This is a genomic window from Salmonella sp. 741265116_PST (genome assembly GCF_046567715.1).
Classification (GTDB): domain Bacteria; phylum Pseudomonadota; class Gammaproteobacteria; order Enterobacterales; family Enterobacteriaceae; genus Salmonella; species Salmonella enterica.
This window is the reverse complement of the sequence record NZ_JBKFPH010000014.1, coordinates 1-115343: the sequence shown is the minus strand read 5'-3', so window position 1 is coordinate 115343 and position 115343 is coordinate 1. Positions and strand designations below refer to the sequence as shown.

General features: G+C 53.3%; 102 protein-coding genes, 5 tRNA genes and 1 pseudogene (1 of these 108 running past the window's edge). 71 read left to right on the top strand and 37 right to left on the bottom strand.

From position 1 onward, the window contains the following. Window positions 1–458, bottom strand: the beginning of a protein-coding gene (gene nagE, locus ACLD11_RS12195) for a PTS N-acetyl glucosamine transporter subunit IIABC (protein ID WP_001023069.1). 1495 nt of this gene lie to the left of the window's left edge; the window shows 458 of its 1953 coding nt (coding positions 1–458); the start codon lies at window positions 456–458; its stop codon lies off the left edge, out of view. Window positions 459–784: 326 nt separating this feature from the next. Between nagE and nagB the strand changes: the two genes are divergently transcribed. The 11 genes from nagB (at window position 785) to ACLD11_RS12140 (ending at window position 8191) form a co-directional block, all read left to right on the top strand. Further along, on the top strand, window positions 785–1585 hold the full coding sequence (nagB, locus tag ACLD11_RS12190) for a glucosamine-6-phosphate deaminase (protein WP_001237059.1): 801 nt from the start codon (window positions 785–787) through the stop codon (window positions 1583–1585). Between the two features lie 59 nt (window positions 1586–1644). Continuing rightward, window positions 1645–2799, top strand: coding sequence for an N-acetylglucosamine-6-phosphate deacetylase (gene nagA, locus ACLD11_RS12185; protein ID WP_000271186.1), 1155 nt, complete (start codon window positions 1645–1647; stop codon window positions 2797–2799). 4 nt (window positions 2800–2803) lie between these two features. Beyond that, window positions 2804–4024, top strand: coding sequence for a DNA-binding transcriptional regulator NagC (gene nagC, locus ACLD11_RS12180; protein ID WP_000187578.1), 1221 nt, complete (start codon window positions 2804–2806; stop codon window positions 4022–4024). Window positions 4025–4070: 46 nt separating this feature from the next. Beyond that, on the top strand, window positions 4071–4823 hold the full coding sequence (gene nagD / locus ACLD11_RS12175; protein WP_000153143.1) for a ribonucleotide monophosphatase NagD: 753 nt from the start codon (window positions 4071–4073) through the stop codon (window positions 4821–4823). Window positions 4824–5112: 289 nt separating this feature from the next. After that, window positions 5113–6777 (top strand): asparagine synthase B, encoded by a 1665-nt coding sequence (gene asnB, locus ACLD11_RS12170; protein ID WP_000337041.1) that lies wholly within the window; start codon window positions 5113–5115, stop codon window positions 6775–6777. A gap of 222 nt (window positions 6778–6999) precedes the next feature. Next, a tRNA-Met gene (locus tag ACLD11_RS12165) sits at window positions 7000–7076 on the top strand. Window positions 7077–7084: 8 nt separating this feature from the next. Then, window positions 7085–7169, top strand: a tRNA-Leu gene (locus tag ACLD11_RS12160). 23 nt (window positions 7170–7192) lie between these two features. Continuing rightward, window positions 7193–7267: transfer RNA gene (locus ACLD11_RS12155), tRNA-Gln, on the top strand. Window positions 7268–7282: 15 nt separating this feature from the next. Further along, window positions 7283–7359: transfer RNA gene (locus tag ACLD11_RS12150), tRNA-Met, on the top strand. 46 nt (window positions 7360–7405) lie between these two features. Beyond that, window positions 7406–7480 (top strand) — tRNA-Gln (locus ACLD11_RS12145). A 135-nt stretch (window positions 7481–7615) separates the two neighbouring features. Continuing rightward, window positions 7616–8191 (top strand): hypothetical protein, encoded by a 576-nt coding sequence (locus ACLD11_RS12140; protein ID WP_411014957.1) that lies wholly within the window; start codon window positions 7616–7618, stop codon window positions 8189–8191. A 66-nt stretch (window positions 8192–8257) separates the two neighbouring features. Here ACLD11_RS12140 and ubiF read toward each other — a convergent pair whose 3' ends face one another. Then, window positions 8258–9433 (bottom strand): 3-demethoxyubiquinol 3-hydroxylase, encoded by a 1176-nt coding sequence (gene ubiF, locus ACLD11_RS12135; RefSeq protein WP_023227402.1) that lies wholly within the window; start codon window positions 9431–9433, stop codon window positions 8258–8260. A 143-nt stretch (window positions 9434–9576) separates the two neighbouring features. On the opposite strand from ubiF, the gene miaB reads away from it, so the two are divergent. The 10 genes from miaB (at window position 9577) to rihA (ending at window position 19993) form a co-directional block, all read left to right on the top strand. Further along, entirely contained in the window at window positions 9577–11001 is a 1425-nt protein-coding gene (gene miaB, locus ACLD11_RS12130; RefSeq protein ID WP_001519200.1) for a tRNA (N6-isopentenyl adenosine(37)-C2)-methylthiotransferase MiaB, read from the top strand. Between the two features lie 204 nt (window positions 11002–11205). Then, entirely contained in the window at window positions 11206–12252 is a 1047-nt protein-coding gene (locus ACLD11_RS12125) for a PhoH family protein (RefSeq protein WP_001018045.1), read from the top strand. Continuing rightward, window positions 12249–12722 (top strand): rRNA maturation RNase YbeY, encoded by a 474-nt coding sequence (gene ybeY, locus ACLD11_RS12120; RefSeq protein WP_000084477.1) that lies wholly within the window; start codon window positions 12249–12251, stop codon window positions 12720–12722. The genes ACLD11_RS12125 and ybeY overlap by 4 nt, the downstream gene beginning before the upstream one ends. 157 nt (window positions 12723–12879) lie before the next feature. Next, window positions 12880–13758: a CNNM family magnesium/cobalt transport protein CorC gene (corC, locus tag ACLD11_RS12115; RefSeq protein ID WP_001278612.1), complete on the top strand. Its 879-nt coding sequence runs from the start codon at window positions 12880–12882 to the stop codon at window positions 13756–13758. 19 nt (window positions 13759–13777) lie between these two features. Continuing rightward, window positions 13778–15316 carry an apolipoprotein N-acyltransferase gene (lnt, locus tag ACLD11_RS12110; protein ID WP_024798320.1) on the top strand — a complete coding sequence of 513 codons (1539 nt, stop codon included), beginning with the start codon at window positions 13778–13780 and terminating at the stop codon, window positions 15314–15316. 417 nt (window positions 15317–15733) lie between these two features. Beyond that, window positions 15734–16642, top strand: coding sequence for an amino acid ABC transporter substrate-binding protein (locus tag ACLD11_RS12105; protein WP_183058756.1), 909 nt, complete (start codon window positions 15734–15736; stop codon window positions 16640–16642). A gap of 159 nt (window positions 16643–16801) precedes the next feature. Beyond that, the gene (gene gltJ / locus ACLD11_RS12100; RefSeq protein ID WP_000020930.1) at window positions 16802–17542 is read left to right on the top strand and encodes a glutamate/aspartate ABC transporter permease GltJ; all 741 of its coding nucleotides are present in this window, start codon (window positions 16802–16804) and stop codon (window positions 17540–17542) included. Beyond that, on the top strand, window positions 17542–18216 hold the full coding sequence (gene gltK / locus ACLD11_RS12095) for a glutamate/aspartate ABC transporter permease GltK (RefSeq protein WP_000272799.1): 675 nt from the start codon (window positions 17542–17544) through the stop codon (window positions 18214–18216). The genes gltJ and gltK overlap by 1 nt, the downstream gene beginning before the upstream one ends. Then, on the top strand, window positions 18216–18941 hold the full coding sequence (gene gltL, locus ACLD11_RS12090) for a glutamate/aspartate ABC transporter ATP-binding protein GltL (RefSeq protein ID WP_000631369.1): 726 nt from the start codon (window positions 18216–18218) through the stop codon (window positions 18939–18941). The genes gltK and gltL overlap by 1 nt, the downstream gene beginning before the upstream one ends. Window positions 18942–19057: 116 nt before the next feature. After that, window positions 19058–19993: a pyrimidine-specific ribonucleoside hydrolase RihA gene (rihA, locus tag ACLD11_RS12085; RefSeq protein WP_411012131.1), complete on the top strand. Its 936-nt coding sequence runs from the start codon at window positions 19058–19060 to the stop codon at window positions 19991–19993. An 85-nt stretch (window positions 19994–20078) separates the two neighbouring features. On the opposite strand, the gene ACLD11_RS12080 is transcribed toward rihA, so the two are convergent. The 5 genes from ACLD11_RS12080 to ACLD11_RS12060 all read right to left on the bottom strand — a co-directional run bounded on the left by ACLD11_RS12080 (window position 20079) and on the right by ACLD11_RS12060 (window position 25174). Beyond that, window positions 20079–20552 carry a zinc ribbon-containing protein gene (locus tag ACLD11_RS12080; RefSeq protein ID WP_001044885.1) on the bottom strand — a complete coding sequence of 158 codons (474 nt, stop codon included), beginning with the start codon at window positions 20550–20552 and terminating at the stop codon, window positions 20079–20081. 92 nt (window positions 20553–20644) lie between these two features. Further along, window positions 20645–22573, bottom strand: a complete 1929-nt coding sequence (locus tag ACLD11_RS12075) for a sigma 54-interacting transcriptional regulator (RefSeq protein WP_411014956.1) — start codon at window positions 22571–22573, stop codon at window positions 20645–20647. Between the two features lie 67 nt (window positions 22574–22640). After that, window positions 22641–23594 (bottom strand): 2-keto-3-deoxygluconate permease, encoded by a 954-nt coding sequence (locus tag ACLD11_RS12070; protein WP_000694477.1) that lies wholly within the window; start codon window positions 23592–23594, stop codon window positions 22641–22643. A gap of 49 nt (window positions 23595–23643) precedes the next feature. Then, on the bottom strand, window positions 23644–24816 hold the full coding sequence (locus ACLD11_RS12065; protein WP_001670689.1) for a UxaA family hydrolase: 1173 nt from the start codon (window positions 24814–24816) through the stop codon (window positions 23644–23646). A gap of 16 nt (window positions 24817–24832) precedes the next feature. Beyond that, complete coding sequence (locus ACLD11_RS12060) at window positions 24833–25174, bottom strand: UxaA family hydrolase (protein ID WP_015632837.1); 342 nt, start codon at window positions 25172–25174, stop codon at window positions 24833–24835. Between the two features lie 236 nt (window positions 25175–25410). Between ACLD11_RS12060 and leuS the strand changes: the two genes are divergently transcribed. From leuS to nadD, 4 genes are read left to right on the top strand one after another with little or no spacing between them, the layout of a single operon-like run. Further along, a complete protein-coding gene (gene leuS, locus ACLD11_RS12055) occupies window positions 25411–27993 on the top strand; it encodes a leucine--tRNA ligase (protein WP_411012130.1) in 2583 nt (860 codons plus the stop codon). A 14-nt stretch (window positions 27994–28007) separates the two neighbouring features. Further along, complete coding sequence (gene lptE / locus ACLD11_RS12050) at window positions 28008–28598, top strand: LPS assembly lipoprotein LptE (protein ID WP_001269950.1); 591 nt, start codon at window positions 28008–28010, stop codon at window positions 28596–28598. Further along, window positions 28598–29629 (top strand): DNA polymerase III subunit delta, encoded by a 1032-nt coding sequence (gene holA, locus ACLD11_RS12045; protein WP_411014955.1) that lies wholly within the window; start codon window positions 28598–28600, stop codon window positions 29627–29629. The genes lptE and holA overlap by 1 nt, the downstream gene beginning before the upstream one ends. 1 nt (window position 29630) lies before the next feature. Beyond that, on the top strand, window positions 29631–30272 hold the full coding sequence (gene nadD / locus ACLD11_RS12040; RefSeq protein ID WP_023972009.1) for a nicotinate-nucleotide adenylyltransferase: 642 nt from the start codon (window positions 29631–29633) through the stop codon (window positions 30270–30272). Here the strand turns inward: nadD and cobD are convergent. Beyond that, window positions 30247–31341: a threonine-phosphate decarboxylase CobD gene (gene cobD / locus ACLD11_RS12035; RefSeq protein ID WP_411014954.1), complete on the bottom strand. Its 1095-nt coding sequence runs from the start codon at window positions 31339–31341 to the stop codon at window positions 30247–30249. The genes nadD and cobD overlap by 26 nt on opposite strands. 97 nt (window positions 31342–31438) lie before the next feature. Here cobD and ACLD11_RS12030 point away from each other — a divergent pair, with 97 nt between their 5' ends. From ACLD11_RS12030 to lipA, 11 genes are all read left to right on the top strand, one after another. Next, a complete protein-coding gene (locus ACLD11_RS12030; protein ID WP_001241922.1) occupies window positions 31439–32047 on the top strand; it encodes an adenosylcobalamin/alpha-ribazole phosphatase in 609 nt (202 codons plus the stop codon). 327 nt (window positions 32048–32374) lie between these two features. After that, window positions 32375–32692: a ribosome silencing factor gene (rsfS, locus tag ACLD11_RS12025; RefSeq protein ID WP_001161670.1), complete on the top strand. Its 318-nt coding sequence runs from the start codon at window positions 32375–32377 to the stop codon at window positions 32690–32692. A 3-nt stretch (window positions 32693–32695) separates the two neighbouring features. Beyond that, window positions 32696–33163 (top strand): 23S rRNA (pseudouridine(1915)-N(3))-methyltransferase RlmH, encoded by a 468-nt coding sequence (gene rlmH / locus ACLD11_RS12020; protein ID WP_000776107.1) that lies wholly within the window; start codon window positions 32696–32698, stop codon window positions 33161–33163. A gap of 30 nt (window positions 33164–33193) precedes the next feature. Further along, window positions 33194–35095 (top strand): peptidoglycan DD-transpeptidase MrdA, encoded by a 1902-nt coding sequence (gene mrdA, locus ACLD11_RS12015; RefSeq protein ID WP_023201921.1) that lies wholly within the window; start codon window positions 33194–33196, stop codon window positions 35093–35095. 2 nt (window positions 35096–35097) lie between these two features. Then, window positions 35098–36210, top strand: a complete 1113-nt coding sequence (gene mrdB / locus ACLD11_RS12010) for a peptidoglycan glycosyltransferase MrdB (protein WP_000131713.1) — start codon at window positions 35098–35100, stop codon at window positions 36208–36210. 10 nt (window positions 36211–36220) lie between these two features. Then, window positions 36221–37354 (top strand): endolytic peptidoglycan transglycosylase RlpA, encoded by a 1134-nt coding sequence (gene rlpA, locus ACLD11_RS12005; protein WP_411014953.1) that lies wholly within the window; start codon window positions 36221–36223, stop codon window positions 37352–37354. Window positions 37355–37493: 139 nt separating this feature from the next. Then, window positions 37494–38705: a D-alanyl-D-alanine carboxypeptidase DacA gene (gene dacA / locus ACLD11_RS12000; protein ID WP_000858711.1), complete on the top strand. Its 1212-nt coding sequence runs from the start codon at window positions 37494–37496 to the stop codon at window positions 38703–38705. Window positions 38706–38812: 107 nt separating this feature from the next. Then, a complete protein-coding gene (gene ybeD, locus ACLD11_RS11995; RefSeq protein ID WP_000850547.1) occupies window positions 38813–39076 on the top strand; it encodes a DUF493 family protein YbeD in 264 nt (87 codons plus the stop codon). 99 nt (window positions 39077–39175) lie between these two features. Beyond that, a complete protein-coding gene (gene lipB / locus ACLD11_RS11990) occupies window positions 39176–39817 on the top strand; it encodes a lipoyl(octanoyl) transferase LipB (RefSeq protein ID WP_058661357.1) in 642 nt (213 codons plus the stop codon). 301 nt (window positions 39818–40118) lie between these two features. Next, window positions 40119–41072: a YbeF family transcriptional regulator gene (locus ACLD11_RS11985; protein WP_080160307.1), complete on the top strand. Its 954-nt coding sequence runs from the start codon at window positions 40119–40121 to the stop codon at window positions 41070–41072. Between the two features lie 205 nt (window positions 41073–41277). Then, window positions 41278–42243, top strand: a complete 966-nt coding sequence (gene lipA, locus ACLD11_RS11980) for a lipoyl synthase (RefSeq protein WP_411014952.1) — start codon at window positions 41278–41280, stop codon at window positions 42241–42243. 85 nt (window positions 42244–42328) lie between these two features. Here the strand turns inward: lipA and tatE are convergent, their stop codons facing one another. Both tatE and ACLD11_RS11970 read right to left on the bottom strand, forming a co-directional pair. Continuing rightward, the gene (gene tatE / locus ACLD11_RS11975) at window positions 42329–42532 is read right to left on the bottom strand and encodes a twin-arginine translocase subunit TatE (RefSeq protein ID WP_000503938.1); all 204 of its coding nucleotides are present in this window, start codon (window positions 42530–42532) and stop codon (window positions 42329–42331) included. 128 nt (window positions 42533–42660) lie between these two features. Further along, window positions 42661–43449 carry a deaminated glutathione amidase gene (locus ACLD11_RS11970; protein ID WP_411014951.1) on the bottom strand — a complete coding sequence of 263 codons (789 nt, stop codon included), beginning with the start codon at window positions 43447–43449 and terminating at the stop codon, window positions 42661–42663. 90 nt (window positions 43450–43539) lie between these two features. On the opposite strand from ACLD11_RS11970, the gene crcB reads away from it, so the two are divergent. After that, complete coding sequence (gene crcB, locus ACLD11_RS11965) at window positions 43540–43923, top strand: fluoride efflux transporter CrcB (RefSeq protein ID WP_000939753.1); 384 nt, start codon at window positions 43540–43542, stop codon at window positions 43921–43923. A gap of 57 nt (window positions 43924–43980) precedes the next feature. Here crcB and cspE read toward each other — a convergent pair whose 3' ends face one another. Both cspE and pagP read right to left on the bottom strand, forming a co-directional pair. Further along, window positions 43981–44190, bottom strand: coding sequence for a transcription antiterminator/RNA stability regulator CspE (cspE, locus tag ACLD11_RS11960; RefSeq protein WP_000034826.1), 210 nt, complete (start codon window positions 44188–44190; stop codon window positions 43981–43983). A 187-nt stretch (window positions 44191–44377) separates the two neighbouring features. After that, on the bottom strand, window positions 44378–44950 hold the full coding sequence (gene pagP, locus ACLD11_RS11955) for a lipid IV(A) palmitoyltransferase PagP (protein ID WP_183060498.1): 573 nt from the start codon (window positions 44948–44950) through the stop codon (window positions 44378–44380). Between the two features lie 378 nt (window positions 44951–45328). Here pagP and dcuC point away from each other — a divergent pair, with 378 nt between their 5' ends. Beyond that, on the top strand, window positions 45329–46714 hold the full coding sequence (dcuC, locus tag ACLD11_RS11950; protein ID WP_411014950.1) for an anaerobic C4-dicarboxylate transporter DcuC: 1386 nt from the start codon (window positions 45329–45331) through the stop codon (window positions 46712–46714). Between the two features lie 53 nt (window positions 46715–46767). Here the strand turns inward: dcuC and dpiA are convergent, their stop codons facing one another. Together dpiA and dpiB are read right to left on the bottom strand one after the other, a co-directional pair. After that, window positions 46768–47448 (bottom strand): two-component response regulator DpiA, encoded by a 681-nt coding sequence (gene dpiA / locus ACLD11_RS11945; RefSeq protein WP_183060494.1) that lies wholly within the window; start codon window positions 47446–47448, stop codon window positions 46768–46770. After that, window positions 47417–49078, bottom strand: coding sequence for a sensor histidine kinase DpiB (gene dpiB, locus ACLD11_RS11940; RefSeq protein WP_053299977.1), 1662 nt, complete (start codon window positions 49076–49078; stop codon window positions 47417–47419). The genes dpiA and dpiB overlap by 32 nt, the downstream gene beginning before the upstream one ends. Before the next feature lie 384 nt (window positions 49079–49462). Here dpiB and citC point away from each other — a divergent pair, with 384 nt between their 5' ends. The 9 genes and pseudogenes from citC to rnk all read left to right on the top strand — a co-directional run bounded on the left by citC (window position 49463) and on the right by rnk (window position 57509). After that, window positions 49463–50539, top strand: coding sequence for a [citrate (pro-3S)-lyase] ligase (citC, locus tag ACLD11_RS11935; protein WP_000467878.1), 1077 nt, complete (start codon window positions 49463–49465; stop codon window positions 50537–50539). Then, window positions 50536–50832 (top strand): citrate lyase acyl carrier protein, encoded by a 297-nt coding sequence (citD, locus tag ACLD11_RS11930; protein WP_000700679.1) that lies wholly within the window; start codon window positions 50536–50538, stop codon window positions 50830–50832. The genes citC and citD overlap by 4 nt, the downstream gene beginning before the upstream one ends. After that, the gene (gene citE, locus ACLD11_RS11925; protein ID WP_023209530.1) at window positions 50829–51737 is read left to right on the top strand and encodes a citrate (pro-3S)-lyase subunit beta; all 909 of its coding nucleotides are present in this window, start codon (window positions 50829–50831) and stop codon (window positions 51735–51737) included. The genes citD and citE overlap by 4 nt, the downstream gene beginning before the upstream one ends. 9 nt (window positions 51738–51746) lie before the next feature. Then, window positions 51747–53276 (top strand): citrate lyase subunit alpha, encoded by a 1530-nt coding sequence (gene citF, locus ACLD11_RS11920; RefSeq protein ID WP_411014949.1) that lies wholly within the window; start codon window positions 51747–51749, stop codon window positions 53274–53276. A 3-nt stretch (window positions 53277–53279) separates the two neighbouring features. Then, window positions 53280–53831 carry a citrate lyase holo-[acyl-carrier protein] synthase gene (gene citX, locus ACLD11_RS11915; RefSeq protein WP_411014948.1) on the top strand — a complete coding sequence of 184 codons (552 nt, stop codon included), beginning with the start codon at window positions 53280–53282 and terminating at the stop codon, window positions 53829–53831. Continuing rightward, window positions 53803–54699 (top strand): triphosphoribosyl-dephospho-CoA synthase CitG, encoded by an 897-nt coding sequence (gene citG, locus ACLD11_RS11910; protein ID WP_411014947.1) that lies wholly within the window; start codon window positions 53803–53805, stop codon window positions 54697–54699. The genes citX and citG overlap by 29 nt, the downstream gene beginning before the upstream one ends. Window positions 54700–54736: 37 nt before the next feature. After that, on the top strand, window positions 54737–56200 hold the full coding sequence (citT, locus tag ACLD11_RS11905; RefSeq protein WP_000059040.1) for a citrate/succinate antiporter CitT: 1464 nt from the start codon (window positions 54737–54739) through the stop codon (window positions 56198–56200). Between the two features lie 170 nt (window positions 56201–56370). Next, a pseudogene (locus ACLD11_RS11900) lies at window positions 56371–56864 on the top strand (ribonuclease I); the annotation flags it as partial. 234 nt (window positions 56865–57098) lie between these two features. Then, on the top strand, window positions 57099–57509 hold the full coding sequence (gene rnk, locus ACLD11_RS11895) for a nucleoside diphosphate kinase regulator (protein ID WP_000089748.1): 411 nt from the start codon (window positions 57099–57101) through the stop codon (window positions 57507–57509). Between the two features lie 82 nt (window positions 57510–57591). On the opposite strand, the gene ACLD11_RS11890 is transcribed toward rnk, so the two are convergent. Beyond that, window positions 57592–58830, bottom strand: a complete 1239-nt coding sequence (locus ACLD11_RS11890) for a zinc-dependent alcohol dehydrogenase (RefSeq protein ID WP_000646119.1) — start codon at window positions 58828–58830, stop codon at window positions 57592–57594. Window positions 58831–59052: 222 nt separating this feature from the next. On the opposite strand from ACLD11_RS11890, the gene uspG reads away from it, so the two are divergent. After that, window positions 59053–59481 (top strand): universal stress protein UspG, encoded by a 429-nt coding sequence (uspG, locus tag ACLD11_RS11885; RefSeq protein WP_000278499.1) that lies wholly within the window; start codon window positions 59053–59055, stop codon window positions 59479–59481. Between the two features lie 67 nt (window positions 59482–59548). Here the strand turns inward: uspG and ACLD11_RS11880 are convergent, their stop codons facing one another. The 6 genes from ACLD11_RS11880 to ahpC all read right to left on the bottom strand — a co-directional run bounded on the left by ACLD11_RS11880 (window position 59549) and on the right by ahpC (window position 66405). Then, on the bottom strand, window positions 59549–60316 hold the full coding sequence (locus ACLD11_RS11880; RefSeq protein WP_079981502.1) for a dimethyl sulfoxide reductase anchor subunit family protein: 768 nt from the start codon (window positions 60314–60316) through the stop codon (window positions 59549–59551). Then, window positions 60316–60873: a 4Fe-4S dicluster domain-containing protein gene (locus ACLD11_RS11875; protein ID WP_001250381.1), complete on the bottom strand. Its 558-nt coding sequence runs from the start codon at window positions 60871–60873 to the stop codon at window positions 60316–60318. Before ACLD11_RS11875 ends, ACLD11_RS11880 begins: the two co-directional genes overlap by 1 nt. After that, a complete protein-coding gene (locus ACLD11_RS11870) occupies window positions 60870–63149 on the bottom strand; it encodes a molybdopterin-dependent oxidoreductase (RefSeq protein ID WP_183060487.1) in 2280 nt (759 codons plus the stop codon). The genes ACLD11_RS11875 and ACLD11_RS11870 overlap by 4 nt, the downstream gene beginning before the upstream one ends. Further along, window positions 63142–63702 (bottom strand): molecular chaperone, encoded by a 561-nt coding sequence (locus ACLD11_RS11865; RefSeq protein WP_000377444.1) that lies wholly within the window; start codon window positions 63700–63702, stop codon window positions 63142–63144. Before ACLD11_RS11865 ends, ACLD11_RS11870 begins: the two co-directional genes overlap by 8 nt. Window positions 63703–64034: 332 nt before the next feature. Next, on the bottom strand, window positions 64035–65600 hold the full coding sequence (gene ahpF, locus ACLD11_RS11860; protein WP_411014946.1) for an alkyl hydroperoxide reductase subunit F: 1566 nt from the start codon (window positions 65598–65600) through the stop codon (window positions 64035–64037). A 241-nt stretch (window positions 65601–65841) separates the two neighbouring features. After that, on the bottom strand, window positions 65842–66405 hold the full coding sequence (ahpC, locus tag ACLD11_RS11855; protein WP_000052802.1) for an alkyl hydroperoxide reductase subunit C: 564 nt from the start codon (window positions 66403–66405) through the stop codon (window positions 65842–65844). Window positions 66406–66845: 440 nt separating this feature from the next. Between ahpC and dsbG the strand changes: the two genes are divergently transcribed. The 4 genes from dsbG to ACLD11_RS11835 all read left to right on the top strand — a co-directional run bounded on the left by dsbG (window position 66846) and on the right by ACLD11_RS11835 (window position 70801). Further along, on the top strand, window positions 66846–67592 hold the full coding sequence (dsbG, locus tag ACLD11_RS11850; RefSeq protein WP_079944458.1) for a thiol:disulfide interchange protein DsbG: 747 nt from the start codon (window positions 66846–66848) through the stop codon (window positions 67590–67592). 315 nt (window positions 67593–67907) lie between these two features. Next, window positions 67908–68810 (top strand): DNA-binding transcriptional repressor CitR, encoded by a 903-nt coding sequence (gene citR, locus ACLD11_RS11845; RefSeq protein ID WP_076726238.1) that lies wholly within the window; start codon window positions 67908–67910, stop codon window positions 68808–68810. A gap of 165 nt (window positions 68811–68975) precedes the next feature. Beyond that, window positions 68976–70211, top strand: coding sequence for a phosphoadenosine phosphosulfate reductase (locus ACLD11_RS11840; RefSeq protein WP_076726236.1), 1236 nt, complete (start codon window positions 68976–68978; stop codon window positions 70209–70211). Continuing rightward, a complete protein-coding gene (locus ACLD11_RS11835; protein ID WP_076726234.1) occupies window positions 70184–70801 on the top strand; it encodes an IbrB-like domain-containing protein in 618 nt (205 codons plus the stop codon). Before ACLD11_RS11840 ends, ACLD11_RS11835 begins: the two co-directional genes overlap by 28 nt. On the opposite strand, the gene ACLD11_RS11830 is transcribed toward ACLD11_RS11835, so the two are convergent. Then, entirely contained in the window at window positions 70802–71962 is a 1161-nt protein-coding gene (locus ACLD11_RS11830; protein WP_183060478.1) for a pyridoxal phosphate-dependent aminotransferase, read from the bottom strand. It abuts the gene before it with no gap. A gap of 126 nt (window positions 71963–72088) precedes the next feature. Between ACLD11_RS11830 and ACLD11_RS11825 the strand changes: the two genes are divergently transcribed. Next, window positions 72089–73177 carry an oxidoreductase gene (locus ACLD11_RS11825; RefSeq protein ID WP_411014945.1) on the top strand — a complete coding sequence of 363 codons (1089 nt, stop codon included), beginning with the start codon at window positions 72089–72091 and terminating at the stop codon, window positions 73175–73177. A 36-nt stretch (window positions 73178–73213) separates the two neighbouring features. Here ACLD11_RS11825 and ACLD11_RS11820 read toward each other — a convergent pair whose 3' ends face one another. Both ACLD11_RS11820 and cstA read right to left on the bottom strand, forming a co-directional pair. Further along, window positions 73214–73411 (bottom strand): YbdD/YjiX family protein, encoded by a 198-nt coding sequence (locus ACLD11_RS11820; RefSeq protein ID WP_000460619.1) that lies wholly within the window; start codon window positions 73409–73411, stop codon window positions 73214–73216. A 63-nt stretch (window positions 73412–73474) separates the two neighbouring features. Beyond that, the gene (gene cstA / locus ACLD11_RS11815; protein ID WP_001043108.1) at window positions 73475–75580 is read right to left on the bottom strand and encodes a pyruvate/proton symporter CstA; all 2106 of its coding nucleotides are present in this window, start codon (window positions 75578–75580) and stop codon (window positions 73475–73477) included. Window positions 75581–76298: 718 nt separating this feature from the next. Here cstA and ACLD11_RS11810 point away from each other — a divergent pair. Further along, window positions 76299–81269: an autotransporter outer membrane beta-barrel domain-containing protein gene (locus ACLD11_RS11810; RefSeq protein WP_411014944.1), complete on the top strand. Its 4971-nt coding sequence runs from the start codon at window positions 76299–76301 to the stop codon at window positions 81267–81269. A 38-nt stretch (window positions 81270–81307) separates the two neighbouring features. On the opposite strand, the gene entH is transcribed toward ACLD11_RS11810, so the two are convergent. From entH to entC, 5 genes are read right to left on the bottom strand one after another with little or no spacing between them, the layout of a single operon-like run. Further along, window positions 81308–81721 carry a proofreading thioesterase EntH gene (gene entH / locus ACLD11_RS11805; protein WP_411012281.1) on the bottom strand — a complete coding sequence of 138 codons (414 nt, stop codon included), beginning with the start codon at window positions 81719–81721 and terminating at the stop codon, window positions 81308–81310. A gap of 2 nt (window positions 81722–81723) precedes the next feature. Continuing rightward, the gene (gene entA / locus ACLD11_RS11800; protein ID WP_020839499.1) at window positions 81724–82479 is read right to left on the bottom strand and encodes a 2,3-dihydro-2,3-dihydroxybenzoate dehydrogenase EntA; all 756 of its coding nucleotides are present in this window, start codon (window positions 82477–82479) and stop codon (window positions 81724–81726) included. Beyond that, on the bottom strand, window positions 82479–83336 hold the full coding sequence (locus ACLD11_RS11795; protein WP_001007166.1) for an isochorismatase: 858 nt from the start codon (window positions 83334–83336) through the stop codon (window positions 82479–82481). The genes entA and ACLD11_RS11795 overlap by 1 nt, the downstream gene beginning before the upstream one ends. A 13-nt stretch (window positions 83337–83349) precedes the next feature. Continuing rightward, window positions 83350–84960 carry a (2,3-dihydroxybenzoyl)adenylate synthase EntE gene (gene entE, locus ACLD11_RS11790; protein WP_411014958.1) on the bottom strand — a complete coding sequence of 537 codons (1611 nt, stop codon included), beginning with the start codon at window positions 84958–84960 and terminating at the stop codon, window positions 83350–83352. A 9-nt stretch (window positions 84961–84969) separates the two neighbouring features. After that, the gene (gene entC, locus ACLD11_RS11785; protein WP_000367596.1) at window positions 84970–86145 is read right to left on the bottom strand and encodes an isochorismate synthase EntC; all 1176 of its coding nucleotides are present in this window, start codon (window positions 86143–86145) and stop codon (window positions 84970–84972) included. Between the two features lie 308 nt (window positions 86146–86453). On the opposite strand from entC, the gene fepB reads away from it, so the two are divergent. Beyond that, window positions 86454–87410 (top strand): Fe2+-enterobactin ABC transporter substrate-binding protein, encoded by a 957-nt coding sequence (gene fepB, locus ACLD11_RS11780; protein WP_411012284.1) that lies wholly within the window; start codon window positions 86454–86456, stop codon window positions 87408–87410. Window positions 87411–87462: 52 nt separating this feature from the next. Here fepB and entS read toward each other — a convergent pair whose 3' ends face one another. Next, entirely contained in the window at window positions 87463–88707 is a 1245-nt protein-coding gene (entS, locus tag ACLD11_RS11775; RefSeq protein WP_183060453.1) for an enterobactin transporter EntS, read from the bottom strand. A 110-nt stretch (window positions 88708–88817) separates the two neighbouring features. Between entS and fepD the strand changes: the two genes are divergently transcribed. Genes fepD through fepC form a run of 3 tightly spaced genes read left to right on the top strand, consistent with a single transcriptional unit; the run spans window position 88818 to window position 91605 of the window. Continuing rightward, on the top strand, window positions 88818–89825 hold the full coding sequence (fepD, locus tag ACLD11_RS11770) for a Fe(3+)-siderophore ABC transporter permease (RefSeq protein ID WP_001277879.1): 1008 nt from the start codon (window positions 88818–88820) through the stop codon (window positions 89823–89825). Continuing rightward, the gene (gene fepG, locus ACLD11_RS11765; RefSeq protein WP_108638703.1) at window positions 89825–90814 is read left to right on the top strand and encodes an iron-enterobactin ABC transporter permease; all 990 of its coding nucleotides are present in this window, start codon (window positions 89825–89827) and stop codon (window positions 90812–90814) included. The genes fepD and fepG overlap by 1 nt, the downstream gene beginning before the upstream one ends. Then, complete coding sequence (gene fepC, locus ACLD11_RS11760) at window positions 90811–91605, top strand: iron-enterobactin ABC transporter ATP-binding protein (RefSeq protein ID WP_000140622.1); 795 nt, start codon at window positions 90811–90813, stop codon at window positions 91603–91605. The genes fepG and fepC overlap by 4 nt, the downstream gene beginning before the upstream one ends. Before the next feature lie 53 nt (window positions 91606–91658). Here the strand turns inward: fepC and wzz(fepE) are convergent, their stop codons facing one another. The 4 genes from wzz(fepE) to fes all read right to left on the bottom strand — a co-directional run bounded on the left by wzz(fepE) (window position 91659) and on the right by fes (window position 98389). Beyond that, window positions 91659–92795, bottom strand: coding sequence for an LPS O-antigen length regulator Wzz(fepE) (wzz(fepE), locus tag ACLD11_RS11755; protein WP_183060449.1), 1137 nt, complete (start codon window positions 92793–92795; stop codon window positions 91659–91661). A gap of 249 nt (window positions 92796–93044) precedes the next feature. Continuing rightward, window positions 93045–96929 carry an enterobactin non-ribosomal peptide synthetase EntF gene (gene entF, locus ACLD11_RS11750; RefSeq protein ID WP_411014943.1) on the bottom strand — a complete coding sequence of 1295 codons (3885 nt, stop codon included), beginning with the start codon at window positions 96927–96929 and terminating at the stop codon, window positions 93045–93047. Next, window positions 96926–97144 carry an MbtH family protein gene (locus tag ACLD11_RS11745; protein WP_023137885.1) on the bottom strand — a complete coding sequence of 73 codons (219 nt, stop codon included), beginning with the start codon at window positions 97142–97144 and terminating at the stop codon, window positions 96926–96928. The genes entF and ACLD11_RS11745 overlap by 4 nt, the downstream gene beginning before the upstream one ends. 30 nt (window positions 97145–97174) lie before the next feature. Continuing rightward, window positions 97175–98389: an enterochelin esterase gene (fes, locus tag ACLD11_RS11740; protein WP_024797995.1), complete on the bottom strand. Its 1215-nt coding sequence runs from the start codon at window positions 98387–98389 to the stop codon at window positions 97175–97177. A gap of 188 nt (window positions 98390–98577) precedes the next feature. On the opposite strand from fes, the gene ACLD11_RS11735 reads away from it, so the two are divergent. From ACLD11_RS11735 to ACLD11_RS11720, 4 genes are all read left to right on the top strand, one after another. After that, window positions 98578–100833, top strand: coding sequence for a TonB-dependent siderophore receptor (locus ACLD11_RS11735; protein ID WP_411014942.1), 2256 nt, complete (start codon window positions 98578–98580; stop codon window positions 100831–100833). Between the two features lie 46 nt (window positions 100834–100879). Next, complete coding sequence (entD, locus tag ACLD11_RS11730) at window positions 100880–101584, top strand: enterobactin synthase subunit EntD (protein WP_411014941.1); 705 nt, start codon at window positions 100880–100882, stop codon at window positions 101582–101584. An 11-nt stretch (window positions 101585–101595) separates the two neighbouring features. Then, on the top strand, window positions 101596–102714 hold the full coding sequence (locus ACLD11_RS11725) for a YbdK family carboxylate-amine ligase (protein WP_411014940.1): 1119 nt from the start codon (window positions 101596–101598) through the stop codon (window positions 102712–102714). Window positions 102715–102780: 66 nt separating this feature from the next. After that, a complete protein-coding gene (locus tag ACLD11_RS11720; protein WP_000682497.1) occupies window positions 102781–103029 on the top strand; it encodes a DUF1158 family protein in 249 nt (82 codons plus the stop codon). Window positions 103030–103034: 5 nt separating this feature from the next. Here the strand turns inward: ACLD11_RS11720 and ACLD11_RS11715 are convergent, their stop codons facing one another. Then, window positions 103035–103376: a RamA family antibiotic efflux transcriptional regulator gene (locus tag ACLD11_RS11715; protein ID WP_000155631.1), complete on the bottom strand. Its 342-nt coding sequence runs from the start codon at window positions 103374–103376 to the stop codon at window positions 103035–103037. 288 nt (window positions 103377–103664) lie between these two features. Between ACLD11_RS11715 and ACLD11_RS11710 the strand changes: the two genes are divergently transcribed. From ACLD11_RS11710 to ACLD11_RS11670, 9 genes are all read left to right on the top strand, one after another. Next, entirely contained in the window at window positions 103665–104246 is a 582-nt protein-coding gene (locus ACLD11_RS11710) for a TetR/AcrR family transcriptional regulator (RefSeq protein WP_000113609.1), read from the top strand. After that, on the top strand, window positions 104246–104614 hold the full coding sequence (locus ACLD11_RS11705) for an MmcQ/YjbR family DNA-binding protein (protein WP_000348999.1): 369 nt from the start codon (window positions 104246–104248) through the stop codon (window positions 104612–104614). Before ACLD11_RS11710 ends, ACLD11_RS11705 begins: the two co-directional genes overlap by 1 nt. Before the next feature lie 96 nt (window positions 104615–104710). Continuing rightward, complete coding sequence (gene nfsB / locus ACLD11_RS11700; protein ID WP_411014939.1) at window positions 104711–105364, top strand: oxygen-insensitive NAD(P)H nitroreductase; 654 nt, start codon at window positions 104711–104713, stop codon at window positions 105362–105364. A 199-nt stretch (window positions 105365–105563) separates the two neighbouring features. Continuing rightward, window positions 105564–106013: a PTS sugar transporter subunit IIA gene (locus ACLD11_RS11695; RefSeq protein ID WP_001216659.1), complete on the top strand. Its 450-nt coding sequence runs from the start codon at window positions 105564–105566 to the stop codon at window positions 106011–106013. Further along, complete coding sequence (locus tag ACLD11_RS11690) at window positions 105991–106461, top strand: PTS sugar transporter subunit IIB (protein ID WP_000594177.1); 471 nt, start codon at window positions 105991–105993, stop codon at window positions 106459–106461. Before ACLD11_RS11695 ends, ACLD11_RS11690 begins: the two co-directional genes overlap by 23 nt. Window positions 106462–106475: 14 nt before the next feature. After that, on the top strand, window positions 106476–107219 hold the full coding sequence (locus ACLD11_RS11685) for a PTS mannose/fructose/sorbose/N-acetylgalactosamine transporter subunit IIC (RefSeq protein ID WP_000927523.1): 744 nt from the start codon (window positions 106476–106478) through the stop codon (window positions 107217–107219). Between the two features lie 2 nt (window positions 107220–107221). Then, window positions 107222–108076: a PTS system mannose/fructose/sorbose family transporter subunit IID gene (locus tag ACLD11_RS11680; RefSeq protein ID WP_000005802.1), complete on the top strand. Its 855-nt coding sequence runs from the start codon at window positions 107222–107224 to the stop codon at window positions 108074–108076. A 32-nt stretch (window positions 108077–108108) separates the two neighbouring features. Further along, the gene (locus ACLD11_RS11675; protein WP_411012295.1) at window positions 108109–109152 is read left to right on the top strand and encodes an SIS domain-containing protein; all 1044 of its coding nucleotides are present in this window, start codon (window positions 108109–108111) and stop codon (window positions 109150–109152) included. A 66-nt stretch (window positions 109153–109218) separates the two neighbouring features. Beyond that, window positions 109219–110205, top strand: a complete 987-nt coding sequence (locus tag ACLD11_RS11670) for an SIS domain-containing protein (RefSeq protein ID WP_411012291.1) — start codon at window positions 109219–109221, stop codon at window positions 110203–110205. A gap of 127 nt (window positions 110206–110332) precedes the next feature. Here ACLD11_RS11670 and ACLD11_RS11665 read toward each other — a convergent pair whose 3' ends face one another. Both ACLD11_RS11665 and ACLD11_RS11660 read right to left on the bottom strand, forming a co-directional pair. After that, complete coding sequence (locus ACLD11_RS11665; protein WP_411014938.1) at window positions 110333–113062, bottom strand: sigma 54-interacting transcriptional regulator; 2730 nt, start codon at window positions 113060–113062, stop codon at window positions 110333–110335. Between the two features lie 166 nt (window positions 113063–113228). After that, a complete protein-coding gene (locus ACLD11_RS11660) occupies window positions 113229–115199 on the bottom strand; it encodes an autotransporter outer membrane beta-barrel domain-containing protein (RefSeq protein WP_411014937.1) in 1971 nt (656 codons plus the stop codon). Between the last annotated feature and the right edge of the window lie 144 nt (window positions 115200–115343).

Sequence of the window (115343 nt, the reverse complement as noted above, 5' to 3'; positions counted from 1 at the left end):
GGCCAGACGTAACCGAAAATAGCGGCCAGCACCAGACAGAAAAAGCCCGTTGCGATCGGCACAAAACGTTTTCCACCGAAGAAACTGAGAAAATCAGGCAGTTTGATACCAGACCAGCGATTATAAACCGCGCCGCCGACCAGACCGGTAATAATCCCCGCCAGCACGCCCATGTTGATTTCCGGGTTAATCGTCACCATCGCTTTGGTCATGACGAAGTAACCCACGGCTCCCGCCAGCGCTGCCGCGCCGGCGCTATCTTTAGACCAACTGGATGCCACGCCGATAGCGAAAACCAGTGCCAGGTTATCGAAAATAGACCCGCCCGCTTGCGCGATAAACGGCATATTCAGCAAATCTGGTTGGCCGAATCGCAGCAACAACGCTGCCACCGGCAACACGGCGATAGGGAGCTGCAACGCCCTACCCAGCCGCTGGAAAAAACCTAAAATATTCATCTTATTCCCCCTACGAGACGCCGATATGGCTTCTTTGAAGCCGTTTTTTATTGTGCTGCAAACGTTAAAAACGTGATGTTCTGTAATCGAACGGTGAGATCATCTTCTGCAGAGTGTGTGGAAAATTAATTCGCCTCGCAAATTAAACGGGTGTTTTTTGTGATTATAATCACTAAATATCGTAATTACCCCCACCATCCACTGGCTAACACGGAAAACTTATTTTATGATTCAAAAAATCAGGACGGATTGAACACGAACCCTGGATATCCAGGTTACGCTTAATACGATCCGCCAAATTTTGACATTGATTATTGAGGTGAAGAATGAGACTGATCCCCCTGAGTACCGCAGAACAGGTTGGCAAATGGGCCGCTCGCCATATCGTTAACCGTATTAATGCGTTCAAACCGACCGCCGATCGTCCGTTTGTCCTTGGACTGCCTACCGGCGGCACGCCGCTAACGGCGTACAAAGCGCTGGTTGAGATGCACAAAGCGGGCGAGGTCAGCTTTAAGCATGTGGTCACCTTTAATATGGACGAATATGTTGGCCTGCCGAAAGAGCACCCGGAAAGCTACCACAGCTTTATGCATCGTAACTTTTTCGATCACGTTGATATTCCAGCAGAAAACATCAATCTTCTCAACGGTAACGCACCGGATATCGATGCAGAATGCCGTCAATATGAAGAAAAAATTCGTTCTTACGGTAAAATCCATCTGTTTATGGGCGGCGTCGGCAACGACGGTCACATCGCCTTTAACGAACCGGCTTCTTCCCTGGCTTCCCGTACCCGTATCAAAACGTTAACCCATGATACTCGCGTAGCGAACTCCCGCTTCTTTGACGGCGACGTAAACCAGGTGCCGAAATACGCGCTGACGGTAGGCGTAGGCACGCTGCTGGATGCGGAAGAAGTGATGATTCTGGTGCTGGGCCATCAGAAAGCCCAGGCGCTGCAGGCGGCGGTTGAAGGCAACGTCAACCACATGTGGACCATTAGCTGCCTGCAACTCCATCCGAAAGCGGTTGTGGTATGCGATGAGCCGTCCACAATGGAACTTAAAGTTAAAACATTGAAATATTTCAATGAATTAGAAGCAGAAAATATTAAAGGTCTGTAATGTTGTCTCCGCCCCGCCAGTCAATGCGGGGCGGTAAATTTTTGATATCGGGGGTCGGAATGTATGCTTTAACCCAGGGCCGGATCTTTACCGGTCACGAAATTCTTGATGACCATGCGCTTGTTGTCGCTAATGGCCTGATTGACCGCGTTTGTCCGATGGCCGAACTGCCGCCGGGAATAGAACAACGCTCATTGAATGGGGCCATTCTCTCCCCCGGTTTTATTGATGTGCAGCTAAACGGCTGCGGCGGCGTGCAGTTTAACGATACCGCAGAAGCCGTCAGCGTTGAAACGCTGGAAATTATGCAGAAAGCCAATGAAAAATCGGGCTGTACTAACTTTCTGCCAACGCTTATCACTACCAGCGATGAATTGATGAAACAGGGCATTCGCGTCATGCGCGAATACCTGGAAAAACATCCGCACCAGGCGCTGGGTCTCCACCTGGAAGGGCCCTGGCTTAATCTGGTAAAAAAAGGCACCCATAATCCTGATTTCGTACGTAAACCAGACGCTGCGCTGGTCGATTTCTTGTGCGATAATGCCGACGTCATCACCAAAGTTACACTCGCGCCGGAAATGGTGCCTGCTGACGTAATCGCTAAACTGGCGAATGCGGGCATTGTGGTTTCCGCAGGCCACTCCAACGCGACGTTAAAAGAGGCAAAAGCGGGCTTCCGCGCCGGGATTACCTTTGCGACTCACCTGTTTAACGCGATGCCGTACATTACAGGGCGTGAGCCGGGCCTTGCTGGCGCTGTTCTGGACGAAGCGGATATTTATTGCGGCGTTATCGCCGATGGTCTGCATGTCGACTATGCCAACATTCGCAATGCCAAACGCCTTAAAGGCGACAAACTTTGTCTGGTGACAGACGCCACCGCACCGGCGGGGGCCAATATTGAGCAGTTCATTTTCGCAGGTAAAACAATATACTACCGCAATGGACTGTGTGTGGATGAAAACGGTACGTTGAGCGGTTCGTCCTTAACCATGATTGAAGGCGTACGTAACCTGGTCGCGCATTGCGGCATCGCGCTGGATGAAGTGCTGCGTATGGCAACGCTCTATCCGGCACGCGCTATCGGCGTTGATAAGCATCTCGGTAGCATTGCGCCGGGTAAAGTCGCCAACCTGACCGCGTTCACCCACGATTTTAAAATTATCAAGACCATCGTTAATGGTGACGAGGTCGTTGACTTGAGTAAGTGAGAATATGACACCAGGCGGACAAGCTCAGATAGGTAACGTTGATCTCGTAAAACAGCTTAACAGCGCGGCCGTTTACCGCCTGATTGACCAGCATGGTCCTATCTCGCGCATACAAATTGCCGAGCAAAGCCAGCTTGCTCCCGCCAGCGTAACGAAAATTACGCGTCAACTCATTGAACGCGGGCTGATCAAAGAAGTCGATCAGCAGGCCTCTACCGGAGGCCGCCGCGCTATCTCTATCGTCACGGAAACCCGTAACTTCCATGCCATTGGCGTTCGCCTGGGCCGTCATGACACCACTTTAACGCTCTACGATCTGAGCAGTAAAGTGGTCGCTGAGGAGCATTATCCGCTACCGGAGCGCACCCAGGAGACGCTGGAACATGCGCTGCTCAACACTATCGCCGTCTTTATTGATAGCTGTCAGCGTAAAATTCGTGAATTGATCGCTATCTCGGTGATCCTGCCAGGGCTTGTCGATCCGGAAAGCGGCGTGATTCGTTACATGCCGCACATTCAGGTTGAAAACTGGGGACTGGTCGAAGCGCTGGAAAAACGGTTTCACGTTACCTGTTTCGTGGGACACGATATCCGTAGCCTGGCGCTGGCGGAACACTACTTCGGCGCCAGTCAGGATTGCGAGGACTCGATTCTGGTGCGCGTTCATCGTGGTACAGGCGCCGGGATTATCTCCAACGGACGCATCTTCATTGGCCGTAACGGCAACGTCGGCGAAATTGGGCATATTCAGGTGGAGCCGTTGGGTGAGCGCTGCCACTGCGGTAATTTCGGCTGTCTGGAAACCATTGCCGCCAATGCGGCGATTGAACAACGGGTGCTGAATTTGCTTAAACAAGGGTATCAAAGCCGTGTTCCGCTTGACGACTGCACGATTAAAACCATCTGTAAGGCGGCAAACCGGGGCGACAGCCTGGCCTCGGAAGTCATTGAGCATGTTGGTCGCCATTTGGGCAAAACGATCGCCATTGCTATCAACCTGTTTAATCCGCAAAAAATCGTCATTGCCGGCGAGATCATTGAAGCCGATAAAGTCCTGTTGCCCGCTATCGAAAGCTGTATCAATACGCAGGCGTTAAAGGCCTTTCGCAAAAATTTGCCGGTGGTACGCTCCACGCTGGATCACCGTTCTGCTATCGGCGCATTTGCCTTAGTTAAACGCGCCATGCTCAACGGAACATTGCTGCAACGTTTGCTGGAAAGTTGATGCGCTCTTATAGTATCGGATTATTCACAAATTCCCTGGGTAGTTCATGACCATCAAGAATGTAATCTGCGATATCGACGGCGTGCTGATGCACGACAACGTAGCCGTACCCGGTGCGGCGGAATTTCTGACGGGGATTCTGGAAAAAGGTCTGCCGCTGGTGCTGCTGACCAATTACCCGTCGCAAACCGGCCAGGATCTGGCGAACCGTTTTGCTACCGCTGGCGTTAACGTGCCGGACAGCGTGTTTTATACGTCAGCAATGGCGACAGCCGATTTTCTGCGCCGTCAGGAAGGTAAGAAAGCGTATGTCGTGGGCGAAGGCGCGCTCATTCACGAGCTCTATAAAGCGGGTTTTACTATTACCGATGTGAACCCTGATTTTGTCATCGTTGGAGAGACCCGCTCCTACAACTGGGACATGATGCATAAAGCAGCATTTTTCGTCGCCAATGGCGCGCGCTTTATCGCCACCAACCCGGATACCCACGGTCGCGGCTTTTATCCGGCCTGCGGCGCGCTGTGCGCAGGCATTGAAAAAATTTCCGGCCGGAAGCCGTTTTATGTCGGCAAACCCAGCCCGTGGATCATCCGCGCGGCATTAAACAAAATGCAGGCGCACTCGGAAGAGACCGTTATCGTCGGCGACAACCTGCGCACTGACATTCTGGCGGGGTTCCAGGCCGGTCTGGAGACCATTCTGGTGCTTTCAGGCGTATCAACAATCAATGATATTGACAGTATGCCGTTCCGCCCAAGCTGGATTTACCCTTCCGTCGCTGAGATCGACGTTATCTAAACCTGTCCTCTGCCTGATGACGCATAGCTTTCAGGCCTACGGTTCGAACAACATTGTAGGTCTGATAAGCGAAACGCCATCAGGAAAAACATAATTCAATTAATCCACGATAAAACTGAAGATCCATCAATAAATCCGCGCAATATGTAATCATTTTTCACTAATCAACAATGACGATTGCATTTTTCATTTTTCAGACCGTAATCCCCTTGCGCCTTCCACGCCTTTGCGGCATTTTTTAGTCAAGCAAACACAAAAAGTACGACGCAACAGATTAACGGAGAAGGCTATGTGTTCTATTTTCGGCGTATTCGATATCAAAACAGATGCAGCGGAACTGCGTAAAAAAGCCCTTGAACTGTCACGCCTGATGCGCCATCGCGGCCCGGACTGGTCCGGCATCTACGCTTGCGATAACGCGATTCTCGCACATGAACGCTTGTCGATTGTTGATGTTAACGCCGGCGCCCAGCCCCTGTATAACGCCAGAAAAACCCACGTACTGGCGGTGAACGGTGAAATTTATAACCATCAGACGTTACGCGCGGAGTATGGCGATCGTTACGCGTTCCAGACAGGCTCCGACTGCGAAGTTATCCTCGCGCTGTATCAGGAAAAAGGGCCGGATTTCCTTGACGATTTACAGGGGATGTTCGCCTTCGCCCTGTATGACAGCGAAAAAGACGCTTATCTGATTGGTCGTGACCATATCGGTATTATTCCGCTCTATATGGGCTATGACGAATTCGGCAACTTCTACGTAGCGTCAGAAATGAAAGCGCTGACCCCGGTCTGCCGCACCATTAAAGAGTTCCCGGCGGGCAGCTACCTGTGGAGCAAAGACGGCGAAATTCGTCAGTACTATCAGCGCGACTGGTTTGAGTTCGATGCGGTAAAAGACAACGTCACCGACAAAAACGCGCTGCGTCAGGCGCTGGAAGAATCTGTGAAAAGCCACCTGATGTCCGACGTCCCTTACGGCGTGCTGCTCTCCGGCGGTCTGGACTCGTCGGTTATTTCGGCAATCACCAAAAAATTCGCCGCCCGTCGCGTCGAAGATCAAGAGCGCTCCGAAGCCTGGTGGCCACAGTTGCACTCTTTTGCGGTCGGTCTGGAAGGTTCGCCTGACCTGAAGGCGGCCCAGGAAGTGGCTAACCACCTCGGCACCGTGCATCATGAAATTCACTTCACCGTGCAGGAAGGCCTTGATGCCATTCGTGATGTTATCTATCACATTGAAACCTATGACGTGACCACTATCCGTGCCTCAACGCCAATGTATCTGATGTCGCGTAAGATCAAAGCGATGGGCATCAAAATGGTGCTCTCCGGCGAAGGTTCCGATGAGGTGTTTGGCGGCTACCTGTACTTCCATAAAGCGCCGAACGCCAAAGAGTTACATGAAGAGACGGTCCGTAAGCTACAGGCGCTGCATATGTATGACTGCGCCCGCGCCAACAAAGCGATGTCCGCCTGGGGCGTGGAAGCGCGCGTACCGTTCCTGGATAAAAAATTCCTCGACGTGGCGATGCGTATCAACCCACAGGATAAAATGTGCGGTAACGGCAAGATGGAAAAACACGTGCTGCGCGAGTGCTTCGAGTCTTATCTGCCAGCAAGCGTCGCGTGGCGTCAGAAAGAGCAGTTCTCTGACGGCGTAGGCTATAGCTGGATTGATACGCTGAAAGAGGTGGCGGCGAAACAGATTTCCGATCAACAACTGGAAACCGCCCGCTTCCGCTTTCCATACAACACGCCGTCGTCTAAAGAGGCGTATCTGTACCGCGAAATTTTTGAAGAGCTGTTCCCGGTGCCGAGCGCGGCGGAATGCGTACCCGGCGGCCCGTCCGTGGCCTGTTCTTCCGCCAAAGCCATTGAGTGGGATGAAGCATTCAAAACGATGGATGACCCGTCAGGCCGCGCGGTCGGCGTGCATCAGTCGGCGTACCAGTAAATTAACGATGACGAAAGAGCCTTCAGGGGCTCTTTTTTTATAGCAAACTACTTTCGGAAAAACGATTAATAACCAATAATTGCCGAATATTGCGCCACGCTGTTCGCAACCTAACCAAACAGACACTTTCCGACGTTTTTCGATGAAAAAGAGGTTGACGCTTCAAGGCTCAATACGCATAATGCGCCCCGCAACGCCGATAAGGTAACGCGAAAAAAAGATGGCTACGTAGCTCAGTTGGTTAGAGCACATCACTCATAATGATGGGGTCACAGGTTCGAATCCCGTCGTAGCCACCATCTTTTTTGCGGGAGTGGCGAAATTGGTAGACGCACCAGATTTAGGTTCTGGCGCCGCAAGGTGTGCGAGTTCAAGTCTCGCCTCCCGCACCATTCACCGATAAGCGTTGTACGGATGGGGTATCGCCAAGCGGTAAGGCACCGGTTTTTGATACCGGCATTCCCTGGTTCGAATCCAGGTACCCCAGCCATCGAAGAAATCATCTGGCTACGTAGCTCAGTTGGTTAGAGCACATCACTCATAATGATGGGGTCACAGGTTCGAATCCCGTCGTAGCCACCATATTCAGAACGCGTCGAGGTATTCGACCGGTTCGAAAATAATTTGTTGGGGTATCGCCAAGCGGTAAGGCACCGGATTCTGATTCCGGCATTCCGAGGTTCGAATCCTCGTACCCCAGCCACTTTTAAAAAGCTCGTTTCGGCGAGCTTTTTGCTTTTCTGCGTTTATAAATTCCGAAAGAGGTTTCCCCCTTAATGCCCTGCTATCAGTAAAACGTTATGATAAAGCCTTACAGGAATCGTTCGGTAACATCACAATGAATTACCAGTTTTGTTGGTATATCTTTTTGCGGCCATTAACATTTTTTATGGTCGTCTTTCTCTGCGCTTTCACCTTCATTGATATCACGGCCAGCGCCGCCTGGTTGATTATTTTGGGTCTGGTTTACCCCGTGGCAGTGTCAATGAGGCTACATATACTGCGCCAGAAAAAGGCGGTCATGCTACGCCAGAATAGTGCGGAATGGATAGTGTATCTGCCAGGGATCCCTGTGCAAGAAAAACAAAGCGCGCTGATTAATGTCTCGTTTTCCTCGAAAACGGCGCTGCGTGGATTCTATATTCGCGCCCTGTCCAGCAAAGTCATTCTTCACATCATCACTTTTTATATTCTGTGGTTTGATGTCCAACATGCAACACTGACGTGGTATCGGATTCTCGCCGCATTAATCACTCTGGCGATTCTTGTAAAATCAATGAGTTCCACATTACTGATGCTACATAAAGTAGTACGTTGCCAATACAACGTATGCATAATTGAAATGGCATCACCTTGGTATGAAATTGATTTTAAAGGGAGATTAGGTTTATGTGCTTTATTTGCAGTAAAGTAAGATGTCAATACGCTTACCCGACCTGCAATTGAGTGTTTTTACAAACCGGGTAAGGCATTCAACGGGTTACAACCCCAACGCATACTTCAGCGCCTGACGTTTTAGCACGCCTGCGCGCTGCGCCGCCATCAGCCCCATATTGCGTAAAATACGCAGCGGCGGCAGTTCATTGCTGAACCCGGCATAAAACAGATCCATTCCACTTTGCATCATAAAATTATCTGCCATGCGCCGCGTCTGATAGCGTTTCAACACCGAATGGCTGGCCCAGGACTCGCCATAGCTACGAGCACTCGCCAGCACATCAATCAACGCATCAACATCCCGATACCCCAGGTTGACGCCCTGCCCGGCCAGCGGATGAATGGTATGCGCCGCGTCGCCTACCAGCGCCAGTCCCGGTTGTACATACTGCAACGCGTGACGGCGGGTTAGCGGAAACGCGCCCGCCGCGACAGGCATCACCGCCCCCAGACGCGCCGGAAAGTGCTGATTAATTTCCACCTGCAATTGCGTCATCGATAAACTCTGTAGCTGGCGAATACGTGCCGGAGCGTCATACCACACCAGCGACGCCCAATCGTCGAACAGCGGCAAAAAGGCGCGCGGCCCCGTTGGCGTAAACTGCTGCCAGGTGCTGTCGCCTGGCGCATTTTCACACTTGACGGTGATAAGCATACACGACTGCGCATATTGCCAGGCATGAATGCCAATTCCCGCCATTTGCCGAACCTGCGAATTCGCGCCGTCGGCGCCAATCACTAACTTCGGCGTTACCCATTCGCCGTCGGCCAGTTCCAGCGCATAACCATCGCGGCGGCGGTGCAATGCCGCCAGTGAAGCCGGAACGCGCAGCGTCACGCCGGGGTGCGCTTCCAGCGCCTGCCACAGCGCCTGTTGCAGGACGTTGTTCTCTACCATATAGCCTAACAGCGGCAGCTTGAGTTCAGCGGCGTCGAACACCACATGGGCGTTTTCCCACTCCCAGGTCTCCAGTCGCCGATAAGGATGGCTACGCATCCCCTGCACCGCCTCCCAAACGCCCAGCCCCTTGAGCAGCGCCACGGATGCCGCGCTAATGGCCGAAATCCGCACGTCAGGCTGGCTGTCAGCCACAAACGGCGCAGGCGCGGCATGTTCTATTACCATCACCGTAAACCCTTGCTGCGCCAGACCCAGCGCCAGCGCGCCGCCGACCATTCCCCCGCCGACAATGGCAATTTCCGTTGGTTGATTTGTCATGGTCATTCATCCTGTTACGTTTTAGACAAGTTTACAGGATTTTTTACCCATTAGGGCTGACGTCAGTCATACTGGTCACAACCGCGCCAAAGCATTACACTATGCGCCCTGCTTTTCAGCCACTATTTCGCAAGAGCAAGTCGATGACTAAAAAACTCCATATTAAAACCTGGGGCTGTCAGATGAACGAGTACGATTCATCGAAGATGGCCGATCTGCTGGACGCCACCCACGGCTATCAACTGACCGACGTGGCGGAAGAGGCGGATGTGCTGCTGTTGAATACCTGCTCAATCCGCGAGAAGGCTCAGGAAAAAGTCTTCCATCAATTAGGTCGCTGGAGACTGTTAAAAGAGAAAAATCCCGATCTGATTATCGGCGTCGGCGGCTGCGTGGCTTCCCAGGAAGGCGAGCACATTCGTCAACGCGCCCATTACGTCGACATTATTTTTGGCCCGCAAACCTTACACCGCCTGCCGGAGATGATTAACTCCGTGCGTGGCGACCGCAGCCCGGTGGTCGATATCAGCTTCCCGGAAATCGAGAAGTTCGATCGTTTGCCGGAGCCGCGCGCAGAAGGCCCGACCGCTTTCGTTTCTATCATGGAAGGCTGCAATAAATATTGTACTTACTGCGTGGTGCCGTATACCCGCGGTGAAGAAGTTAGCCGTCCCTCAGACGATATCCTGTTCGAAATCGCCCAGTTAGCGGCGCAGGGCGTGCGTGAGGTCAACCTGCTGGGCCAGAACGTTAACGCCTGGCGCGGAGAAAACTACGACGGCACCACCGGCACCTTTGCCGATCTGCTGCGTCTGGTTGCCGCCATCGACGGCATTGACCGTATTCGCTTTACCACCAGCCATCCGATTGAGTTCACCGACGATATTATCGAGGTGTACCGCGATACGCCGGAACTGGTCAGTTTCCTGCATCTGCCGGTACAGAGCGGTTCCGATCGCGTGTTGAATCTGATGGGGCGTACCCACACTGCGCTGGAATATAAAGCAATCATCCGTAAACTGCGCGCGGCGCGGCCGGACATTCAGATAAGCTCTGACTTTATCGTCGGTTTCCCTGGCGAAACTACCGATGATTTCGAAAAAACCATGAAGCTTATCGCCGACGTCAACTTTGATATGAGCTACAGCTTTATCTTCTCTGCGCGTCCGGGAACGCCGGCTGCCGATATGGTTGATGACGTACCGGAAGAAGAGAAAAAGCAGCGTCTGTATATTCTGCAAGAGCGTATCAATCAGCAGGCGATGGCATGGAGCCGCCGTATGCTCGGCACGACACAGCGCATTCTGGTGGAAGGCACGTCACGTAAAAACATTATGGAACTGTCTGGCCGTACCGAAAACAATCGGGTGGTGAACTTTGAAGGCACGCCGGAGATGATTGGTAAGTTTGTCGATGTGGAAATTACTGACGTCTATCCGAACTCCCTGCGCGGAAAAGTGGTGCGTACCGAAGATGAAATGGGTCTGCGCGTCGCCGAAACGCCGGAGTCCGTCATTGCCCGTACCCGTAAAGAAAATGAGCTGGGCGTAGGATTCTACCAGCCTTAATCCTGCAGGAAAGGCAATAATGCCCGATGGCGCTACGCCTGTCGGGCTTCCTGGTCATGGCCTGTCGCCCGACGGGCCTTGCAATTTTCTCTCTTCATCCCCATCTTCATTGCAATGCTTGCGCCTTTTCCCTATGGCGTGAATAATTTCCTTAGATGCCGGTAAATGTTCAGCGTCCGGCGATACAGACACAAGAGGAACAGTTTGAATATAGACACTCGCGAAATTACCCTTGAGCCCGCAGACAACGCCCGTCTGTTGAGCCTTTGCGGGCCGTTTGATGACAATATTAAACAGCTCGAACGTCGTCTCGGTATTGAAATCAACCGCCGTGACAATCACTTTAAACTGACCGGTCGTCCGATTTGCGTGACCGCGGCGACAGATATTTTGCGAAGTCTGTATGTCGATACCGCACCGATGCGCGGCCAGACTCAGGATATCGAACCGGAACAAATTCATCTGGCGATCAAAGAAGCGCGGGTGCTGGAACAGAGCGCGGAAAGCGTGCCTGACTATGGCAAAGCGATTAATATCAAAACTAAGCGCGGCGTGATTAAACCGCGTACCCCGAACCAGGCGCAGTACATCGCCAATATTCTCGATCACGATATTACCTTTGGCGTCGGCCCGGCGGGTACCGGTAAAACTTATCTTGCGGTCGCCGCTGCGGTAGACGCCCTGGAGCGCCAGGAGATTCGCCGTATTCTGCTGACCCGTCCGGCGGTGGAAGCGGGCGAAAAACTGGGCTTCCTGCCAGGCGATTTAAGTCAGAAAGTGGACCCGTACCTGCGTCCGCTGTATGACGCGCTGTTCGAAATGCTCGGCTTTGAAAAAGTCGAGAAGCTGATTGAGCGCAATGTGATTGAAGTCGCGCCGCTGGCCTATATGCGCGGACGCACATTAAACGACGCCTTTATCATTCTGGATGAAAGCCAGAACACCACTATCGAACAGATGAAGATGTTCCTGACGCGTATCGGCTTTAACTCGAAAGCGGTGATCACCGGTGACGTGACGCAGATTGACCTGCCACGCAACACCAAATCCGGCTTGCGTCATGCCATTGAAGTGCTGGCGGAAGTCGATGAAATCAGCTTTAACTTCTTCCACAGCGAAGACGTGGTGCGCCATCCGGTCGTTGCCCGCATTGTTAACGCCTATGAAGCCTGGGAAGAGGCCGAACAAAAACGCAAAGCGGCGTTGGCGGCGGAGCGTAAGCGTGAAGCCCAGGAGCAGGAACAGAAATGAGCCAGGTGATCCTCGATTTACAGTTGGCCTGTGAAAACCACGCGGGCCTGCCGGATGAAGCTCAGTTTCAACGCTGGCTGGACGGCGTTATTCCGCAGTTTCAGGAAGAGGCGGAAGTCACAATCCGTCTGGTGGATGAGGCCGAAAGCCACGACCTTAATTTAACGTACCGCGGGAAAGATAAACCCACTAATGTTCTCTCCTTCCCGTTTGAAGCGCCCCCCGGCATTGAAATGCCGCTACTGGGCGATCTGATTATTTGCCGTCAGGTCGTGGAGCAGGAAGCGCAGGAACAGAGCAAGCCGCTGGAGGCGCACTGGGCGCACATGGTCGTGCACGGTAGCCTGCATTTGCTGGGTTACGATCATATCGACGATGACGAAGCGGAAGAGATGGAGTCTCTCGAAACGGAGATTATGCTTGCTATGGGCTATGAGGATCCGTACATTGCCGAGAAGATTGCAGAATAGTAGCTTGCCGGATGGCGGCGCTTGCGCCTTATCCGGCCTACATTCATGCCTTTTGTAGCCCTGATAAGCGTAGCGCCATCAGGCAAAACATGCCGTCACAGCTGAGTATGCGCATGACGAGCTTTGTATTAACTAACATGAGAACCCATACGACGCCATGAGCGACGACAATTCACACAGTAGTGACACAGTAAACAGTAAAAAGGGATTTTTTTCCCTGCTACTCAGCCAGCTTTTCCACGGTGAACCTAAAAACCGTGATGAGTTGCTGGCGCTGATCCGTGATTCCGGGCAGAACGAGCTTATCGATGAAGATACGCGCGATATGCTCGAAGGCGTAATGGACATCGCCGACCAGCGCGTTCGCGATATTATGATCCCGCGCTCCCAGATGATTACCCTGAAACGCAACCAGACGCTGGACGAATGTCTCGATGTTATCATCGAGTCCGCCCACTCGCGTTTTCCGGTGATCAGCGAAGATAAAGATCACATTGAAGGGATTCTGATGGCCAAAGATTTGCTGCCGTTTATGCGCAGCGATGCCGAAGCCTTCAGCATGGACAAAGTGTTACGCCCCGCGGTTGTCGTACCGGAAAGCAAACGGGTTGACCGTATGCTCAAGGAATTCCGCTCCCAGCGCTACCATATGGCGATCGTGATTGATGAGTTTGGCGGCGTTTCCGGCCTTGTGACTATCGAAGACATCCTCGAACTGATTGTCGGTGAAATTGAAGATGAGTATGACGAAGAAGACGATATCGACTTCCGTCAGCTTAGCCGCCATACCTGGACGATTCGCGCGCTGGCGTCGATTGAAGACTTCAATGACGCTTTCGGCACCCACTTCAGCGATGAAGAGGTCGATACCATCGGCGGGCTGGTGATGCAGGCGTTCGGCCATTTACCGGCCCGCGGCGAAACCATTGACATTGATGGTTACCAGTTCAAAGTGGCGATGGCCGATAGTCGTCGTATTATTCAGGTGCATGTCAGGATCCCGGATGACTCGCCCCAGCCAAAACTGGACGAATAACAGCAATAGTGGACTAAAAATGGCATTTGCCTCGTTAATTGAACGCCAGCGTATTCGCCTGCTGCTGGCGTTATTATTCGGCGCCTGCGGAACACTGGCTTTCTCTCCGTATGACGTCTGGCCCGCAGCGATAGTGTCGCTTATCGGGCTGCAGGCCTTAACGTTTAATCGCCGCCCGCTCCAGTCTGCCGCCATCGGCTATTGCTGGGGACTCGGACTTTTCGGTAGCGGGATTAACTGGGTTTATGTCAGTATCGCGCAGTTTGGCGGCATGCCGGGCCCGGTTAACGTTTTTCTGGTGGTGCTGCTTGCAGCTTATCTCTCGCTGTATACCGGACTGTTTGCCGGGATTTTGTCGCGCCTGTGGCCAAAAACCAACTGGCTGCGCGTCGCTATTGCCGCGCCTGCAATATGGCAAATCACCGAATTTTTACGCGGCTGGGTGCTGACCGGCTTCCCCTGGCTGCAATTTGGCTATAGTCAGGTCGACGGTCCGCTAAAAGGCCTGGCGCCGGTAATGGGCGTCGAAGCGATCAACTTCCTGCTGATGATGGTCAGCGGCCTGTTAGCGCTGGCACTGGCGACGCGGAACTGGCGTCCGCTGGCTGTCGCCGTGATTCTGTTTGCTTTGCCCTTTCCGCTACGTTATATCCAGTGGTTTACGCTGGAACCGGCCAAAGCGACCCAGGTATCGCTGGTGCAGGGCGATATTCCGCAGTCGCTGAAGTGGGACGAAAACCAGCTACTGAATACGCTAAAAATTTATCTCAACGAAACTCGCCCAGAGTTAGGCAAATCACAGATTATTATCTGGCCTGAGTCGGCGATTCCGGATCTCGAAATCAATCAGCAGCCCTTCCTTCGTTCGCTGGACGAGATGTTACGCGAAAAAAATAGCACGCTGATCACCGGTATTGTCGATGCGCGTCTCAATAAACAGAATCGATACGACACCTACAATACGATTATTACGTTGGGCAAGGATAATCCATACAGTTATGACTCGCCCAATCGCTACAATAAAAATCACCTTGTACCCTTTGGCGAGTTCGTTCCGCTGGAGTCTATCCTGCGTCCACTGGCGCCGTTCTTCGATCTGCCCATGTCCTCCTTTAGCCGCGGCCCTTATATCCAGCCGCAGTTACATGCGCACGACTATAAGCTGACGGCGGCAATCTGTTATGAAATTATTCTTGGCGAACAGGTGCGGGATAACTTCCGCCCGGACACCGACTATCTGCTGACGATTTCTAACGACGCCTGGTTTGGTAAGTCCATTGGCCCGTGGCAACATTTCCAGATGGCGCGGATGCGTTCGCTGGAGCTGGCGCGTCCGTTACTGCGCAGTACTAATAACGGTATTACGGCGGTGATTGGCCCGCAGGGCGAAATTCAGGCGATGATCCCGCAGTTCACACGCCAGGTACTGACTACCAAAGTCACGCCGACCACCGGCCTGACGCCGTACGCACGAACCGGCGACTGGACGGTGTGGTTGATTACCGTACTGTTCGGCTTTGGCGCGCTGGTGATGAGCCTGCGTCAACGCCGCAAATAAAACATTGCACTATCCAATGTAGGCCGGATAAGGCGGTACGCCGCCATCCGGCAGTTGTATCGCACCGTGCCTGATGGCGCTACGCTTATCAGGCCTACAACCTCTCACCGCCACCAAAATCTCATTCTGGCACGCCAATTGCTTAATATAATCAAGAGGCTGCACACTCCCTACCGGCGCAACCAGGTTGCACCACAACACAGCATCGGTAGCACCATTATTGTGCAAACTGCGATTTTTGCCTCTGAACGGTGCGGCGCACTTCGCAAAAATAAACAATATTGCAGCAAAACATTTACAACAAGCCACACTAAATGTTAACAAACACACATAACACTGCACGCGCAAGTTGCAGGCAATAACAACATCACAATAGCTATCAATGCGTCGACGGCGCAGATGATAAAGGAGTTGGATATGCAATTACGTAAGCTAACCACAGCAATGCTGGTCATGGGACTGTCTGCGGGCCTTGCGCACGCAGAAGATGGCGCGCCTGCCGCTGGTAGCACCCTGGACAAGATCGCTAAAAATGGCGTGATCGTCGTCGGGCATCGCGAATCTTCTGTGCCCTTTTCTTATTACGACAACCAGCAGAAAGTGGTCGGCTATTCCCAGGACTACTCCAACGCCATTGTGGAAGCGGTAAAAAAGAAACTTAACAAGCCCGATCTGCAGGTGAAGCTGATTCCGATCACCTCGCAAAACCGTATTCCGCTGTTGCAAAACGGAACCTTCGATTTTGAATGTGGTTCAACGACTAACAATCTTGAGCGCCAGAAACAGGCCGCCTTCTCCGATACGATTTTCGTCGTCGGGACGCGACTGCTGACTAAAAAAGGCGGCGATATTAAAGATTTCCCGGATCTGAAAGGCAAAGCGGTCGTCGTCACCTCCGGGACGACCTCTGAAATTCTGCTGCATAAGCTTAACGAAGAGCAAAAGATGGATATGCGTATTATTAGCGCGAAAGACCACGGTGACTCGTTCCGCACCCTGGAAAGCGGTCGCGCCGTCGCCTTTATGATGGATGACGCGCTGCTGGCCGGCGAGCGCGCCAAAGCAAAAAAACCGGATAACTGGGAGATTGTCGGTAAACCGCAGTCCCAGGAAGCCTACGGCTGTATGCTGCGTAAAAACGACCCTGAGTTTAAAAAGCTGATGGACGATACCATCGCCCAGGCGCAAACCTCCGGCGAAGCGGAAAAGTGGTTTGATAAGTGGTTTAAAAATCCGATCCCACCGAAAAACCTGAACATGAATTTCGAGTTGTCTGACGAGATGAAAGCCCTGTTCAAAGCACCGAATGATAAAGCGCTTAACTAACTAAAACTAAATGGGACGGGACTACTGTCCTCTCGATTGTCGCTCAGCACGGACAGACTATAAGCCTGATGGTCGTTCCCCATCGGGCCTGAAGCCGCAAATCGCCGGGCAACAATCTTCGAGGGTAGCGCTGCTACCCTTTTTTTTCGGAGTAGATGTATGTCAATAGACTGGAACTGGGGTATTTTTTTACAGGAAGCCCCCTTCGGCAATACCACCTATCTCGGCTGGCTATGGAGTGGTTTCCAGGTCACCGTAGCCCTTTCGATTACCGCCTGGATTATTGCTTTCCTGGTAGGATCTATTTTCGGCATTTTACGTACCGTTCCCAACCGTTTCCTCTCCGGACTGGGCACGTTGTACGTAGAACTGTTCCGTAACGTGCCGCTGATCGTGCAATTCTTCACCTGGTACCTGGTGGTGCCTGAACTGTTGCCGGAAGATCTTGGCATGTGGTTTAAGGCGGAACTCGATCCCAATATTCAGTTTTTCCTCTCCTCAATGATCTGTCTGGGACTGTTTACCGCCGCCCGCGTTTGCGAACAGGTGCGCGCCGCGATTCAGTCTCTGCCTCGCGGGCAGAAGAACGCGGCGCTGGCGATGGGGCTAACGCTGCCGCAGGCTTATCGCTATGTCCTGCTGCCGAATGCCTATCGCGTTATCGTGCCGCCAATGACGTCAGAGATGATGAACCTGGTGAAAAACTCGGCTATTGCCTCAACCATCGGTCTGGTGGATATGGCGGCGCAGGCAGGCAAACTGTTGGATTACTCGGCGCACGCCTGGGAATCTTTCACCGCCATTACGCTGGCCTATGTGCTGATTAACGCCGTTATCATGCTGGTCATGAGCCTGGTTGAACGCAAAGTCCGCCTGCCGGGCAACGTGGGGAGCAAATAATGTACGAATTTGACTGGAGTTCGATTATCCCCTCACTGCCTTACCTGCTGGCCGGGTTGGTCATCACGCTGAAGATCACCGTCACCGCCGTTGTCGTGGGGATAGTCTGGGGAACCATTCTGGCCGTCATGCGCCTCTCAAGCTTCGCCCCTATCGCCTGGTTTGCTAAAGCGTATGTTAACGTTTTCCGTTCTATCCCGTTGGTCATGGTCTTGCTGTGGTTCTATCTGATTGTACCCGGCTTTCTGCAAAACGTGCTGGGACTATCGCCGAAAACCGATATCCGCCTGATCTCCGCAATGGTGGCCTTCTCCATGTTTGAAGCGGCCTACTATTCCGAGATTATTCGCGCCGGTATTCAAAGTATTTCCCGCGGCCAGTCCAGCGCCGCGCTGGCGCTGGGGATGACCCACTGGCAGTCGATGAAGCTCATTATTCTGCCGCAGGCGTTTCGGGCGATGGTGCCGCTGTTGCTTACGCAGGGCATCGTGCTATTTCAGGACACCTCTTTAGTTTATGTACTCAGCCTGGCGGACTTCTTCCGCACCGCGTCGACTATCGGCGAGCGTGACGGTACTCAGGTCGAAATGATTCTGTTCGCCGGCGCCGTTTATTTTGTTATCAGCCTGAGCGCGTCGTTGCTGGTCAGCTATTTGAAGAAAAGGACAGTTTAATGATTACCCTGAAAAATGTTTCAAAATGGTATGGTCACTTTCAGGTGCTGACCGATTGTTCAACAGAAGTGAAAAAAGGTGAGGTGGTGGTAGTCTGCGGGCCATCGGGTTCCGGTAAATCCACGCTGATTAAGACCGTCAACGGTCTGGAACCGGTGCAAAAAGGCGAAATTACCGTTAACGGCATTATTGTGAACGACAAAAAAACCGATCTGGCGAAACTGCGCTCCCGCGTGGGCATGGTATTCCAGCACTTCGAGCTGTTTCCCCACCTGTCGATCATCGAAAACCTGACGCTGGCACAGGTGAAAGTGCTGAAACGCGATAAGGCCGCCGCCCGCGATAAAGGCCTGAAGCTGCTGGAGCGCGTTGGTCTGTCTGCACATGCCAACAAGTTCCCGGCGCAGCTTTCCGGCGGCCAGCAGCAGCGCGTGGCGATCGCCCGCGCGCTATGTATGGACCCCATTGCCATGTTATTCGATGAACCGACTTCCGCGCTCGATCCGGAAATGATCAACGAGGTGCTGGACGTGATGGTCGAGCTGGCGAACGAAGGGATGACCATGATGGTGGTGACGCACGAAATGGGCTTTGCCCGTAAAGTGGCTAACCGGGTGATCTTTATGGATGAAGGTAAAATCGTCGAAGATTCGCCAAAAGAGGAGTTCTTCGCTAACCCCAGTTCCGATCGCGCAAAAGACTTCCTTGCGAAAATCCTGCACTAATCTTCCCGGCGCGCACGTCAGAGTGCGCGCTATCTCACGCTTTACCGCTTCGCTTCTCGAAACGTATCCAGCCGGGCGTTAACCTTGTCACAAAGTACCGCTTACAAGGAGCCACAATGGCACTGCCCATTATTATTGATTGCGATCCGGGTCATGATGACGCGATCGCCCTCGTTCTCGCCCTCGCCTCCCCTGAACTGGAAGTGAAAGCGATCACCTCTTCCGCCGGCAACCAGACGCCGGAGAAGACCCTGCGCAACGTACTGCGGATGCTGACACTGCTCAAACGCCCGGATATTCCGGTGGCGGGCGGCGCGGTGAAACCTCTCATGCGCGAATTGATTATCGCCGATAACGTTCACGGCGAAAGTGGTCTTGACGGCCCGGCGCTGCCCGAGCCGTCATTCGCCCCGCAAAGCTGCACTGCCGTTGAGCTGATGGCAAAAACACTGCGTGAGAGCGCACAGCCAGTCACCATCGTCTCCACTGGCCCACAGACCAACGTGGCGCTGCTGCTGAATAGCCATCCGGAACTGCATACGAAAATCGCCCGCATTGTGATCATGGGCGGCGCGATGGCGCTGGGTAACTGGACACCCGCTGCGGAATTTAATATTTACGTCGACCCGGAGGCCGCCGAAATTGTCTTCCAGTCAGGCATTCCGGTGGTGATGGCCGGGCTGGACGTCACTCATAAGGCACAGATTCACGCCGCCGATATCGAGCGTTTCCGCGACATCGGCAATCCAATTTCGACGATCGTGGCTGAACTACTCGACTTCTTCTTTGAATATCACAAAGACGAAAAATGGGGATTTGTCGGCGCGCCGCTGCACGACCCGTGCACCATCGCCTGGCTGCTCAAGCCCGAGATTTTCACCACCGTTGAGCGTTGGGTCGGCGTGGAAACCCAGGGGAAATACACCCAGGGGATGACGGTGGTGGATTATTATTTCCTGACGGGGAATAAGCCGAATGCGACGGTGATGGTCGATGTAGACCGCCAGGGATTTGTCGATTTACTGGCGGAACGGCTGAAGTCTTACGCGTAATATTTGCCGGATGGCAGCTTCGCCATATCCGGCCTACGTGAACGATTTTTGGTAGGCCGGATAAGACGCACCAGCGCTCTTCCACTCACGGCTCAAACGGTCTTCTCTGAAACTGGTCATGACCGCATTTCGGGCAGAGCGGCAACACATCCGGCGTGTAAACCGCCAGATGATAGTGGCATTTCTCGCACACCAGATTCCCCAGCCCCACCACTTCGCCACTGTGATACACGCCGTGGTGATTCAAATCCTGGAAGACTTCACGCCATTCCAGCTGGGTTTTGTCGGTAATATCTGCCAGTTCCTGCCAGAGACTCTCTTTAATCACCCGCAAGAAGACGCTATCTTCCTGGCTCTCTTCGTAGCTCATGGCGAACTCTTCCAGATCGCGTCTGACAGCGCGCGTCAGTTCGTCCACCTCGGTTCGCGTTAACTCCCCTGTTTGCATCACGCGCTGGCGCGCCTGCTCCACCAGCGCATCAATGTCGCGCTCGCCATTGCGTAAACGCTCGCTTAATGAGGCCACCAGTTCACGGTAATATTGAGCAACCTTGTTCATCACTTCACCTCTTGGATCGTTAACTGTCTATAATAATAGACGTTATTTGCGTTACGCTTTGCAAGGCTGCCCACAGAGTCTGTAAATTCTTGTCAGGCCGACTCACGTATCCAGCGCGTCAGCGAGGTACGATCGACATTTAATCGTTTCGCCACTAACGATTTATTATCCCTTTCCGCCTCTAATAATTTTCTCAAAATACGCAGGCGAATCGTTTTATAATCGCCAGCCAGCATCTGGCAGTCGTAGCAGGTAGTTGGCTCGCGTCGGCTCCCCTCTTCCAGATCGTCCAGCAAGAGGCGGCCCTCATCCAGCGTTGCCGGGGAGTGATCAATAGAGAGCACCAGCCGTTCGATAATATTGCTTAACTGCCTGACGTTTCCGGGCCAGGCGAAGCGCTGAAGCTCTTGCCACAGCGCCGGGGTTAACGTTAGTGCCGGGCGTTTATAATGCTGGCTGAAACTGGTAAGCAGCGACAGGCCGATGGCTTTGATATCCTCCGGACGTTTGCGTAGCGGGATGGTGGTTACTTTTAATACGTTAAGCCGATAGTAAAGATCTTCGCGAAATGTCCCGTCCGCAATGAGCTTCGTTAACGTCTGATTGGTCGCCGCAATCACGCGAATATCAACAGGTATCATCTGGTCTGAGCCCAGCCGCATAATCTGCCGCTCCTGCAATACCCGTAATAAGCGCGTCTGTAGCGGTTTATCCAGTTCGCTAATCTCATCCAGAAAAATGGTACCGTGGTGCGCTAATTCAAACAGGCCTATTTTGCCTTTCGGCGACGCGCCGGTAAATGCGCCAGCGACATAGCCAAAGAGTTCGCTCTCCAGAATCTGAGGGGCCATCGCGCCGCAGTTAATGGCGACAAACGGGCCGTTGACGCGTTGGCTGGCATTATGAATACTTTGCGCCAGCACCTCTTTTCCCGTCCCGCTTTCGCCATTAATTAAGATAGTCGCGTCCGTACCGGCATAATTTTTAATGATCGCCAGACGACGCAGCATTTCCGGATTTTCGGTAAGCAGATCGTCGAAATGATAGCGGGCGCTCAAGCCGCGGCGAGACAGTTCCTGGCGGCGAACATGATGTTCCACCCCCTGTAAACTGGAGACGGTTTGCATCGTCAACACCACCCGGCTTAACTGTCTGGCCGCAAATACCGGATACAGATTAACCACCATCGCGCCTTGCGGCGTATCGACGACTTTCGCGCTGACGGTTTTTCCCTCACGTAATGTATGCCGCTCCTGGTGCAATACCTGTTTCAGGAAAGATGCGTCATAAATCTCACCGGAGGCGTTAATTTTAAAAAGTTGGCTCGCATATTTATTGTAATGCAGTAACGCGCCGGTATCATCAAGCGTGATAACAGCTTTATCAAACTGATCGAGAATCAGCTGCAGATGATGACGCTCCAGTAATTGGCTGCGAAAAGCCAGATATAATGAGAGGGCTTCTTCCAGAGCTTCGGTTATTGAGGCGGGGCTGGAATCAAGTAAACGGAATTGCGAGCCCAGCGGTGAAAAATAATCCTGACAAACGGTATCGCCAACAATGCAATCTAATGGCGTGGACGCTAATTGCCGCTTCAGGCAAGAAATCGTTTCTTTATCATTTCCCTGTAAGGTAAAAATTTTATAGTTAATATTTAACTGTTCCGCTACGCGCGCGCATCCTTTGATCACACTGGAAAAGCCGACAATACCGACAGTGCCTTTTTGTCCTTTAAAAGGGATAAGCGCATCAAGAATGTCGTAGCCGGACATTTTAATTTCGACTACCGGTAATTTACTGTGCTTTTTTAATATTTCCGCACAGCCGCCACGACTAATCAGTACCTGGTGCCCACGGGACTCTAATAAAGGTAGCTCATCCAGGATACGATTAAGCGTCGTTTGATGAATAGTGACGGCGTAATCCAACTGCGCGACCAGCGCCTCGGCAGCCTTTGCCAGTTGAGGGTAAGGAGAGACAAAACAGAGAGGAGATGCGGCTATATCTTTCGTCTTATTCATCACTCACCATCCTGTTGGTTTATGAACGGGCGAGACCGCCCGTCGTGATTTATTTTCCGCCGAAACGCTAACCGCCTGCGGCGGCTGGGTTCAGTTTACGATCGTAGCGTTTTTTTATCCATACGGTCAGGAAGGGGGCGCACAGAGCGGTAATAATCGTCGAGGCCGCCACCTGCGCCGCCGCCGTCGACGCCAGGTCGGTAAAATGCGGATCGAGCAGCGCGATTGCCGCTGGCGTCGCGACGGCGTTGCCAGAGGTGGTGGATACCGCCGCGCCTGCCACGCCGCTGCCTCCCGTCAGACGATCGGCGAAAATATTAAAAAATCCGCCAATCGCCACCGTCATGAGTCCCAGTAAAATACCTGAAGAGCCTGCCGTGATAAGTCTTGCGAAATCAATACCGTATCCTAACCCAAAGGCAAAAAAGGGAATCGTTACCACGCTGCCCTGTTTAAGAAACTTGCGCATGTCCTCATCCAGATTACCCAAAATCATGCCAATAATAATGGGAATAATAACCGCCACCAGATTCATAAAGGGTATCGACACCATGCCTGCCGACCCTAACGCCAGCATGGTGAAAAAGGGACCATCGTTCAACGATATTACCGCAATCGCGCCGCCGTCGGTTTCATCGCCGTACTCCCCCACCAACGCGGCATATAACCCACTGTTCGAGTTGGTCATCGCCGAAATAATCGCTAAAGCCGACAGACCTAATAACCCATCCGGGCCGCAAAATTTTCCGACCAGAATGCCAATAATCACGCCGCTGGCAAATTTCGCAAAGGTGATCGCAGCGCCTTTTTTCAGCGCTTTCGGCGCGGCTTTAAACTGGATATCCGCGCCCATACAGACTAAAAACATGCCTAAAATCGCCATTGCGCCATGCGAAATAGAGGTGACAAAACCGCCTATTTCCAGCGCCTCCGGCGCAAAAGTTTTAAACAATGCGCCGATGATTAGCGGTACAACCATCATACCACCAGGAAAACGTTCCAGTGTTTTTTTAATTTTCATAGCTTATTCCCAGGAGATAACCGGACAGCTTGTGCTGCCCGATTTGGTATCAGAACGTCGGCGCGATCTTATAAATAGAGAATTCGTTATGACCTAAATCTTCTGATTTAGTCGTTTTCCCATTCGCGACGCGTAAAATTTCCTGATAAATTTCCTCGCCCATTTGCGTAATAGAAGCCTCGCCAGACATAATGGCGGACACATCAATATCAATATTGTCCTGCATCATTTCCCACGTTGCTTTATTACCCGTAATTTTTATTACCGGCGCTATTGGGTTACCGGCAGGCGTTCCGCGACCGGTAGTAAAAATAACGATCTGCGCTCCCCCCGCCACCATGCCGGAAATAGATTCAATATCCTGCCCTGGGGTATCCATAATCCACAGGCCCGGATGCGTTGGACTATCGGCATATTCCAGTACGCCCTGTAGCGGCGCATGACCCGCTTTATGCATACAGCCTAACGATTTTTCTTCAATGGTAGTCAACCCGCCTTTAATATTGCCCGGCGTCGGCTGTCCCCCGCGAATATCCTCGCCCAGCGCTTTTGCTCGCGCCTCGCAGCCGACCACTAAATCAATGAGCTGTTGACCAACCTCCGGCGTCACCGCGCGTTTCGCCATCACATGCTCGGCGCCAATAAATTCCGTCGTTTCAGAAAGAATTGAGCTTCCGCCGCAGCGTATCAGCTTATCCGAGGCGACCCCGCAGGAAGGGTTAGACGCCAGCCCCGATGTCGTATCTGACCCGCCGCACTCCATCGCCAACAGCAGCTCGCTAACCGGTGCTTGCTGCGGTTTTTGCATGGAGAGTTGTTGCGCATAGTCGCGGGCCAGCGAAATCCCCCTGGCCTGACATTTAAGCGTGCCGCCCTCTTCCTGAATGGTGATGCAGGAGGTCGGTTTGCCAAATGCGGTAATCTCCTCTGCGATGCGTAGCGGCTCCGCGCCTTCACAGCCTAAGCCCACAACCACAATAGCGCCGACGTTGGGATTATTCGCCACATTAATCAATGTTTTTTCCGTCAGACGCGCATCGCCTGCCACCTGGCAGCAGCCAAAATCGTTATTCACCCATGTCGCGCCTTTTACCTGCCGGGCAATATCCTGGGCAACTTTATTCGCGCAAACGCTGGTAGGTAAAATCAGTACATAATTACGGATGCCAAAACGGCCGTCAGGGCGGCGGAACCCCAAAAAAGTCTCATTGCTCATAATCATTTTCCCTTGTTTTATATTATTTCCAGTCACCACGTCCGCGTTCGCTTTCCACATTGTGGACGTGCACATAGTCGCCACTTTTTATTTCCTGAGTGGCGCGGCCAATGGATTCACCATATTTATAAACTTCGCCATGAAAAGGCACATCGCAGATGGCGAATTTGTGGCCAAATGGCACATCCTGATGTAACACAACGCTTATCTCGCGTTCGCCAACGAACATTGTGGCGGTTTCGCCGGCTTTGAGCGCCGTAATAGCCGTCGCGACGCAATCCTGAGGGTGAATCACCACTGCATTTTTTTTCACGATTAACTCCTTTGCTTTAGTCCTGTCTTCCCTAATCAAAAGGCGTGCCATTTTTTAACTGCATGGTTTATATGACTTTATTTTTATGGGCCGATCTGGCGGTGACAGGAACTGCGGTAATTTGCCTCAGTCGTGTCGCATTTTGCGTCACCTCCTCATGAACGCCTGGCGCGACAAATGTTCTACCCCCTGTTTTGACGTGCGTGTTTGGGCTATGCTATGCGGATCTAAACACCACCTCTAAAGCTACATTTGTAGCTGTATCGAAAACAGGACTACTGGCTGCCATGCAAGAGCAATACCGCCCGGAAGAGATAGAATCCAAAGTACAGCTTCACTGGGATGAGAAGCGCACATTTGAAGTGACCGAAGACGAGAGCAAAGAGAAGTATTACTGCCTGTCGATGCTTCCCTATCCTTCTGGCCGACTACACATGGGCCACGTACGTAACTACACCATCGGCGACGTGGTTGCCCGCTACCAGCGTATGCTGGGCAAAAACGTGCTGCAGCCAATCGGCTGGGACGCCTTCGGCCTGCCGGCGGAAGGCGCGGCGGTGAAGAACAACACCGCGCCGGCGCCGTGGACGTACGACAACATCGCGTACATGAAAAACCAGCTCAAAACGCTGGGTTTTGGCTATGACTGGAGCCGTGAAATCGCGACCTGCACCCCGGAATACTACCGTTGGGAACAGAAATTCTTCACCGAGCTGTATAAAAAAGGCCTGGTGTACAAGAAGACTTCTGCCGTTAACTGGTGCCCGAACGATCAGACCGTTCTCGCCAACGAACAGGTGATCGACGGCTGCTGCTGGCGCTGCGACACCAAAGTTGAGCGTAAAGAGATCCCACAGTGGTTTATCAAAATCACCGCTTACGCAGACGAGCTGTTGCGCGATCTGGATAAGCTGGACCACTGGCCTGATACCGTAAAAACGATGCAGCGCAACTGGATTGGCCGCTCTGAAGGCGTGGAAATCACCTTCGATGTGAAGGGTTACGATAACACGCTGACCGTCTATACCACCCGTCCGGATACCTTTATGGGCGCCACTTACCTGGCGGTGGCCGCCGGTCATCCGCTGGCGCAAAAAGCGGCGGCGAACAACGCCGAGCTGGCGGCGTTCATCGACGAATGCCGTAACACCAAAGTGGCCGAAGCCGAAATGGCGACCATGGAGAAAAAAGGCGTCGACACCGGCTATAAAGCGATTCATCCGTTAACTGGCGAAGAGATCCCGGTCTGGGCGGCAAACTTTGTCCTGATGGAGTACGGCACTGGCGCGGTGATGGCCGTTCCGGGTCACGATCAGCGCGACTACGAATTTGCCTCCAAATACGGTTTGACCATCAAGCCGGTGATTCTGGCCGCTGACGGTTCCGAGCCGGATCTTTCCGAACAGGCGCTGACCGAAAAAGGCGTGCTGTTTAACTCCGGCGAGTTCGACGGCCTGGCCTTTGAAGCGGCGTTTAACGCCATTGCCGATAAACTGGCGGAAAAAGGCGTCGGCGAACGTAAAGTGAACTACCGTCTGCGTGACTGGGGCGTTTCCCGTCAGCGTTACTGGGGCGCGCCGATCCCAATGGTCACCCTGGAAGACGGCACCGTGCTGCCGACGCCGGAAGATCAACTGCCGGTTATTTTGCCGGAAGACGTCGTCATGGACGGCATCACCAGCCCGATCAAGGCCGATCCTGAGTGGGCGAAAACCACCGTTAACGGTATGCCGGCGCTGCGTGAAACCGACACCTTCGACACCTTTATGGAATCGTCATGGTACTACGCGCGTTACACCTGCCCGCAGTATCAGGAAGGAATGCTGGATTCGAAAGCGGCAAACTACTGGCTGCCGGTCGACATCTACATCGGCGGTATTGAACATGCCATCATGCACCTGCTCTACTTCCGCTTCTTCCATAAGCTGATGCGCGATGCGGGCATGGTCACCTCTGACGAGCCGGCTAAACAGTTGCTGTGTCAGGGCATGGTACTGGCGGATGCGTTCTATTATGTCGGCGAGAACGGCGAGCGTAACTGGGTTTCGCCAGTTGACGCTATCGTCGAGCGCGATGAGAAAGGCCGCATCGTAAAAGCAAAAGACGCAGCGGGTCATGCGCTGGTCTACACTGGCATGAGTAAAATGTCCAAGTCGAAAAATAACGGTATCGACCCGCAGGTAATGGTTGAACGTTATGGCGCGGACACGGTACGCCTGTTTATGATGTTCGCTTCTCCGGCGGATATGACTCTGGAATGGCAGGAGTCCGGCGTAGAAGGCGCAAACCGCTTTATTAAACGCGTCTGGAAGCTGGTTTACGAACACACCGCTAAAGGTTCTGTCGCGGCGCTGAACGTCGATGCACTGAGCGAAGATCAAAAAGCGCTGCGTCGCGATGTGCATAAAACCATTGCCAAAGTGACCGATGATATCGGCCGCCGTCAGACGTTCAACACCGCCATTGCGGCGATCATGGAGTTGATGAACAAACTGGCGAAAGCCCCGCAGGAAGGCGAACAAGACCGCGCACTGCTTCAGGAAGCGCTGCAGGCCGTCGTGCGTATGCTTAACCCGTTCACCCCGCACGTCTGCTTTACCTTGTGGCAGGAACTGGGTGGCGAAGGCGATATCGACAACGCGCCGTGGCCGGTTGCCGACGAGCAGGCAATGGTGGAAAACACCACGCTGGTTGTCGTGCAGGTTAACGGTAAAGTTCGCGGGAAAATCACCGTACCGGTGGATGCTACCGAAGAACAGGTGCGTGAACGTGCAGGCCAGGAACATCTGGTGGCAAAATATCTTGATGGCGTTACCGTGCGTAAAGTGATTTACGTTCCGGGTAAACTCCTCAATCTGGTTGTTGGCTAAGCGCGGGAGGAAGCGTGCGATATCTGGTAACACTGTTGTTATCTCTGGCGGTGCTGGTCACCGCCGGATGCGGCTGGCATCTGCGTAGCACTACGCAGGTTCCGGCTTCAATGAAAACGATGATCCTCGATTCCGGCGATCCGAACGGTCCGCTAAGTCGTGCGGTACGTAATCAGTTACGGCTGAATAACGTAAACCTGCTTGATAAAGACACAACGCGCAAAGACGTTCCGTCTCTGCGGCTTGGAACGGTGACTATTTCGCAGGATACGGCGTCAGTGTTCCAGGACGGCCAGACGGCGGAATATCAGATGGTGATGACCGTCAATGCCTCGGTATTGATTCCGGGCCATGACATCTATCCTATCAGCACGAAAGTGTACCGTTCGTTCTTCGATAACCCGCAGATGGCGTTGGCGAAGGATAACGAGCAGGCCATGATCGTTCAGGAGATGTACGACAAAGCCGCTGAACAGCTGATTCGTAAGCTGACCAGCGTCCGCGCGGCGGATATTCAGGCGACGAAAGAGGAGGCTACCGCCGACAATGAGACGGCGGCGCCCGCCTCTACGCCAGCACGCGTCTCCACTACGCTGAGTAACTAATGATCAGGTTGTATCCTGAACAACTCCGCGCGCAGCTCAACGAAGGGCTGCGTGCGGCATATCTGCTATTGGGCAACGATCCGCTGCTGCTGCAGGAAAGTCAGGACGCTATTCGTCTGGCGGCTGCGTCGCAAGGCTTCGAAGAGCACCACGCTTTTACTCTCGATCCCAGTACCGACTGGGGATCGCTTTTCTCACTCTGCCAGGCGATGAGTCTGTTCGCCAGTCGTCAAACGCTGGTGCTGCAACTGCCGGAAAACGGGCCTAACGCGGCAATGAATGAGCAACTCGCCACGCTGAGCGAGCTGCTGCATGACGACCTGTTATTAATAGTACGCGGAAACAAGCTCACCAAAGCGCAGGAAAACGCCGCCTGGTATACCTCGCTGGCAGACCGTAGCGTTCAGGTCAGTTGTCAGACGCCGGAGCAGGCGCAGCTTCCCCGCTGGGTGGCCGCCAGAGCGAAAGCACAGAATTTGCAACTGGATGACGCCGCGAACCAACTGCTGTGCTATTGCTATGAGGGCAATCTGTTGGCGCTGGCGCAGGCGCTGGAACGGCTGTCGCTGCTTTGGCCTGACGGTAAGTTAACGCTTCCTCGCGTGGAGCAGGCCGTCAATGACGCCGCCCACTTTACCCCTTTCCACTGGGTGGATGCGTTACTGATGGGGAAAAGCAAACGCGCGCTGCATATCCTGCAACAGCTACGCCTTGAAGGCAGCGAACCGGTCATTCTGCTGCGCACCCTCCAGCGAGAGCTGCTGCTACTGGTAAATCTCAAACGTCAGTCCGCGCATACGCCGTTACGCGCGCTGTTTGATAAACACCGGGTCTGGCAAAACCGTCGCCCCATGATCGGCGACGCGTTGCAGCGTCTCCATCCTGCACAGCTTCGCCAGGCCGTGCAGTTACTGACGCGTACAGAAATTACGCTCAAACAGGATTATGGTCAGTCGGTATGGGCAGATCTTGAAGGGCTGTCGCTCCTGCTCTGCCATAAGGCGCTGGCAGACGTATTTATTGATGGGTGATATGAAATCGTTACAGGCTTTATTCGGCGGCACCTTTGATCCGGTGCATTATGGACATCTTAAACCTGTTGAAACGCTGGCGAATCTGATCGGCTTATCGCGGGTGATTATTATGCCTAACAATGTGCCGCCGCATCGCCCCCAGCCGGAAGCCTCCAGCGCGCAGCGTAAATATATGCTGGAGCTGGCTATCGCCGATAAGCCGCTTTTTACGCTGGATGAACGCGAGCTACAGCGAAACGCGCCCTCTTACACTGCGCAAACGCTGAAAGCATGGCGCGAAGAACAGGGCCCCGAAGCGCCGCTGGCGTTTATTATCGGCCAGGACTCGCTGCTTAACTTCCCCTCCTGGCATGATTACGACACCATCCTTGATAACACTCACCTGATCGTTTGCCGTCGTCCCGGCTACCCCCTTGAAATGACGCAGGCGCAACACCAGCAGTGGCTGGAACAGCATCTGACCCATACGCCGGACGATCTGCACCAGTTGCCAGCCGGTAAAATTTACCTGGCGGAAACGCCCTGGCTTAATATCTCCGCAACCCTCATCCGCGAACGGCTGGAAAAAGGCGAATCCTGCGACGATCTGTTGCCGGAAAACGTGCTGAACTACATCAATCAGCAGGGGTTATACCGGTAAGCACATTGCGCAGCACCGACAGCAGACGCTCGTTTTGCGCAGCGCTGCGTATCGCCACACGATAATAGCGGCTGTCCAGCCCCGGGTAGTTAGCGCAGCTACGGATTAAAATCCGCTGCGTCAGCAACCGTCGCTGCAGGTCAATATCCTCTCGCTCACAGCGTAACAACAGATAGTTTGCCCGCCCGGGATAGACCGTCAGCAGGGGGAGCTGACAAAGCGCCTGATAAAACCGGGCGCCCTCCTCCCGTAACCAATGCCAGGTCGCCTGTTGCCAGGCGCTATCCTGTAACGCTACCTCACCGGCAAGCGCCGCCAGCGCGTTAACCGACCACGGCATTTGTTGGCGACGCATCCGCGCCACCGCCGCGTCATCGCTGTTGACCAGATATCCCAACCGCAGGCCGGGAATAGCATAAAATTTGGTCAGCGAACGCAGCACCCAGATATGCGGATTATCTTTAAGAGCAGGAATAAAGCCCGCCTCATGCGGAATAAAATCGATAAACGCCTCATCCAGGATCAGGTTAATGTTCAGCGATTTGCAGCGATCGGCAATGGCCTGTAATAACTGCCGCTCCGGCAGCAGGCCGGTAGGATTATTGGGCGTACACAGAAACAGGCAGTCCAGATCGGGCGTCAACGCCTCAAGAATGGCATCGGTAAGCTGCCAGCCATCCGCTTCGCATAGAGACCAGCGACGAATTTCACAGCCACTTTGCGCCAGCGCCCGGCCATACTCCGCGAAACCTGGCGTGACAATCATTGCACGATGCGGTTTAAGACCGCTCGCCACGGTAAAGATTGACTCCGTCTCGCCATTTCCCGCCAGTATCCACGATGCCGGCACCTGATGATGACGCGCCAGCGCCTGGTGCAAATGAAAATAATCGGCGTCCGGGTAGCGCTCAATGCAGTCCAGATTGTCGATAAGCGCGCGTTTCACGCTGACAGGCATACCCAGCGGATTAATGTTTGCGCTAAAATCCAGTAACTGGTCAGGCGAGATGCCCAACACCGTCGCGGCTTCCCGAATATTACCGCCATGCGCGCTGTTGAATAACGCCATTATGCCTCCGGCCAAAAAACGCTATTTTAGTGAAAAAAACGTTGCGCAATCAGGGGGCATTATCATGTTTTGCGCATTTAACCTCATGAGGAATACCATGCGATTGTGGCTGGTGCGTCATGGCGAAACTGAGGCCAATGTCGCCGGGTTGTATAGCGGACATGCTCCCACGCCGTTAACGGAAAAAGGGATTGGCCAGGCGAAAACGCTACATACTTTATTGCGCCACGCGCCATTTGACAGGGTGTTATGCAGCGAGCTGGAGCGCGCGCGCCATACCGCCCGGCTCGTACTGGAGGGCCGGGATGTGCCGCAACACATCTTACCTGAGCTTAATGAGATGTACTTCGGCGACTGGGAAATGCGCCATCACCGCGACCTGACCCATGAAGATGCCGAAAGCTATGCCGCCTGGTGTACGGACTGGCAGAATGCGGTTCCGACCAATGGCGAGGGTTTTCAGGCTTTTACCCGGCGCGTAGAGCGCTTTATCTCGCGACTCGACGCGTTTAGCGATTGCCAGAACCTGCTGATCGTCAGCCATCAGGGCGTACTCAGCCTGTTGATTGCCCGTCTGCTCGCAATGCCCGCCGCCTCGCTATGGCATTTCCGGGTAGAGCAGGGATGCTGGAGCGCAATCGACATATGCGAAGGGTTCGCCACCCTGAAAGTATTAAATAGTCGTGCCGTCTGGCGGCCTGAGTGATGAATTTTCCGTTTTTTCTCGCCGCAGCGGTTTCGCCCATTGACAGCCCCCGACAGGCTGTTATTCTCCGCAGCCAGGCTTTTTTCACCTTGCAGAGCTTTGCAGAAATTGTTTTACAAAAATGGCGATGCTTTCTGTGACGTGGGATGGGATGATAATCTGGTTTTAAACGCCGATCCGGCGACATAAGTCCCGGTATCGCCGCTGATTCAGGTATACTACACGGCGTCCCGCCGGAAGGTTAGCGTTAACTCGCAACGCCTTACCGGTCCAGCCTGTTGGCCTTTTTCTATCGTTATAACGCAATTATTCACCCAGGGGGAAAACTTGCAGGGTAAAGCACTCCAGGATTTTGTTATCGACAAAATTGATGACCTGAAAGGTCAGGACATCATCGCCTTAGATGTTCAGGGTAAATCCAGTATCACCGACTGTATGATTATTTGTACCGGCACCTCCAGCCGTCACGTTATGTCTATTGCCGACCACGTGGTGCAGTCGTCGCGCGCGGCCGGTATGCTGCCATTGGGCGTCGAAGGCGAAAATGCGGCTGACTGGATTGTCGTCGATCTGGGCGATGTGATTGTGCATGTCATGCAGGAAGAAAGTCGCCGCCTGTATGAACTGGAAAAACTCTGGAGTTAATGCGTGAAGCTGCAACTTGTCGCTGTCGGCACGAAGATGCCCGACTGGGTTCAAACGGGATTTACGGAATATCTGCGTCGTTTTCCGAAAGATATGCCCTTTGAGCTAATCGAAATCCCTGCGGGAAAACGCGGCAAGAACGCGGATATCAAACGCATTCTCGACAAAGAGGGCGAGCAGATGCTGGCCGCCGCCGGTAAGAATCGCATTGTTACCCTGGATATTCCAGGCAAGCCGTGGGATACGCCGCAGTTAGCCAATGAGCTGGAGCGCTGGAAACAGGACGGGCGCGACGTCAGTTTGCTGATTGGCGGCCCGGAAGGATTATCTCCCGCCTGCAAAGCGGCAGCGGAACAGAGCTGGTCGCTCTCGGCGTTAACGCTCCCTCACCCGCTGGTTCGGGTTCTGGTCGCGGAGAGTTTGTACCGGGCGTGGAGCATCACAACCAACCACCCTTATCACCGTGAGTGATCGTGAAGTCTTGAGAAGATTAAGCAGCGGATGAAACGACAAAATTCTTTTCGTGACTATACGGCTGAGTCCGCACTGTTTGTGCGTCGGGCGCTGGTCGCCTTTTTGGGTATTTTGCTGCTGACCGGCGTACTGATCGCCAATTTGTATAATCTGCAAATTCTCCGTTTTACCGATTACCAGACCCGCTCGAACGAAAACCGTATCAAGCTGGTGCCAATTGCGCCAAGCCGCGGGATAATCTACGACCGTAACGGCATTCCCCTTGCGCTGAACCGCACTATCTATCAGATTGAAATGATGCCGGAAAAGGTGGAAAACGTTCAGCAAACGCTGGATGCGCTACGCAGTGTGGTCGATTTAAACGACGACGATATCGCCGCCTTTAAAAAAGAGCGCGCCCGATCCCATCGCTTTACTTCTATTCCGGTGAAAACAAACCTGACGGAAGTTCAGGTCGCGCGCTTTGCTGTCAACCAGTACCGTTTTCCGGGCGTCGAAGTCAAAGGCTATAAACGCCGCTATTATCCATACGGATCGGCGCTGACCCACGTTATCGGCTACGTATCGAAAATCAATGATAAAGACGTCGAGCGTCTCGACAGAGAAAACAAACTGGCGAACTACGCCGCCACCCATGACATCGGCAAGCTGGGCATTGAGCGCTACTATGAAGATATTCTGCATGGGCAAACCGGTTATGAAGAGGTTGAAGTCAACAACCGCGGCCGCGTTATTCGCCAGCTCAAAGAGGTACCGCCGCAGGCCGGACACGATATCTACCTGACGCTGGATCTCAAGCTCCAGCAGTATATTGAAACGCTGCTGGCAGGCAGTCGCGCGGCGGTGATTGTCACCGATCCGCGTACCGGCGGCGTGCTATCGCTGGTCTCCATGCCAAGTTACGACCCTAACCTTTTCGTGGATGGCATCTCCAGCAAAGATTACTCCGGGCTGCTTAACGACCCGAACACGCCATTAGTGAACCGCGCGACTCAGGGTGTCTACCCACCCGCTTCTACCGTTAAGCCTTACGTCGCCGTATCGGCGTTAAGCGCTGGCGTCATCACCCGTAACACCAGTCTTTTCGACCCTGGCTGGTGGCAGTTGCCGGGGTCTGAGAAACGCTACCGCGACTGGAAAAAATGGGGCCACGGGCATCTGAATATCACCAAATCCCTTGAAGAGTCGGCGGATACCTTCTTCTATCAGGTGGCCTATGACATGGGAATCGATCGCCTGTCAGAATGGATGGGTAAGTTCGGCTATGGTCACTATACCGGAATTGATCTCGCAGAAGAGCGCTCTGGTAATATGCCGACCCGCGAGTGGAAACAGAAACGCTTTAAAAAACCGTGGTATCAGGGCGATACGATTCCGGTGGGCATCGGCCAGGGCTACTGGACAGCGACGCCGATTCAGATGAGTAAGGCGCTGATGATCCTTATTAACGACGGTGTAGTTAAAGTCCCGCACCTGTTAATGAGCACCGCGGAAAACGGTAAACAGGTGCCGTGGGTACAGCCGCATGAGCCGCCGGTGGGCGATATTCACTCCGGCTACTGGGAAATTGCGAAAGATGGCATGTATGGCGTCGCCAACCGCCCTAACGGCACGGCGCATAAATATTTTGCCAGCGCGCCCTATAAAATCGCGGCGAAGTCGGGCACCGCGCAGGTCTTTGGCCTGAAGGCCAACGAAACGTACAATGCGCATAAAATCGCCGAGCGCCTGCGCGACCATAAATTAATGACCGCCTTTGCGCCGTATAACAATCCCCAGGTCGCCGTCGCGATCATCCTTGAAAACGGCGGCGCAGGCCCGGCAGTAGGCACGATCATGCGCCAAATCCTTGATCACATCATGCTGGGCGACAACAACACCCATTTGCCTGCGGAAAACCCGGTGGTTGCAGCGGCGGAGGACCAATAATCATGACGGATAATCCGAACAAAAAAACCTTCTGGGATAAAATTCATATCGATCCCACGATGCTACTCATTCTGCTGGCATTACTGGTTTACAGCGCGTTGGTCATCTGGAGCGCCAGCGGCCAGGACATCGGCATGATGGAGCGTAAAATCGGCCAGATTGCGATGGGGCTGGTTGTCATGGTGGTGATGGCGCAGATCCCGCCGCGCGTGTATGAAGGCTGGGCGCCCTATCTCTATATCATTTGTATCATTTTGCTGGTCGCCGTTGATGCCTTCGGCGCAATATCCAAAGGCGCGCAGCGCTGGCTCGATCTGGGAATCGTTCGCTTTCAGCCTTCGGAAATAGCCAAAATCGCCGTGCCGCTGATGGTCGCCCGCTTTATTAACCGTGACGTCTGCCCGCCCTCGCTGAAAAATACCGCCATCGCCCTGGTATTAATCTTTATGCCTACCCTGCTGGTCGCCGCCCAGCCGGACCTGGGGACGTCTATTCTGGTCGCCCTTTCCGGTCTCTTTGTCCTATTTTTGTCTGGTCTGAGCTGGCGCTTAATTGGGGTCGCCATTGTATTGATCGCTGCATTTATTCCTATTTTGTGGTTTTTCCTGATGCACGATTACCAACGCCAGCGCGTCATGATGCTCCTTGATCCGGAGACCGATCCGCTGGGCGCGGGCTATCATATTATTCAGTCTAAAATCGCCATTGGCTCAGGCGGCCTGCGCGGTAAAGGCTGGCTCCACGGCACCCAGTCGCAGCTGGAGTTTTTACCCGAACGCCATACCGACTTTATTTTCGCGGTACTGGCGGAAGAGCTCGGTCTGGTGGGCATCCTGATTCTGCTCGCGCTCTATATTTTGCTAATAATGCGCGGTCTGTGGATTGCCGCCAGAGCGCAAACTACATTTGGTCGCGTGATGGCTGGCGGATTAATGTTAATATTATTCGTTTATGTCTTCGTAAATATTGGTATGGTGAGCGGTATTCTGCCTGTGGTTGGAGTACCTTTACCCCTGGTCAGCTACGGGGGCTCCGCACTGATTGTGCTGATGGCCGGGTTCGGGATTGTGATGTCGATCCACACCCACAGAAAAATGTTGTCGAAAAGCGTATAAGGGGTGCGCAATGCGTAAGCAGTTGCCTGTAATCTGCGTCGCGGCAGGGATAGTACTACTCGCGGCATGTACTAATGACGGCGGTCAGCAGCAAACCACCGTCGCGCCGCAACCTGCGGTATGTAATGGTCCGACTGTGGAAATCAGCGGAGCGGAACCGCGTTATGAACCTCTGAATCCGACCGCAAACCAGGATTATCAGCGTGACGGTAAAAGTTATAAAATCGTTCAGGACCCGTCCCGCTTTAGCCAGGCTGGCCTGGCCGCTATTTATGATGCGGAACCCGGCAGTAATTTAACCGCCTCCGGGGAGATGTTCGATCCGATGCAGCTTACCGCCGCCCATCCGACACTGCCTATCCCCAGCTATGCGCGAATCACCAACCTGGCCAACGGTCGCATGATCGTCGTGCGTATTAACGATCGCGGCCCCTATGGCACCGATCGGGTCATCTCCCTGTCCCGCGCAGCGGCGGATCGTCTGAATACCTCAAATAATACTAAAGTACGGATTGACCCCATTATCGTAGCGCCGGATGGTTCGCTCTCCGGCCCGGGGATGGCCTGTACGACGGTGGCGAAACAGACCTACGCTCTGCCCCCTCGCCCTGATTTAAGCGGCGGAATGGGAAGCGCCTCTTCAGCGCCTGCGCAACCGCAAGGCGACGTTCTTCCGGTCAGCAATACCACGTTGAAAAGTGACGATACCACCGGCGCGCCGGTGAGCAACAGCGGCTTCCTCGGCGCGCCGACTACGCTGGCGCCTGGCGTGCTGGAGAGTAATGAACCGACGCCGGCACCACAGACAGCGCCGGTTTCCGCGCCGGTGGCGGCTCCAGCGACTGCGACACCGGTGAGCGCGCCTGCCGCCGCGGCCCCGGTATCTGCCCCGGTGAGCGTGCCAGCCGAAACGGCGAGCGGTCGTTTCGTCGTCCAGGTCGGCGCCGTCAGCGATCAAACGCGCGCGCAGCAGTACCAACAGCGTTTAAGCCAGCAGTTCAGCGTACCAGGACGCGTAATACAAAACGGCGCGGTCTGGCGTATTCAACTGGGGCCTTTTGCCAGTAAAGCCGAAGCCAGCGCGTTACAGCAACGTTTGCAAACAGAAGCACAATTACAGTCCTTTATCGCCAGCGCGCAGTAACCGATTGCAGGTATCTGTACTGTCAATTTCTGTAAATGACATTAACAAAGTCACGCGGAAAGTCAGATGCCTGCCAGTTATGCTTTTGCTATAGTAGGGCTCTTTTTTTAATTTCATCACGGACGTCGTAGTTCAGACCATGAAGACCACTTTTTCCGCTCGTTTTATGCAGCGCATGGCGCTCACCACGGCGCTTTGTGCCGCGTTTATCTCAACCGCACATGCCGATGACCTGAATATCAAAACTATGATCCCGGGTGTTCCGCAGATCGATGCGGAATCCTACATCCTGATCGACTACAACTCCGGCAAAGTTCTGGCGGAACAAAACGCCGACGAACGTCGCGACCCGGCGAGTCTGACGAAGATGATGACCAGTTACGTCATCGGACAGGCAATGAAAGCGGGTAAATTTAAAGAAACCGACCTGGTTACCGTCGGTAATGACGCCTGGGCTACCGGCAATCCGGTATTTAAAGGCTCCTCGCTGATGTTCCTCAAGCCGGGAATGCAGGTACCGGTCTCTCAGTTGATACGCGGCATCAATCTGCAATCCGGCAATGACGCCTGTGTGGCGATGGCTGATTTCGCCGCCGGTAGCCAGGATGCTTTCGTCGGACTGATGAACAGCTATGTGAACGCGTTGGGGCTGAAAAATACCCACTTCCAGACCGTACACGGCCTGGACGCCGACGGACAATACAGTTCAGCTCGCGATATGGCGCTGATTGGTCAGGCGTTAATTCGCGATGTGCCTAACGAATATGCCGTTTATAAAGAAAAAGAGTTCACCTTTAACGGCATTCGCCAGTTAAACCGTAACGGTCTGCTGTGGGATAACAGCCTGAATGTGGACGGCATCAAAACCGGCCATACCAGCAAAGCGGGCTATAATCTGGTCGCTTCCGCAACCGAAGGCCAGATGCGATTGATTTCCGCCGTGATGGGCGGACGGACCTATAAAGGCCGTGAAACAGAAAGCAAAAAACTGCTGACGTGGGGCTTCCGTTTCTTTGAAACCGTTAATCCGCTGAAGGCGGGTAAAGAGTTCGCCTCTGAACCCGCCTGGTTTGGTAATACCGATCGCGCCTCGCTGGGCGTCGATAAAGACGTTTACCTGACGATCCCTCGCGGTCGCATGAAAGATTTGAAAGCGAGCTATGTACTGAATACCGCAGAACTGCACGCGCCGCTGCAGAAAAACCAGGTGGTCGGCACCATCAACTTCCAGTTGGACGGTAAAACCATCGAGCAGCGTCCGCTGGTCGTACTGCAAGAGATCCCGGAAGGGAACTTCTTCGGTAAAATCATTGATTACATTAAATTAATGTTCCATCACTGGTTTGGATAAAAATTGAACGCTTGAAAGTGTGATTTTCGTCCCCATATACTATGCATCAGTAAAACTCCCGCCCTATGGCGGGAGTTGTTATTTTTTTACGTAATGCCGGAGCTGACATGAAAACCAAACTTAACGAACTGCTTGAATTCCCTACGCCATTTACTTACAAAGTAATGGGGCAGGCGTTACCTGAGCTGGTTGATCAGGTGGTTGAAGTGGTACAGCGCCATGCGCCTGGTGATTACTCTCCGACGGTAAAACCGAGCAGCAAAGGCAACTACCACTCGGTCTCTATTACCATTAATGCCACCCATATTGAACAGGTTGAAACGCTGTACGAAGAACTGGGCAATATTGATATCGTGCGAATGGTATTGTAATACATCCAGACGGTTACCCGGTCTTATCCGGGTAACTCCCCGCCTCCCCCGCTGTGATATACTTTCCTCTCTTTTTTCATTCTCTACGGAGATGCCGTTTTGTATCAGGATAAAATCCTTGTCCGCCAGCTCGGCCTTCAGCCCTATGAAGCTATCTCTCAGGCCATGCATAACTTTACCGATATGCGCGATGAAAACAGCCATGATGAAATTTGGTTGGTTGAGCATTACCCGGTGTTTACCCAGGGCCAGGCCGGTAAAGCGGAACATATATTGATGCCTGGCGATATTCCCGTTGTGCAGAGCGATCGTGGAGGACAGGTGACCTATCATGGTCCTGGCCAACAGGTAATGTACGTTTTACTTAACCTGAAACGACGTAAACTGGGCGTGCGTGATTTAGTCACCCTACTTGAACAGACCGTGGTGAATACGCTGGCTGAAATGGGTATTGAGGCGCATCCGCGCGCCGATGCGCCGGGCGTCTACGTGGGTGAAAAGAAAATCTGCTCGCTGGGTTTACGTATCCGTCGCGGCTGCTCATTCCACGGTTTAGCGCTAAACGTTAACATGGATCTTTCTCCTTTCCTGCGCATCAACCCGTGTGGTTATGCCGGCATGGAAATGACCAAAATAACGCAGTGGAAGGAAGACGCTACCACGGATAATATTGCGCCCCGCTTGCTGGCGAATATTTTAGCTCTGCTAAATAATCCACCGTATGAATATATTGCTGCTTAATGCGTAAAATATAATGGCCCAAGAAATTTATGGGTCATTAATCATATATGATTTGAATGCTTTACTTCTCCCCCCGCTTTCTATATTTTCGTTATATCCCTGCTGTAGCCGCCAGGCGGCATGGCCTCTTCAGTCCTCATGATGAGGAATTTTCCGTGAACAAAATCCCGGCCTTGCTGTTACTTATCTTATTGAAATGATTAAAAATACATTCATAAGAGTAATTTTAAAACCAACTCATAAATGCAAAATATACTATTTCATCTATTATTCATAATACGAATGAATTCGGAGCCAGAGCGTGAGTGATAATAATCAGACAGAAAGACAACCGGCCGATCAACACCTACAAGACAAACCGCAAATTTTCAGAACACTGAGAAATATTGACCTCAATCTGTTGACGATTTTCGAGGCCGTATATGTCCATAAAGGGATCGTCAATGCAGCGAAAATTCTTAACCTGACGCCGTCAGCCATCAGCCAGTCCATTCAAAAATTACGGACTATATTTCCCGATCCGCTGTTTATTCGCAAAGGCCAGGGCGTAACGCCCACGACGTATGCTACGCATCTGCACGAATACATCAGCCAGGGGCTGGAATCTATTCTTGGCGCCCTGGATCTTACGGGCAGCTATGATAAGCAACGTACCATTACAATTGGCACAACGCCTTCGGTCGGCGCGCTAGTGATGCCGATTATTTACCAGGCCATCAGGCCGCGTTATCCTCAGCTTTTGCTGCGCAACATTCCGGTAGACGATGCCGAAAGCCAGCTTAGTCAGTTTCAGACCGATCTCATTATCAATACCCATAGCTATAACAACCGGAGCATCCAGCATCACGTCCTGTTTAGCGATACGCTTGAGATTGTCTGCCGCCAGCATCACCCGTGTCTGGCGAACGCCATTACTGAAGAGAGACTGAACAGCGCGGATCACACCTTTCTGATGCTGGAGGGACAACATCTTTCCCTGCTGCGCCAGCGACTGCAAGAGACATTTCCCGATCAGCAAATCAGTTTTAGTAGCTACAATATTTTTACCATTGCCTCGCTGATCGCCAGCAGCGATCTGCTGGGACTGATGCCCACCCGCTTCTACGACTTATTTAGCCGTTGCTGGCCGCTTGAACGCCTTCCCTACGCGCCGGTGAATAGTGAACAGGTCGAGTTCTCGCTGCATTACAATAAACTGAGTCTGCGCGATCCGGTGCTGGAGAACGTCATTGATATCATCCGTGAGGCGTTCTGACAAAAATGTTGCATTCAGGTCACGGAAGATATGGGCAAACAGCACAAAACAACAACTATTTTACATTTTGCCGGGCTGTCAGGCTGCTTTATGGCCCTTATCAATGATATACTGCGTGTCACAAATTCAAAAATAGTTGATAAATACAACTTTCCCTTGAATTGAAACGCTTTCCTTCGTTATTCGCAACTGGAACACGCACGCTATGAGTAAACCCATTGTGATGGAACGCGGTGTAAAATACCGCGATGCCGATAAGATGGCTCTTATCCCGGTTAAAAATGTGGTCACAGAGCGCGACGCTCTACTACGTAAACCGGAATGGATGAAAATAAAACTTCCGGCGGATTCTACCCGTATCCAGGGCATCAAAGCCGCAATGCGCAAAAATGGCCTGCATTCTGTCTGCGAGGAAGCGTCTTGCCCAAACCTGGCTGAATGTTTCAACCACGGTACCGCTACGTTTATGATCCTTGGCGCCATTTGCACTCGCCGCTGTCCGTTCTGTGATGTCGCCCATGGCCGCCCCGTTGCGCCGGATGCGGAAGAGCCGCAGAAACTGGCGCAAACGATCGCCGACATGGCGCTACGCTATGTGGTCATCACCTCTGTCGACCGTGACGATCTGCGTGACGGCGGCGCCCAGCATTTTGCTGACTGCATCACCGCCATCCGCGCCAAAAACCCGGAGATAAAAATAGAGACCCTGGTGCCAGACTTCCGTGGACGTATGGATCGCGCGCTGGATATCCTTAACGCGACGCCGCCGGATGTCTTTAACCACAACCTGGAAAACGTGCCGCGTATCTACCGCCAGGTTCGTCCGGGCGCCGATTACAACTGGTCGCTGAAATTACTGGAACGCTTCAAAGAAGCGCACCCGGAAATTCCGACAAAATCGGGTCTGATGGTGGGCTTAGGCGAAACCAATGCGGAAATCATTGAGGTTATGCGCGACTTACGCCGTCACGGCGTTACCATGCTGACGCTTGGTCAGTATCTACAGCCAAGCCGCCATCACCTGCCGGTACAGCGTTATGTCAGCCCGGAAGAGTTTGACGAGATGAAAGCGGAAGCCCTGGCGATGGGCTTTACCCATGCCGCCTGTGGCCCCTTTGTACGTTCTTCGTACCATGCTGATCTCCAGGCCAAAGGCATGGAAGTGAAATGATCGTGTAATAGACGCTTACATTTCAGGCAAAAAAAACCGGCAACTTGCCGGTTTTTTTACTCTGCGGAGCAAGCGCATCGCGCTATTACTCTTTGTGCGAGAGTTTTTCAGCCTGAACGCTACCGTCGACGTCTTTCTTAACGCCCGCGTCTTCATCGTTCATTGCTTTCTTGAATCCTTTAATCGCCGTGCCCAGGTCTCCGCCCAGCGTACGTAACTTCTTGGTACCAAACAGCAGAACAACCAGTGCGGCAACCACCAGCAGTTTGGTAATACTAATCTCACCCATAGATACCTTCTTCACTAAAAACAGGCTGCGTAACGCGCCGGATTAACCTGAGAATATTAACGGTCTTTCGACGCGCGCACACAATAGCAATCTGTAACAAGGTGAATCAAGCTTTGCGTAAAAAAACATCATAATAATTGCGGTGGCGCAAATCGTCGTTGCTGCAAAAGAGGAAGTTGCTCCCGCACCTGGCCTATTCGTTCTCTGAATATTTCCGCGACGATCAGCGCCGGACGATCGGCTGCCGCGGCTATCGTTACCCCCAACGGATCGATAATACGACTTTGACCAATATTACGATTACCACACTCCCCGGCCGCAATCATATAGCAGGTGGTATCCAGCGCTCTCGCCGCCAGCAGCGTCGACCACTGCTGCTCTTTCAGCGGGCCGCGAACCCAGCCCGTCGGCAGCGCCAATACGTCAGCCCCCTGTAAAGCCAGCGCTAACGCCATATCCGGAAAGCGCAGGTCATAACAGGTCATAAGCCCCACCTTAACCCCCTCCACGTCCAGCACAGGCGCGATAACGGTTCCGGCATCAATACTTTGGGATTCTTGCATCGAAAACGCATCATAGAGATGCAGCTTCGCGTAACGCGCGACAATGTGACCCGCCCGTAGCGCCACCAGCATATTAACCGCCCGTCCAGGCGTTGACGGGACAAGGATAGTGAATATCGTCGTCATATTATTATGAGCGCTTTCTTCCTGAAGCCGCGTCATAAACGCGCCATCCAGCGGCTGCGCGGCGCGAATCGGCAGGTCAAGGTCGATGTCATCTCGCGCTAATATCCCCTCAGGCAGCACCAGAAGCGATACGCCGCGGTCCGCCGCCTGAGCCATTAACGAAACGCAAACTTGCGCATTCTTTTCCCATACAGAACTCACCACAAACTGCCCGGCTGCAACGAACATATCCCCTCCCACACCTCTGTCAGGACTCGCCAATTATGCTTGTTCGGCGTTACACTCCTCCTGTATAGCAATTAAATAAAGGATTCGGCAGTGTTACAGCTTCTTTTAGCAGTTTTTATCGGCGGTGGAACGGGGAGCGTAGCCCGGTGGATGCTAAGTATGCGTTTTAATCCGCTTCATCAGGCGATTCCCATCGGTACGCTAACAGCAAATTTGCTTGGCGCGTTTATTATCGGCATGGGGTTCGCCTGGTTTAACCGCATGACACATATCGATCCGATGTGGAAAGTGCTCATTACGACCGGCTTTTGCGGCGGCCTGACGACCTTTTCTACTTTTTCTGCTGAAGTGGTATTCTTGCTGCAAGAGGGGCGCTTTGGCTGGGCGCTGCTGAATGTGCTGATTAACCTGTTGGGTTCGTTTGCCATGACGGCGCTGGCATTCTGGCTATTTTCCGCCGCAGCGGCGCGTTAAGCGCAAAAAAAACCCGCCGAAAGGGCGGGTTTTGAAATCTTGCTGTCGGACGTATGCTTACAGAGCAGTTACGTTTGCAGCGGAAGGGCCTTTGGCACCGTTAGTGATTTCGAACTCTACGCGCTGACCTTCAGCCAGAGTTTTAAAACCATTGGTCTGGATTGCAGAGAAGTGTACGAACACGTCTTTGCTGCCATCTTCCGGAGTAATGAAACCGAATCCTTTGGATTCATTAAACCACTTAACGTTACCTTTAATCTTAGACATCAAAATTACCTTTACATGAAAAATAGACACAAATGCCGTGTCGGATACCAGTACAACAATTGTGATGCATTTTGTCCAGTCGAACTTTGCGAAAAAGTGATAAATATCGCGTTAATTTTTAGCCAACCCTATCTACCTATTGTTTTTTAAGGCTTTTTAATTCACAACAGAACAATACCCTTCTCCGTCAAAACTGGAAACGCATCCAGGCGAAATAGACGTTTCCGTTGTTATACGAACCCGGAATGTAGGTCATCTGAAAGGTAGCGGGACCATAGCCTATCGACGCTAAAGGCAACAGCACAGGGATGGGAATATAATTCCAGTTGTCGCGCGCGGTAACGCCCGCGGTAAAGCCCAGTCCCAGGTGAAAATTATCGTCTTCCAGCGGTCGCCAGGTTTTTTCCCAGCCATAACCGCCTATGGGTTCCCATTTGTTAAATGAATCTTTAAAGGCCATCATATAGAGGCCATGCCAGTTGCCTTTGTCGTCCCAGCGCGACTGACCAAAACCCACGCCCCACGGTCGCTCGTTATAGCGATCCGTTTTCTCTTTATCGTAGGCAAAGCGCGCATGCCATGTAATGGCGGGGACATACAAATCATAATGCTCAGGCTGTCGCCACGTTTCTGCGACGTTATCGGTAAACGTGTTAAACCACCCTTTATCCGCCGCAGAGACTGAAGGAATAGCCAGCCATGGCATAACAAGGAGAGCAATAATAAGAAAATACTTTCTGATAATCATCACAACAGCCATACCGTTCAAAAATTCGACTGTGATAATAACAACATTAACCTGAATAAAATCTTAACAAACTATAAACAGAGAATAATCTGAGAGAGTATCGGGTTAACGGCGTTTGATTTAACACTCAGAACCGTCGCGCGCTCCTTACTAAATTTTCACAAAAAACACAAAATAAAGCACAACAAACAAAACAATAAAATAACAATAAATTAATACTTATAGCGCTACAGAAAATTCGCATAAACATATTTCCTCTTTAGCGATGACATGAAAAAATAACCGCGCCGTGATTTTAATCAGTAAGGCGCCATCCTTTATTCGGTACATTTTTATACCACTTTTGTGGCTCTTATTTTTACTCTGGGTGTCGATAAGACAGGGGAAACAATGCTAACAGTTATAGAGCTCCTTATCGGGGTCGTCGTTATTGTGGGTGTAGCGCGCTACATCATTAAGGGATATTCCGCCACTGGCGTTTTATTTGTCGGCGGTCTGGTTCTGCTTATTATCAGCGCGCTGATGGGGCATAAGGTATTACCTGCCAGCGAAACCAGTACCGGCTATACCGCAACAGATATTGTTGAATACATCAAAATTTTGCTCATGAGTCGCGGCGGCGATCTTGGCATGATGATCATGATGCTGTGCGGCTTTGCCGCTTATATGACGCATATCGGCGCGAATGATATGGTCGTGAAGCTGGCGTCGAAACCTTTACAGTACATAAATTCGCCCTACCTGTTGATGATTGCCGCCTATTTTGTCGCCTGCCTGATGTCGCTGGCCGTCTCTTCCGCGACGGGGCTTGGCGTACTGCTCATGGCTACTCTCTTCCCGGTGATGGTCAACGTCGGCATTAGCCGCGGCGCGGCGGCGGCTATTTGCGCCTCTCCGGCCGCCATCATCCTCTCGCCAACGTCTGGCGATGTGGTTTTAGCCGCAAAAGCGGCGGAGATGCCGTTAATCGATTTCGCGTTCAAAACCACGCTGCCGATTTCCATCGCCGCCATTATCGGTATGGCGATAGCGCACTTTTTCTGGCAACGCTATCTGGATAAAAAAGAGAACATTTCACATGAGATGCTGGACGTGGCGGAGATTACCACCACGGCCCCGCCGTTTTATGCCCTTTTACCGTTCACGCCCATTATCGGCGTACTGATTTTTGACGGTAAATGGGGGCCGCAGTTGCACATTATTACCATTCTGGTGATCTGTATGCTGCTGGCCGCCGTGCTGGAATTCGTGCGCGGCTTCAACACGCAAAATGTGTTTTCCGGCCTGGAAGTGGCTTATCGCGGCATGGCGGATGCGTTTGCCGGCGTTGTGATGCTGCTGGTCGCGGCGGGCGTTTTCGCCCAGGGGCTGAGCACCATTGGCTTTATCCAAAGTCTGATCTCGATTGCCACTTCTTTTGGCTCCGCCAGCATTATTCTGATGCTGGTCTTAGTGATTTTAACCATGCTGGCCGCGATGACCACCGGTTCAGGCAATGCGCCTTTTTACGCCTTTGTTGAGATGATCCCTAAACTGGCGCACTCCTCCGGCATCAACCCAGCCTATTTATCCATCCCAATGCTGCAAGCCTCAAACCTGGGGCGCACGATTTCGCCGGTCTCCGGCGTCGTGGTCGCTGTCGCCGGGATGGCTAAAATATCACCTTTTGAAGTGGTGAAACGCACCTCCGTTCCGGTCATCGTCGGTCTGTTGATCGTCATTATCGCCACGGAAATTATGGTGCCAGGCACCTCTTCCGCCGTTACCGGCGGCTGATAGCCGGTAAGCCGGGGCGAGGGAAAACATCGCCCCGGCATCTTAAACCAGGCTTAGCCGCCGTGGTAAATACGCTGCGGCCTGCCCACTTTGCCATGAATAATCTCTGCGACAATCAGGTGCTGACTCGCGCAATATTCCAGGTAGCGTCGGGATGTGGTGCGGCTTATCGTTAAGGCCTGCGCGATCGTTTCAGCCGTGTGGCGTACGGTTGGATCGGCAAACAGCTTCATCACCGCATTAAGGGTTAAGGCATCAATACCGGTCGGCAAATCCCCTTTCGGTTCGCCGCGCGCATAGGCGTTGAACATTTCATCTATCTGCTTCTGGCTTGCGCTATCCGCGCTCGCCAGCATACGTCTGCGCTGTTGATAACGGGTCAGCGTCTGCCCCAAACGTTCATAAGCAATAGGTTTGACCAGATAATCAAACGCACCGCTACGTACCGCTTCCGCTACCGTCTCCATGTCACTGGCGGCGGTCGTAAACACGACGCCGCCAGGATAGCGCGACTGCATTAATTCATGCAGCAGCGTAATCCCCTTCCCATCCGGCAGATAATTATCCAACAGAATTAATCCAGGTTTGAACCGGTCAATCATCATTCTCGCCTGCGCCAGATTGCCCGCCAGCCATATCTGGTTAAAGCCAGGAATATGGCGGATATATTCTGCGTGCATCTCCGCCAGCAGCGTTTCATCCTCAACGATCAATAGGGTTAATGGTTCTGTCATCGTTTTTTTTCACTTTCGGAAGGAATAAAGAAAATAAGGTGCCACAAGGATCATTGTCTTCCAGTGTAATGACCCCGCCACAGCGCCCCACATAACTTGCAATCAGATATAACCCGATACCATGCTCACCGGGTTCGTCGGTTCGGGTACTTACGCCCTGTTCAAAAATTTTTTCCCGCAGCGCTTCAGGAACGCCGCAGCCCTGGTCGGCGACCTCTATCACCACCTCGTCGCCCTCGTCGCTCAGGAAAAGTTCGATGGTATTGTCGCCTTCCTGTGTACGCAAACTCGCCTCAAACGCATTATCCAGCAGATTCCCGACGATGGCGGCGAACTCCGTGCTATCCAGCCCCTCCGGCAGTTGATGTAGCTGGCTGCCGGGAACTATCACCATCTTGAGCCCCAGTTCACGCGCGCGTTGCACTTTGCCAAACAGCAAACCGGCCACCTGACGATCGGCGAAGGCGCCGCGTAAACTATCAATAAGTTGCTGCTGCGCCTGCGATTCGCCCTGCACCATCTCTCTGACCCGATCATACTCTTTCATTTGCAGCAGGCCGTTCAGAGTCGACATCCAGTTCAGGTGCTCATGGCGTAGCGTGCGCAGGCTCTCAACATACTGTTTAATCTGAGTTAACTGCGCGTTCAACGTCGCGATTTCATCCTTGCTGCGAAAACTAATAATAGCGCCCAGCAGCTCCTCGCCGGAACGGATAGCCTCACGATTGGCGATGACGCTCAGGCCATTGAAGTTGGCCATCACGTCCTGACGCCTTTCTGCGATCTGGCAGGTAAAAAAGTCTGCCGGATTGACGACTTCTGCTATCAACTTGCCCAGCCACTGACGCCCCGGCGACGGCAGCCCCAACATTTTTCTCGCATTGCGGTTAATCGCGGTGATATGTCCCTCTGGATCAACGGCGATCAGCCCTTCATAAACCGAGCTAAACAACGCCTCCTGCTGGCGTACCACGCGCGCAATCTGTTTCGGCTCCATGCCCAGCATTTGTCGGCGGATATGCGCGGCGAAAAACCAGGAAAGCAGCATTAATACCAACAGCAACAGGACAAAAACCCCCGCCATCGGTAATAAGAAGTCCAGCCGCCAGGAGTCGATTTTACTGACCAGATAGCCAATTGAAACAACGCCGATCACGTTGCCTTCGTTGTCAAAGATAGGCGTTTTGGCGCGCATCGCCATCCCTATTGAGCCCTTACCGGTAATGAAATAACTTTCTCCTCTTTCCAACGCGCCGGGTTTCGTAAACTGCATGGGATAGCCAATTTTTTCCGGATTCGGATGGTAAAGCCGGATCGAGTGGCGATCGCCTATCACCACATAGTCAAAATCCGTCCCGCGCTGCAGTTTATTCGCAATTATCGCCAGGCGTTTATAGTCCCGGTTTTTTACGGCGGCGATAATGCTGTCGTTAGAAGCAATAATTTTTGCCTGATTCATCGCCATGTCACGAACATGGGACGCCAGATAATCTTCGAAACTGGCAGACAAATATTGTGCTAATGCCGCCACGATGAAAACAGAAACCACCAGAATGAGCAGAAAAATACGCAACGGAAACGCGAGTTGCCGAAAAAAAGGAAACAGCTTTTTATTTTTCTGATAGGGCATTAAGGTTCCTTATGGGCATTTCGCTGCGGATTTACCGCAAATGTAATAAAAATGTTTTAAGTAACTTGAAGCATATAAAAACCGATCGTTACAGATTCCCCACATTAAATCAATTAAACAACTAAAAACCACCGCCTGAATGGCGATTAAATTAATTAAAAAACTTAAAACCATAAAACACTTAAAAACCATCTAACGCTTTGTGAAATAAATCAAAATTTACCACCAAAATACTCCTTACGATGTATACGCCAGAGAGAAAAATAAATAACTCGTAATAAAAAAACTCCCACTCTGACTGAAAAGAAAAAGTTATCAAGTTGCAACACAGCGCAACATATACAGAAAAGTGGCAACAAGCATATCACCAGGATATTTCTTACTATGTTTGGCAATAATGTATTCACCCGGGTAAAACGCTCTGAAAATAAAAAAATGGCGGAGATCGCTCACTTTCTCAAAGAGAATGATTTAAGCGTCGATACCACTGTAGAGGTGTTTATTACCGTCACCCGTCATGACCGACTTATTGCCTGCGGCGGTATCGCCGGAAATATCATTAAATGCGTGGCCATTAGCGAATCAGTACGCGGCGAAGGCTTAGCGTTAACGCTGGCGACGGAATTGATTAATCTCGCCTGGGAACGACACTGCACCCATCTTTTTATTTATACAAAAACGGAATACGAAGCGCTGTTTAAACAGTGCAGCTTTTCGACGATAGCCAGCGTCCCTGGCGTAATGGTCTTAATGGAAAATAGCGCGACCCGGTTGAAACGGTATGCGGAATCGCTGGCGACATTGCGTCATGAGGGAAAGAAAATTGGCTGTATTGTGATGAACGCCAATCCTTTCACGCACGGCCATCGCTATCTGATCCAACAGGCGGCTGCGCAGTGCGACTGGCTGCATCTGTTCCTGGTCAAAGAAGATACATCACGCTTTCCCTATGAAGACCGACTCGATCTGGTCCTTAAAGGGACTACCGATATCCCGCGCTTAACCGTTCACCGCGGCTCCGAATACATTATCTCTCGGGCAACGTTCCCCTGCTATTTCATTAAAGAGCAGAGCGTTATTAATCACTGTTATACCGAAATCGACCTGAAGATTTTTCGCCAGTACCTGGCGCCCGCGCTTGGCATCACACACCGCTTTGTCGGTACGGAGCCGTTTTGCACCGTTACCGCCCAGTACAACCTTGATATGCGTTTCTGGCTGGAGACGCCAACGCTTCCCGCCCCACCCATTACGCTGGTGGAAATAGAGCGTCTTTGCTTCCAGGAAACGCCGATATCCGCCTCCTGGGTACGCAAGCTGCTGGTTAAACACGATCTCACGGCTATCGCGCCGCTGGTTCCCGACGCCACCCTGCGCTATTTGCAGGGTATGGTCGAACGCCATCCGGGCAGCGCGGCAGCCCGTCAAAAGTCCCCCGTATTAGCAACAGGTGAAAAATGAAAATAAACCAGCTAGCCGTCGCAGGCACGCTTGAGTCCGGCGATGTGATGATACGCATTGCGCCGCTCGATACGCAGGATATTGACCTGCAAATCAACAGTAGCGTTGAAAAACAGTTTGGCGAGGCCATTCGCGCCACCATCCTGGAGGTGCTTTCTCGCTACGACGTGCGCGGCGTACAACTGAACGTCGATGATAAAGGCGCTCTGGACTGCATTTTGCGCGCCCGACTGGAAACGCTACTGGCGCGCGCCAGCGGTATTGCCGCTCTGCCCTGGGAGGATCGCCAATGATTTCCACTTCTCTGCAACAACGTAAAACCCGCACCCGCCGCAGTATGTTATTCGTACCGGGCGCCAACGCGGCGATGGTGAGCAATTCGTTTATCTACCCGGCCGACGCGCTGATGTTCGACCTGGAAGACTCCGTTGCATTACGCGAAAAAGACGCGGCGCGCCGTCTGGTATATCACGCGCTGCAACACCCGCTTTACCGTGACGTCGAAACCATTGTCCGCGTGAATGCACTGGACTCCGAATGGGGCGTCAACGATCTGGAAGCGGTCGTGCGCGGCGGCGCGGACGTGGTGCGTTTACCGAAAACCGACACCGCGCAGGACGTCATTGATATCGAAAACGAAATTCTGCGCATTGAAAACGCCTGCGGTCGCGAACCGGGCAGTACCGGCCTGTTAGCCGCCGTGGAATCGCCGCTGGGTATTACCCGCGCGGTAGAAATCGCCCACGCCTCTGAACGGTTGATCGGGATTGCGCTGGGCGCGGAAGACTATGTTCGCAATCTGCGCACCGAACGCTCTCCGGAAGGCACCGAACTGCTGTTCGCCCGCTGCGCCATTTTGCAGGCCGCGCGTTCCGCTGGCATTCAGGCCTTCGATACCGTCTATTCAGACGCCAATAACGAAGCCGGTTTCCTGCAAGAAGCCGCCCACATTAAACAGTTGGGCTTTGACGGTAAGTCACTGATCAACCCCCGCCAGATCGAACTGCTGCACAACCTTTATGCGCCGACGCGTAAAGAGGTCGCCCATGCGCGTCTGGTCGTTGAAGCCGCAGAAGCCGCCGCCCGCGAAGGTCTCGGCGTCGTTTCCCTTAACGGCAAGATGGTCGACAGCCCGGTGATTGAACGCGCCCGTCTGGTGCTCTCCCGTGCAGAACTTTCCGGTATTCGCGAAGAATAAGGCAAAAAAATGACGCAGAAAAATGAATCTCAACGCCAGGATCGCGTAGCAGCCTGGAGCCGTCACGCTGAAAGCGAACTGAGCGCTTACCAAAGTGCGGCAAAATTGGATCTACAAGCGCAAAAACCGCGCGACCACAAACTGTGCGCCAGCCTGGAAGAGGCCATCCGCCGTTCCGGTTTACGCGACGGCATGACGCTCTCTTTTCACCACGCGTTTCGCGGCGGCGATCTGACGATTAACCTGGTGATGGAAACCATCGCGAAGATGGGCTTCAAAAATCTGACCCTGGCCTCCAGTTCGCTGAGCGACTGCCATGCGCCGCTGGTTGAACACATTCGTAACGGGGTGGTCAGCCGCATCTACACGTCAGGCCTGCGCGGCCCGCTGGCGGAAGAAATTTCTCGCGGCCTGCTGGCTGAGCCGGTTCAGATTCACTCCCACGGCGGTCGTGTACATCTGGTACAAAGCGGCGAACTCAATATTGATGTTGCGTTTCTTGGCGTGCCCTCCTGCGATGAATTCGGTAATGCTAACGGTTATACCGGCAAAGCCTGTTGCGGTTCACTGGGCTACGCGATGGTGGATGCTGACAGCGCGAAGCAGGTCGTGATGCTGACGGAGCAACTGCTGCCGTATCCGCATAACCCGGCAAGCATCGCTCAGGATCAGGTTGATCTGATCGTGCAAATCGAAGAAGTCGGTGATGCAAACAAAATCGGCGCTGGCGCGACCCGCATGACCACTAATCCGCGTGAACTGCTGATCGCCCGCAGCGCGGCGGAAGTCATTGCCCACTCCGGCTACTTCAACGAAGGTTTCTCCCTGCAAACCGGTACTGGCGGCGCATCGCTGGCGGTCACCCGCTTCCTGGAAGACAAAATGCGTAGCCGCAACATTGTGGCTAATTTCGCGCTGGGCGGTATCACCGCCACCATGGTCGACCTGCATGAAAAGGGCTTAATCCGCAAACTGCTTGACGTTCAGAGCTTCGATCGTAACGCTGCGCAATCTTTGACCCGCAACCCGAACCATATCGAAATCAGCGCTAACCAGTACGCCAACTGGGGCTCTAAAGGCGCTTCCGTCGACCGTCTGGACGTGGTGGTACTGAGCGCGCTGGAAGTCGACACCCACTTCAATGTTAACGTGCTGACCGGCTCCGACGGCGTTCTACGCGGCGCGTCCGGCGGTCACTGCGATACCGCCGTCGCGGCGGCGCTGTCCATCATCGTCGCGCCGCTGGTACGCGGTCGCATCCCAACGCTGGTTGATAACGTCACCACCTGCGTCACACCAGGCTCCAGCGTTGACATTCTGGTCACCGATCACGGTATCGCCGTCAATCCGGCGCGTCCGGAGCTGGCTGAACGCCTGAAAGCAGCGGGAATGAAAGTGGTATCGATTGAGTGGCTGCGCGAACGCGCGCAACTGCTTACCGGTCAGCCCCGCCCTATCGAATTCACTGACCGCGTGATTGCTGTCGTGCGTTATCGCGACGGTTCAGTGATCGATGTGGTGCATCAGGTGAAGGAATAAGCCATGCGCCTGCTTCCGGAACTCGCCGCCTGTCACAACGTTTCTATTCCTGAGCTGCTCGCCAGCCGGGATGAGAGACAAGCAAGACAGCGCGCCTGGCTAACGCGCCACGCCACTCCACTGGTCTCCTTTACCGTGGTGGCGCCAGGCCCGATGAAAGACAGCGCGTTAACCCGCCGGATCTTTAATCACGGCGTGACTGCCCTGCACACGCTGGCAGAAGAGTATGGCTGGACCATCCGGGAGCAGGCTGCACTGGCTTCCGCCAGCGGGCCGGAAGGGCTGCTGGCGATTGACGCGCCCGCTCAGGCGCTCAAACAGGCGACCATCACGCTTGAACAGCGTTATCCACTGGGGCGCCTGTGGGATATCGATGTCCTGACGGCGGAAGGCGAAATACTCTCTCGCCGCCATTTCGCGCTTCCCGCCCGCCGCTGTCTGCTGTGCGGGCAAAGCGCGGCTGAATGCGCGCGGGGTAAAACCCACGCGCTGACTGATTTACTGATTCATATGGAGGCGCTGCTGCATGATGCCGATTCCCGCCAACCCGACTAACGCCTCCATTCAGCCTCGGTCGCTGTACGACGCCTGGGCCGATTTAGCCTGGCGCGCCATGCTGACCGAGGTAAATTTATCGCCAAAACCCGGTCTGGTAGACCGACTAAACTGCGGCGCGCACAAAGATATGGCGCTGGCGGATTTTCACCGCAGCGCGGAGGCGATTCGACACTGGCTGCCGCGCTTTATGGAATATGGCGCCAGCTGCACGCGCCTGCCGCCAGAATCGGTTCTGGCGGGCCTGCGTCCATTGGGGATGGCCTGTGAAGCAGCGATGTTTCGCGCAACGGCGGGCGTCAATACCCATAAAGGCAGCATTTTCTCGCTGGGGTTACTGTGCGCCGCCATTGGCCGCCTGTATCAGCTACGCCAACCGATCGTCGCAGAAACACTCTGCGCTACCGCCGCCGATTTTTGCCACGGCCTGACCACGCGCGAACTGCGTCAGAACAACCTACAGCTCACCGCAGGTCAGCGGCTGTATCAGCAACTGGGATTAACCGGCGCGCGCGGTGAAGCGGAAGCGGGCTATCCGCTGGTCATCCGCCACGCGCTGCCGCACTACCGCGCATTGCTGGCGCAGGGGCGCGATCCCGAACTGGCACTGCTTGATACCTTACTGCTGCTGATGTCGCTTAACGGCGATACCAACGTCGCGTCGCGCGGCGGGGCGGACGGTCTGCGCTGGTTACAGCAGCAGGCGGCGGTCTTATTACAGCAGGGCGGCATACGGACGCCTGACGATCTCGTTTATCTCCACCGGTTCGATCAGCAATGCATTGAACGCAATCTCAGCCCAGGCGGTAGCGCCGATCTGCTGATCGTGACCTGGTTTTTAGCGCAAATTTCGCAAGTTAATCATTAACACAATTATAGAAAATATCCTTTCCGGAGAGTCATTTATGTCTTTATCCAAAGATAATATATGGAAGTTGTTGGCCCCATTAGTGGTGATGGGCGTCATGTTGCTAATTCCTGTTCCAGATGGTATGCCGCCGCAGGCCTGGCACTATTTTGCGGTTTTTGTCGCGATGATTGTCGGTATGATCCTGGAGCCGATCCCGGCGACAGCGATCAGTTTTATCGCCGTAACCATTTGCGTTATCGGCAGCAATTACCTGCTATTTGACGCTTCAGAACTGGCCGATCCGGCGTTTAACGCCAGTAAACAGGCGCTGAAATGGGGGCTTGCCGGTTTCTCCAGCACCACGGTCTGGCTGGTTTTCGGCGCGTTTATTTTCGCGCTGGGCTACGAAGTGACCGGGCTGGGGCGCCGCATTGCGCTGTTTCTGGTAAAATTCATGGGTAAACGCACGCTGACGCTCGGCTATGCGATTGTCATTATCGATATTTTGCTGGCGCCGTTTACTCCCTCCAATACGGCTCGTACCGGCGGGACTGTCTTCCCGGTCATCAAGAACCTGCCGCCGCTGTTTAAATCGTTTCCAAACGATCCTTCCGCACGCCGCATCGGCGGTTATTTGATGTGGATGATGGTGATCAGTACCAGCCTGAGCTCTTCGATGTTTGTCACTGGCGCGGCGCCAAACGTGTTAGGTCTGGAGTTCGTCAGCAAGATCGCCGGCGTCCAGATTAGCTGGCTGCAGTGGTTTCTCAGCTTTCTGCCGGTGGGGATTATTTTACTGATCGTTGCGCCGTGGCTCTCCTATGTGCTTTATAAACCTGAAGTGACCCACAGTGCGGAAGTCGCAGCCTGGGCTGGCGGCGAGTTAAAAAACATGGGGCGTCTGTCCCGCAAAGAGTGGACGCTGATTGGCCTGGTGCTGCTTAGCTTAGGATTGTGGGTTTTTGGTGGAAAAATCATCAACGCCACTGCCGTGGGTCTGCTGGCCGTCTCGCTGATGCTGGCGTTGCATGTTGTACCGTGGAAAGACATTACGCGCTACAACAGCGCCTGGAACACCCTGGTGAACCTCGCTACGCTGGTGGTCATGGCCAATGGCTTAACCCGCTCCGGCTTTATTGACTGGTTCGCCAATACCATGAGTACGCATCTGGAAGGTTTCTCGCCGGATGCAACCGTCATTGTACTGGTACTGGTGTTCTATTTCGCGCACTATCTGTTCGCCAGTCTTTCCGCTCACACTGCGACCATGCTGCCGGTCATTCTGGCGGTGGGTAAAGGCATTCCGGGCGTTCCGATGGAACAACTGTGTATTCTGCTGGTGCTGTCTATCGGTATTATGGGCTGTCTGACGCCGTATGCCACCGGCCCTGGTGTGATTATCTACGGCTGCGGTTACGTGAAATCCAGAGACTACTGGCGGCTTGGCGCAATCTTTGGCGTTATCTATATCGCTATGCTGTTGCTGGTGGGCTGGCCGATTCTGGCAATGTGGAATTAAACATTACACCAACGTAGGTTAAAAATGATGCCGTTCAGGTTCACCTGAGCGGCATTTTTTATGATTAAATGGTTAACATTCATAATTTGTATAAATTATCGAATTCATCATGAACACAATATGGCATTACAGTCCGCTGCTGGCTGTCCTCTTAACCCCGATTTTTGCCGCCAACGCCGAATCTGCCTGAGGTCAAGGCCAGCCGGAAATGCTCCGCCCCGCCCCCGGATTTTCGCCTGACATCGCGGCAATGCTTAAGGAAGTGATGCCCGGCGCGGGGGGGGGGGGAAATTCCTGTCTGGAGCGCTACGAATATGCCAAACATGGCGCCTGTTTCGGGTTTGATCCCAATACCTATTTCGGCACCATGATACGGCTGGATAAGGCGATAAAAGACAGCGCGCTGGGGCAGTTTCTGGCGGATAATTACGGCAAAACCGTTAGCCGCGCCGCGTTTGATAGCGTCGTCGCACAAATGTGGGGCAAGGATAATGTCAAAGCCGTTAAAGTAAACTGCCAGGGCAATCCCGCCTATTTAACAGAGATTCGGTTTTCATTAAAGGCGTCGATGATTAACGCGCCGCTCTCCTCCGCCTCATTCCAGCCGCAGCAGCATCCCCGCAACTGCGGGAAACAGTTTATTATCGATAAAGCCGGTTATTGACGAAGCAAAGGTTTAAAACCGTAGTCACATTTGAGAACACGCCCGAATGTAGACTAAAATTCACTCAAGGCTATGACGTTTGAGGATTTACCCGAATGTGAATTAAATCACTTCAAAGACGGGGTAAGTCTCAGTATCATCATGAGAGTTGAACCCTCGCCGCCAGACGGTGAGGGTTTTCTTTTGGGACCATTTACCTGCACTACTCGCAGTATCGATGACATGGAGTAAGAAATGTCCAGACCCACTATTATCATTAACGACCTTGACGCCGAACGTATTGATCGTCTTCTGGAACAGCCTGCGTATGCGGATCTGCCGATTGCCGACGCGCTCAACGCCGAACTGGATCGCGCGCAAATGTGTTCGCCACAAGAGATGCCGAACGATGTCGTCACCATGAACAGCCGCGTTAAATTCCGCAATTTGAGCGATGGTGAAACACGCGTGCGGACGCTGGTGTATCCCGCCAATATGACGGACAGCAGTACCCAGCTTTCGGTAATGGCGCCCGTCGGCGCAGCGTTGCTGGGACTGCGCGTCGGCGACACCATTCACTGGGAACTGCCGGGCGGCGCCTCCACCCATCTCGAAGTGCTGGAACTCGAATATCAGCCTGAAGCCGCGGGCGACTTCCTGCGTTAAACCATCTGCATAAGCGTTAATGCGTTTACACAGAGGATGCCTGCGCATCCTCTTTCCGTTAGCCCTTTCATTTTTGCCTGCTTCAGACAACGCCGCCTGGCATCGGGTTGACTACTCCCGTCGCCTGTTTCTGCGCCGCTTGTGCCGACGTCGCTCCCGGCACCAGGATAACCTTCCGGCACTCTTCTTCGCGTTTTTCGAAAATTTCGTAGCCGCGCGCCGCCTCTTCAAACGGCATATAGTGCGTGACAATCTCCTCCGGCTTCAGCAACCCTTTTTCAATAAGCGGTAATAACTCCCCCAGCCACGCGTGAACATGGGTTTGACCCATTTTAAAAGTTAGCCCCTTATCAAAGGCGTCGCCGAATAAAAAGCCGTGAATAAAACCGGCATACACGCCGGGTACGCTGACCACGCCGCCGCGTCTGACCGCCGCGATACATTGTCGCAGCGCTTTGCCGCTACTGCCTTCCAGTTTAAGGTTCGTCAGCACCGTCTCCGTCATGCTGCCTTTCGCTTCAAAGCCTACGGCATCAATTACCGCGTCCACGCCGCGGTGTCCTGCCGTCTGCTCGATGATTTTTTCCGCCGGATCGTTCTCATCATCGAAGTTGATCGGTATCGCGCCATAACGTTCTTCGGCGAAACGCAAGCGCCAGGCGTGGTGATCAACGACGAAGATCTGCTCCGCGCCCAGCAGGCGCGCACAGGCGATAGTCAGTAATCCTACCGGCCCTGCGCCAAAAACCGCCACGCTGGAACCTTGCTGAATCTGGGCATTTTTTGCCGCCTGCCAGGCGGTAGGCAAAATATCAGAAAGAAACAGCGCCTTATCGTCAGATAACAGCGGCGGCACCTTAAATGGACCAACATTACCTTTTGGCACGCGAACATATTCGGCCTGTCCGCCGGGAACGCCGCCATACAGATGGCTATACCCAAACAGCGCCGCCGGTGGCGGGATCTGTTTTTTATTCATCGCCGCGCCGTGTCCGTCGTTAGTGTTTTCACACGCTGAATATTGCTGTAGCCGACAGAAAAAGCAGTCACCACAGGCAATGACAAACGGGATAACGACCCGATCCCCTTTCCGAATATTCTTTACATCATGTCCGGTTTCCACCACCTCGCCCATAAACTCATGGCCGAAAATATCGCCATGTTTTACCTGTGGGATCTTGCCGCGATAGAGATGCAAATCAGATCCGCAAATCGCGGTGGCGGTAACACGCAAAATGATATCGTCAGGCTGCTCAATGCCGGGATCGGGTACGTTTTCAACCTTTACGTGATGTGGACCGTGATACGTCAATGCTTTCATGCAGCCTCCGGGGTAACGGTGAATGTTGCGTTCGACTATAAAAGGGTAGCTATCCCGGAGAGACTGCCGGAAAAACAGGCGGCTTTAGGATTTTTCCTGGAAAATACACGACTTTTTTAGCGCCAGGTTGCCGCAATATTTAAAATTGCCAGACAAATAGCAGAAAGAAATATTATTATATGCTTGAATAAATTCAGTATTGATTAACAGGGAGTAACGGGTATGTATAAGACAATCATTATGCCGGTTGATGTTTTTGAAATGGAACTTAGCGATAAAGCCATTCGCCACGCTGAGTTTCTGGCGCAACAGGATGGCGTCATTCATCTGTTGCATGTACTGCCTGGGTCCGCGAGCATGAGCCTGCACCGCTTTGCCGCCGACGTGCGCCGCTTTGAAGAACATTTACAGCATGAGGCGGAAACGCGTCTGCAAACGATGGTGGGACACTTCAGTATCGATCCTTCACGAATTAAAACGCATGTTCGCTTTGGTAGCGTGCGCGATGTCGTCAATGAGATGGGCGAAGAACTGGATGCGGATGTCGTGGTAATCGGTTCGCGTAATCCGTCCATCACGACACACCTGTTGGGGTCTAACGCCTCAAGCGTGGTGCGCCATGCGACGCTGCCGGTATTGGTTGTGCGTTAACCCTGGTGGCTAAAAACTGACACGCCCTGCCAGGCAGCGCCTGGCAGGGCTTTTTACTGCATCATCGTTAGTACAAATGCCCGATATTCACAATAGTACTCACCGTGTCGCCAAAAAAGACCAGCCGACTCAAAAATACGCCAACGAATAACAAGACGAACAGGAGTTTCGGGCGCGAATCACCGTGACGGCTGGCGATAAAAGCGAGCGCAAGGCAGACCAGGCTTGCCAGATAAAACGGTGAAGCCAGCCATGAACGCGCCGTCATCTGCATTATCGTTCCCCCGCTTAACCACACCAGCGGCGCCGCGATAAGTACCGCGATACACACCACAATCCCCTGGCGTAACGCAGGAACGGCAGGCCTGAGTTTTAACAGCGGAATCGCCGCGCAACCCATGACCCATACCGTAATAAAAAATAACAGCATGGTAAATCCATTAGCGATAGCCACCATCGCTGGCGCGGCGTAGGTCATCCCCTGCACCGCCACCAGTAACACGCCGAACACGGAGGCGATAAGAGTCATCGCTTTATGTCCCTTTGCCAGGAACGTTACGCCGACCGCTGCGCCAAACAACGTGGCGCCAAGGATTTCCCGACTTAACCAGGCATGTCGCAGGTTAATCAGCGCATTATAAGCGCGATCGGGATGCGCCAGATGCAGAATCGCGGCAATAGACGCCAGTGCCAGCACCAGCCCGGTGGCCAACCAATAGAAACGCTGGCCTTCCACTTCACCACGCAACGTACGCCATGTCAGTACCAAAGCCATCCCGACAGACATCTGGCTTAATACCGTAAAAAACACCAGCGGCAGTTCATATTTTTCCATTACTTGTCCTCCGGCTGCTTAGGCTGGCGCGCCAGAATAAAGCGCGTTCCTGGATTGAGCTGTGGCATATGCGGGAACCCTGGCGGATACTGCACCGCATTATCGGGCACAGGATCGGCATCCAAATCGATAATCGACAAGGCGCCCACCGGACAGGCGTTTACGCACGCCGGATTCATACCGATATCAAGACGCTCGTAGCACATACTGCATTTTTCCGCTTTACGCGTCTCTTCATTAAAACGCGGCGCGCCATAAGGACAGTTACGAATACAGTTTTTACAGCCGATGCAGCGCTCAGGGTTATGCACCACCACGCCATCTTCACGTTTGGTATAGGCTTCGACCGGACAGGCAGCGACGCAGGCCGGATGTTCGCAGTGGTTACAGGCCAGCGAGTAAAACGCCCGCTCTTCATGTGGATAGATGTCTTTATCCAACGGATAAACGTAGCGCCAGAAGCGATCCGGCTCCAGTTGGTTAAAGCTTTTACACGCCATAGCACAGCCGCGGCAGCCGATGCACTTATCGCTATTCACTAAAAACGCACGTCTCATGCTACGGATTCCCCTTTACCGATCAATACAACGTCAGCAAACTGACTGTGGATAGCGGCGCCCGGCGCGCCAGTTTTCATCAGCCCCATATCAGCAGGCGTATCGGCCACGACGTTTTGCACGTTGTACTGCCGTTTCGGGAACCACGCTTCGTACATCACCAGGAAATCTTCCGGCACGTTGGTGGTGACTTTTGCCCGCAGCTCAACTTCACCGGTGCCATTGAAAACTTTGACCAGATCGTTCTCGCTGATGCCTTTTTTCTGTGCGGAAGAAGGATGGATATAAACGAACGGTTCCGGGTAGAACACCTGCATCCAGTCCAGGTTGATAAACTGCGAGTGCAGGCCAAACTGCACGTGCGGCGTAAACAGATGGAAAGGCAGTTTGCTCTCGGCTTCCGGTTTGTATTCCGGCAGCGCGGTATGGCCGTTTTTCTCCGCCAGTTCAGATTTAAATTCATACTTGCCTGACGGCGTTTTGAACTTGCGGTCATACCAGGCGGCAGAACTTGGCAGGATCGCTTTTTTCGGCCCGTCCAGCAGATCGTCCCAGGAAGAGATGCCGAACATTTTCGCCATACCGTTGTTGAACTCCTGATCCAGCCAGCGCTTGTGATCGAACTCTTGCGGGAAGGTACAGGAACCCGGCGCCATCTTATTAATGGTGCGCGACAGCATGGTAGCGATTTCAAGGTCGCATTTTGCTTCATACATCGGCTTAATCGCCGGCTGATTAATGGAAAGCCAGTAGTGCCAGTAAGAAGCATCCACGTTCCACTCTTCAAACGCGGTGGTAACGGGCAGCACGATATCAGCGTGTTGCACCGTTTCGTTGAAGAACTGATCGGCGCAGACCACCATTTCCAGCTTTTCAAACGCTTTTTTCATCTTGCTGCGATCGAAATCCTGGGCAAACGGGTTTTTACAGGCGACCCACAGCATACGAACCGGCGGATCGTTGGCCTCCAGAATCCCCTGCGCCGTCTGGTTGATATTCAGAGAACGATCGGAGTACTGCACGGCGTCGCTGCCAGCGGCAGCCCCGAATTCACTGGTGGTGCCCGCCGCTCCCGGTATGCCAATAGCGCCCACCGGCGGCTTCTGCAACATGGCGTTATAGTTAAAGCCCCAGGTATGCAAATGGCCATAACGCGCGCCGCCGCCTTCGACACCGATGTTGCCGGACATAGCGACAAAGGCATCGATAGCGCGAACGTTGGCGCCGCCGTTGACATGACGCTGCATCCCGTAACCAATCCAGACCGTGGCCGGGTTAACCGCCGTAAACTCTTCCGCCAGCTGGCGAATGACATCCGCAGACAGGCCGCAGATTTCTGCCGCCCACTCCACGGTCACATGGTTACGCAGATAGGCTTCAAATTCCGGATAGCCGTGAGCATCGTTGTTGACAAAATCCTGATCCACCAGGCCTTTATCCACCAGATGACGCGCCATCCCCAGCGCCAGCGCACCGTCTGAACCAGGCCGTACGCGCAGGTAGAGATCGGCTTTGGCGGCAGTCTGCGACAGCAGCGGATCGATAACCACGACCTTCGCCCCTTTCTCGCGCGCCTGATAGATGTACTTCATGCTGTGCATTGAGCACCAGGCCGGGTTGGCGCCCCAGATAATGATGTATTTCGCTTTCACCATATCTTCCGGGTCGTTACACCACATGTCGCCCATGTCGTAGTTTTGCGCGTCGATACCGGCAGGCCAGCACGGCGTACCGGCAAAACGGGTGGTGTAGCCAAGCGAGGACATCATCCCTTCAACGGCATAGTTCAGCACGCCAAACTTACCGGAATATTTAGTCAGCGCCAGACCGAGCATAGAACCGTCTTTTTTCTTAATCTCCAGCATTTTGGCGGCAATGCGCTGCATCGCCTCTTCCCATGAGATGCGACGCCAGTTGCCGCTACCGCGAACGTCCTGCACCATGGGATATTTAATACGATCGGGGCTATAAACCCGGCGCGGATAGCTTAACCCTTTGACGCAAGGGGTACCGTGAGTAAATGTTGATTCCGGCGCACCTTCCACGAAAGTAATGACCCCGTCCTTTACCCACGTCTTGAGGCTACAGGTGTCATAGCAGTTACGCGGACACGCGTTACGATAAATTTTGTACGTTTTAGGGTTAAAGGGAACAGGCGGCTGCGCAAGCGCGCATCGGGAGGTCAGTAATCCTCCGGGTAAAGCCGCAACGGCGCCCAGTGCCACTATCCCCTTTAAAAAAGAACGTCTGTTCAGATGTCCTGTCTCATTACTCATATTGATACTCTCGTTTTAATTCATCAAGCCAATAAAATAAGATGTCCGCCACCGTATATAACGTGGTCGTTTGTGCATGAGTTTTTATTTTTTCGATATATAATGGCACCCACTTTGTTAAATAGTTATTGATATATTGAGTGAGAGTAGAGCGGTATTGTGACGTTTGCCGAGTGTTAGCCAGTAATAGTGTGGTCAATTCCAGTACGCAGGAAATATGATCGTCAGGAATATTGCTTTCCTGATTAACCGATAATCCCAACGCTGCCATAAACTCCCGTATCTCCAGCGTCGCCTTTCCCATCACCAGCGCATCCTCTTCCAGATACACTGAAGCGAAAGGCGCAGCCAGCAGCTTGCCAGGACCGACGAATAGCGCATTAAAGTCATACTCCGCCTCCAGCCACGCTCGGTCGGTAAGGTTTACCGCAGCAGTGGGATTTAATCTCACGTAGGCAGATTTCAGTGAACGACTATCATGAGAATTAAAAAAATCACGCAATGTAAGCCCTGTTTTTTCTAATTCCGTCAGTGATTCATAGATTGAATCCATGAATAAATAACCTCACATACAAATGCAATATAAATCAAGAAAAAAGAATGGGCATGTTAACGGAAGCGCTTAATCTTTCTTTGATAAAAAAACAGAAAAATTCCAGTTAAATCCGTAGAAGGCTTTTTTATTGTTTCAAAGTTTAAAAACAGAAGACCGTTGAAATAAAAAACCGTCTGTTATTAACAGACGGTTTCAGAGTATTGATAATGAAGAAGGTGTTTTAGCCGGCGGCGTTCCCCGGGCATAAACACCGCAGGCCCGAATAGCTTACACTATCGGGCCATTTACGATGGCCAGTTAACTGACCTTGCAGGTGTGCTTACTTCTTTTTATGCGATTTTGGTACGAATCAGATAATCAAAGGCGCTCAACGAGGCTTTCGCCCCTTCGCCTGTGGCGATGATAATCTGTTTGTAAGGAACGGTGGTACAATCGCCTGCGGCGAAGACGCCCTTAACGCTGGTTTCACATTTGGCGTCAATAATGATCTCGCCCATGCGGTTACGCTCAAGCGCGCCTTCCAGCCAGTGGGTATTCGGCAACAGACCAATCTGCACAAAAATCCCTGCCAGCGCGACGCTATGAATATCGCCGCTGACACGGTCACGATACTCCAGCCCCACCACTTTCGAACCGTCGCCCTTCACTTCTGTCGTTTGCGCATTCAAAATGATATCGACATTTTTCAGGCTACGCACTTTGTCCTGTAGCACCTGATCCGCCTTCATCTCCGGCGCGAACTCCAGCAACGTAACATGTTCTACAATACCTGCCAGATCGATAGCCGCTTCAACGCCAGAGTTGCCGCCGCCGATGACCGCCACACGCTTCCCTTTAAATAACGGACCGTCGCAGTGCGGGCAATAGGTGACGCCTTTGGTGCGATACTGATCCTCGCCCGGCACATTCATATTGCGCCATTTCGCGCCGGTGGCGATGATGATACTGCGCGCTTTCAATACTGCGCCGGACGCCGTTTCAATCTGATGCAGGCCGCCTTCTGTCGCGGCCGGAACCAGTTTACTTGCGCTCTGGCTGTCGATAACGTCAACGTCATAATCGCTGACATGCGCTTTCAGCGCGCCCGCCAGTTTCTGGCCTTCGGTTTTCGGCACTGAGATATAGTTTTCGATATCCACGGTATCCAGCACCTGACCGCCGAAGCGCTCGCCCATCAGACCGGTACGGATGCCTTTGCGCGCCGAGTAGACCGCTGCCGCCGCGCCCGCCGGGCCGGAGCCGACAATCAGTACGTCATACGCATCGCGTTTGTTCAGCGCTTCCGCCGCGCGTTTTTCTGCGCCAGTATCCACTTTAGCGACAATCTCGGTCAGAGTCATACGTCCCTGGCCGAACTCTTTACCGTTAACAAATACCGCCGGAACACCCATCACGCTACGTTCGGTGATTTCGTTCTGGAAGGTGCCGCCATCAATTGCCGTATGTTTAATACGCGGGTTCAGCACCGCCATCAGGTTCAGCGCCTGCACTACGTCCGGGCAGTTATGGCAGGAGAGTGAATAATAAGTTTCGAATTCAAAATCGCCGTCAATATCGCGAATCTGCTCCAGCAGCGACTGCGCTTCTTTTGACGGATGACCGCCGGTCCACAGCAGCGCCAAAACCAGCGAGGTAAATTCGTGGCCCAGCGGAGAACCGGCAAAGCGCGGCCCCTGCTGAGAGCCTGGATTCGTAATCAGGAAAGACGGCTTGCGCACCGGCAGAGAATTGTCTTCTTTAAATGTGACCTTGTCGGACAGCTCGGCGATTTCAGCCAACAGTTCCTTGATTTCCGCCGATTTAGCGCTGTCATCCAGCGTGGCAATCAGCTCAACAGGTTTGGTCAGTTTCTCAAGGTAAGCCCTGAGCTGGGTTTTCATATTTGTGTCGAGCATTCTTCTTCCCTCTCTGAAAACATCATCATGCAAGCCGACTTCGCGGGACTGCATTAATGCAACTTGCGTCATGGTGCTGGAATGAAATGGGCGCGGGAGCGCCCATGACTGAAACAATTTCCAAAGTATTTCACGTCAGAGTAAGGCGGCTAGCCTGAGAATCCCCGGGAGCTTACTGAAGTAAGTGACCGGGGTGAGCAGGCGACGCCAACGCAGCTATGACGTGAAAGACGACGGAAATTTAGATTTTACCAACCAGGTCTAAGGATGGAGCCAGAGTCGCTTCACCTTCTTTCCATTTCGCCGGGCATACTTCGCCTGGGTGAGCGGCAACGTACTGTGCTGCTTTAATTTTACGCAGCAGGTCAGACGCGTCACGGCCGATACCTTCAGCGGTAACTTCGATCGCCTGGATGATACCCTGCGGGTCAACAACAAAGGTCGCACGGTCTGCCAGACCTTCATCTTCACGCATGTTGTCGAAGTTACGGGTCAGGGCGCCAGTCGGGTCGCCGATCATCGCATATTTGATTTTTGCGATAGTTTCAGAGCTGCTGTGCCATGCTTTGTGCGTGAAGTGAGTATCGGTTGAGACGGAATAAACGTCTACGCCCAGCTTCTGCAGTTCTTCGTAATGGTCGGCAACGTCACCCAGTTCAGTCGGGCAAACAAAGGTAAAATCGGCCGGGTAGAAGAAGAAGACGCTCCAGCGGCCTTCGGTATCTTTCTCGGTGACTTCAATGAACTCACCGTTTTTGAACGCCTGGTTTTTGAAAGGTTTGATTTTGGTGTTAATTAAGGACATCTATACTTCCTCCGTGTTTTCGTTGAGGAGTAAGTTAACGAAATTTTGCTGATTCGGCTAATGCGTTTCCATTATCAAATCAATAAGCGTTAACTAACAACCCGATTCGGGCGACATTGTGAACACTGCGCCCTGTCAGCCATCTAAAGTAAAAAGGCCGCCTGACAGGCGGCCCCATTACCTGAACTACCCGCAGGTAACTTCAGAGCCAGTACGACTCGTCTTGCAAATTACAGACGTATTGTCTGCAACTCGAAATCCATAGCGTATATGCTGGCTAAGTGTTGCGCTCTACATTACCTTAACAAAGGCTGTAACAGCGAAAAGGATTACATCACCCCAGCATAGAAAGGGCAATCCTGGCACGCCAGCTCTTACCTATGTCTGTGATAGGCATCATCATTAATACTCTTTTCGCTTTGATCTTAAAAGGAAAAAATATGATTAAACGTACATTGCTGCTTGCTATGCTGCCCATTCTCGCCCACGCGGAAGAACTGCCTGCGCCGGTTAAAGCCATTGAAAAACAGGGCATAACCATCCTGAAATCCTTCGAGGCGCCGGGGGGCATGAAGGGCTATCTCGGAAAGTATCAGGATATGGGCGTCACGATTTACCTGACACCGGACGGTAAACACGCGATTTCCGGCTATATGTATAATGAAAAAGGTGAAAATCTTAGCAACGCCCTGATAGAAAAAGAGATCTATGCGCCCGCCGGACGTGAAATGTGGCAGAAAATGGAAAAAGCGTCATGGATACTCGACGGTAAAAAAGACGCGCCGGTGGTGCTGTATGTCTTCGCCGACCCTTTCTGCCCCTATTGTAAGCAGTTTTGGCAGCAAGCTCGCCCGTGGGTCGAATCCGGCAAGGTACAATTACGTACGTTACTGGTGGGCGTGATTAAACCGGAAAGCCCGGCCACAGCCGCAGCGATTTTAGCCGCGAAAGACCCGGCGAAAACCTGGCATGACTATGAAGCCTCCGCAGGAAAGATGAAGCTGGAGGTTCCGGCGTCCATCCCCCCGGCGCAGATGAAAGTCATTAATCAGAATGAGCAGTTAATGGACGATCTTGGTGCTAACGCGACGCCAGCAATTTATTACATGAATAAAGATAAGACGTTGCAACAGGTTGTGGGTTTACCGGAAAAAGCGCAACTGGACGCCATGATGGGGCAGCCTTAACGCAGAAATTAGCAAGGCAGGAGCTTAACCGTACCACGCCCGATAGCGCTGTGTTTGTCGGGCCAACCTCCTCCTGGCATTAACGCGACGCCAGACCAGCATGTCATCCGGCACAGCCTTTTAGACTAACGGCGTGATTATATAAGTGTCAGTTATGACAGCCTTTACTGTAATTATTTACTCGCTAAAATATTCATAACTGTGGTATTTTAGTTTAAATAAACTCTACATTAAGTTTAATAAACATAATTCTGGTAAATTATTGAGATTAAGTCATAATCATGGAAGATACCATGATTATGCCAGGAAGATACTATGGCTAACCTTTACGACCTTAAAAAATTTGATCTTAACTTGTTGGTTATATTTGAATGTATTTATCAACATTTAAGCATTAGCAAAGCGGCAGAAACTCTCTATATTACACCTTCTGCCGTAAGCCAGTCATTGCAACGCCTGCGCACGCAATTCAATGACCCTTTATTTATTCGTTCAGGCAAAGGAATTACGCCTACCGTAACAGGCATTAATTTACATTATCATTTAGAAAATAACCTTAACAGCCTGGAACAAACCATTAATATAATGAATCAGTCCAGCCTGAAGAAAAAGTTTATTATTTACAGCCCACAACTATTGATCACCCAATATGTGATGAAATTAGTTGAATATATCCGCAAAGATTCACAGGTTGAAATTGAACATCACGACATTTTGACCACTGACGAACAGCCTGAAGATCTTCTTGCCTACCGCAAAGCAGATATTGTGGTTTCAATGGCCCCACTCAATAATCGTTCTATTGTTTGTACTCACTTTAATAAGGTGGAATGTATCCTGGCTTGCAGTGAAAACCATCCCCGGCTAGGTGAAACCGCAACTATCGACGAAATTCTACAAGAGTCATTTACGCAATTCGTCGCCCGGGAAAACGATATAAAAGAGCATCATTCACTTATCCATAATATGCTGGGGGAAAGAATAATTGGTTTCAGAAGCAAATCGCTGATAACCATCGCCAACGCCATCAGCGCCACGGAGCTTATTGGTTTTTTACCACAATCACTTGTTGACTATTACTCATCCACTATCAAACTTAAAAAAATCACCATACCTTTTACCATTGCTCCCATACAACTCTATCTTATGTATAATAGAGCTTCGCTGAATAATAGCGGATTTACTGAGCTCATTGAGCAAATAACAAAAAAGCATTAATAAGAAGGTCAGATAACGAATATTAATATAAATTCAATGTATATATTTATATAATGCATTTATTTAATAAATATAATAAAGCATTGCAAGTTCATCTAATCAGCTTATCCTTTATGTTAATTATTTCGAATATACTGTAGTTAACACATCGGAGACTATCCAGAGATGTCGGTTTATAAAGTTCCGCTTGAGCAAAATGTTCTGGAAGCGGCTCAAGAGCGTATAATGTGGACCCTGGAAACCTTACCCCGGGTCTGCGTCTCATTTTCTGGTGGTAAAGATTCAGGACTTATGCTGCACCTGACGGCAACGTTGGCGCGCAAAATGAATAAAAAGATCCACGTTCTCTTCATTGACTGGGAAGCGCAATTCTCCTGTACCATCGCCTATATTGAATCATTACGTGAATACTACGCGGACGTTATTGAGCGTTTTTATTGGGTCGCATTACCCTTAACCACACAAAATTCCCTTTCACAATACCAGCCGGAGTGGCAGTGTTGGCAGCCGGGTGCCGACTGGGTACGACAACCGCCAGAAGATGCGATTACCGATCCGGCCTTTTTTTCCTTTTATCAACACGGCATGACCTTTGAACAGTTCGTTCGCGATTTTGCCGACTGGTTTTCAGAAAAGCGTCCTGCCGCTATGCTGGTCGGTATTCGTTCCGACGAATCCTATAACCGGTTTGTCGCTATTGCTAACTCGCATAAGCTGCGCTTTGCCGACGATAAGCCCTGGACCACGTTAGCCCCCAGGGGGCACACCTGGTATATCTACCCCATCTATGACTGGAAAACCGCAGATATCTGGACCTGGTTCGCCAAAACAGGTAAACCCTGTAACCCTTTGTATAATTTGATGTATCAGGCTGGCGTACCGGCCCGTTACATGCGTATTTGTGAACCGTTCGGCCCGGAACAACGGCAGGGGTTATGGCTGTATCATGTTATCGAACCTGAGCGCTGGGCGGCCATGTGCGCCAGAGTCAGCGGCGTACTCAGCGGAGGAATATACGCCGGGCAGGACAGCCATTTTTACGGCCACCGGAAAATTTTAAAACCCGATCACCTTAACTGGGAGGAGTATGCGCTGCTCCTGCTACACAGTATGCCTGAAGTCACTGCCGAACATTACCGTAATAAAATCGCCGTTTATTTGCAGTGGTATAAGAAAAAAGGCATGAACACCATCCCACAGACGCAGCAGGGCGATATCGGATCGCGGGATATTCCGTCGTGGCGGCGGATCTGCAAAGTATTACTGAACAATGATTACTGGTGCCGGGCGCTGTCATTCAGTCCGACAAAACCTAAGAATTACCAGCGTTATAACGAACGTATGAAAACTAAACGCCAGGAATGGGGGATCTTATGCAACACCGACTCACAACCGAAATAACTCACTTTCTCTCTGAACTGCCTGAAGAAGAGAGAATCGCCGCCATTAATGAATTTAGAATGGCGATACATAGCGTTAGTCCTTTTCGCGATGAGCCTGTCGATTGTGTCCTGTGGGTGAAAAACGATCATATTTCGCCTAATGACTACAACCCGAATAACGTTGCGCCGCCGGAGAAAAAACTGCTGCTGAAATCGATTGAACAAGATGGGTTTACTCAGCCGATAGTGGTGGTAAAGGCCGATGCGGAGGAGTACGAGATTGTGGACGGTTTTCACCGTCATGAGCTGGGCAAAGGAAAAATGGTCCTGAAAAGGCGTCTGAAAGGCTACCTGCCGATAACGTGTCTGGACAGAGAACGTCACGAACGCATGGCGGCAACCATTCGGCATAACCGCGCGCGCGGGCGCCACCAGATCCACGCCATGTCAGAAATCGTGCGCGAACTTTCTCTGCTAGGCTGGGACGAGAGCAAAATCGGCCAGGAGTTAGGTATGGACGCCGATGAAGTCCTGCGCCTGAAACAGATCAACGGACTGCAGGAGCTTTTTGCAGACCGTCGATTCTCCAGAGCGTGGACGGTTAAATAACTACAGTTTACACAGGCGATCTGCGGCGGCCAGCAGCGTTGATTCCTGTTTAGCGAAACATAAACGTATAAGCTGATGCGGGAAAGGGGCGGCGCAAAAGACAGAGAGCGGAATAGCGGCGACACCGACTTCTTCGGTTAGCCACTGACAAAACTCAACGTCATTTAGCGTCGACACTGCGCTGTAATCGATTAACAGAAAATAGGTACCTTCACAGGGCAGCACTTTTAATCGGCTTTGCGCCAGCGCGTTAACCAGCACATCGCGTTTTTTCCGGTAAAAATCGGGTAACGCGCGATAGTGTTCCGGCGCGGCGCGCAGCATATCCGCCAACGCCAGTTGCGCCGGCGTATTGACGCAAAACGTCAGGTACTGATGAACTTTGCGTATTTCGGCGCTAATGGCCGCAGGCGCAACGCAGTAACCAATCTTCCATCCTGTCATATGAAAGGTTTTACCAAACGATGAAACGGCAACCGCCCGCTCTCGTAACTGAGGGTGCGCCAATACGCTGGCATGGCCTTCGACGGCAAAACAAATATGTTCGTACACTTCATCGCTTAATACATAAATTTCCCGCTCGCCGATAGCCTGCCACAGCGCCTCGATATCCTCCTGACGCCAGACGGTAGCGGTGGGATTATGCGGCGTATTGAGGATCACCAGCCGCGTGCGCTCGCTAAGCAACGCCGAAAACGCCTGCCAGTCGACGCGAAAATGCGGCGGCGTAAGCGCTATGCGTTTTAACACGCCGCCGGAAAGCGCCACGGCCGGGGCATAGCTGTCATAACTGGGATCGAAACAGATAACCTCATCCCCTGCCCGCACCAGCGCGGTAATCGCCGCATACAGCGCTTCTGTCGCGCCCGCCGTGACGGTGATATCACTGACGTCATCGGGTCGATAACCATATATTTCCGCCGTTTTATCGGCTATGGCCTCCCTCAGCGCCTGCGCGCCCGTCATCGGCGCATATTGATTCGCGCCCTGCGCGGCATGATAAGCCAACCGCTCGTGCAAATAAGAAGGACCATCAAAATCAGGGAAGCCTTGCGATAAATTTATTGCCTGATGTTTCTGCGCCAGCGCGCTCATTTGCGTAAAAATCGTGGTGCCAAGATTGGGTAATTTACTTTTTGGAATCAGTGGGTTATTTCTCATTATCTTCATACCCGCCAGTGATGTGGTTGTTGACACACTATCACAGGGTGTTAGTATTTGGCAATCAAGACGTTTAGATGTCTAAATATAATAACAACGGTGAGAAGACCCTAAGGACAACACAACATGAACCACACTGAAATCCGCGTCGTTACCGGCCCGGCGAATTATTTTTCCCATGCCGGAAGCCTCGGAAGACTGACAGACTTTTTCACGCCGGAACAGCTTTCCCACGCCGTTTGGGTGTACGGCGAACGCGCGATTGCCGCCGCCCGTCCTTACCTGCCGGAAGCGTTTGAACGTGCTGGCGCAAAACATCTGCAGTTTACCGGCCATTGTAGCGAACGCCATGTTGCCCAACTGGCGCACGCCTGCAACAACGATCGTCAGGTGGTGATAGGCGTCGGCGGCGGCGCGCTGCTCGATACCGCCAAAGCGCTCGCCCGCCGTCTGGCGCTGCCGTTTGTCGCTATCCCGACCATCGCGGCAACCTGCGCCGCCTGGACACCGCTTTCCGTCTGGTATAACGACGCGGGACAGGCGTTACAGTTCGAAATTTTTGATGATGCGAATTTTCTGGTGCTGGTCGAACCGCGCATTATTCTGCAGGCGCCCGATGACTATCTGTTAGCTGGCATTGGCGATACGCTGGCGAAATGGTATGAAGCCGTTGTGCTTGCGCCGCAGCCTGAAACGTTGCCATTGACCGTAAGACTGGGCATTAACAGCGCATGCGCTATTCGCGATCTCCTGCTGGCCAGCAGCGAACAAGCATTAGCGGATAAACAGCAGCGTCGGCTGACCCAGGCATTTTGCGACGTGGTGGATGCGATTATCGCTGGCGGCGGTATGGTCGGCGGCCTCGGGGAACGCTATACCCGTGTCGCCGCCGCCCATGCGGTACACAACGGTCTGACCGTCCTGCCGCAAACGGAAAAGTTCCTGCACGGAACGAAAGTGGCTTATGGCATTCTGGTGCAAAGCGCGCTACTGGGGCAAGATGACGTGCTGGCGCAATTGATTGCAGCGTACCGGCGATTTCATCTGCCGACCCGGCTTAGCGAACTGGACGTGGATATTCATAACACCGCAGAGATCGATAGGGTAATCGCGCATACTCTGCGCCCGGTCGAATCCATCCACTATTTACCCGTGACGTTAACGCCAGACACTCTGCGTGCGGCGTTTGAAAAAGTTGAATTTTTCAGAATATAGCCTGGTAACGTTGCGCTTATCAGCGCCTGGCAACCATCAGCAGCAACGCGCGCCGCCTTTTCCACCATAGCGCGCATCCTGCCGCTCGCGGAAAAATTCTTCATAGGTCATCGGCGTCTGATCCGGATGCGTTATGCGCATATGTTCCACATAGTTGTCGTAGTCTGGCACGCCAATCATCATTTTTGCGGCCTGTCCCAGATATTTTCCGGCTTTTGAAAGCGTATCGAACATCGTTGTCACCTGTCATTCAAATGCCCTCTCCTTATTCTGGAGAGGGCTATTGATGTAAAAAGATTAGTGCGCGCCTTTCGCCTGCGTCACGATCTCATCCACATTTTCCGGCATCGGCTCATACGGCGTTTCATTCGCCGTCGGTTTATCAATCTTCAGAGCGGCCAGCGCCGTCTTAATAGAGAAGACCGCCAGCACCACGACCACCACCATAAAGAAGATGGTTAGCCCGGCATCCAGACGGTTATTGAATACCAACTGCGCGAGCTGCGATTCGGTGTACTGCGGCGGAATATTGCCGCTGTCGATCATCGCCTGGAACTTATTGGCAATGGCCAGGAAGCCGATTTTCGCATCCGGACTAAACGCTTTCTGCCAGCCCGCCGTCAGCGTACAAATCAGCAGCCAGGCCGTTGGCACCAGCGCGACCCACGCATAACGCTGACGCTTCATTTTGAACAGTACCACGGCGCAAAGCATCAGCGCCATCCCCGCCAGCATCTGGTTAGCGATGCCAAACAGCGGCCACAGGGTGTTAATACCGCCCAACGGATCGACCACGCCCTGATGGAGGAAATACCCCCACGCCAGCACGCACAATGCCGTAGCAAGCAGGTTCGCTGGCAGCGAATCGGTACGTTTCAGCCCTGGCGACACTACGCCCAACAAATCCTGCAACATAAAGCGCGCCGCACGGGTACCCGCATCCACCGCCGTCAGAATAAACAGCGCTTCAAACAGAATGGCGAAGTGATACCAGAAGGCTACATCCATCATGCCGCCCAACGCGCCATGTAAAATGTAGGCCATCCCTACCGCCAGCGTTGGCGCTCCGCCTGCGCGGGAGATAATGGATTGTTCGCCGACTTCATTGGCAATCTGGTGTAACGTATCCGGCGTGATAGCGAAACCCCAACTACTGACCACCTGCGCGGCAGAAGCCACGACATCCGCTGTCCCCGCTGGCGCCAGTACCGCCATCGGGCTATTCATCGCAAAGTAAACGCCCGGATCGATAATACAGGCCGAGACCAGCGCCATAATGGCGACGAAAGATTCCATTAACATCCCGCCGTAGCCGATAAAGCAGGCCTGGCCTTCGTTGGCCAACATCTTCGGCGTCGTGCCGGAGGAGATGAGCGCATGGAAACCGGAGACCGCGCCGCAGGCGATGGTAATAAACAGAAACGGGAACAGGTCGCCCGTCCAGACCGGTCCTGTACCATCAACAAATTTGGTCAGCGCCGGCATAGTCAGCGTCGGACGCATGATCAGAATCCCGACCGCCAGACCGACAATCGTACCAATTTTCAGGAAGGTAGAGAGATAATCACGCGGCGCGAGCAGCAGCCAGACCGGCAGTACCGCCGCGACAAAACCATAACCCACCAGCATCCAGGTAAGCTGCACGCCAGTAAAATCAAAGTACGGTGCCCAGGTTGGGCTTGCCGCCACCCATCCGCCGGAAATAATAGCGAAAATAAGAAATACCAGCCCAATGACCGACACCTCGCCGATGCGCCCCGGACGCAGATAACGCAGGTAGATGCCCATAAAAATCGCCAGTGGAATGGTGAACGCGACAGTGTACGTTCCCCACGGGCTATGGGTCAGCGCTTTCACCACGATCATCGCCAGGACAGCCAGAATGATAACCATGATCATAAAACAGGCCACCAGGGCGATCACCCCTGCCGTCGCGCCCATCTCCTCTTTAACCAGCTCGCCAAGCGAACGCCCATCGCGCCGGGTCGAGACGAACAGCACCATAAAGTCCTGCACCGCTCCCGCCAGCACGACGCCCGCCAGCAGCCAGATCATCCCCGGCAGATAGCCCATCTGCGCCGCCAGTACCGGCCCAACCAGCGGACCTGCGCCAGCAATGGCCGCAAAATGGTGACCAAAAAGCACTTTCTTATCGGTCGGGACATAATCCAGACCATCATTATGACGTACCGCGGGCGTCATACGCGTTGGGTCAACCGCCAGCACTTTTTTGGCGATATAGAGCCCATAAAAACGATACGCAATAAGATAGACACAGACCGACGCCACTACGATCCATAGCGCGTTGATCTGTTCCCCACGATTTAACGCAATATAGCCCAGGGCAAACGCACCCAATACTGAGAGCGCTGTCCAGACGAGATATTTCCCTGATTTATTCATAGTTGTTGTCCGTTTGGGTGTTCCAGAGAGATGTTACATTTTGTTTCTATAACACCTTTACCGCAATTAACAACACAACAACATGATAAAACCAGTTCGTTACCCATTTTTTACATTACAGTGTTAAGTAGATCACCTTTGCTACCGTCTTGACTGAAACTGTCACAAACTAACTGCGGGTCAGTCGTGGTTTTACAGATTTTTATTATTTAAATTTATATTATTCACTGAATCATTATTTAAAGAGAACAGTCCTCACTCAGCAGGCAACTGCACTGCGCTATTACTGAGCAAAAAAAGAGTTAAGACTTTTCTTTATTTTTATACTTTTCATGCTTTCCAATAAAACTAATGCCATAACATCTTATGTGGAACATAATAATGAAAAAAATATCGAGTATAATATTAATTTATTAAATATACACATCACGAATATTTATCAGCAATCCATAAGTTTATCATTTTGAATACTTAACCTTTAAGAGCCTATCCCACCAGGCGTTATTGGCGCAGCCAGTTTGGACACGGACAGCGCGCAAAAACCGGAGCGTACACGTAGTACGTGAGGATTTTGAGCACTGCCCAGATCCAAAATGGCAAGTAAAATAGCCCTAATGGGATAGGCTCTAAGTTACCCACTGTTTTCAAATTACATTACCGTTAAATAATTAAGGCTCCGCTGCAGCCCTACAGATCCATTGATATAAGGATATAAAATATGAATAGATGCTATAGCATTGTCTGGAGCACTGCGAGGAATATGTATATAGTCGCGTCCGAGTTCTCGCAAGGACATCGCCGGGCATGTACCATCGCTACCGGGATCTTGTTATCCAGCGTTGGGTTATCTGCTGATGGAGCTTATGCCGATGAGTTGATACCGCTTAGCGGCGCAACAATAATAATCAATAACGGTGACTCCGTTACTTCAACCACAGGCGGCACGGCGATTGATAGTACAGTCGCTGGCGGCGAAGGGGTACAAATTGAGGGAAAAGCCACACTTGCCGTTTCCGGCGATAGCGGCTCTATCGGTATAAAACTCGACAACGGCGCGCAAAATAATTTAGGTAACGGAACTCAAATTAATATTACGGACACTGGCGCTGCGACAACGGCTTCCAGTTACGGTATTTATATTAATAATACGCATCCCGGCACTAACATTAATGCAGATAATCTCTTAATAGATGTTGTAAGTGAAAATAGCGCTTATGGGATCAACAGTAAGAGTAAGAATACTATTCTGGATTTAGGTCAGGGCAGCGCTATTAGCGTTGAGTCCGGTACAAGCAACGCGACGGGTGTTTATGTTAATGGCGACGGCACTACACTCACCATGAATAATGGTCTCATTAAGGCCACTGCCAATACCACTGGAAAAGCCTTTGGGATTGATACCTCCTGGGCAGACAGTACTACACTCAATCTTGGCGATAGTACCCATATTGAATTGAACGGCGGCACCGGCGGAGGCAGCGCGCTTAATCTCGGAAGTAACACGACGCTAACGGCGAATGGCCTGGTGATTGATTTTACGGCAACCTCAGATATATCAATGTACGGCATTCAGACACGCCAGGGCAGCCATATTGATCTTGGTGAAGGCAGCAGCATTACTCTCTCCTCCGCTGGCGGAACAGTTTATGGCCTGGCATCGGGAACGGGAAGCGAGCTAACGGCCGATAATCTGGACATTAGCCTCATCACGGCCTCGACGGAAACCGCCTCCGGGCGCGGTGCTGACGTCAATGGCAGCGTCGACTTCGGCAGCGGCTCAACCATTACTGTGCATGGTTTTTCCGAAGGGTACGGCATCAGCGTTAACGACTATAAAGCTAAGTCAAAAGCAGCCGCTACCGCGACCGTCACGGCCGATAATCTTACCGTTGACGTTACCGGCGAAGACACTGAAGGCATTCATATAGAAGGCGGCGTTGTCGATTTGGGATCGAATAGTACCGTTAGCGCAAACGGTACGGCATCGACCATAAATCTGACGGGCCGCGGATACGGCGAGCTTAACGCGGATAATCTGACAGTCACCACCTCACAAGCGACAGCAATTTCGCTTGTCAGCAACGCCAATGCCACTACCATTAATATTGGCGAAGGCAGTACCATCGACGGTCGAAATGCCTCCGGCAGCACCACTAACGGTATGGTTGCCAACACGCCTTCCAGTCCGTCTGCGACCATTAATTTTAACGGTTCTCACGAACAGCGAAATACGATATATGCGGTTAGCGGTTATGGCGCATCCGCCCAGTTCAGCGGCTCTATAATTAATATTTCCAATACCGACATCATTATGAGCGGCGACGATCCGTATGGGCTATGGGCGATAGGCGATAATGCCTTTAACAGCGCCGGCGTCATTAACGCTAACAACGTCACCATCGACATGACCGCAGCTAACGGCACCGGCGCAGGCATCGTGGTACAACAAGGGGGCATCGTCAATTTGAACGGCGATACCACTATTAAAACAGCAGATGACTGCATCGCTATCTGGGTGCCAAAAGTCTCGTCTGGGGGGTATATCCTGCCAGGCGGAACGGTTAACGGCACCGGCAAAATGATGATTACCGGCGACATAGTCAACAGCGGCTGGGGCTATATCAACCTGGCGATGGCGGCTGGTTCCTTGTTTGAAGGCGCGACCTCCGTCAATGACGGATTTAATGCACAAGGTATTGATTCAGTTATTAATATCTCGCTTGCTGACCAGAGTAAATGGCTGATCGCTGACGATTCGACCCTGACAACGCTGGAGAATGCAGGCACCGTCGAACTCGCGGCAGACAGCGCGACTGACACCTACAGCACATTAGATGCCGACGAATTAACGTTACAGGCAAGCAGCAAGCTGAATATCGATCTCAGTGCCGCCAGTCTGGCCAGCGATGCAAACGCCCCGCTGATTACCGGCAATCAGGTGGCTTTAGGCGGCGATTTGCACATTACCAATACGGGCGATGCGCTGGATCTGAAAACGCTCACCTCCGACGATCAGCTCTCTGAGCTTGCCACGGTAACGCTCATTGACGCAGAAACCGCTATCACAGGTAATTTTGACACTATCTCTACCAACACCAACACCATGCCTGATTATATATCGGTTTCCGGGCAGGTTAACGCTAGCGACAATACGCAGTATCAACTGGGCTTTGGGTTAAGCTGGTATGCGGGGAGTTCGACATCGCGCTTTACCCCGGCCCACGGCACCTTTACCCTTGATGAAGGCCAAAGTTTTACCGTTAGTCGTATACTGGAGGATGTTGCGCCGGATGAGGCAACAGTATGGAATGGCAGAGCGCTTACGAAAGAGGGCGACGGCACGCTGATTCTTACCGCAGATAACACTTACAGCGGCGGAACCATCATCAATGCCGGCACGCTTATGGCCACCAATGCCGGGGCTTTGGGAACCGGTAATGTGGATAACGCCGGTACACTAATACTGGATGCCCAGGCTGAATTTATGTTGGCGGATGTGACCACCCGCGATAACGCTATTACCTCGATAACGGCCGGGACAACGTTGAAAGCTGACTCATTAACTCAGGATGATGGCAGTTCGCTGAATATTGCGCTCGACAGCACATCGACCAGTCCGATTATTACCGCAGGTAACGTCAATCTGGACGGGAATCTTAATATCACCGGTTTCAATAGCATCGAAGATGATCTCGGCCAGTCGCCCTATAGCTTTACATTAATTGACGCCGATAACGCGATTAACGGTAATTTCGATACTTTGACGGTAGCCGGAATGAGCGCCGACCGCGTTGATTTTATTACCGTTAGCGGACGTATTAGCGCAACTGATAATACTCAATATGATCTGACAGCAGCACTCAGTTGGTACGCCGGAAGTTATCCATCGATCACACCAGCGCACGGTACATTCACCCTATCCGAGGCCGATCAAAACTTTACTCTCGACGCAGCACTGGTAGACGTCGCGCCGGAAATATCCACCAACTGGGATGGTAACAGTCTGACGAAAAAAGGCGCTGGAGCGCTCACCCTTACGGCCAATAATACCTACAGTGGAGCCACCGATATTGAGGAAGGTACGCTGTGGCTGACCAACACGGGAGTCATTGGCGCAACGGATAGCCTGCAGGCCGTTAACGTGGCATCTGGCGCAATGCTAGGCGGAGATGGAACAATCAACGGCAACATTAGCAATGATGGAACGCTAAGTTTCGGCGATACCGCAGCGACAAACAGCGATTTTACCATTAACGGCAACCTGACAAATCCAGGGGCAATTACCAGCAGCGGCACCACACCGGGCAATAGCCTGATCATTAACGGTGATTATACTGGTTATGATGGCAAAATAACGCTTAACACCTATTTGGGTGATGATAGCTCGCCAACCGATCAAATCATCGTTTCGGGTGATGTCAACGGCAGCACAACGTTGTATATCAATCAGGCTGGCGGCGAGGGGGCATTAACCGACCAGGGAATAGAAGTGGTAGATGTCGGCGGAATGTCATCAGACGATGCTTTTACGCTTGGAAACCAGGTGCAAATCAGCTTATATGAATATCGACTGTACGAAGATAATGAAAGCTGGTATTTGCGTTCTCAGAGCGATACGCCTGACGATGGCGGCGACGTAACCCCTGTCGACCCTGACGATGGCGGCGATGTAACTCCTGTCGACCCTGATGATGGCGGCGACGTAACCCCTGTTAACCCTGACGACGGCGACATAACGCCATCAAATCCGCAGTACCGCGCGGATATCGGCGCTTATTTAGGCAATCAATGGTTGGCACGTAACCTGCAGATGCAAACGCTGTACGATCGCGAAGATAGTCAATACCGTTCGGCGGAAGGCAACATCTGGGCTCGTTTTAAAGGCGGAAATACGGATACTTCCGCCGTGAGCGGTAAAGTGGATATTGACAGCGATTATGTCCTGTTCCAGCTCGGCGGCGATATTGCCGCATGGAGTGATGGTCAGCAAAATCTTACACTTGGCGTGATGGGTAGTTATATCGATGGAAGCACTGACAGCATAGGGAATCGTGGCGCGGATGGTAGCCAATTTACCGCTTCCGGAGATATCAACGGTTATAATCTCGGTCTCTACGCCACCTGGTTTGCCGATGCCGAACACCACCAGGGCTGGTATGTAGATAGCTGGTATCAGTACGGCTTTTACGACAACACGGTGGATAACGGCGCGGTAGGATCAACGCAATATGACTCATCCGCTAACGCGCTTTCTTTGGAAAGCGGCTATCGCTATGACATTACTGCTGCTAACGGAAATACAATCAGCCTGACGCCGCAAGCTCAGATGGTCTGGCAAAACTATAAAGCCGATCGAGTGCAGGCCAACGGTACGCGTATTGACGGACAAAATAGCGACAGTTGGACCTCACGTCTGGGCCTGCGCGTGGACAGTAAAATCGCAACACCAGAAAGCGTTATCCAGCCGTTTGCAGAAATAAACTGGCTGCATACGACGGATGATCTGTCCGTATCATTTGATGGCGCGCAAGTGCAACAGGACCTCCCGGCAAATCGAGCCGAGCTAAAATTGGGCCTCCAGGCGGTTCTTTCTCGTCAATGGAGTATTAGCGCGCAGGCTACGGGGCAGAAAGGCGATCACGACTATCGCGATCTGAATGGCAGCCTCAATCTGCGCTATAGCTGGTAATCACCACGTCAGCGCGCCATCACAGGCGCGCTGAATGATTATCCCATTATCGCCGTTCCCAGGCGACAGGTGCAGCAGCGCCTCCCCTGCTCGTCAAAGAGCGTAATTTCCCAGCTTTGATTCTGCCGCCCCAGATGCAGCGGCAGACAAACGCCGCGTACTTTCCCCTGCGAGACGGCGCGGTGGTGAGTGGCGTTTAACTCGGTCCCGACCACGCACTGCCCGTCGCGGGTCATCAGATAACCCGCCATTGATCCTAACGTCTCCGCCAGCGCTGCCGATGCGCCGCCGTGTAGCAGACCAAACGGTTGATGAGTGCGGGCATCGACGGGCATTTCCGCCTCCAGCACTTCATCGCCCAGACGGGTGTAAACAATGCCCAGATGCGCCACCAGCGTGTTCTGACTGGTAGCGTTCAATTCATCCAGCGTTAAATGCCGTTTCCAGATCATCGTCAGGCTCCCAATGTTGAACCACCGTCCACCACGATATCCTGCAAGGTAATGTGGCTGGCCAGATCGGAGGCAAGAAACAAAATGGTATTGGCTATCTCCTGCGGACGGGCGATTTTACCGAGCGGTATGCCGAGCTTAAACTGTTCGCCAAAACCGCGAATGCGCTGCTGTTCGGCATCTTCACTCACCCATAAAGTGCGCTGCATATCGGTGTCAGTCGAACCAGGCGACACCACATTACAGCGCACCCCACAGCCCGCCAGCTCCAGCCCTACGGTTAGCGCCAGGCTTTTCAGCGCCGCTTTAGAGGCGCCGTAGGCGCTCATACCAATGCGCGGCGTATGCGCCGCATCTGAGGCTACGGTGACAATCGCCCCTCCCTGCTGACGGCGAAACTGCGCCATCGTCTGCGAAAACAGGTTAAATGCCCCGCCCACATTGACCGCAAACGTCTGCTGCCAGTCATCGACGCTAAGCGCATCGGTCGCTCCCATACGCAAAATACCGGCGGCGTTGACCAGCACATCCAGCCGCGGCGTTTTTTGCAACACACGCTGGCACACCTGAGCAACCTGTGCGGCATCCGCCACATCCATGACTTCGGTAGCAAAGGGATAATTCTCTTGCGTAAATTCGCGATCGAAGCCGATTACCCGCGCCCCGGCGTCAACAAACGCCAGCGCCGTCGCGTAACCGATCCCTTTCCCCGCCCCGGTCACCCATACCGTTTTGTCTGAAAAATCAATACAGGGCATTACTCTACCCCGCGAGAAAGCAACGCCCACCAGGCGTCAATGGTCGGATTTTTCGCCAACATCACGAAGTCGATATCGCCGTGTACTTTACGCCAGCGCGCCGCCAGCCCCATCATGCGCACTGAATCCAGGCCATAATCAATCAGGTTTTCATCATCCAGCGGCTCGTCAGTCTCATCCAGCAACGGCAGAATCAACGCCCGCAGCGCCGCTTTACTGGCAGGAACCGGCGTCGGCAGCAGCGATTCAGTCATGACGACGCGACCGGAACGCCCCGCCACATAGTTCAGCGCCATCAGATGCTCTTCCCGGCTGAAATCCGCCAGCGCATCCGCCACCATAAACGGCTTAATGTCGCGCATAAACGCATCGGTAGCGGTGGTCATACAGCCAATATGCGCATACACACCGGTAATGATGAGCTGATTGCGTCCGGTATCTTTTAACATCTGTTCCAGCGGCGAGCGGTGAAACGCGCTATAACGCCACTTCACCAGCACCGTATCCGCCTCATCCGGCGTTAAGGCTTCTACCACCTTCTGCTGTTCCGGAGAGCGCGTCAGTCCCGGTCCCCACATATCATTGAGTAACGCGCGATCTTCATCGCTTTGCTCTTTCGGCTGAGCGGTGTAATAAACCGGGATATGATGTTCCTTACAGTACTGGCGCAGAGCGGCGATATTGGCGATTACCTGGTCCATCATTGGGCAGTTGCGGCCCCAAAAGCTGACAAAGTAATCCTGCATATCGTGGATGAGCAGAGCCGCGCGCTCCGGCTCAAATGCCCAGTTCACTTTGTTGGTCGGGATATCCAGTGCGGTGGGCAGCGCGTAAGACTGTAGTTTTGGAATGGCCATCTCTCTTTCTCCTTCAGAGCGGTGAACGTGACGCCAACCGCTGGCGTAATTGTTTTTTATCGACTTTACCAACCGGCGTCAGCGGCAGTGACGCAACGCACTCCACGCGATCCGGTAATTTAAATTCCGCCACGCCCTGCTCTCGCAGGAAACGGCGTACCTGTACCGCTCGCAGCGGCTCTTTTACCACCAGATATGCGCAACTTTTTTCCCCCAGCAGTTCATCTTCCATGCTGACCAGCGCCGCATGGATCACCGCCGGGTGGCGCAGTAACAGATTTTCTATCTCTTCGGCGGCTATCTTCTCGCCGCCCCGATTGATCTGATCTTTTTCACGCCCGTGAACGGTGATGTAGCCGTCTTGATCAATAGAGATCAGATCGCCGGAGCAGTAAAAACCGTTGGCGTCAAAGGCGCTGGCATTGTGTTGCGGACTGTTGAAATAGCCGCGAAAAGTATAGGGGCCGCGTGTCATCAGACGACCAATCTCGCCCGGCGGCAGTGGATTCCCGTCGGCATCCGCCACCCACACTTCGTCGTCCGGACACATGGGTCTTCCCTGGGTATTGATAATCCGTTCCGGGCTATCGTCCAGCCGGGTATAGTTCACTAACCCTTCCGCCATGCCGAAGACCTGCTGCAACTGACAGCCAATTTCAGCCGGAATACGGGCGGCCAGCGTCGCAGAAAGCCGCGCGCCGCCAACCTGCAATAACCTTAATGACGCCAGCGGCGCATTGCCGCCCCACTCCTGGATAGCCTGTAGCCATAGACTGACCGCGGGCGGCACCAGCGCCGTGGCATTAATCTGGTGTTTTTTGATCAGCGGGAAACAGAGCGTGGCGCTGGGATCGGTCGCCAGCACTACCGTTCCTTTGGCGAGAAAGACGCCCAGCGCGCCCGGCGAACTCATGGCGTAGTTATGCGCAGCGGGAATCGCGCACAGAAAACGCGTCTCCTCGTTGAAACCGCAAATCTCATTGCTGCGGCGCACGCTGTAGTAATAGTCGTTATGGGTACGGGGAATAAGCTTTGGCGTGCCGGTAGTACCGCCAGAAAGCTGAAAGTAGGCCACTTCGTCAGCAGGTGATGGCGTGGCGGTGAAATCTTCCGCCGCCTGCCGCATCGCCGCGTCCAGGCTGTGATCGCCATCGTCGTTACGCAATAACACCACCCGCACAGTGCGGTGTTCAGCCACAAACGTGTTGAGAAAGTCCTCCCCGGCGAACAGCGTATGTTGGCGATCGGCAATCACCAGCGTCGGCGCGATCTGCATCGCATAGGCGTTAAGTTCGGTACGTTGATGGCTAAACAGCGCCAGAACGGGCGCTACGCCAAGCTTCAACAGGGCGAAAAAGGTGATATACAGTTCCGGAACATTCCCCAGTTGCACCAGAGCGGTTTCGCCAGGTTTGATGCCCTGACGGCGTAAACTGCAGGCCAGATTATCCGCGGCCTGGTTGAGCTGGCGATAGCTGAATGCGCGCTCGCCTTCAATGACCGCCGTCTTATCGCTGTCAGCGTGGCGGGTCAGAATATCGGTCAACGGCACGTCTTGCCAGTAGCCTTTTTCACGATAACGGCGGGCAAATTCATCCGGCCAACGGGTGAAAGGTATACGCATCATCGTTCCTTAATGCAGTCCAAAAACGTTCAACATCGTAGAGAGCTTGACGCCGGTTTCCCGCCACTCGCCGACTGGCGAGGAGGCAGGAACAATCCCGGCGCCGGCGAACAGGCGCACCTGATTACCGTGCAATTTCGCACAACGAATCGTCACTACCCACTCGCCGTTTCCTTCGGCATCGCACCAGCCGACAATGCCGCCAAACAGTTCACGATCGAACGGTTCCAGTTCAGCAATCAGCTTTTTCGCGACCTGATGGGGGAAACCGCTTAACGCAGGCGTTGGATGCAGCAGACAGGCCAGCGTCAGCGCGTTTTCTCCGGCGTTGGCCTTGCCCTCAAACGGCGTACCGAGATGCCATAGCGTCGGCGTGGTGATCAACTGCGGAGAGGAAGGTAATTGCAGTTCCGTGCTGCGATCGCGCAGGATCTGCTTCATCGCCTGCGTCACCAGCTCATGTTCATGGCGATCTTTTTGTGAAGCCAGCAGTCGGTTTCCCGCCTCGCGATCCAGAACGTCATCCGGCTGTCGGCGTGCCGAGCCTGCTAACGGCAGCGAACTAAACCGCTCGCCCTCCTTGCGTAGCAGCAATTCGGGGCTGGCGCCCAGCAGAACGCCGCCATCCGCCAGTGGCACATGGAAGTTGTAACTAACTGGATTCTGCGCAACCAGCCGCTCCAGCAATGCTCCGCTATCCACCGCCACATCAGTGGTGATATCTATTAGCCGGGAAAGCACCACTTTATCGACGTCTGGCGTGGCGGTCAGCATAGCCGCGCGTGCGACCATCGCTTCAAAAGCATCCTGCTCCGGAATCGCCTTTCGCGCCGTCACCGTCAGCGGCTGATGGTCAGTAAAATAACGCGCCGTGCGCTGCTTTTGCTGGCGGGAAAAGGACTGCCACGCCATCGGGATAAATAGCGACGACGGCTGACGGGTATCAAAGGGGATCGCCCCCACCAGGATAGGATTGGCGATGCCCTGCGATTTGGCCTCGGCAAACTGCTGGCGCAATTTCTGCTGGAAAGGGCTATCCGGCGAATCTCCGGCAACCGCAGGCTCGGTATAACGGGCGAAGCACCCGGAAGTGGTAAAACTGCGATACGGCGACATGAAGAAAAAGCGATCGGGAGCAAGCGTTGCCATTGTCTCCTGAGCGTCCTCAGCCAGTGACATATCCATATCATCCTCCAATGATAAAGGCTTATATACACTTCATCTTTCAAGCTGCCTCTTTGTTGGCTGCGCTCAGAAACCCCGGTCACACAGTTGTCTATGCCCGCGGGGATTTCTTCATTTGCCGTCGCGATGCTTTTTGAATGATTTTGTGTATAATAATGATTATTATTTCTATTTTTAGTGCGCTAACCTAAGAGTAAAACGTCGCTCTGTCAACTCTGGTCATGAGTTAAATGGCACTAAGGCTTGCATCTCGCTGTCGCTGACATGAAAATGAGAAGCATTAACTTTATTAATAACAGGACGCTATTGTGAGACTCCCCGCCTTTTATCGTTGGCTGCTTTTAGTGGTTGGTTTATCAGTTTCAGGAATATCCTTAGCCCAGGACGCCGGTTGGCCCCGGCAAATCCAGGACAGCCGCGGCGTTCATACTCTGGACCACAAACCCGCGCGTATCGTCTCTACCAGCGTGACGTTAACAGGCTCGCTGCTGGCGATTGATGCGCCCGTCGTCGCCAGCGGAGCCACTACGCCGAATAACCGCTTTGCCGACGATCAAGGGTTCATGCGCCAGTGGAGCGACGTAGCAAAGGCTCGCCATGTCGCCCGGCTGTATATCGGCGAACCGAATGCCGAAACGGTCGCCGCGCAAATGCCGGATCTCATTTTGATTAGCGCCACCGGCGGCGACTCCGCGCTGGCGCTTTACGATCAGCTCTCCGCTATCGCGCCGACGCTCGTCATCAATTATGACGATAAAAGCTGGCAGAGTTTGCTCACGCAGCTTGGCGAGATCACCGGCCACGAGAAACAGGCCGCCGCGCGAATAGCGGAATTTGAGGCACAACTGACGACGGTTAAACAGCGAATCGCCCTGCCGCCGCAACCGGTTAGCGCGCTGGTGTATACCCCTGCCGCGCATAGCGCCAATCTGTGGACGCCAGAATCAGCACAAGGCAAGCTATTGACGCAGTTAGGCTTTACGCTGGCGACATTGCCCCGAGGGCTGCAAACCAGCAAAAGCCAGGGTAAGCGCCACGATATCATTCAGCTTGGCGGTGAAAATCTGGCCGCCGGGTTAAACGGCGAATCTCTTTTCCTGTTTGCCGGCGACAACAACGATGTCGCGGCCCTTTACGCCAATCCGCTGCTGGCGCACCTGCCAGCGGTGCAAAATAAGCGCGTCTATGCCCTGGGTACGGAGACGTTCCGTCTGGATTATTACAGCGCAACGTTGCTGCTTAACCGGCTGGCCACCCTGTTTTAACCTTATCGGAGTCTTATCCGACTGTTTTGTCAGTCGGATAAACGCGTCTTCATCAGCCAGCATCGCTAACCGGCGGCGTCTGGCGAAAACGACGTAGCTCGCCCAGCACTAACAGCAGCAGCAAACCAATAATTACCAGCCCGAATCCACTCACGCTCGCGGAAGCGACCGGCGTCATCATTGCGCCAAGACCGCCTAACAGCGCCGCGCCGATAGCGTCTCCCGTGACGTTTTGCGCGGTCCACAGGCCGTTCATTCGCCCCAGCATATTTTCCGGCGTCTGGGTTTGCAGCAGGGTATATTGTAATAACGAACTGATGGCGCTAAGCCAGCCAAACAGCGCCAGACAGATAACACCTGCGATCCAGACCGGCATGATGGCGAACAGCCCCACCGCCAGAAAAGAACCGACTGTCGAAACCAGCATAATGCGCCCCGGACGAACGCTATGCGCCAGTTGTCCGCTGGTCAGCGCGCCAATGGCCGCCCCCAGCGGAATTGCCGCATACAGCAAACCGATTTGCGCCGCCGACATCTGCCAGCTCATCGCCAGCGCCGGATAGAGGACGCGTACCGCGCTTGCCATCGTCACCAGAGCGCCAAGCAGCGCAATACCGCCGATAAGCGGACTGGCGAGCAAAAAACGAAATGCCGCCAGTAACGCGATAAATGGATTTTCCCGCGGCTGCGGAGGGACAGGCAGTCGCGGCAGCGTCAGTAACGGCAATAGCGTAATAAACGTCCCGGCGGCCGCCAGCCCATAGTTCCAGGCTACGCCGCCGCTGGCAAGCAATATGCCCCCCAACATCGGGGAAATAACCGATCCCAGACGTACCGTCAGCATGGTAATCGCGCCGGCCTGCATCAGATTTTCTCTTCCGACCAGCGCTGGTGTCGCCGCCAGTAACGCGGTCACGCCCAGAGACGCGAAAAAGCCGTCCCACAGGCCAAGGAGATATATCGCCAGCAATGATGGTTCCGGCAGCAGCGCGTTCACGCACAGGCCAATAAAGCCAATACCGCAAGTACCGCGCGCCAGCAGAATCACCTTTTTACGTTCGTAGCGATCGGCCAGCACACCGCCCACCATTAAGCCAATAAACATGGCGCCGCCGGTTAACGTTACCGACAGCCCCACCTGCCAGGTGGAGTGCGTCATCATTTGGATCTGTACCGGAACCGCCACGCCAAGCAGCCCCAGCGAGACAATAGAGATAAAACGGGCCAGAAATACTGCGCGAAATGCAGGGTGCGTCTTCAACAGGCTGAGATTGAGCAGCCAGGATTGTCGATTCATTACAACGCCTTAATGCGAGTTTTTTTAAATATCCATTCAATGGCTGCACATGCTAACATAACCAAATAAGATAGATAACGATAATTACTATCATTATCAGGGAAGTTACTATGTCATGCTCGTTTTCCGTGACGCGCGCGTTTGCCGTGCCCGGATTGTTGTTATTACTGAGTCTCGCCGCGGTTTTAAGCCTGGTCATTGGCGCGAAACCGCTGCCCGCCGCCGTCGTGCTGGAGGCGTTCACCGGCGTGTGCCAAAGTGCCGATTGCACCATCGTCCTGGATGCGCGTTTGCCGCGTACGCTGGCCGGATTACTGGCAGGCGGCGCGTTGGGTCTCGCCGGGGCGCTCATGCAAACACTCACTCGCAACCCGCTCGCCGACCCGGGGATTCTGGGCGTTAACAACGGCGCCAGCTTCGCCATTGTACTGGGCGCGGCGCTGTTTGGTTTCTCCACGCCGCTGGAACAGCTTTTCATGGCATTTAGCGGCGCGCTTATCGCATCGCTGATTGTCGCCTTCACCGGTAGTCAGGGCGGCGGCCAGTTAAGCCCGGTCCGCCTGACACTGGCGGGCGTGGCGCTTGGCGCGGTACTGGAAGGATTGACCAGCGGCATCGCGCTGTTAAATCCAGAGGTCTATGACCAGCTTCGCTTCTGGCAGGCAGGATCGCTGGACATTCGCAGCCTGCAAACGTTGAAAGTCGCGCTTGCGCCCGTGGTTATCGCTGGGATCGTGGCGCTATTTCTGAGCCGTGCGCTGAACAGCCTGAGCCTCGGCAGCGATACCGCGACGGCGCTGGGGAGTAAAGTGGCGCGCACCCAACTTATCGGTTTACTGGCGATTACCGTCTTGTGCGGCAGCGCAACGGCGCTGGTCGGCCCTATCGCCTTTATTGGTCTGATGATGCCGCATATGGCGCGTTGGCTGGTGGGCGCAGACCACCGCTGGTCGCTGCCAGTGACGCTACTGGCAACCCCTGCTCTGCTGCTTTTTGCCGATATTATTGGTCGTCTGTTGGTGCCGGGCGAACTCCGCGTATCGGTCGTCAGTGCGTTTATCGGCGCGCCGGTACTTATTTTTCTGGTACGCCGTAAATCGAACGGAGGCGGCCTGTGATGTTTCTTTCTCGTCGGCTTATCGTAAGTTGCCTGCTTCTGGCGTCTGGCTGCTTCGCCATTGGCTTATGGAGCCTGCAAAGCGGTGCCGTGCCTCTTGAGACCGGGCAGATTATTGCCGCGCTGCTGGGCGACGCGCCGCGTAACATCACCCTTGTCGTAACCGAATGGCGACTACCGCGCGTATTAATGGCGCTGCTGATTGGCGCTGCGCTTGGCGTCAGTGGCGCGATTTTTCAGTCGTTGATGCGTAACCCATTAGGCAGCCCTGATGTGATGGGCTTTAATACCGGCGCCTGGAGCGGCGTACTGGTCGCAATGGTCCTGTTTGGCCAGCATCTTACCGCGATCGCGCTGGCGGCAATGGCGGGTGGTATCGTCACGTCATTGATTGTCTGGCTGCTCGCCTGGCGTAACGGGATAGAAACTTTCCGGCTGATTATTATCGGTATCGGCATCCGTGCGATGTTAGTCGCCTTTAATACCTGGCTTCTGTTGCAGGCATCGCTGGAAACGGCGCTCACCGCCGGCTTATGGAACGCCGGGTCGCTCAACGGTCTGACATGGGCAAAAACCTGGCCTTCGGCGCCGCTGATTATTGTGATGCTGACAGGCGCCGCGCTACTGGTGCGTCGTATGCGGCTGCTGGAGATGGGCGATGACAGCGCCTGCGCTCTGGGTGTTAGCGTGGAGCGGTCACGCCTGATGCTGATGCTGGTGGCGGTGTCGCTCACCGCTGCGGCTACGGCACTGGCTGGCCCCATCTCGTTTATTGCCCTTGTCGCGCCGCACATCGCCCGCCGTCTTAGCGGCACAGCGCGCTGGGGATTAACCCAGTCGGCGCTGTGCGGCGCGTTGTTACTACTGGCCGCCGATGCGTGCGCGCAGCAACTGTTTATGCCTTATCAGCTTCCAGTGGGCGTGGTCACCGTCAGCCTCGGCGGTATTTACCTTATCGTCTTGTTAATTCAGGAGTCCCGCAAAAAATGACCGAATCCGTAGCCCGTTTGCGCGGCGACCAGTTAACGCTGGGTTATGGCAGCTATACCGTCGCAAAAAACCTTAATGTTTCGATTCCGGACGGCCATTTTACCGCCATCATCGGCCCTAACGGCTGCGGCAAGTCAACGTTGCTACGCACGTTAAGCCGTCTGATGACACCTGTTGACGGCCATGTCTGGCTGGATGGCGAACAAATACAGCGTTACGCCAGTAAAGAGGTGGCGCGGCGCATCGGATTGCTGGCGCAAAACGCCACCACGCCGGGCGATATCACCGTACAAGAGCTGGTCGCCAGAGGGCGTTATCCGCATCAGCCGTTATTTACCCGCTGGCGCAAGGAAGATGCCGACGCCGTCGCCAGTGCCATGCGTGCAACAGGTATCACCTCTCTGGCGACGCAAAGCGTAGATACTCTGTCCGGCGGCCAACGCCAGCGGGCGTGGATAGCCATGGTGCTGGCGCAGGAAACGTCCATCATGCTGCTGGATGAGCCGACAACGTGGCTGGATATTAGCCATCAAATTGATTTGCTGGAATTGTTAAGCGATCTCAACCGCGAAAAAGGTTATACGCTCGCCGCCGTCCTGCATGACCTGAATCAGGCCTGCCGATACGCCACGCATTTGATTGCATTACGCGAAGGTAACATTGTCGCGCAGGGCGCGCCGAAAGAGATTGTTACCGCAGAGCTTATCGAAAAAATCTATGGCCTGCGCTGTATGATTATCGACGATCCGGTTGCCGGTACGCCGCTGGTGGTACCGCTGGGGCGGCGATAGTCGTTCACACAGATGACAAAGCCGGATAATCGCTATCCGGCTTTTCGGGTAAATCAGACTAACCGTTCATCTATCGCCAGCGCGTTTTCCATTTTACGCGAGACCATCGCGTGACGCAGTAATACGCCGCCGCAGGCCATCATACCGCCAATCAACGCCGCCAGGATAATAATGATCGCTTTACCTGGGCCATCTTTTTTCACTGGCAGAGACGGCGACAGTTGATATTTAAACGGGGTAAACTTCACGTCGCTCACATTCATTGCCGCCAGTTGTTCAACATGGTATTGACGGTTACGCAAATCACCGTCGATCTCGGCCATGTCCGTTACCCCTTTTTCAATTTCCAGTTTGCGGGAAATACCATCCGCGCCGAGAGAAATAGAAAAATCCGGATCATCTTTTACCGCCTGACCATTGCTGTAAACCGGTTTCTTAATACCGGCGGCGTTGGCGATTTCCAGCGAATAATGGAGACGTTGAATATTGGCATCAAGCTGGTTTTTGAGACGCACCCGATCCATCGCCAGCTTTTCCTGCTCATAGCGGGTTTTGATTTCCAACTGGTTACGAATATTTTCCAGCGTCTCCTTCACGACGATATCAGAGATGTGCTGAATATAGCCAGCCAGCACCTTTTGCGCTTCTTCCCGCGTCGGCGCGGTAAAACTCAACGTCCACGACGTGAATAACGATGTTTCATTTTTCTTGCCATCATTGCTGTCCATCGCTTTCATTTTTTCGCTCAGCGCGACAATCGCCCGGTGAAGATCCTGCTCGTCTATTTGCGCGCCTTTTAATTGTTCCATGACATACGGAGAAGAACGAAGATATTCTTCCAGCAGCGAGGGCGAGCTAAACTTTTTAATAAACAGATTAAAGACGCTGGCCCGATCAACCTTTACCTCCATATCCAACACGCGCAGCGTGGACAACGTTCTCTCCAGCCCCTGCCACTGTACCGACTCCGCCGGTGTGACAATCGCCTGGCTGGTCCATTTTTGCGGCAGCAGAAAGGACAGAAGCAACCCCACGCACGCAAAGGCGAAAACGGTAGCAAGAATACGACGTTTCGCCTGCCATAACACCTCTACAAGGCTAAACAAATCGATTTCATGACTGTTGGCGGGCGGCAGTGAGTAACCTGCAAATGACTGATTTTTTTCTTGTTTTATATTAAGAGATGACATGCCGTATGACCTGAAAACTTTATCCAATGAAAGAACACATTCCTGTCAGAGATTCTAACAGCAAGTCAGAATTATCCGAAACACTCTTTGCGCGCCAGTGCCCGAAAAGCTAAATATTCGGAATTAAACTTGCCTGTAGCATGTATCACTTATGTTAAAAGAATTAATAGTTGCAATAAAAAACCCATAATGATTACTAATTATTATGGGTTTCAGGATTTAATTTGTTAAAGGCAGAAACAACGCCCGTTATTTATTAATGAGCTCGCTGATGATGGGCCCGATAGTTTCAAAAGCAGAGGGTGAAATAATATCTACATGCGCGCACGGCTGGCGATAAATAGCCAAAGACGCTATCCACGGCGACCAGCTCTGTTCAGGCGATATGCCTTCCGGCACCGTTTTATCCGCCACAAAGAGCGTAGCATGTCCATCAAACGGTACGCTATGCGCCGTCGTCAGCAAACGGACGGCATCCGCATAATTGCCTTCAATGGCGGTAAATAAGGCTTCGGAGGCATTTCCCTGCTGAGCGGCGACAAACGCTGCGCGTTCACGTTCAATTTCCGCCAATACGTCCGGATTGAGGCCATTCGCCTCTTTTTCCCGCCAGTTTTGCGTTTCCGGCGGCCAGGTGTCCAGTAACCCCAAAAACGCCACCGTTTCGCCGCGGGCGCGCAACCGGGCGGCGATCCCTTGCGCCAGCGTCCCGCCCAGCGAATAGCCTAATAAATAATAAGGGCCATGCGGCTGCCGGGCGAGCAAAGTCGCCAGATGATGTTCACATACCTCATCGAGGGTGGTTGCGGTTTGCATAGGGCCAGCGGGGCGCGGTGACTGAATCCCCATAATCGACCACGACGGGCTGAGATAGCGTGATAATACGCTAAATTGCCAGGCGAACCCCGACGCCGGATGGAAACAAAATAACGTTGGACCATCGCTTTCACGCAGCGGCAACAGCGGCCCGAACCCCAGATTACGTGAGCGTTCGTCATCGTCTGTATCGAGCAGCTTACTCAACTGCGCCACGTCAGACGCCACCATCACCTGCCCCGGCGTCACCTGACGGTTAAACGTCTGGCTTAGCTGCGCGGCCAGTTTCATCGCCAGCAGCGAGTGTCCGCCCAGCGCAAAGAAATCACTTTCAACGTCGTTAATCTCACAGCCCAGCAGGCGGGAAAACGCCGCGGCGACAGCAATCTCCGTGGCGGACTGCGGCGCACGCCCTTTCACGCGCGGCGTCAGATCCGGCAGCGGCAGGGCTTTGCGATCCAGCTTGCCATTAGCGCTAAGCGGCAAGCTGGCAAGTTGCAACAGCACAACCGGCACCATATGCGCGGGAAGTTTTTGGCGTAATTTTTCCTGCAGCGCCGATAAATCCAGCGGCAAACCGGAGTGCGACACCAGATAACCGACCAGTTGCCGGGCATCCCCGCCCGTCGCCGCAGCCTGATTAAAGACGCAGGCATGTGCTACCGCCTGTTCAACATCCGGCAGCGTTTGCATGACGCGGTCAATCTCGCCCAGTTCAATACGTTGACCCCGAATTTTGAGCTGATCGTCGCTGCGCCCCAGGTATTCCACCGCGCCGGAATCCAGCCAGCGCGCCACATCTCCGGTACGGTACATCCGTTCGCCTGGCGCAAAAGGATCGGCGATAAAACGGCTGGCGGTAAGATCCGGACGCCCCAGATAGCCCTGCGCCAGTTGAATACCGGTAAGATAGAGATCGCCAGCCACGCCCGGCGGCACCGGCTGCATATGCGCATCGAGAATACGCAAACCGGTATTCCAGACGGGATAACCAATCGGGATACTGTTGCCGTCAACAGCCGCCAGCTCATCGCCACAGGCCGGATACCAGCTCACATCCACCGCGGCCTCCGTTGGCCCGTACAGATTGTGTAGCGGCGCGTTGGTTAACGTCTCCCATTCGCGGCACAGCGCCGTCGGCAGGGCCTCGCCGCTACAGAAAACCCGCTTTAAAGAAGCGCAGCTTTTCCCAGCCGACGCTGGCGTGAGCGAGGCAATAAAGGCCGCCAGCATCGACGGCACAAAATGGGTGGTCGTGATGCCGTATTGCGCAAAGAACCGCTGCATCGCGAGCGGGTCGCGGTGCGCTTCCGGTTCAGCCATCACCAGTTTCGCCCCGGCGATAAACGGCCAGAAAAACTCCCATACTGAGACGTCAAAACTGCACGGCGTTTTTTGCGCTACTACATCATCCACCGTCAACGGATAGTGATCCTGCATCCACAGCAACCGGTTGACTATCGCCGTTTGTCCCACCATCACCCCTTTCGGCCTGCCCGTCGAGCCAGAGGTGAAAATGATGTAAGCGGTATGATGCGGTAACGACACCCCCAGCGGAGTGTCGTCACTGACCGGTAGCGGTTGGCTATAACACAAATATTCCATCCCCGGAATATCGTGAAAGCGCGCCAGCTGCGCCTGAGTCGTAATTAACAGTTTCGGCTGCGCATCTTCCAGCATCATTCGCAGCCGATCGTCAGGATAACCGGTATCCAGCGGCAGCCAGGCGGCCCCCGCCTCGACAATACCATGCAGCGCTAAGGTCAGGAAAACCGACCGCGGCAACGCCACCGCCACGCTATCGCCAGGCTGAACGCCGCGTTCCCGCAGAGCGTATGCCAGCGCCACAACCTGTTCGCGCATTTCACAGTAGGTAAAATGATAGTGCGCATCTGCCAACGCGGAAGCCTCTGGCGTTTTTTGCGCCTGCTGCGCCACCAAATCGCTAAGCGTGGCGGCGGGAATCGTTACCGCCGTATTATTAAGGTGTATTAATTGCGTTTGTTCCTCCGCCAGCAGCATTTGCGCATCGCCGCAGCGCAGCGCCGGGTTATCCGCAAACTGTGTGATAAGCGCCATCAACCGTAAGGCATGGCGGGAGAGCGTGGCATCATCGTAACGCTGTGCATTCGCCAGCAATTCAATATCCAGACCGCCGTTTTCATCCGGAAAAAGCGCCAGTTCAAGATCGTTAACCGGCCCCGTCGCCAGGGTATGGGTTTGCGCCTGTATGCCAGGAAGATCCAGATGATAATCAAATACTTTTATGTTGAGCACCGGGCCAAATAGCGGCGTCTCCCCTGCGGCTCGCCCGCTATCGCGTACAATCTGTTCGGCGTCGTAACGCTGGTGGCGGCGCATCTTCTTTAACTGCGCCGCAAGACGCTTCGCCAGCGTTGGCAGATCGTCCGTCGCATGAAGGTTAACCGCCAGCGGCAACACGTTAAGGACAGGCCCGGTCGCCGTTAACGCCACCGAGCCCATCCGCCGCATAAAGATAAATCCGGCGGCATAATCCATTCGCCCGCATAATCGTCCCAGCCACAACGTCACCAGCGCCAGGGCAAGATCCGCTCGCGGTATCTCAGGCATGTGCGCCGCCAGTTGGCGAAACGCCCCCGCCGGCGCGCTCAATTTCATACGCAGAATATCCGCGCTCGCCGACCGCCCCGGCAACGGCGCGGCAGAAATTGACGCCGGCGGCGGCAGCTCGCGGCGCTGCTGCGCCCAGAAGGCGCCGTCACGCTGCCAGGCCTCGCTCTGGCGATAGCGCTGATATTCCTCGACCACATCCGCAAAGGGGGTAAAAGGCGACTCCGGCGTAGGGGCGTCGCTCTGCCATGCGCGATAAATCGCCGCAATCTGGCGGGTTATCGCCGGGAAACTAAAGCCATCCACCAGCAAATGGTGATAGCGCTGATACCAATACCAGCGGGTATCATCAATGCGGATTAACTGGTGAAACGCCAGCGGCTTACCGCTATCTGCGCGCAGGTTTTGCCGTAAATCCGCCTGCATTAACGCCAGCGCCGCGTGATGCGGATCGGGCTGGTTGCGTAAATCGGCAATCGGGGGCTCGCCGAAGGTGTGCTCAGGATCTCTCCATTGCCAGACCTCGCCGTTCTCTTCGGTAAAACGCATCCGTAGCGTATCCGCCTGTTGCATCCCTACCGCTACCGCTTTTGCCAGCAAGGCGGCATCCAGCTCGCCGTTCAGTTCCACATAGTGCGCCACGCTCCAGGCTGAGGGTAAATCAGAGAGTTTTTCCGCCATCCAGATCCCCGGCTGAGCGGCGACTAACGGTAAACGCTGCGTCATTTCGCCTCCTGCTTATCGGCATAATGCGCCGGATTCAGTGTTGTCCAGCGCGTATTAAGCCACTGCTGGCACGCGTCCTGCGATTGCGGTTCGCATACCACGTCCCAGCCTGCGGGAAGCCCACATGCCGCTGGCCAAAGGCTGAATTGACGCTGCGCATTTTGCAGGATGTAAAACTGTCCCTGCGGATTATCGAAGGGATTACTGAATTCCATACTCAACTCCTGTCATGGACATGTGCCCGGTTAAAGCGTGTCGATAAGCGGCTGCCAAAGCAGCATCAGCCCTTGCGTTAGCCCGCCGCGCCAGCAAAGCGCATCGTGTCCGCCGTCAACCTGACGCCAGAAAATGGACTGCTGCGAGGTGTTCAGTTGGGCATAAAGCGCCTGATTTGCCTGAAACACGATCGGCTCACGCACGCCGGCTTCCAGTACGATACGCAGTCCGCGCGCGCATAATGCGCCGGTTTTCAGCCGGGTAATGACTTCCCCCTCCGGCGGGGTGATGCGATGAGGCCACCAGAACGATCCTGACTGGCTTAGTACACAGCCAAAACGCGTCGGCCAGTTCAGGCCGGCATACAGCGCCGACAGGCCGCCAAAACTCTGTCCAGCGACCACCGTTCGCCCGGCATCATCGCTAAAAGGCGTCACGGCTCTGACTTGCGGCAACAGTTCCTGCTGCACCGCCAGCCAGAAGTCGGCATTGCAGGGCAACTCCTGGCTGCGGTGTTGAGTATCAATCGCGTCAATCAGCAGGTAGACGGCACCAGGAAGCAGGCGTTGATGAGTCAGCGAGGCGAGCGCGGGCCAGACGGGCATATTTTCCGCCCAGAATTGACCGTCCAGCAGAATAGCCAACGGTCTTTCCTCCGGCGCCTCGTCTCCGGTCGTCAATATCCATACGCGGCGGGAGTTACCCAGACGTTCGCTATGCCACTGCATCATCAAAGGCGGCGAGTACGGCGTTTCAGGACGATCCCACCCCGGCTGGAGGGGCGCATCCGGCATTTCCAGCGCTGAAACCGCATGACCACGTCCTCCCCGCCAGCTTTGCGAATTAAGCGGGTCGGCAATCGCCTGCGGTAATAGCTGTCGCCAGCCTTCACGCAGTGCGTTCCGATCGGGCGTTTCGCCCGGCGCAAAAGCGGCAAAAACGTCATCTCGCTCGGTAGGAATAAAACAGTAGCTGCCGCGCCAGTTAGCGCTAAGCGCCGTGCTCCAGCGCCAGACATCCGTTCCGGCAATACGCGCCATCGTCTGAGGCTGCGCGTTTTGATGATGATCGGTTACGCCAGTGATGTAGACCCAGACACGCCGTATCGGGGAGTGTGTTTCGTTTCCCTGCGGGTCGCGCCACCAAAAAGTGACCCGATAATTTCCGTCTTTTTCCCGTATCCATTCCGGCCCGGTTTTCGTCCTCCACCAGGCCTCACTTCCCGTTGCCAGCGCCTCTTTCATTATAACCCTGTGTTTATTATGAATTTTGTATATAAAAGGTGAAATATATTGATAATATTATTGATAACTATTTGCATTTGCAATAGCGTATTGTCGCGCTATGGGACGCGCGAACACAATTTCACCACCCGGCCAATGCCTTTGACGGGCGCTTTGGCTTATGTGGCTAAAGAAAAGCAGGATATACAATGAACAAGAAGATTCATTCCCTGACCTTACTGGTCAATTTAGGGATTTACGGGGCCGCTCTGCCCGTGATGGCGGAAGAAAAAACCGATAGCGCTGCGCTCACCAATGAAGACACCATCGTGGTGACCGCTGCCCAGCAAAACCTACAGGCGCCAGGCGTATCCACCATCACCGCCGATGAAATCCGCAAAAATCCGCCCGCGCGCGACGTGTCAGAAATCATCCGCACCATGCCGGGCGTGAACCTGACCGGCAACTCCACCAGCGGTCAGCGCGGGAATAACCGCCAAATCGATATTCGCGGCATGGGGCCGGAAAACACCCTCATCCTGATAGACGGTAAACCCGTCACCAGCCGTAACTCGGTGCGCCTGGGCTGGCGCGGCGAACGCGATACCCGCGGCGATACCGCGTGGGTGCCGCCGGAGATGATCGAACGCATTGAAGTGCTGCGTGGCCCTGCCGCCGCACGCTACGGTAACGGCGCGGCGGGTGGTGTGGTCAATATCATTACCAAAAAAGGCGGTAGCGAGTGGCACGGTTCCTGGAATACCTATTTCAACGCGCCGGAACATAAAGACGAAGGCGCGACCAAACGCACTAACTTTAGCCTGAACGGCCCGCTGGGCGGGGATTTCAGCTTCCGTCTGTATGGCAACCTCGACAAAACGCAGGCGGATGCGCGTAATATTAACCAGGGGCATCAGTCTGAACGTACCGGGAGTTACGCCGACACGCTACCGGCAGGACGCGAGGGGGTCATTAACAAAGATATCAACGGTGTGGTTCGTTGGGATTTTGCTCCGCTTCAGTCTCTGGAGCTGGAGGCCGGTTACAGTCGCCAGGGCAACCTCTATGCCGGTGATACTCAGAACACCAATACGAACCAACTGGTGAAAGATAATTACGGAAAAGAGACGAACCGCCTCTATCGGCAGAACTACTCTCTGACCTGGAACGGCGGCTGGGATAATGGCGTAACCACCAGTAACTGGGTGCAATACGAACATACCCGTAACTCCCGGATGCCGGAAGGCCTGGCAGGCGGCACCGAAGGGATTTTCGATCCCAAAGCATCGCAAAAATATGCCGATGCCGATTTGAATGACGTCACCCTACACAGCGAAGTGAGCCTTCCTTTCGATCTGCTGGTCAATCAAAACCTGACGCTGGGTACCGAATGGGCCCAACAGCGTATGAAAGACGAGCTCTCCAACTCGCAAACCTTTATGGGGGGAAATATCCCGGGTTACAGCAGTACCAATCGTAGCCCCTATTCAAAAGCGGAAATTTTCTCTCTGTTTGCTGAAAACAACATGGAACTGACCGACAGCACCATGCTGACGCCGGGGCTACGTTTCGATCATCACAGTATTGTGGGGGATAACTGGAGCCCATCGCTGAACCTGTCGCAAGGTCTGGGGGATGACTTTACCCTGAAAATGGGAATCGCCCGCGCTTATAAAGCCCCGAGTCTGTACCAGACTAACCCAAACTATATTTTGTACAGTAAAGGTCAGGGTTGCTACGCGACTGGCGCGGGTACCGGCATCGGCTGCTATATGATGGGTAACGATGATCTGAAAGCCGAAACCAGCATCAATAAAGAGATCGGTCTGGAATTTAAACGCGATGGCTGGCTGGCCGGCATCACCTGGTTCCACAATGATTACCGCAATAAGATTGAAGCGGGTACGGTGCCGTTGCAGCGTATCAACAACGGCAAAACGGATGTTTATCAGTGGGAGAACGTGCCGAAAGCGGTCGTTGAAGGTCTGGAAGGCACGTTAAACGTACCGGTTAGCGACACCGTCAACTGGACGAATAACGTTACGTATATGCTGCAGAGCAAAAACAAAGAGACCGGCGAACGCCTGTCGATTATTCCACAGTACACGCTTAACTCAACCCTGAGCTGGCAGGTACGTCAGGACGTTTCTCTGCAATCGACCTTCACCTGGTACGGCAAACAAGAGCCGAAGAAATATGATTATCAGGGTAATCCCGTTACCGGAACAGATAAGCAAGCGGTCAGCCCATACAGTATTGTTGGCCTGAGCGCGACCTGGGACGTGACCAAAAATGTCAGCCTGACCGGTGGCGTGGATAACCTCTTTGACAAACGTCTGTGGCGTGAAGGTAACGCGCAAACCGTCAGGGATACTCAAACTGGCGCCTATATGGCGGGCGCTGGCGCGTACACCTATAACGAACCAGGACGTACGTGGTATATGAGCATTAATACCCATTTCTGATGGAAAACTTCCCTCCCTCGTTCGGGGAGGGAACTAGCAAAAAACGATGCGGACATCTCATTTTCCCCTTCCCTTTGCCGGACACAGGCTGCATATCGTCGACTTTGATGTGAGCAGCTTTCACGAACACGACCTGCTATGGCTGCCTCATCACGATCGGCTCCGGTTTGCCGGACGCAAGCGTAAAGCTGAACATCTGGCAGGCCGCATCGCCGCCGTTCATGCGCTACGCGAGGTGGGCGTCAGGACAGTGCCCGGTATTGGCGAGAAGCGACAGCCGCTATGGCCGGACGGCCTATTTGGCAGCATCAGCCACTGTGCGACAACGGCGCTGGCCGTCATATCCCGACAACGTGTCGGCATTGATATAGAAAAAATCATGAGTCAGCACACGGCGACAGAGCTGGCGCCGTCCATTATTGATAGCGATGAGCGCCAAATTCTCCAGGCGAGCTCGCTCCCTTTTCCGCTTGCCCTGACGCTGGCTTTCTCTGCCAAAGAGAGCGTTTATAAAGCCTTTTCAGACCGCGTCACGCTCCCGGGATTCAATAGCGCAAAAGTTACCTCGCTTACCGCCACGCACATCTCGTTACATCTGCTGCCAGCCTTTGCCGCCACGATGGCTGAACGTACCGTCCGTACAGAATGGTTTCAACGTGGCAATAGCGTTATTACTCTTGTTTCTGCAATAACGCGCTTTCCCCACGACAGGAGCGCTCCCGCTTCTATACTTAGCGCAATCCCCCGATAAATGAGATCGCTATGGCGCTGAATGATTTTCACGTTTCTGAACCTTATACGCTTGGTATTGAGCTGGAGATGCAGGTGATCAATCCACCTGGCTACGATTTAAGCCAGGACTCTTCTACGCTGATCGACACCGTTAAGCCCCAACTTACTGCGGGAGAAATTAAGCACGATATCACCGAAAGTATGCTGGAGATGGCCACGGGCGTCTGCCGCGATATTGACCAGGCGGCGGCCCAACTTTCTGCCATGCAGCACGTTATTTTACAGGCGGCGTCGGAACACCATCTCGGCATTTGCGGCGGCGGTACGCACCCGTTTCAAAAATGGCAGCGTCAGGAGGTCTGTGATAATGAGCGCTATCAACGCACGCTGGAAAATTTCGGCTACTTAATTCAACAGGCGACGGTTTTCGGGCAGCATGTCCACGTCGGCTGCGCGAATGGCGACGATGCGATTTATCTTTTACACGGGCTGTCGCATTTTGTGCCGCACTTTATTGCGCTCTCCGCCGCGTCCCCCTATATGCAAGGATCTGACACCCGTTTTGCCTGCGCGCGCCTGAATATTTTTTCCGCTTTTCCCGATAACGGCCCCATGCCGTGGGTCAGTAACTGGCAAGAGTTTGCCGGACTATTTCGTCGTCTGTCTTACACCACGATGATCGACAGCATCAAAGATTTGCACTGGGATATCCGCCCCAGCCCGGCCTTTGGCACGGTAGAAGTTCGGGTGATGGATACGCCGCTCACCCTTGATCATGCCATCAATATGGCAGGGTTGATTCAGGCGACCGCGCACTGGCTGCTGACCGAGCGTCCCTTTAAACCGCAGGAACAAGACTATCTGTTATATAAATTCAACCGTTTTCAGGCTTGCCGCTATGGTCTGGAGGGCGTGCTAACCGATGCCTATACCGGCGACCGCCGTCGCCTGGCAGATGATACGCTGCGTCTGCTGGACAACGTTACCCCCTCAGCGCACAAGCTGGGCGCCGACAGCGCCATTGACGCACTACGTCTGCAGGTGAAAAAAGGCGGTAACGAAGCGCAATATATGCGGGAGTTTATTGCCGACGGCGGATCGCTGATAGGCCTGGTACAAAAACATTGTGAAATCTGGGCGGGACAATAGACAGCATATTTGCCTTACCAGGCGATATCCCGGACAATGGCGTTTTAACTTACGTTTAACAAAGCCATGAAACACCCGCTTGAATCATTGATGACCGCTGCCGGTATTTTGCTGATGGCGTTGCTGTCCAGCCTGCTACTGCCCGCCCCTTCGCTCGGCCTTGCGCTGGCGCAAAAACTGGTCGGGATCTTTCATCTTATGGATCTCAACCAGCTTTATACTTTGTTGTTTTGTTTATGGTTTCTGTTGCTCGGCGCGCTGGAATATTATGTTATTCGCTTTATCTGGCGGCGCTGGTTTTCGCTGGCCGATTAAACATTTCAATGCGTACGGCCATGCTTTTCTTTACGATAAGCGCCTGGCGGCAGGTTGAACGTGCGGGTAAAAATGCGCGTAAAGGTTTGCTGCGAATCAAAACCATACTTGAGACAAATATCATACACCTTCTGGTCGGTGTCGAGCAGGTCGCGCGCCGCCAGTTTTAGCTTCCGTTCACGCACGTAGCGCCCCAGACTCTCCCCTTTGTACTGCATAAAAAGGCGCTGCAGGTGCCACTTGGAATACCCCGCATGACGGGCAATATCATCAATACGTAACGGCTGATTCAAATTATCATCAATCCACTCGACAATCGTGTCGATAACCTGAGCGGAAATGGTCATCGTGCTCTCCCCTCTATCAAACTCGTCAGCGGCTCCCGCACCGCACATTTACGGCAACAGCAATAAGCATAGTAATAACCACACAAATTGTGAGACGGCTTATCGCATGGCCTGCAATATGCTTTTCTACCACTTCATGCGGCAGCCCTTGATTATGAGTGAGTAAGCACTCATTATAGAAAGCAAAGATACGCCGTCAAGGTACTTTTCAAAGGTTGACATTCACCGTTGCGACGCGACAACGGGCATGATTCAATCATGTTTTTCCAGACATAAGGGTAACGTGTAGTGGCTCGTCCGAAGAGTGAAGACAAAAAACAAGCATTACTGGAAGCGGCAACCCAGGCGATAGCGCAATCCGGTATCGCCGCCTCAACGGCGGTGATTGCGCGTAACGCAGGTGTTGCAGAAGGAACATTGTTTCGCTATTTCGCGACCAAAGATGAGCTGATTAACACGTTGTATTTGCATTTAAAGCAGGATCTCTGCCAGTCAATGATAATGGAGCTGGATCGATCCATTACCGATGCCAAAATGATGACCCGTTTTATCTGGAACAGTTATATCAGTTGGGGTCTGAACCATCCCGCGCGCCATCGGGCGATCCGCCAACTGGCCGTCAGCGAAAAGCTCACCAAAGAGACGGAACAACGGGCCGACGATATGTTCCCCGAATTGCGCGATTTATGTCATCGTTCCGTTTTGATGGTGTTTATGTCGGATGAGTACCGCGCCTTCGGCGACGGCCTTTTTCTGGCGCTGGCTGAAACAACAATGGATTTCGCCGCGCGCGATCCCGCTCGCGCTGGCGAATATATTGCGCTGGGATTCGAAGCCATGTGGCGCGCGCTGACTCGCGAGGAGCAATAATGGACGGTCAAACACTGCACGCCTGGGCAAAACGCTTTGCGCTGGAACTGCCTTTTACCGAACACTGCTGGCCTTTCGGCCCACAGTACGATGTGTTTAAAGTCGGCGGCAAAATATTCATGCTGTTCACTGAACATCACTGCCGCCCTGTGGTGAACCTGAAGTCGGATCCCCAAAAATCCCTGGTAAATCAACAAATTTACCCCAGCATTGCGCCTGGCTATCACATGAATAAGAAACACTGGATTTCAGTCTATGCGGGCGAGGATATCACCGTCTCGCTACTCAACGATTTGATAAATGACTCATGGAATCTGGTCGTAGACGGGCTGCCTAAAAGAGAGCAACTGCGCCTGCGGCCGCGCTGATGCAATAACCGTTTCCGCATTTTCCTCCCTTATCTTTTTACCGATAACCCGGTACCCTGCTGATACAAAAGGGTACTAAACCAACCAGGAGCATTTATGGATATCGTTTCTGTCGCCTTACAGCGCTACTCCACTAAGGCGTTCGATCCCAGCAAAAAACTGACCGCCGAAGAAGCGGATAAAATAAAAACACTACTACAGTACAGCCCCTCCAGCACCAATTCCCAGCCGTGGCACTTTATTGTCGCCAGTACGGAAGAGGGCAAAGCGCGCGTAGCAAAATCCGCAGCCGGAAACTACACGTTCAACGAACGCAAAATGCTGGACGCCTCCCATGTCGTCGTGTTCTGCGCAAAAACCGCAATGGATGACGCATGGCTTGAGCGCGTCGTCGATCAGGAAGAAGCCGATGGCCGTTTCGCTACGCCGGAAGCTAAAGCGGCAAATGATAAAGGTCGCCGCTTTTTCGCCGATATGCACCGCGTCTCGCTGAAAGATGACCACCAGTGGATGGCGAAACAGGTCTATCTGAACGTCGGCAACTTTCTGCTGGGCGTCGCCGCGATGGGTCTCGACGCCGTCCCCATTGAAGGTTTCGACGCCGAGGTGCTCGACGCTGAATTTGGTCTGAAAGAAAAAGGCTATACCAGCCTGGTCGTGGTGCCGGTCGGCCATCATAGCGTCGAGGACTTCAACGCCGGGCTGCCGAAATCACGTCTGCCGCTTGAAACCACACTGACGGAAATCTAAACCTCTGCCTAAGCCGGACGCCCGTCCGGCTTTTTTCACCTTTCTGCCAGGTTCCCCAATGATCAATGGCGCGAAGTGCCAGGTTTTACATCGCTAGTGTTAACTTCCTCTCTCAACATATTGAAAATAAATAATATTTAAAACTGGCACGCCGTTTGCCATATCTGGATACCCCCTATCTGGATGAAGGAGAAAACAGGTGAGACATGTTTATGTAGCCAGCCATGGCCCTTTTGCCCGCGGACTTATTAACAGTCTATCGCTGCTGATTGGCGACGAACACGGCGTGACACCGGTTTGCGCCTACGATGGCGATATTGTCACCACGGAGCAGCTTGAACAAACCCTCGAAAATCTGATCGCGCAGGCCAACGGCGAAGAAGTGGTGGTGTTTACCGATCTGCTCGGCGGCAGCATCAACAATAGCGCCGCGAAAGTGCTGATGCGTCACCGTCACGTTTTTGTGGTGGCTGGCGTCAACATGACCCTGCTACTGGAGTTTTTACTCTGTGAAGAAGAAAGCACAGACGCGGCCATTACCTACGCCACCAATGCGGCGCGTGAATCCATTGTCTTTATCAACACGCTAATAACACAACCATCCGCTGACCTACAGGGAGAATCCCATGATCAAATTAGTGCGCATTGATTACCGCCTGCTGCACGGCCAGGTGGTCTTCGCCTGGACCCGGGCGCTGGATATCGACCATATCATCGTCGCTAACGCCAACGCCGCCGGCGACGCGTTTGTCTCTATGTCATTAAGTCTGGCAAAACCCGCTGGCGTGTCGCTGGACATTATCACGGTGGAACAGGCGGCGGAAAAACTCGCCAGCGGCAAGCTGGATCACAAAAAAGTGATGGTGGTGCTGGGAAATACTGCCGAAACCCTCGCCTTCGTCGAGAAAGTGCCAGGGATTAGCGTTATCAACTACGGCGGTATCGCGCAAAAAGAGGGCGCGCAGCAGTTCGGCAAAGCCATATACCTGACCGAGCAGGAGATTGCCGATAGCCAGGCGCTAAAAGCCAAAGGTATCCGTCTGGAAATGCGCCAGGTTCCGGCCCATTCCGCCGAATTGCTTAACGATAAACTCTGAACCCGGAGGTCACTATGTTGCTCACCGCAACGCTGCTCGGCCTGATTGCCGCACTGGGCATTCTTGACGGGCGTTTACTCGGCGTGTCGATGATTGACCGTCCGCTGGTGATGTGCGCCCTCACCGGTCTGGTCTGCGGCAATTTACACGAAGGCATTCTGATCGGCGCGACGCTGGAACTGATCTTTTTAGGTAATGTCGCTATCGGCGCCGCGGTACCGCCTGATGTCGTCACCGGTTCGGTACTGGCGACCGCGTTTTCTATTATGTCCGGGCGCGGGCCCGAAGCGGCGCTGACCATCGCGATTCCTATCTCTATGCTGGCGCAAACCCTCGGCGTCCTGGTGCGCGTGGTTAACGCCCGCTTTGGCCACATGGCCGATCGTTATGCGGCGCAGGGTAATACCCGGATGGTTGCCGTTATGCATCTGGGAGGCCCAACGCTGCTCTATTTTCTAAGCGGTTTTCTGCCGGTCTTTTTCGCCATTTTGCTCGGTTCTGCCGCCGTCACCTGGTTCCTCGACGCCATTCCCGCCTTTATTACCAATGGCCTGGTTGTCGCCAGTAAGATTTTGCCGGCGCTGGGTTTCGCGTTGCTGATCAGCATGATGCTTAGCAGCAAATTAATGCCTTACCTTGGGCTGGGCTTTCTGATCGCCGCATATACCAAACTGGACATCATCGCCATCGCGCTGTTTGCCGTGGTGCTGGCTTTCATTATCAGCCAGTTTCTTAACACATCCCAACAGGAGGGCTAATCATGAGTGAAGTGACGCAGACCCTGATCGACGACGCACAGGCTCACTCGCAAAGCGAAAGCCGCATCACCGCCCGCGATTTACGCAGCGTGTTCTGGCGATCCTTTACGTTGCAAGGATCGTGGAACTATGAACGCCAGCAGCATATGGGCTATGCCTTCGCTATGTCGCCAGCGCTGAAGCGTATCTACCAGGACCCCGCCGAACTGGGGCGCGCCTTACAGCGCCATCTGGTGCTGTTTAATACCACGCCGCATCTGTCAACGTTTGTCTTTGGCCTGTCGATTGCGATGGAGGAGGAAAATCAACGCAACCCGGACTTTAACGAAGAGTCGATCAATGCCGTTAAAACCAGCCTGATGGGGCCGCTGGCCGGGATCGGCGATTCCATCTTTTGGGGATCGCTGAAAGTTATCGCCGCCGGGATGGGGATCTACTTTGCCCAGCAGGGCAGCATTCTGGGGCCGATTCTCGCCCTACTGGTCTATAACATTCCGCACATCCTCTGCCGCTGGTACGCCCTCAAACTGGGCTACCGGGCGGGGACCACCTGGCTGATGCGCCTCTGGCAAAGCGGGCTGATGGACAGGGTAACTTATATCGCGTCAATCGTCGGGTTGATGGTCGTCGGTGCCATGACCGCCAGCATGATCGACATTACAACCCCGCTGAGCTTTACCGCCGGGCAGACTACCATGAAAGTGCAGGATTTTATTGACAAAATCCTCCCTTCCCTGCTGCCGCTGCTCTTCACGCTTGGCATGTACAAACTTATCCGTAAGGGCGTGAACATTAACTGGATCCTGTTAGGCACCGTCGCGTTTGGGCTTCTTGCCAGCGCGCTGGGCCTGCTTTGACGAGAGGTAACACTATGCAAGTAGAAGACTATATGAACGAGACGCCCCTTCGCCTGCTGGAGATGCTGACGCAGACGCGGGAAGATCTCTGGCGCGCGGCGCAGGCGCTAACGGAACGCAGCGTCACCCGCATTATTCTGACAGGCTCCGGCACGTCATACCACGGCGCGCTGACCGCTCGCGCGTTTATGCAGCGCTGGTGCGCATTGCCGGTGGATGTCTGCTGGCCGTTTATGCTTGACGACGAGACGCTTGCCCGCAGCGGCAAGGCGCTGGTTGTCGGCATCTCCCAGGGCGGCGGCAGCCTCTCAACACTGGCGGCGATGGAGCGCGCCCGCGATATTGGTCATATCACCGCCTCAATGGCTGGCGTGACGCCTGCGACTATCGACCGGGCGGCGGATTATATCCTTACCGTTCCCTGCGGCGAAGAAACCGCTGGCGCGAAAACAAAAGGCTATCACTGCACGGTTCTCAATTTGATGCTGCTGGCGCTCGCCGTCGCCGGGCAGCAACAGCGGCTGGACGGCGAACAGCACCGGTCACTGCTGCTGCGGATGGAAAAGACCTTTAACCACCTGCCCGCGCTGATTACCGCCTCGCAGGCGTGGACGCAAACCAATGCGCTGGCGCTGCGCGATAGCGCAGATATTCGTCTGACCGGCCCGGTAACGCTGTTCGGTACGGTGCAGGAGGGTGCGCTCAAGATGCTGGAGACGTTGCGCTGCCCGGTGTCGGGCTACGAATTCGAGGAGTTTATTCACGGTATTTACAATGCCTTTAATGCGCAATCCGCACTCATTATGCTCGACCCGCAGCCTGACGCGCGTCAGGATCGGCTGGCGCAAATACTCGGTGAGTGGACGCCGTCTATTTACCGCATCGGCCCGCAGGTAGAAAATAATGGTCTGAATCTGAATTTCCCGTTTGTCAATGATGAGGACTTCGCCGTCTTTGAATATATCATTCCGCTACAAATGCTATGTGCGATATTACCCCCACAAAAAGGCATTAATCCGGCGATACCCAAAGATCCGCAATTCCATCAAAAAATGAAAAGTAAGCAAGAAATTTAATTTTTATTAATGCTCGTTATTATCCGCGCTGTTGCGGAGGACGCGCTACACGCTAAGGAGATAAATATGTCTGTTGCTCATGAAAATGCCCACCGTATTATTAGCGATATTTTAGGTAAACAAAACATTGAACGCGTCTGGTTTGTCGGCTGCGGCGGTTCATTAACCGGCTTCTGGCCAGGGAAATACTTTCTGGACTGTGAAGCGTCAAAACTGGCTGTCGGTTATATCACCAGTAATGAATTTGTCCACACCACGCCAAAAGCATTAGGAAAAAATAGCGTCGTTATTCTCGCCTCGCAGCAGGGCAATACGGCGGAAACCGTCGCAGCCGCCCGCGTGGCGCGTGAAAAAGGGGCGGCGACCATCGGTCTGGTTTACCAACCTGAGACGCCATTGTGCGAATACAGCGACTACATCATTGAATATCAGTGGGCGCGTTATCCGGAAACGGTCGACCCTGCACAACAAAAAGCCGCATACAGCCTGTGGCTGGCGCTGGAAATTCTCGCCCAAACAGATGGCTATGCGAAATACGATGAGTTAGTCAGCGCGTTTGGGCGCTTTAGCGACGTTGTTCACGGCGCCCAACGGCAGGTACAAGAAGATGCTCAACGTTTCGCCGCCGAATGGAAGGATGAGAAGGTGGTCTATATGATAGGCAGCGGCCCCTCTTTCGGCGCCGCGCATCAGGAGTCTATCTGTATTCTGCTGGAAATGCAGTGGATCAACTCCGCCAGCATACATAGCGGAGAGTATTTCCACGGACCGTTCGAAATCACCGAGCCGGGCACGCCGTTTATATTGCTGCAAAGCAGTGGTCGCACTCGCCCGCTGGACGAGCGCGCGATTCGCTTTATTGAACGCTATCAGGGAAAACTGCAGTTGATCGATGCGGATAAACTCGGCGTTCAGGATCTGTCCACCGACGTTGGTGAATACTTCTGCGGCCTGTTGCACAACTGTGTGCTGGACGTTTATAACCTCGCTCTGGCGACAGCCCGTAATCACCCACTGACCACCCGCCGGTATATGTGGAAAGTTGAATATTAATAGTTATGCCGGATGGCGGCTTCGCTTTATCCAGCCTACAAAGCGATCTGTAGACCTGATAAGCGTAGCGCCATCAGGCCTTTCTTCTGCGGGGCGCTAGCGCCCCTTTTTCCCTGAACTACCACGGCTACCAGCGAAAATCCTCTATCCGTAATTCGAAAATATCGTGGATATAGCCAATTTCTGCTACCGGCAGCGCCACGTTATAAAGAATTTTCAACCGCTGAAACGAATGATTTACCATCGCGATAAATTCACCATGCCGCTCGTTAAATTCCGTCATGTTTTTATAGTGGGTAATTTCATTGCGCATGACCAGCCGCTCAATCATACAGCTCAAATGAACATATAAACTAATAATCAAATTATTATTAAAGCTGAAACCCAGCGTATTTTGCCATTCGGCAATAATCGTTTCGATATGCCCTATCGTCTTATTGGCATTGAGAATGGTCAGCGAATTAACCACATTATGCAACGAAAATTCGCGAACCATATTTTTATTAATTAACGCAATTTGTTTATCGTTAAGATAACCGCTTAATAACTGACTTAAATGCGCATACCCCTGCTCGCCAAGCAGCTCTTCAATCCCCACCCAGGGAACGCCCGCCAGCTGTGGGTCAATGGTGCCGACAACCGCAATCACTTCATACTGATTCAGCAACGAGGCCGCCATCCGGCTGTTTTTCAGGCGGGTATATTCACAGGCGATAATATTAATATCAAAGTCGGTCAACTGACTTTTTTCCATCAAATTTTTAAATTTAAACGCCGTCCCGATGCCGGTAATACAGGTCACCAGCAGCGCGCGCGCTTTTTTCTGCGCGGGCCAGAAGACATCCCAGCGCGACTGATTTAACGGGACGATCTCTTCGGCGATCTGTTCGATATTTTTTTGCAGCGCGATCTCACTGGCCACGTTCAGCGCCAGACGCGTCGTAACGTTATCGACCACCACCAGCGGGCCATGAATTACGCTCAAAAGCGCATCGGCGATCTCTTTGGTGTATCCCATATCGATCAGCACCATGACGCCTGCGCGGGTATCCGTATGCTGGAGATAATCGACAATGGCCCGGCTGACATCGCTAAACGCGACCTCCATCGGCATATCCATCGCATGATAAATCTTTTCGCCAATCAGACGGTTCGCCACGCCTGCAATGCTGCTGGCGGTCGAATAACCATGCGCGATGATCAGCGCTTTTACCTTACCGCCGCTGGTGGCGTCAATGGCATTACTGACGATGGCCGCTACGACCAGTCTGTCGAGCGTGTCGATCAACAAATCATATTTATTATTTACCACGTCCAGCAGTTTTTGCGCCACACGCTGCGCCAGCCCCGGCGCCTCCTCCAGCCAGCGCAGCATCACATGGCGAACCGATGGCGACGCCTCCACCGGCGTTAACGGCAGGCTGGTAAGGTAACGTCCGGTGAGATAAGCGAATTCCGCATTCAGTTCGAGATCGTAATGTGCAGCGATCGCTTTCCCGACATCTTCGATAAAACGCAGACGCTTGTCCTGACGAGCGCGAGGGCTCTCTTTATTCATTAAGGCATCGAGATATAACGTGAGATTTTGATAGACCAGCTTGTCAAACGTCCGTGCGGTAATATTCTCCTGCGCCAGCTCTTCGCACAGGCCGCAAATGTTTTCCGTCAACCGTAAATATTCCTGATGCTGACCGGAAACTCGCGGAAAAACGCCACCTTCGCGATAAATCATGACGCGTTCCGCCGTCTGCGGAACGGTAAAGGGCACCTCCATCAGCAGACGATCCGGCAATTGCCCGGCTTTTACCTCCAGTACCCCATCGTCACGCTGGCCGAAAGTCCAGGCGCTGGCGCAAATATTACGAATGAGATTTTCCAGGCCGCCGACATTCCCTTCCAGGGTCTCCTGCATCAGTTGGCTGATAATTTCACCATCCAGCGACAAATCGTGATGAAGACGCTGCGCCTCGCGACGGAAAAAATGGTGAATAAACGCCAGCCGCTCATACTGTCCGCGTTCAGCGATAGGCAGAATTTTGACAATGACCGGTATCCGGCGAATAAATGTCGCCAGAAAGTGCTTTTCCAGATCTTCGGTAGAGGCGAATATCAGGCGTACCGTGGCGCTGCGTTCATCGCTGCTTTCGCCTAAGCGACGCCAGGTGCCGTTATCCATAAAATGGAACAGTTTTTCCTGCCCTTCCGGCGGTAAACGGTGCACTTCATCGATAAACAATACGCCGCCATTACTGGTCTCAATTAACCCGGATACCGCTCTGTCTGCGCCGGTAAACGCACCTTTGGCATGACCAAATAATTTTGACGTCAGCAATTCCGGGTTATTAGCGTATTCGGCGCAGTTAAACACGGTAAAGGGCGCCTCCGGGGGCAAAATGCCCTGCTCGATGGCGTACTGCCAAAGCTGACGCGCCAAAAAACTTTTTCCTGTCCCCGTCGGGCCGCGCAGCAGCAAAGGCAAGCCCGCGCCGGGATAACTGATCGCCGCCTTACACTGACGCAGTGACTCCTGCAAGCTGCCCTGCGCGCCAATGAGCAGCTCCAGACTGTCCTGCCGCTCCGCGCACAGCGCCTGAATGGACGCGTAATCCCCCTGTCGAACCGCCAGCCGGTGGTGACGACGTAGCGCCTCGACGGGCAGGAACAGCACCGGGCGGCTATTCACTTTGACCACCCGCTGCTCACGATGCAAGTTATTAAGATGGTGACTAATAATGCTGCGTTTTTGCCTGAGACTGTCGGCAATCGCCATTGCGCTAAACCCGCCTAACGCGTCGGCTGTTAGTGAACATCCGGCCAGCCGTAGCTCCAACTGACGAAATATGGACTCTTTATTCATACCTGCGCCCCGCCAAAAACGTAAATTCCGCTTATACGATAATTTACAAACGGCGTCACAGGCTTCACCCACATTTTTGAAAATACTTACTTTTTATAAAACTTACCGTTGCACTTTCGGCTCATCGTGTCACGAACGAACGGGGTTGGCCCTCCCTGGCGTGTCATCAAAATCGGGCGCTAAACCCAACGTTATAACGGGTTTGATTGCCATCGCTTAACCCTGCCGTTTGCGCCAGCCCGGCGAAAGCGGACACCGTTGCCGACAGCGGAAAATCTGCGCCAATCGCGATATCAACCCAGTTTTTATCCTGCGCTTTTCCGTCGCGGCTAAACGTCAGCGCGGTCGATTTAAGGCCACCGTTCGCCACATACGTATCATCGCCAAACTGACGGCGATAATTAATCTGCGCCCAGGAGTGAATGATGCTGTGGCGAAGATCCAGACGCCAACCAGCGCTACCCACCTGCGAATGAGCGTTTTGGTCACCAAAACGCATTGATGTACTGGTATTGAGCTTCTCGCTATAGCCATTAACGTGGCTGTAATCCCATGCATATTGCAGCATCGGTCCGGTCGTTAACCACGGCATCATGACAAAATCATAACCGCTGGTTAACCTCGCGCCCCACAGCTGACCGTTGGTTTCGCCCTCTTCCACCCGTCTTAGCGCACCGAGCGTTATACTGCGCTGAATGTTACTGAATTTAGCGGACAGATAGTGTAAATCGCTATCCAGCCACGCCTGACCGGCGCGCAAATGGCTGAATACGGCGGCCTGAAAACCACGGGCGTCATAACGATAATTATCGTCAGGATGTTGCTTATCCAGAGAACCAGCTACCAGCCCTCCCAGCAGTACCTGCTCGTTAAGCTGATAATCGACGCCAACCGTCAGATTATTATGATTACCGTTCCCGTCGGCCTCATTATTATCATAACGTTGATATCCGCCGCTGTATCCGCCGAACATGCCCAGTGAACCAACAGGATTTTCCCCCTGGCGAAGCTGCTGATAACGGCTGTCAAGCGTGTCACGACTGCCGCGCACCATCGACTGAACGCTTTGGTTCAGGTATGTCGCCTGTACCGGCGCGGCAATGATCGACTGGATATATTGCGCAATGATGGTATGGACCTGCGGACCGGGATGTAAATGATCGGCAAACAGATAGTCCTGTGACGCATTAAATCCAGGCATTGCCGAGGAGCACGCCGAAGCGGATACGCCCGGCGGGCAGGCCATACCTACGGTATTTGTCAGACCAAACTCCTGCGGGTGGGCAAGAATTTCCTTAAAGAGGCCGTTGATATCGGCACGGGCTATATTGCCGCCGTGTTGCTCCAGCCCCTTCTCTTCCATCTGATTATAATAATCGGTCAGAGCTGACGCCTGCCCTGCCGCCTTTTCATAGCCCGCCAGCAGTTGCTCAACGAGCAGTTGCTGAATAAACGGATTGCTGCTTACCGTTGCAGCCGCCGCCAGCAACGCCTTGCGGATCGCCTGTTGCCGACTGGCGAGATCGGACGTAGCTCCCTCCGCCAGCGCCTCTAACGCCGCTTTTAGCGCCGGGGGCGCCGCTGCGCCCAGCCCGGCGGTGATTACCGCCTCCAGAAGCATTGGCGTCGCACTAATATTCGGTACGTTTGGCACCACGACCAGCCCGGCGCCGGCATCCAGTAACAGCCCTACCTGCGCCGCCGCGTTAGTGGCGCTATTACCGGCTATTTGCTGTGCCATGGTTGGTTGCGCGATGGCCGCCGCCAGATCGTTTCCGCCAACCCAGTGAATATACAAACCGTTGTGGTCGGCTTTCCCCCCCGTTTTGGCAAGCCACTGCCGTACCTGATCCGCGGTATTATCCTGTGGGTTTAATTCCGGCGTCGCCGTCGCGCCGCCAGCGGCATAATTAGAACCGCCATTGCTGGAAGGGCTTAATGCCAGCCCATATCGTTCGGCCAACTGTTCGTCGTAGAGCTTATTTTGACCACTATCCCAGGTCCAGCGACCGTTATTTCCGGTATCGCTAAGGCTATCGCCAAATACCGTAAGAGAGTCAAACGCACAGGCAGATAATGGCGCGGCCAGCGCCAACGAGAGTATGCCATATCTTAGCAGGGTACGCTTTTGGGTCATCCGATGTTCCTTAATGTTATTGTTGATAGGTACGACGATGCTAATCATTATCCGACAGAAACATTACAATCGTTTTAAGATCCTATCCCACCAGGCGTTATTGGCGCAGCCAGTTTGGACACGGACAGCGCGCAAAAACCGGAG

Coding starts and splice junctions, on each gene's coding strand:
- mrdB (WP_000131713.1), top strand. CDS start 35,098: ATGACGGATAATCCGAACAAAAAAACCTTCTGGGATAAAATTCATATC.
- ubiF (WP_023227402.1), bottom strand. CDS start 9,433: ATGACAAATCAACCAACGGAAATTGCCATTGTCGGCGGGGGAATGGTC.
- gltK (WP_000272799.1), top strand. CDS start 17,542: ATGTACGAATTTGACTGGAGTTCGATTATCCCCTCACTGCCTTACCTG.
- ACLD11_RS11725 (WP_411014940.1), top strand. CDS start 101,596: ATGGCGCTGAATGATTTTCACGTTTCTGAACCTTATACGCTTGGTATT.
- gltJ (WP_000020930.1), top strand. CDS start 16,802: ATGTCAATAGACTGGAACTGGGGTATTTTTTTACAGGAAGCCCCCTTC.
- ACLD11_RS12030 (WP_001241922.1), top strand. CDS start 31,439: ATGCGATTGTGGCTGGTGCGTCATGGCGAAACTGAGGCCAATGTCGCC.
- ACLD11_RS11660 (WP_411014937.1), bottom strand. CDS start 115,199: ATGACCCAAAAGCGTACCCTGCTAAGATATGGCATACTCTCGTTGGCG.
- ACLD11_RS11735 (WP_411014942.1), top strand. CDS start 98,578: ATGAACAAGAAGATTCATTCCCTGACCTTACTGGTCAATTTAGGGATT.
- citG (WP_411014947.1), top strand. CDS start 53,803: ATGATGCCGATTCCCGCCAACCCGACTAACGCCTCCATTCAGCCTCGG.
- citX (WP_411014948.1), top strand. CDS start 53,280: ATGCGCCTGCTTCCGGAACTCGCCGCCTGTCACAACGTTTCTATTCCT.
- entF (WP_411014943.1), bottom strand. CDS start 96,929: ATGACGCAGCGTTTACCGTTAGTCGCCGCTCAGCCGGGGATCTGGATG.
- cobD (WP_411014954.1), bottom strand. CDS start 31,341: ATGGCGTTATTCAACAGCGCGCATGGCGGTAATATTCGGGAAGCCGCG.
- corC (WP_001278612.1), top strand. CDS start 12,880: ATGAGCGACGACAATTCACACAGTAGTGACACAGTAAACAGTAAAAAG.
- asnB (WP_000337041.1), top strand. CDS start 5,113: ATGTGTTCTATTTTCGGCGTATTCGATATCAAAACAGATGCAGCGGAA.
- citF (WP_411014949.1), top strand. CDS start 51,747: ATGACGCAGAAAAATGAATCTCAACGCCAGGATCGCGTAGCAGCCTGG.
- uspG (WP_000278499.1), top strand. CDS start 59,053: ATGTATAAGACAATCATTATGCCGGTTGATGTTTTTGAAATGGAACTT.
- holA (WP_411014955.1), top strand. CDS start 28,598: ATGATCAGGTTGTATCCTGAACAACTCCGCGCGCAGCTCAACGAAGGG.
- ACLD11_RS12060 (WP_015632837.1), bottom strand. CDS start 25,174: ATGGCACGCCTTTTGATTAGGGAAGACAGGACTAAAGCAAAGGAGTTA.
- ACLD11_RS11840 (WP_076726236.1), top strand. CDS start 68,976: ATGTCGGTTTATAAAGTTCCGCTTGAGCAAAATGTTCTGGAAGCGGCT.
- ACLD11_RS11810 (WP_411014944.1), top strand. CDS start 76,299: ATGAATAGATGCTATAGCATTGTCTGGAGCACTGCGAGGAATATGTAT.
- entD (WP_411014941.1), top strand. CDS start 100,880: ATGCGGACATCTCATTTTCCCCTTCCCTTTGCCGGACACAGGCTGCAT.
- dcuC (WP_411014950.1), top strand. CDS start 45,329: ATGCTAACAGTTATAGAGCTCCTTATCGGGGTCGTCGTTATTGTGGGT.
- ACLD11_RS11690 (WP_000594177.1), top strand. CDS start 105,991: ATGATCAAATTAGTGCGCATTGATTACCGCCTGCTGCACGGCCAGGTG.
- nagA (WP_000271186.1), top strand. CDS start 1,645: ATGTATGCTTTAACCCAGGGCCGGATCTTTACCGGTCACGAAATTCTT.
- rnk (WP_000089748.1), top strand. CDS start 57,099: ATGTCCAGACCCACTATTATCATTAACGACCTTGACGCCGAACGTATT.
- ACLD11_RS11675 (WP_411012295.1), top strand. CDS start 108,109: ATGAACGAGACGCCCCTTCGCCTGCTGGAGATGCTGACGCAGACGCGG.
- entS (WP_183060453.1), bottom strand. CDS start 88,707: ATGAATCGACAATCCTGGCTGCTCAATCTCAGCCTGTTGAAGACGCAC.
- dpiA (WP_183060494.1), bottom strand. CDS start 47,448: ATGACAGAACCATTAACCCTATTGATCGTTGAGGATGAAACGCTGCTG.
- ACLD11_RS11665 (WP_411014938.1), bottom strand. CDS start 113,062: ATGAATAAAGAGTCCATATTTCGTCAGTTGGAGCTACGGCTGGCCGGA.
- lipA (WP_411014952.1), top strand. CDS start 41,278: ATGAGTAAACCCATTGTGATGGAACGCGGTGTAAAATACCGCGATGCC.
- fes (WP_024797995.1), bottom strand. CDS start 98,389: ATGAAAGAGGCGCTGGCAACGGGAAGTGAGGCCTGGTGGAGGACGAAA.
- ACLD11_RS11970 (WP_411014951.1), bottom strand. CDS start 43,449: ATGTTCGTTGCAGCCGGGCAGTTTGTGGTGAGTTCTGTATGGGAAAAG.
- ACLD11_RS12065 (WP_001670689.1), bottom strand. CDS start 24,816: ATGATTATGAGCAATGAGACTTTTTTGGGGTTCCGCCGCCCTGACGGC.
- dpiB (WP_053299977.1), bottom strand. CDS start 49,078: ATGCCCTATCAGAAAAATAAAAAGCTGTTTCCTTTTTTTCGGCAACTC.
- lnt (WP_024798320.1), top strand. CDS start 13,778: ATGGCATTTGCCTCGTTAATTGAACGCCAGCGTATTCGCCTGCTGCTG.
- ACLD11_RS11865 (WP_000377444.1), bottom strand. CDS start 63,702: ATGGATTCAATCTATGAATCACTGACGGAATTAGAAAAAACAGGGCTT.
- ahpF (WP_411014946.1), bottom strand. CDS start 65,600: ATGCTCGACACAAATATGAAAACCCAGCTCAGGGCTTACCTTGAGAAA.
- fepC (WP_000140622.1), top strand. CDS start 90,811: ATGACCGAATCCGTAGCCCGTTTGCGCGGCGACCAGTTAACGCTGGGT.
- ybeY (WP_000084477.1), top strand. CDS start 12,249: ATGAGCCAGGTGATCCTCGATTTACAGTTGGCCTGTGAAAACCACGCG.
- ACLD11_RS11890 (WP_000646119.1), bottom strand. CDS start 58,830: ATGAAAGCATTGACGTATCACGGTCCACATCACGTAAAGGTTGAAAAC.
- citR (WP_076726238.1), top strand. CDS start 67,908: ATGGCTAACCTTTACGACCTTAAAAAATTTGATCTTAACTTGTTGGTT.
- ACLD11_RS12070 (WP_000694477.1), bottom strand. CDS start 23,594: ATGAAAATTAAAAAAACACTGGAACGTTTTCCTGGTGGTATGATGGTT.
- mrdA (WP_023201921.1), top strand. CDS start 33,194: ATGAAACGACAAAATTCTTTTCGTGACTATACGGCTGAGTCCGCACTG.
- citT (WP_000059040.1), top strand. CDS start 54,737: ATGTCTTTATCCAAAGATAATATATGGAAGTTGTTGGCCCCATTAGTG.
- nfsB (WP_411014939.1), top strand. CDS start 104,711: ATGGATATCGTTTCTGTCGCCTTACAGCGCTACTCCACTAAGGCGTTC.
- ACLD11_RS11875 (WP_001250381.1), bottom strand. CDS start 60,873: ATGAGACGTGCGTTTTTAGTGAATAGCGATAAGTGCATCGGCTGCCGC.
- rihA (WP_411012131.1), top strand. CDS start 19,058: ATGGCACTGCCCATTATTATTGATTGCGATCCGGGTCATGATGACGCG.
- fepG (WP_108638703.1), top strand. CDS start 89,825: ATGTTTCTTTCTCGTCGGCTTATCGTAAGTTGCCTGCTTCTGGCGTCT.
- ACLD11_RS11685 (WP_000927523.1), top strand. CDS start 106,476: ATGTTGCTCACCGCAACGCTGCTCGGCCTGATTGCCGCACTGGGCATT.
- ACLD11_RS11880 (WP_079981502.1), bottom strand. CDS start 60,316: ATGGAAAAATATGAACTGCCGCTGGTGTTTTTTACGGTATTAAGCCAG.
- ACLD11_RS11745 (WP_023137885.1), bottom strand. CDS start 97,144: ATGGAATTCAGTAATCCCTTCGATAATCCGCAGGGACAGTTTTACATC.
- miaB (WP_001519200.1), top strand. CDS start 9,577: ATGACTAAAAAACTCCATATTAAAACCTGGGGCTGTCAGATGAACGAG.
- ACLD11_RS12105 (WP_183058756.1), top strand. CDS start 15,734: ATGCAATTACGTAAGCTAACCACAGCAATGCTGGTCATGGGACTGTCT.
- entH (WP_411012281.1), bottom strand. CDS start 81,721: ATGATCTGGAAACGGCATTTAACGCTGGATGAATTGAACGCTACCAGT.
- ACLD11_RS12080 (WP_001044885.1), bottom strand. CDS start 20,552: ATGAACAAGGTTGCTCAATATTACCGTGAACTGGTGGCCTCATTAAGC.
- leuS (WP_411012130.1), top strand. CDS start 25,411: ATGCAAGAGCAATACCGCCCGGAAGAGATAGAATCCAAAGTACAGCTT.
- ACLD11_RS12140 (WP_411014957.1), top strand. CDS start 7,616: ATGAATTACCAGTTTTGTTGGTATATCTTTTTGCGGCCATTAACATTT.
- ACLD11_RS11680 (WP_000005802.1), top strand. CDS start 107,222: ATGAGTGAAGTGACGCAGACCCTGATCGACGACGCACAGGCTCACTCG.
- citD (WP_000700679.1), top strand. CDS start 50,536: ATGAAAATAAACCAGCTAGCCGTCGCAGGCACGCTTGAGTCCGGCGAT.
- ACLD11_RS11835 (WP_076726234.1), top strand. CDS start 70,184: ATGCAACACCGACTCACAACCGAAATAACTCACTTTCTCTCTGAACTG.
- nagC (WP_000187578.1), top strand. CDS start 2,804: ATGACACCAGGCGGACAAGCTCAGATAGGTAACGTTGATCTCGTAAAA.
- ACLD11_RS11795 (WP_001007166.1), bottom strand. CDS start 83,336: ATGGCCATTCCAAAACTACAGTCTTACGCGCTGCCCACCGCACTGGAT.
- entE (WP_411014958.1), bottom strand. CDS start 84,960: ATGCGTATACCTTTCACCCGTTGGCCGGATGAATTTGCCCGCCGTTAT.
- ACLD11_RS11715 (WP_000155631.1), bottom strand. CDS start 103,376: ATGACCATTTCCGCTCAGGTTATCGACACGATTGTCGAGTGGATTGAT.
- ybeD (WP_000850547.1), top strand. CDS start 38,813: ATGAAAACCAAACTTAACGAACTGCTTGAATTCCCTACGCCATTTACT.
- gltL (WP_000631369.1), top strand. CDS start 18,216: ATGATTACCCTGAAAAATGTTTCAAAATGGTATGGTCACTTTCAGGTG.
- citE (WP_023209530.1), top strand. CDS start 50,829: ATGATTTCCACTTCTCTGCAACAACGTAAAACCCGCACCCGCCGCAGT.
- ACLD11_RS11870 (WP_183060487.1), bottom strand. CDS start 63,149: ATGAGTAATGAGACAGGACATCTGAACAGACGTTCTTTTTTAAAGGGG.
- ACLD11_RS11670 (WP_411012291.1), top strand. CDS start 109,219: ATGTCTGTTGCTCATGAAAATGCCCACCGTATTATTAGCGATATTTTA.
- entA (WP_020839499.1), bottom strand. CDS start 82,479: ATGCCCTGTATTGATTTTTCAGACAAAACGGTATGGGTGACCGGGGCG.
- entC (WP_000367596.1), bottom strand. CDS start 86,145: ATGGATATGTCACTGGCTGAGGACGCTCAGGAGACAATGGCAACGCTT.
- citC (WP_000467878.1), top strand. CDS start 49,463: ATGTTTGGCAATAATGTATTCACCCGGGTAAAACGCTCTGAAAATAAA.
- ACLD11_RS11825 (WP_411014945.1), top strand. CDS start 72,089: ATGAACCACACTGAAATCCGCGTCGTTACCGGCCCGGCGAATTATTTT.
- dacA (WP_000858711.1), top strand. CDS start 37,494: ATGAAGACCACTTTTTCCGCTCGTTTTATGCAGCGCATGGCGCTCACC.
- nadD (WP_023972009.1), top strand. CDS start 29,631: ATGAAATCGTTACAGGCTTTATTCGGCGGCACCTTTGATCCGGTGCAT.
- cspE (WP_000034826.1), bottom strand. CDS start 44,190: ATGTCTAAGATTAAAGGTAACGTTAAGTGGTTTAATGAATCCAAAGGA.
- ahpC (WP_000052802.1), bottom strand. CDS start 66,405: ATGTCCTTAATTAACACCAAAATCAAACCTTTCAAAAACCAGGCGTTC.
- dsbG (WP_079944458.1), top strand. CDS start 66,846: ATGATTAAACGTACATTGCTGCTTGCTATGCTGCCCATTCTCGCCCAC.
- nagD (WP_000153143.1), top strand. CDS start 4,071: ATGACCATCAAGAATGTAATCTGCGATATCGACGGCGTGCTGATGCAC.
- rlpA (WP_411014953.1), top strand. CDS start 36,221: ATGCGTAAGCAGTTGCCTGTAATCTGCGTCGCGGCAGGGATAGTACTA.
- ACLD11_RS11720 (WP_000682497.1), top strand. CDS start 102,781: ATGAAACACCCGCTTGAATCATTGATGACCGCTGCCGGTATTTTGCTG.
- ACLD11_RS11830 (WP_183060478.1), bottom strand. CDS start 71,962: ATGAGAAATAACCCACTGATTCCAAAAAGTAAATTACCCAATCTTGGC.
- tatE (WP_000503938.1), bottom strand. CDS start 42,532: ATGGGTGAGATTAGTATTACCAAACTGCTGGTGGTTGCCGCACTGGTT.
- pagP (WP_183060498.1), bottom strand. CDS start 44,950: ATGGCTGTTGTGATGATTATCAGAAAGTATTTTCTTATTATTGCTCTC.
- cstA (WP_001043108.1), bottom strand. CDS start 75,580: ATGAATAAATCAGGGAAATATCTCGTCTGGACAGCGCTCTCAGTATTG.
- nagB (WP_001237059.1), top strand. CDS start 785: ATGAGACTGATCCCCCTGAGTACCGCAGAACAGGTTGGCAAATGGGCC.
- ACLD11_RS11820 (WP_000460619.1), bottom strand. CDS start 73,411: ATGTTCGATACGCTTTCAAAAGCCGGAAAATATCTGGGACAGGCCGCA.
- ACLD11_RS12075 (WP_411014956.1), bottom strand. CDS start 22,573: ATGAATAAGACGAAAGATATAGCCGCATCTCCTCTCTGTTTTGTCTCT.
- fepD (WP_001277879.1), top strand. CDS start 88,818: ATGTCATGCTCGTTTTCCGTGACGCGCGCGTTTGCCGTGCCCGGATTG.
- ACLD11_RS11705 (WP_000348999.1), top strand. CDS start 104,246: ATGGACGGTCAAACACTGCACGCCTGGGCAAAACGCTTTGCGCTGGAA.